Consider the following 114,761-nt stretch of genomic DNA (forward strand, 5'->3'; position numbering starts at 1 on the left):
CGGCGGCAATGTTTCTGGTGGTCAGCGCCAGCGTTTGTCGATCGCGAGGGCTATTGCGGTTGAGCCGAATGTTTACATTTTTGACGATTCGTTCTCGGCGCTTGATTTTAAGACGGACGCGAAGTTACGGGCTGCGCTTGCAAAGGAAACTAAGAATAAAACTGTGCTAATTGTCGGTCAGCGAATTAATACGATTATGAATGCCGATAAAATTATTGTGCTTAACGAGGGAAAAATTGTCGGTCAGGGAACGCATCAGGAATTGATGAAAGATTGTGAAGTTTATCAAGAAATTGCCGCTTCGCAACTCTCGGAAGATGATTTGCAGAAAATGTCTATTGCTGCGAAAGGAGTGTTGTAATGTCTAGGCAAACCACGAAAAAACGTCAGCAAGTGCGAATGGGCGGTCCTATGGGCGGAATGGGCACTGGCGAAAAGGCTAAAGATTTTAAGGGAACGGTCAAGAAGCTGATTAAATATTTGTCGGATTTTCGATGGCAAATGTTGATGGTGTTGGTTTTTGCAATTGGGAGCACGATTTTTGCGATTGCCAGTCCGAAGATTTTAGGCGGCGCGACGAATCAAATTGTTGATGATTATGTCAATATGAAAGCGTACGAGGCGATCGCTAGCAAATTGCCAAAAGGCGTTTCTTTGTCAGCGGGAACTACTGGCGCGGACGTTTTGAACCGATTGCCGAATAAGTCGGAGATTGAAAAACAGATTCCGTCCAGTCAGCTTGAGTCGATTAAAAAACTAGATCTTAGTCGGCGTCCAGAATTTCATTTTGACGCTATTTGGCGAATAATTATTTTGCTAGTCGGAATGTATGTGCTGAGTGTAATTTTTCGCTATATTCAAACGTGGATAATGACCCAGGTGACGCAAACCGTAACTTTCAGGATGCGACAACAATTGTCAGAAAAAATAAATCGCTTGCCGCTGAGTTATTTCGATAAGCAAACTTACGGCGAAGTTCTTAGTCGCATAACTAATGATGTCGATACGATCAGCCAAACGCTAAATCAGAGTTTGTCGCAAATTGTAACTTCAACGGTTACGGTGCTGGGGATTTTGGTGATGATGTTTTCGATTAGCTGGCAGATGTCGCTAGTTGCGCTACTGGTGCTTCCGCTGGCGGGCGGTGTGATTACATTGATTGCAAAGAGCTCGCAAAAACAATTCTTACGCCAGCAAACGCAGCTTGGCGAACTTAATGGACACATTGAAGAAATGTATGGCGGTCATCAAGTGATGCGCGTCTTTAATGGTCAGAAAAAATCGATTGCTAAGTTTTCTAAGATCAATAATCGGCTTCAGGAGAGCGCTTGGAAGGCTCAATTCTTTTCTGGATTGATTCATCCGATTATGAATTTTATCAGCAATATTGGCTACGTTGCTATGACAATTTTGGGCGGTTGGTTGGCGATTAATGGTCGACTGAAAATCGGCGATATTCAGGCGTTTATTCAATACGTCGATCAGTTCAACCAGCCGCTGGTTCAGGTTGCTAATATTGCTAATATTTTGCAATCGACAGCTGCTGCCGCCGAGCGAGTGTTTGAGTTTTTGGACGAGCCAGAAGAAGCGGTTGAATCGAATAACTTGGTAAAATTGTCTAATGTAAAAGGTGAAGTTGAATTCGACAACGTCGTCTTTGGATATAAGCCAGACCAAACTATCATCAAAAGTTTGTCGGCGCACATTAAGCCAGGTCAGCGCGTGGCGATTGTCGGTCCAACTGGTGCTGGCAAAACGACGCTGGTTAACTTGCTAATGCGATTTTATGAGATTAATAGCGGTTCAATTAAGATTGACGGCGTGGATATTCGTAAAATGAAACGTAGCGATGTGCGCCAAATGTTTGGTATGGTGCTGCAGGATACGTGGCTGTTTAATGGCACGATTCGTCAGAATTTTATGTATGGCAACCCAAAAGCTACCGAGGAAGAGATGATAAAAACCGCCAAAGAGGCGCACGTTGATCATTTTGTGCGGTCACTGCCGGGCGGATATGATATGGTTCTTGGTGAGGAGGCTGCTAACATTTCCCAGGGAGAAAAGCAGCTGCTGACAATTGCCAGGGCAATGTTAGAGAAGGCGCCGATGCTGATTCTGGACGAGGCGACAAGCTCGGTCGACACGCGCACCGAAGTCCTTATCCAAAAAGCCATGGAGAAGCTTATGCAGGGAAAAACTAGTTTTGTTATTGCGCACCGTTTGAGTACCATTCGCGACGCCGATTTGATTTTGGTGGTTAAGGACGGGAATATCATTGAGCAGGGCAATCACGAAACTCTGTTGAAGCAAAATGGATTTTACGCTGAGCTTTATAATAGTCAGTTTGCTGAGTAGTTGTCTGCTACTTTTTATATAGTGATATTTTTGTAGCCTTTGGCGTGTGCAAGTTGAAATCAATATTAGTTTTCTGGACAATCTCATAATAAGGCGGAATTGATGGGTTTTTCGGAAGTTCAATTATTTTTCCGTCGTTAAATAATTGTCCTTGTCGGTAGACATTGTGAATAAACGGCACATTTGGCTTTACTTTTCTTAAGCGATATAGCGCTGAGTTATGTTGCGTTTCGCCATCTGTAACAACTTTGGGCTGCGTATGCCATTGTCCCATAATACATAATGTTGGTAATGAGTTATCAATACTAAGGACATTCTCAGTCAATTGTTTTTCTCGTTCTTGTAGGCTTGGTGGTACGGTGATATTTTCATCTAAATTGTCAAAAAATGTATCAATAAAAATAAGTTCTTTGAGTTGGTTTTGTTGTAAAAGAATTACTATTGTCTTTACCATTTCAAGAGATAAAATGCTCGAGTCAAAAATGTCTTCGTCAACCAAGGAAAAATCGTAAGAGCCGGTCTTTACTGAATTGATGAAGTTGAGTACAGTAGGGCTTGCCTCAATAGCTAATCGTTTTACGCCAAGTTTCTTAACCAGAGTATAGATGACGTCGGAATTTTCTTTAATGCCGTGGATTTCGCCGTATACAATTATGTTTGATTTTCGCAAGGTGGATTGAAACGAACTTAACAGTCTTATGTCCAGTTGTTTCGGCAAAAATGTTTTGATAATATCGTGGTTATTCATAGGTGCTAATTGATAGTTTACTTCATAAGACCGTAAATATATAGGGCTGCGTCGTTGATAAATTTGTCGATATTTGGCGAACTATTTATAATTAAGTCATGAATATCGCAGATCAACTCCTCACTAAATACCCGATCATTTCCGACCAAGTCGATATAAAAGAACTTGGGGCGCTTTTAAGAGAATTGGAAAAAACTTTGCGCAGTGGCGCTACTGGAAACATCGTGGAGTTTGGTTGTTATGTCGGCACAACTAGTTTGTTTATTCGCCGACTGCTGGACGCTTACGATTTTACGGGCGAGTTTCACGTTTACGATTCGTTTGCGGGATTGCCAGAAAAAACCCAGAAGGATAATAGCGCCGCGGGTGATCAATTTAAGGCTGGCGAGTTATTAGCGCCGCGTAAGACGTTTGTCCAGAATTTTAAGAAAGCAGGATTGAAGTCGCCGATTATTCACAAAGGCTGGTTTTCCGATTTTACTTCTGATGATGTGCCGGAAAATATTATGTTTGCGTTTTTTGATGGCGATTTTTATGAGTCAATTGTCGATTCTTTTCGGGTTTGTGAAAGTAAGTTTAACGAAGACGCGATAATTATTGTTGATGATTACGTAAATGAAGCTCTGCCGGGAGCTGCAAAAGCCACTGATGAATGGCTGAAAGTTAATCGACAATTCACGGTCAGGACTGAAGCTAGTCTGGCAATCATCTCCTCTTGCCCAAAAACATAAACGTGTTACAATTAAAACATCACTAATATAAACAGGGGAGGGTTGTGATGGACGAACCAATTCACATCACGTCTGAAATAGGAAAACTTAAGACCGTTCTATTGCATCGGCCAGGTGAAGAACTGGAAAATTTGACGCCAGACTATCTGACCGATCTTTTATTTGACGATATTCCATATCTGAAAGTGGCGCAGGCTGAACACGATGCTTTTGCGGAAGTATTGAGAAGTCGTGGAATCGAAGTTCTGTATCTGGATCAATTGGTCGCCGAGGCAATTAACACAGATCAATTGCGCGAACAATTTGTCGATGAAATGTTGGCTGCTTCTAAGCAGGATTCACGCCGTGTTACTCAAACATTGCGCCAATTCTTGTTGGATTTGCCAACTCACGCTATGATTCGCAAGATTATGGCTGGTGTTCGCAAGGATGAAATTACTTTGCCTCCAGATCAGCATCAGCAACTTCATAATATGATCGAGAAAAATCATTATCCGTTCTATCTCGATCCAATGCCAAACCTATACTTTACACGCGACCCAGCTGCCGCAATTGGTAACGGTTTGACAATCAACAAGATGCACTGGACGGCTCGTCGTCGTGAATCGCTATTTATGCGCTACATCATCGACCATCATCCACGCTTTGCTAATCGTGCGCCAGTTTGGTACAACCGCACAGAGAAATTCTCAATGGAAGGCGGCGACGAATTAGTATTAAGCGATAAGGTTATGGCAATTGGTGTTTCAGAGCGAACGACCGCTGAGGCAATTGAAAAGATGGCAACCAAATTGTTTGCTGGTTCAAAGTTTGAGAAAGTCATTGCTATGGAAATTCCAAAATCTCACGCCTTTATGCACCTAGACACTGTGTTTACAATGATTGATCGTGATAAGTTTACGATTCACCCGGAAATTCGCGACCATGGCGGCAGGATGAATTGTTTCATTTTGGAGAAGGTTGAAGGCCAGCCATTCCCACGAATCACACATGAAACAGATTTGGAACATGTCTTGAGGGTTGCGCTGGGCTTGCCGACTGTTACATTGATTGAGTGTGGTGGTGGAGATCCAATCGCTGCCGCTCGCGAGCAGTGGAACGATGGCTCAAACACTTTGGCAATTGCGCCAGGTGTTGTGGTGACTTATGATCGCAACTACGTAACTAACCAGAAATTGCGCGAAAACGGTATTGAAGTTATTGAAATTAGTGGCGCTGAGCTCGGACGCGGTCGTGGCGGTCCACGCTGCATGAGTATGCCGCTAGTACGAGAGGATGTATTCTAATGGCTCAGAGTTTGAAAGGACGATCACTACTGACTTTAGGTGATTATACCGCTGAAGAGATTCGCTTGCTATTGGATACGGCTCGTGAATATCGTCGATTGAAATATGCCGGCATTCCGCACCGAATTCATGAGGGTAAAAATGTGGCTTTGTTGTTCGAAAAGACTTCAACACGAACACGCTGCGCATTTACGGTAGCTGCTAATGACCTTGGAATTGCGCCAGAATACCTCGGTAAAGATGATATTCAATTGGGTAAGAAAGAGACGGTTGAAGATACTGCCAAGGTTTTGGGTCGAATGTTTGATGGAATTGAATTCCGCGGCTTTGACCACGCGACTGTTGAGGAATTAGCGCGTCATGCTGGCGTTCCAGTATGGAATGGATTAACCGATAAGTTTCATCCAACACAGATTTTGGCTGACTTCATGACAATTGAAGAGCATGTCGGAAAATTGAAGGGAACTAAGCTGGTATTTGTTGGCGATGGTCGCAACAATATGGCAAACTCGCTGATGATCGGTTCAGCTATTATGGGACTTGATTTTCGTATTTTGGCACCTCGTGAATTGCATCCAGAGCAAGCTTTGGTTGATAAAGCAAATCACTTTGCGAAGTCAAGTCATGCGCGCATTACCATTACCGACAATTTTGAAGAAGCTTTGCGCGGTGCCGATGTAATTTACACGGACGTTTGGGTTTCAATGGGCGAAGAAGACAAGTTTGCTGAGCGCATTAACCAATTGCGACATTTCCAAGTTAATCGCCAGATGATTAACTTAACAGGAAATCCTGAGGTTAAGTTTATGCATTGCTTGCCGGCGTTTCATGATGCATTAACCATCACCGGTAAGAAAGTTCAAGAAGATTTTGGTTTAGATTCAATGGAAGTGACGGATGAGGTGTTCCGCTCGCCACATTCGATAGTTTTTGATCAAGCGGAAAATCGTATGCATACAATCAAGGCTGTGATGGCTTTGACATTGTAGTTGTTGTCGTAATAAGGAGGTTAAGGAGGCTCCGAGGCAATGGTAGAAAAAATTAAAAAAGCAAAGCAGAAGCTTCGATCACCGTCGGCGTTTACTATTTTGTTTGTCGTGATTATCGTTATGGCGGCATTGACGTGGGTTGTTCCTTCTGGGCTATATAAGACGAACGAAGATGGCGATCGTATAGCTAATTCGTATTACGTAGTCGACAAAGAGCGAACTGTTACGGAAGAAAAAGACGGCAAAAAGGAAGAGGTCAAAAAACACGACCAGCAAGGTTTGTGGGACGTTTTCACCGCACCTATTAAAGGTATGTCAGACAAGCTTGATGTTATCGTCTTCGTGATGGTTCTCGGCGGATTCTTAGGTGTCACTATGAAAACTGGTGCGCTTGACGCTTCTCTTGGCGCACTGCTCCGAAAGATGAAGGGCAAGGAAAAGTGGCTCATCCCGATTCTGATGATTCTCTTCGCTATCGGTGGTACTACTTACGGTATGCAGGAAGAAACTGTGGCGTTCTACGCGCTCGTCATACCGATGATGATTGCTGCTGGCTATAATGCTATGACTGGTGTGATGGTGATTGTGCTGGGTGCTGGTACTGGCGTGCTCGGTTCAACAATCAACCCATTCTCTACTGGTGTTGCGGCAAAAACCGCAGATGTGAAATTGGGTAGCGTTATTCCAATAATGTCTATAATCTTAGTACTTTGTTTGATTGCCGCGATTATCTTTACTATGCGTTATGCCGCAAAAGTGAAGGCCGGCAAGTACAAAGAAGATGTTCGCTACAAGCCAGCTACGGCTGCTCTCGACATGACAAACGTACCAAAATTCACTGGTCCACGAAAAGTCGTTATGTCTGTGTTTGCTATTACGTTTGTGTTAATGATTCTTTCCTTGATTCCATGGGGAAGTTGGAATATCACACTCTTCACTGATATGTTTGAATGGGCTGCAGGTCTGCCGGTTATTGGCGCGGTACTTGGTGTAGTCCACAGTGCGGCATTTGGTGATTGGTATTTCAATGAAATCACCGCACTATTCCTAATTTCAACAATTGTTATAACCGCAATTTACTACAAAGAGTTTAAGAAAGAGGGTGTTTTCCCAGTTGATACATTTATTGACGGAGTGAAAGACATCTTGCCGGTTGCTTTGATTATCGCAGTGGCAACAGGTGTTTCTGTAGTGATGACTAACGGTGAAATCCAGGACACAATCATCAGCTGGGGTGAATCTCTCCTGAAAGATGCTGGTGGCGGTGTTGTCGGTGTGTTGGCATATCTATTCTACTTGCCAATGTCATTTATCGTTCCGTCATCATCAGGTTTGGCGGCAGCAACTATGCCGGTTATTGCGCCAATTGCTGACTTGGTTGGCTCAAGCAAAGAAGTTATGGTTGCCGCATTTGCGACAGCGTCTGGCTTGATCAATATGATGGCTCCAACTATCGCGTCATTGATGGGTGGATTGGCTTTGGCTGGTGTTTCATATCGCGACTGGCTAAAACGTTCAGCTCCAATTATGGCGGTATTTGCTATTATCAGCATCACAGTTATTGCAATTTTCGGAGCACTGTAGCCTATGGATAAGAAGCGTACTATTGTAGTAGCGCTCGGTGGTAACGCCCTGCAACGGCAGGGCGAAGCCGCGTCTGAGCAACAGCAACGAGTGGCTGATGAAACTGTTCGGCAACTTTTACCGTTAATCCAGGCTGGTCATAACGTAGCAATCGTCCATGGCAATGGTCCTCAGGTTGGCAATATTGTGTTGCATGAAGAGGCGATTAACACGCCAGATGTGCCAAGTTTGCCGCTGGAAGATTCTGGCGCTATGAGCCAGGGGTTGATTGGCTTTTGGCTGCAGCAGGCTTTTCATGACGCCTTTATGGTTAATCAGATGAACAATCGCGCTGTTAGCATTATAACCCAAACGATTGTTAGCTTGAGCGATCCAGCATTCCAAAATCCAACCAAGCCAATTGGTCCGTTCTATTCGGAAGACGAGGCAAAAACTGTCGCTAGCGAACGCGGCTACACGGTAAAAGAAGATGCTGGTCGTGGCTGGCGGCGTGTCGTTCCTTCGCCAAAACCTCAGACAATTGTCGAGGCTGATGTGATTAAGGCACTGGTTCATGCTGGCGTGACGGTTGTTTCAACTGGCGGCGGCGGTATTCCTGTTTTGCAAGACGAAACTGGTCAATTAAAAGGCGTCGCTGCGGTTATTGATAAGGACTTCGGCGCGGCAAAATTGGCAGATCTTTTGGACGCCGACACCTTGCTGATTTTGACTTCGGTTGATGCTGCTAAAATTAATTTTGGCAAACCAGATGAGCAGTCTCTCGGGGAAGTTTCAATAGAAGAACTTCAAAAGCATATTGACGATGGGCAATTTGCGGCAGGTTCGATGTTGCCAAAAACTCAGGCTGCCTTGTCGTTCTTGGACGGCAAATCAGGGCGTACGGCGATTATTACTTCGCTAGATAAAACCGCTGAAGCCATTAGCGGCTCGGCAGGCACGATAGTTAAATCGTAATAAAAATCAAGAAGTTCCTGTGAATGGCGCAGGAGCTTCTTGTGTTTATGTATGTTTTATTTTATAATATGAAATTATGTTGCAATATCTTCGTTCAACAAATAGTGATTCAATAATTAGCCCGCAAGAAAATTTGCAGTCTGGTTCGTGGGTGCGCTGCGAAAGACCGAGCGACGAAGAGGTTTCGCAATTGTTGACGCTGGGCTTGGATGAGGATTTGATAAGTGACGCGCTTGACCCGCACGAGGTGCCGCGTATTGAGTTTGACGATGAGTGGACTTATTTGATTGCGCGATTGCCAGACACTGACGACGATTTTAATGACTTTACCACGCCGATTTTATTCTGCATCAATAAAGATCATATCGTGACGTTGTCTAGAGATAGTTTGGGGCGATTGTGGCAGCCGTTTATTGATAAGATGCGGATTAGAACAGATCGACAAGTTGAGCTTTTGGTGGCGATGGTTGAGGCAATTTCAACGCAATATCAACGGCGCGTGGCAACGATTAATCGCCAAATGCGAGCGGCTACGGACAGTATTCATACATTGAGAGTTAATGACATTGCCACACTGGCGGAGTATGAGCGCAAATTGAATGATTATCTTGACGCGTTAATTCCGATGAACTGGGCAATTGAGAGACTTTTGGCGACTCAGAAGTTGCGATTGAAGGCTGACGATAAGGAAGATGTTGAAGACATCTCGATTGATTTGGAGCAGGTGATTGCGCGTTGTAAAAGTTTGTTGAGGACGATTACTAATGTGCGCGACAGCTATAGGGCGGTGATGGATACGCGCCTTAATGAGACGATTCGCCTGCTAACCGTAATCACCGTAGCTTTGACTATTCCGACGATGATCGCTGGTTTATATGGTATGAACGTGCCGGTTCCAGGTGCCGATAATCCATTGATGTTTTGGGGAATTACCGCAGTTAGTGTAGTCCTAGCTGTTGTTGTGGGCTATTATTTCCTGCGCCGCCGATAAAGTTTAATTGCAATTCGACAGATTGCTAATATTGCTTGTGTATATTATAATTTTCTTATGATGGTGGGCTATTTTGAACGCAGATCGTTGACTGAAAAGTTGACGCAAGCTCAACGAATGCATAAAAACGGTTGGATTAATTTGACCGGCAATCTTGACGTTACTCGAGTTTCAAAGGCTTTGTCGTTGTCTGCTAATATTGTCCGTGACGTACTGGATATCCACGAATTACCTCGAGCGGAGTTTTCTGATGGCGTTGAGTATATTTTTACGCGCATACCGTTTGGTCAAACTGATTCTGGCAAAACGGCACCGTTTTTAATTGCAATTAGCGGCGGTCATTATATTACAATATCGCCTCATGTTAAATTTTCACCCCTGGAGGTCAGTGATTATTTATTTAGCACAACCGAACGTCCAGCGGGAGTTTTTGCTGCGAATTTGGCGTATATTATTTCTCAATATGAACAACGCGTGCATTTGTTAACGGAGCAAATTAGTGATGCTCGTCGGCGACTGAGTCGTCATGAAGTTGAGAATTCGGATTTTATTAAATTTGTGGCAATTGAAGATACGCTCAATGAATATCGAAGCAGTCTGGAAGGGATGTCCCGCGTTATTGCACAACTAATGGAAAATCGCCGCCACTTATTTAAGACCAGAGATTTGGAAGCCTTGGAGGACGTCGATCTACATATCAGGCAAGTTTTAGTGGCAATTAGCTCCAGCACACACACAATTTCCAGCATTCAAAACGCTTATTCGACGGTTGCTAATAATACGCTGAACCAACGCATGAAGGCATTGACCGCCATAACAATTCTTCTGGCTATTCCAAACGTTTTTTACGGAATGTATGGAATGAATATCGCGTTGCCATTTCAAGGTGAGCCTTGGGCGTACCCAGTTATCACCAGTTTTACGGTGTTGTTGATTTTACTTGTTATGTTTGTTGCTAAGCGACTCCGCTTATTCTAATATAGATATAATAAGCATTTTCAAAATGTTTTTGCTTGACGTGCCAATAAACGTTTGGTAACATTGTTAGCATGTCTCGCGCCGAAGCATTAAATTGCTGATATTAAGTGATAAAGGTCGAAGCGCGTGGGGCTGCACATAATAATAAGGAGTGCAAAACACATGCCAATAGCAATCAAATTTGTGCCATCAAGGCGCAAAAAGATCGCGGTGGATGTGGTGCCTGCCGAATGGCAAACATATATAGCGCAATAAAAAGTAGTACGGTCGCTCCAACGATAGAATAGGGACGACTATAAACAAATCCCGCTCCAAGGCACCGGAGCGGGATTTTGGTTTGTGTGAAAATGCGTTAATCCTTCACTTCAACGCCAGCTTTTTTCAAGGCTTCCTTGACTGATGATTCAATTGAGCCAGAGCTGTCCATCTCGGTATTTTTTCCATTTATGTAGAAAGTTGGTGTTGCGGCAACGCCGTGTTTGCGACCGAGAGCCATATCGAAGTCGATTTTATTTTTAACCTTGTTACTGGCAATATCGGTTTTATATTGATCAATATTAAGCTTTAATTGTTCAGCATAAGATTTGAAAATGTTGTCGCGTTCTGTAGTGTTGGCATTTTTCCAAGCGTCCTGATTTGCGTATAGAAGCTCATTCATTTCCCAGAATTTACCCTGTAAACCAGCAGCTTCAGCCACGGCAGCGGCAGCGCGTGCGTTAGGGTGTGAGCTAGCAATTGGGAAATTGCGGAAAATTAATCGAACGTGATCTTTGTATTTTTTAGCTAGCGCTTCGGCTTTTGGTGCAGCGGTGCCACAGCCAGGACATTGATAGTCGGCGTATTCGATAATTGTCACTTTGGCGTCTTTGCTACCAATTTCATGATCCGCGATATTGCCATTTCTCGATTCTGCGCTGATAGTTGTGTTCAGCTGATCGCTATTGATATCGCTAATGTTTAGTCGATTTTGTGTTGAAATATAAATCATTCCACCAACAATCGCCACTACAATAATTGCGAAAATTATCCAGCTTTTCTTATTCATTTTACCTCCATTTACTCTAGTAAGTATAGCACGGAATGCTGTACAATAAAACTATGACGATTGTGCTAATTTTTGGATATTTGGTTACTTTGGCGGTTTTGCTGATAGTGCTGGGAGTTCAGCCGAAAACATCTTCGCATAGTCAATTTGAGCTGCGGCGGAGAAGTGGACTAGGCGATGAAAAGGCTAAAATTCTTTTGCGACAAAGAGAATTTTTACGAGATATTATTTCACTGCAGCGCGCCGTGGCTTCTTTATGTTTGGTAATTTTAAGTGCTATTAGTGTTTATTTGTTCAATTGGGCGGCTGGACTCTTTTTGTCAATTATAATAGCCCTAGAAATCGGAGCCGTCGCGCGAATTGGCTTGTGGCAGAAATACTCACAGCAACTTTACGAGAAATACGAACCGCTAATTTTAACGACAATTGAGCGACATCAAGTAATTTTGTCGCTAATCCGTTCGGTATCGCCAGTTGTTGGTGATAATCGGGTGATTGAATCGAAAGAAGAATTGCTGGAAATGGTGGCTCAATCCAGCGGAGCGATTTCATCTTCTGAGAAAAAGCTTATTACCAACGGACTGAAGTTCAACGATATGAAGGTCGAGGAAATTATGACGCCACGAAGCATGATTGAATCAGTACCTATGAATGAACTTCTCGGACCGCTAGTGCTTGATGATCTTCATAAAAAAGGGTATAGCAGATTTCCTGTCATTGATGGCGATATTGATCATGTTGTTGGAATGTTGAGGATTCAGGATTTGCTGACAATTGATCGCAAAGCAAAATCTCATCGTGCGGAAACGGTCATGAGCAAAGACGTCTATTATATTCGCGAAAATCAAACTCTACAGCACGCCTTGGCTGCATTTTTGAAAACGCAGCATCACTTGTTTATTGTCGTAAATGAGTTTCGAGAAACAGTTGGTCTACTGAGCTTAGAAGATGTAATTGAAGCGCTATTAGGTCAGAAAATCATTGACGAATATGATGTTTATGGAGATCTCCGTAAAGCCGCTACGGCTAATCCGCAGAAAAATAATTTGCCCACAAAAACTCGACGAGATGTTTAATTCTGGGAATTTGCCCAGATTATGCTATAATAACAGATATGAAAAATAGAATTTTGGCGGCAGAAACTTCTAAAAAAGTTGGTGAAAATATTACAGTTGCGGGCTGGGTTCATTCCAGGCGTGATCATGGCGGATTGATTTTTATTGATTTGCGCGACCATACGGGTTTGGTTCAGTTGGTTATTAACCCTGATAAAAAAGATGCTTTTTCTTTGGCGGAAAGCTTACGAGATGAGTTTGTGATTCGTGCTTGTGGCGTGGTTGCGGAGCGTGGTGAAGGTCTGAAAAATCCGAATATTGCCAGTGGTGATGTGGAAATTGTTGTGGACAATTTGGAGATTTTGAACCGAGCTGAAACTTTGCCAATTCAGCCATTTGCCGAGGATAATCAAGCTGGCGAAGAACTAAGATTCAAATATCGTTATCTTGATTTGCGTCGTCCAAAAATGCAAAACATGCTTAAAAAACGCGCCGAAATGTATCGTCGAATCCATGAATATATGGACGATCGAGATTTTATTGAAATTCAAACGCCAATTTTAGCTAATTCAAGTCCTGAGGGTGCGCGTGATTTTCTGATTCCTAGTCGTTTGCAAGAAGGGAAGTTTTATGCCTTGCCACAAGCTCCACAGCAGTTTAAGCAGCTGCTGATGGTTGGTGGCGTGCCGCGTTATTATCAGTTGGCGGCTTGTTTCCGCGACGAAGATCCGCGAGCAGACCGCTTGTATGGCGAGTTTTATCAGCTTGATTTAGAGATGAGTTTTGCCGAAAATGGCGAAGAAGTTCGCACTGAAGTTGAGCCTTTGATGAAGCAACTGGCAACTGATTTTGCTGGTAAAAAATTGTTGGATTTGAGCGATTTGGCAGTTGGTGATGGCAGTTCAATTCCGCGGATTTCGTATCGTGACGCCATGGAAACTTACGGTTCTGACAAGCCGGATTTGCGATTTGGTATGGAATTGATAGAACTGACGGACGTATTATCGGAGACTGAGTTTGGCGTATTTAAAAATGCTGAATGCGTTAAGGCTATTTGCGTAAAAAATGGCGCAAGTTTGAGTCGCAAGCAAATTGACAATTTCACTAATATCGCTAAAAGTGAAGGCGCCGGCGGTTTGGCATACATCACATATCAAGACGGTGAAGCAAAATCTCCAATTGCGAAATTCTTGAGTGAGAAGGAATTAGCTGATATCCAGCAGAAAACTGGTGCGGTTGATGGCGATGCAGTGTTCTTTGGCGCTGATTCTCGCTCGGTTGTTAACACGGTATTGGGGCGCTTGCGTAATGAATTTGCCTCGCACTTTAATCTTAAGGACCCATCGGTCGTGGCGTCTGCTTGGATTATTGATTTTCCGTTTTACGAGTGGGATGACCGAAGTAAAAAACTTGATTTTGGGCATAATCCGTTCAGTATGCCAAAGGGTGGTTTGCAAGCTCTGGAATCTGCTGAAACTGACGCCGAAAAATTATCCATTGTCGCTGACCAATTTGACATGGTGATGAACGGCTATGAGATTTGCTCTGGTGGTGTTCGTAATCATAACCCAGCGGTGCTTTATAAAGTGTTCGGTTTACTGGGCTTCAGTGAGTCTTATGTTGAAGAAAAGTTTGGTGCTATGTTAGGCGCTTTCAAATACGGCGCTCCGCCTCACGCAGGATGTGCTTTTGGTGTTGATCGTATTTTGATGGAATTGACCGATGAGCAAAACGTCCGCGAGACTCTGGCGTTTCCAAAGAATGGCTCTGGTGTGGATGTGATGATGAATTCGCCATCAGTTGTCGATCCTGCTCAGCTACGCGAATTGGGTTTGTGAGATTTAGCATTGAGTTCACGGGAGACGTTCGTAGGATGATGGACAATATTATTCTTCACATTCCTCATGCCTCGTTGTGCTTGCCGCCTGATTTTTGGCGTGATATTACGATAGATAAAGAGATTATCGAGAGGGAATTGCGTTTCATTGTTGATTATAAAGTTGATGAGCTCGTTAAAAATATAGATAGCCATAAAATTATAGCTAAATATTCGCGACTATATTGTGATGTTGAGAGATTCCGCAGTGATGAGGATGAGCCGATGGCTAAGCTGGGTATGGGAGCGATTTATACACATTTATCTGACGGTACGCAATATCGCAAAATAGGATCATCCCGCCGAGAGGAAATTTTGGGTAAATCATACGACTTACACCACAAACAGCTAAACGCATTGAGTAGGGAAATTGTTGATCAATATGGTTCATGTGTGATTATTGATATTCATAGTTATAGCGATGAATTAGTGCGAAGATTGTTTGGCTGGACGGAGAATTTACCAGATATTTGCCTTGGCTATGATGAAAAATGGGTTAGCAAAGACAATGTATCAAAATTAAAAACATATATTGAAGGAATGGGATATAGTTGTGAGTTAAATTATCCGTATTCTGGGGCGCTGGTTCCGATGGAATTTTATCACGATGAAAATCCAAAGATACAGTCGGTGATGTTGGAAATTAATAGGCGCGTCTATTTGAATGGTGGTGTGGTGAGTAAAAAGGCTGTGTGCAATATAGATAAAATAATAAATTTTATCGCAGAAAATCTAAATCCTAACACCCAGCCATGCCGCCAAAATGTCGCCTGCGAAGTAGGCTAATCCTGCCGCAATTGCCCCAAGGAGCAGTGTGATGCCTGCAGATTGCCAAGGTGATTGTTTGCTGACTTTACCTTTGATGAAGCCGATTGCTAAGAACGTTGCCGCAGTTAGCACTGAGCTAACATAGAATAATACCGCGTTTGGCGCTTTTAAGTTTGCAATTACATCAATCAAATATGGCAATACTGGTACGCTACCGACCACCACGAAAGCTAAGAATGTTACTGCGCCTATGATCTTTGGAGATGAGCGTTTTTGGGTGTCGCGCACAGATTCTTCATGTTCTGCACTTGCTGCTAAATATGCGCTAGAGCCCATTGAGAATCCGTCGGCTATTAAATTAGCAATTCCTAATATAAGAATGACTGAACTGGATATTCCAGCACCGGCTGAAGCCGCCACGACTGCAAATGTTGTTACCGTGCCGTCGACTGCGCCATAAACAAATTCCGGTATGTATCGTTTGAAAAAATCTCGCATAACCATACCAGTTTATCATATTATTAACGATTAGCGGACGTCTTTATTGACAATTTAATAAGCTTATGCTATAGTGAAATAGTTAGATTATCTAATACAAACAATTTAACAAGCATGCTAAAATAAACATAACAAATATAAACTTTTGCAGAAAGGTAAAGCGTGGAAGATATCCAAACAGCCATCGTTTTATTATCAATCATCGTAGGATTGTTGTCGGTTATTATCGTAACGCTACTGGCAGTGGTCATCGCCTTGTTGGTAAGACTTAATACGGTCATGAAAAGCGTTAGTAAAATTACAACTAACGTAGCTAGTGCGACTGAGTGGTTGTCGCCAACAAAAGTTTTTAGTGAAATATCAGGTTTGTTTCGTAAAAAATAATTAAAAAAGGAGTAAATATATGAAAAAAGTTTTAGCAATTATCGGAGCAGTGGCAGCAGGTTTTACAGCTGGAATTTTAACTGCACCAAAGAGCGGTAAGGAAACAAGGAAAGACTTGAAAGATAAAGCTGTAAAATTGAAAGCCGACACTGAAAAAGTAGCTTGCAAAGCGACCGCTGCAGCTAAAGACAGTGTAGATTCATTGAAAGCTGGTTCTCAGAAAGTTGGAGACGCCGTAGTAGAAACTGCAAAAGATGTTAAGGGTAACGTCGAAAAACGTTTCAAGTAATATTTGACTCTATTCAAGAAGACGTGAGATAATATAAGTGATGAAAAAAATTACTTTCTATCTCGCGTCTTTTTTGATTGCTTCTAGTTTGTTAGTGACGCCACGGGCAGTTGAGGCTCAGTCTGTCGATGCTACGGCTGATTCTGAGATTATAAAAACGCTTGATCGAAACTGTAGTTCCGTAAGAGTTGCTATTAAAAACATCCATACCAATGACGCTCTAACTAGAGTTAACATTGGACAAAGATATAATTCTATTTCTACCAAACTTATGGCCAGGCTGAACGGTCGATTGGCAATCAATAAGCTGGACAGTTCAAAGTTAGTGAACATTACTAATGAATTCGAGTCGACGAGACTTAAGTTTAATAGCAATTACAACGATTACGATACTGCTATGACTGATCTTCAGCGCGCAAATTGCTCTAATAATGCGGTGGACTATTATCAAAAATTGACCGTCGCTCGCGAGGCTCGTAATAAACTTTCTGAGGATGTGAAGGTCTTGGATGAATTGTTAGTGAGATATAAAGAAGAAGTGCAAGTTATTAAAAATTCGCTGTCTGGAGGTTCTAATGAATAGAGCTAAGGAATTATTTCGTAGTTATAAATTCGCTACATTTATTGGACTGACTATTGCGGTCTCAGTTGTGTTGGTGTCGATCGCGATGTTTATGTATTACAAGACTGACGCTTATCGATTGGATTTGAGTCGTCCAGAATACGCTTCTCGCCGTAACCAAATTAGCAAGGATGCGAATGAAAAAAGTCACGAATTTGACGCGCAAGGCTCAGTAAATAAGGATACATTGAAGGAATTTTTGGGAATTTATGATAAAGAAGTAGAGAACGTTAATAAGATCAAAGCGTTTTCTAATGATGTGTTGAGCGATAAAGAATTGGGCTTGTCTAATAATTAATCTTTATCTTCTGGTTATTGAGGTTGGTGTCGGCAGAGTCGCCAGAAGAACTCCTTCGCGATCAAAGTTTTGTAGCAATCGATGTCGCATCTCGGAGGTTACAGACCACTGATCTGATGGCTGAGTTTTTCCGGCAATGATCAATTCTGTTCCTCGTCCTGTAATATCACCAACGGAAACGAATTTAGGCGGATCGATAATTTTCTTTTGCCAAGCCTTTTCTTTAGCTAATTCTTGACCAGTAGCGTTAATAATGTCTGTAACTGCAGAAATGTCAGAACTTGGGTCGATATAAATGCTGAAGCGCGACATACTATAGCCCATAGTTTTATTGATAACGTGCTGAATCGTACCATTTGGAACATAATGAACATTGCCCTCAGAATCTCGTATAACAGTAGTGCGAGTGCCGACTCTCTCGACGGTTCCAGCAGCTCCCATTACGTCAACAACATCGCCAACACGATATTGATTTTCAGCGATGATGAAAATACCAGACAAGAAGTCCTTAACGAGCGATTGAGCGCCAAATCCTAACGCCACACCGATTATGCCGGCGCTGGCGAATAGAGGCGATAAATCAAATAGAAATAGTTTATTGGCGACAATTGCGGCGACATAGAAAATTATTATAATTTGCCAGAAACTTCTGGTTAATTGGATGAGAGTTTTTTCGCGCTTTTCTATGTCTTTACGGTGCCAGGAACGATGTTTAGCGGTGGAGCGTATAGAATAATGGATAGTCCAAGATAATAAATATTTCCCCAGAAAATAAACAAAAACAGAGCCAATAATAATGCTGACTGTGTCGATAATGCGCTCACTAATTAACCAGCCAAGGTTGTTGCCATGAAGCCATTGACCCAACGTCGAAGAATCTAAGAACTGTTTTATAAGCTTATCCATTATTGATTTAGTATAATAGAAAATATGAGTTTTGTCGATCCGAATCAATTTATTATCACCAGAAAACGTAAGAAGTATAAATTTGCTTTATTCCACAATTCACCTCTATGTTTTGAGTTTGACGAGTGGATAAAGCGGGAAGTTGATTGTTTGGAAATCGGTGCTGGAACTGGACTATTCAGCGTGGAGCTTGCGCTGCGCCATCCCGAAAAGACATTTTTGGCAATTGACGTGAAAGGTGATCGATTACAGAAGGGCGCGAAAATTGCTGAAGAAAAGGGGCTGGAGAATGTGTTTTTTGTTCGAGCGCGGGCTGACCAAATAGACCAATTAGTAGAGCAGAATTCTTTGGAGCAAATTTGGGTAACATTTTCTGATCCGTTCCCGAGGAAGCATAGCGCTGGGCGTCGCTTGACTCATCCTAATTTTTTGAAGAAGTATTCTTCATTGCTAAAATCGGACGGATCTTTATTAATCAAACACGACGATCACATTTTTTTCTGCTGGAGCTTGGAGCAATTGGTGGCAGAAAAATGGCAAATTAAGGAGTTGAGTTTTGATCTTCATGAATCCGCGCTAAATGACGAATATAAAATAATGACGACTTACGAACAAAGGTGGATTGGCGAAGGAAAAACTATTAATTTCGTAAGAGTTACCCGCTAATAAATGAAAGGAATATTATGCAATTTAACGACTACTCAACTAAAGCAATTTCTACTTTAACAGATAAAGATTCTCATAAATATGGTGATGTTGACGCGAGATTGATGGCGCAGATATTGGGATTAAGTGGTGAATCTGGCGAAGTTATGGAGAAGTTTAAGAAAATTTTACGTGATAAAAATGGCGAGATCTCAGAGAATGATCGCGACGCAATAATAAAAGAGCTCGGTGACGTGCTTTGGTATGTCAATTCTATAGCGCATTTGCTCGGTTGTAGTTTAGAAGAGGTGGCTCGCAGAAATAATGATAAACTGCTCAGTCGCCAGAGTCGAGGGAAGATTCACGGCAGCGGCGATGATCGCTAATTTTTAGCTAATTGCTCGCGAATCCATCCGTCGATTGTGCCAGCGCCCATACACAGGACGAGCTTTCCAGAGTTCTTTGCTGCGGTGATTTCCTGCCATAAACTGTCATCTAATTCGGCAAAATGAACTTTTTCTTTGTCGATATTTTTGGCAAGTTGTTGTGGTGTTAAAGTTGGCAAATCTGGATTTTCCCTAGTTAAGTAAGTTGGCAGCCAGTAAATTTCATTGGCATCACGGAAAATATCATTAGTGTATTGACCAATTATTTCGTGCTGGCGAACATTTTGGTGTGGCTGATAAACCAGAGCTACATCGTTTGACAACTCCTTAGCCATCTGTAATGTCGCTTGAATCTCAACTGGGTGATGTCCGTAGTCAGAATATAGATTTTCGGCGAGCTTTTCAAAACGTCGTCCTGAGCCGGGGAAGGAGTTTATTGCTTGGTATATTTCTAACTCCTCCGCGTCCACTCCGATATTCTTCAAAGCTTCAATCACCAAAGTAGCGTTCTTTCGATTATGCTCGCCAGGCAGAGTGATATTTTTATTGGAATCGTGCAAGATTGTTAGATTTTTCTCATCAAATATGGCGGAATTTTCTTGCCACGCGATAATTTTTTTAGATTTTTCACCGAATTCGCGAAAGGCATCTAAGTAAGATTCTTTTGTTGGATATGTGTCTGGATGGTCGTAGTCAACAGATGTGATAAGGCTAATTTCTGGAGAAAAATGCAAAAAGTTGCGATCAAATTCATCACACTCGTATACGAAAAATTGGCTATTTTTATCAAACGTTCCGCTCGGTCCAAAGCTTAAAGTCGAGCCTACAGAATAACTGACAGGAATTTGCAATTGTTCCATTGTCCAGACTAGCAGGCTTGTTGTTGTGGTTTTTCCGTGGGTACCAGCGACCGCGATAAGTTTCAGGTTTTTATCAGCAATAATCTGTGCCAGCAATTCGTCGCGCTTGCTGGTTTTTATGCCTAATTTTCGTGCCAAGACTAGCTCTGGGTGATCTTCCGGTAAAGCAGCGGTGTAAATAAACCAGTCAAATGGTGATTTATCGTGCTCTGATTGCAGGAACGCGCCAGATTGATCAAAAGAAATAGGAATTCCAGCTGACTCTAATTCGTTTGTGATTAGACTTGGTGATCTGTCGGAGCCGCAAACGTCATATCCAGCCTCTAAAGCAATTCTACTCAGCGGTCCGATGCCAACGCCGCCAATTCCTGAAAAATAAATTCGCATACAAATATTATACCACCGCAGCGGTAACAATATTCACGTCATTGGGATAATTTGCTATACTAAAATCATAGAGAAGGTGGTGGGATGGCTATAGACAAGAAGAAAACTAAGTTCAGAATTAAGCGACTCAGTCAGATTAAGACTTGGCAGTTGGTTATTTTATTGATTATGTCTGGTTTTATTTCGGCAACTTTTTTGAGGTTGAATAATGTTGGTATGGTCGAACGACGAGAATCTGTGGAGCATGCAGATAGGGCTGGAGATATAGTCAATCTTCAGCAGCGACTATACGATTTGCAGCGTTATGTATCTACACATATGAACGCTGATCCGGGGAAGATTGCGCTGGATCATGCGTATAAACAAATGTATGACCGGAAGCTGAAAGAGTTCGAGGAGGAGATAAAAAATCAGTCTAACAATGATACTGTGTCGAAAGTTAGGGCTGTCTGTGATGCTAGAGCGCAGCAAGGCGGTTACGGCCGATTTACGACACAGGCGGATCCGAGGTATATCAATTGTATTAACGAGGAGTGGGCGAAATATCCTGCCGCGAAAGCCACTAACTTGCAGTTTGAAGCGCCTTCAACTGAGCCGTATTATCACACTTTCGTCTCGCCGATATGGTCAGCTGATTACGCGGGGTGGTCTTTGCTAGTGACGATATTTATTGCCATGATTATCGTAATGAGGTTGGTTATTCTGGGGATGTTAAAGTTGATGATTAGACGACGAAATAAGCTTTTTTAGCTTGACAGGGGTGATATAGAGATAGTAATCTATATAGGTATATCATTAATAGGAGGTATATAACCAAATGGCTTATAAACATACCAACTCAAAGGGCATCACATATTACTTGCATAAGACTGACGTAACTTTGCGCGGTGGCAAGACTCAAACTATTTACTTCTTCGCTAAGGTTGAGAAGAATGAAAAGGGTACACCATGTGATCTACCAGAAGATCGTATTGTGAAAGAAAACCCACGCAACGGCTTTTTGACAATTTCTAAGAAAAAATAGTCCTTTGCTTGCACCATAAGCGCGTTTGGTGATATAGTATAACCAAACAAACAGGTGCCACAACTCCTCTGTAAAAAGCAGGGGAGTTTTTTGTTGGGGTTGATTATTTGTGGATATTGTGGTATAATAGCTACCGTATGGAGTTGAAGACGGCTGAAGTGTTGGATCTTGCTAGACCGAACAGAGCGGGCGTTATTGATGTTGTTGATTCGGACGGTAATGTTGTGCCGTTGGACTATTTAGGCGAAGATTTTGTTCCTGATGCGAATAGTTATAGTGATAAAGATTTTACGAAGAGAAATAGAATTATAGTTGAGATGTGTGATCTTTTCGGTAGGATTCGTCGTCGTGCTGGCTTTGCCGAATGTCATAGAGGTCGTGGCGACTATGATCGAGCTCGTCGCATAGAAAGAAACAGGGGTAGTGATATTTCTGAAGTTGGCAGACTTGCTATAAGCGCTTGTGAAGCATGTCCACTTAAGCTTGATTGTGAACTGTATGGTAAATTAGGAGGGGCTGTCCTAAGTGATGTTTTGGATTATAAAAAAGTTCGCACAGCCACATCTCTGACTAAAGCAGGCAAGAAACGTTCGGGTTGGAATAAGGGTTGCATAGATAATAATGCGTAAAGAAAAAGCCCCCTTCTAGACGAAGAGGGATTTTTCTTGGTGGCGGGGGTAGGATTTGAACCTACGACCTTTTGGTTATGAGCCAAACGAGCTACCAGGCTGCTCTACCCCGCGATACATAATTATGATATCAGCCTAGCGTAATAATTGCAACACCTTAGTGTTTATGACTGTTTCCTCCAAATAGAAAGTTCATCCATTGCTGGAAGTTGCTATCTGTTCGCTTCGCGCTCGACGCAAGTTTTTGGGCGAGTGTGGCGCTTTCGAAAGATTGGGTGATGAGCTGTTTTTCGCCGGGTAGACCTTTTCCTGTGCGCTGTCTAATGGTTAATTCTTGATATTCTTCGCTTTGATAATATTTCGATTCGTATTCCAGCAAGGCGACTTGTAATTTTTCTATTTCCACTTGCTGGCGTTTGTTGTCAATAGAGCGTTGCAGTTCGTAGTTTTTTTGCATTGATTCAATGGAGCCCCAGGCCCAACTCATGGCAATTAAAATCGCAGCAGCAATAACGACATTATTTAGGGTCAAATAGTCGTGCTGTATTCTGTAAATTAATCGTTTGAGTTTTAATTTGTTCATTTTTGCAAATTTAATATCTACCACATAATATTGTAGCAGGAATGGTAAAAATATTCATCTTATGATTATCAAATTCAGACTGTGGTGGGGGCGGCTGGGATCGAACCAGCGACCAATCGGTTATGAGCCGACTGCTCTAACCCCTGAGCTACGCCCCCGTGAGACTTATTATAGCGCATCAGAGGTAATTATAGAAGTTTTCCAGCGGCAATTCGCACGGCTTCTGACCAAGAAGTAAAACAATGCGGAGTGGACGCTAGTTCTTCGCTGGTAATTTTATGTCGAACGGCCAGGGCTAGCTCAGCTGCCATATCGCTAGCGTGCGGTCCGACGATCGTTCCGCCTATGATAACTCGTTTTTTGTCAACGATCAATTTCACAAAACCTATTCGCTGGTCGGTAATATTGCTGCGTACCGTAGTCGTGAGCGGAACAATTGCTATTTTTGCGCTTATTCCTTTCACCTTACAATCATATTCATTCATTCCAATTTGAGCTATTTCTGGCTGAGTAAATGCAACTTGTAAGCGTGGGGAATCATTGAATTTAATCTTATTATTATGTAGCAAATTATGAGCCGCAATACGACTCTGCGCTAAAGCTGTGTGAGTTTGGATATTAGCGTCAGTTACATTTCCTGCGGCAAAAATATGCCGAGCGGAAGTTTGCAGGTAAGAATTAACCAAAATGCCATTTTCGGTATATTTTACGCCAGCGTTTTCTAATCCTAAATCTGTCGCAGGCAATTGTTGGTCGGCAATTAGAATCTCATCAACGCGCACAGATTTTTCTATTCGCCCCTGCAGAAAAGTGACGCGCTTTTGTATAGACGATTTTTGTATAGCGATAATCTTAGTGCGAGCTAAGATTGAAATATTGCGATTTTTTGCGTCATTCGTAACCAAAGCACTGACTTCTGGGTCAAATGTTGATAATATTCTGGACGATTTTTCTGCTACGTAAACTTTTGTTCCCAGGGTGGAGAAGATATGTGCCAATTCTAGTGCCGTAGCTCCCGCGCCAACAATGAACATGGTTTTTGGTGGGCGCTTCAAGCTAAAAATAGTTTTTGGAGTGTGATAAGAAACGGCACTTAATCCAGGTATTTCTGGAATTTGCCAATCAGATCCAGTTGCAATGAGAAATTTGCGAGCGGACAAATATCTGCGATTGACGGCTATTTCATTCGGACTCAAGAAATGTGCATTGCCAGCAAAAACACTAATGCCTTGCTTTTCGTAATAATAGCGATTGCCGCCAGCTCCAGTTCTCTTTACGACTTTGTCTTTCCAGGAGAGTAGAGAAGGGTAATTATACCCAACCGAGTTGGTGCGCAGTCCAAACTTAGCGGCATCTTTGGCTGTTTGATAAACGTTAAGAGCGTGAGTTAAGAATCCAGTTGGTACATCTCCCCAGTTTGGCGATTCCCCGCCGAATGTTGATTTTTCTACAACAGCAACTTTTTTTCCGGCACTTGCTAATATGCTGGCTGCGGGTGACCCGCCAGCGCCGCTACCAATTACGATATAGTCATAGTCAAAAGTTGGTTTTTGCGACATCAAATCTCCTAAATTATGGTTTTATAATTTTTATATAAATAGGCTGCGTCAGGATGTAGAGTTTTCATAATATGTTGTGCTTGGCGGCGGATATCGGCAGAGGTTATTTCTGGGTGAGTTTCACACCAATTCATAACGCCCAAAGTGACGGTTTTTGCAATGTCTTGAGCTTGACCTTCTGGCGTACGAACGCTTAGGCAAGTGGCAATTATGGAATTATGGAGCTTGTCTGGACTAAACTCCTCTGGAGGTCGTTTTCCTTGTTTGATGACGTCAATTTGACCTGGCTTTACCATAAATTGCCTCCGTAGCTAATGACGCCAATAACGCGGTCGACAAATAGGAATGCTGCTAAAATTAATAAGCTACCGCCGCTGGCGAATTGCAAAAATCTCTTATGGTCTTCTCGCCAACGCTGTAAATTAGAGATGCTGCGTCCGCTGCCGATCAAGACGATAACGACAAGCAACGGCAGTGCGGACACGATGACGTAGATCGCTATGCTGATGATTTGCAAGAAGGGGTTTGGTAGGGTGATAATGGCCAGACTGGCGGCGATAATTGGCGCGATGATGAATACAATTTCTGCAATAACGCTAATTATTCCCAGAGCAAAGCTTTCTATGGAATTTTTGGTTTTTTTGGTGCGCTTGTTTAAATATTCTGCAAAATTGCGTGGAAGCCATAATGAAGTTCCTGGTTGTCGTCGAAAGTAGAATGCCCAAATTGCGATTCCTAAGCCAAACATCATTCCTGAAGAGACGGCGGCAACGAGTTGTTCTGCGCTGGTGGCGTGGTGGATGAATAGTGATAAGAAATAGGAGATTGAGCTGATAAGTAACAAGGTGATCATTGCGACTCCAAGTACAAAACTATTGCTCATACGAAAAATTTTTCTCTGGGCGGTTTTTTTGCCAATTGAATGTCCGCTAAGTAACGTTAAAACACTAACGCTAAGCTGAAAACTAGCGTGAATAATCGCTGCAAAAATTATGGTGGCCAGTGACGAGATTGTTACGGGGGTCATTTTTGTGTATAAATCCTTCCCTACCAGTGTACCACAAGCGGAATGAAAAGGTAAATAATGACCGAAAAAGGTATTGCTTTTTTGTCAAATTTATGATAGTATAAAGACAGTTAAATAATTAACACAAAAAGGAAAAAAAATATGGAAATCAACACCAGTGAATTAGCTGAATTTTTAGAAGTAACCCGAAAAAAGGATTTAGCAACGTGGGAACGTCAGCGTAATTCATGGGAATTGGATAGTTTTGTGTCGCGACGATTGGCGGCTTTGGATGGCGTTCAATCTGAAGATCTTGAGCTAATTTAATTCAGCACCTATAAAAAATTCCCCGCCGTATTGGCGAGGAAAAGATAATCCCTGGTAGCACCGGGTGGACCCGAACCACCGACCTCAGGCTTATGAGTCCTGCGCTCTAACCAGCTGAGCTACGGTGCCACGCTGCATTGATTGTAACAGATAGTATAAAATTTGCCAAATACGTTTTAGGTAAATTGTGAGATAATGGATATGTGAGATATATTATCGCAGTCAGTGGTGGGATTGATTCGGTAGTTTTGCTGGATTTGATGTCGCGAACGGAAAAAGATTTGGTGGTCGCTCATTTTGACCACGGAATTCGTGAGGATTCGGCGAGCGATGCTAGATTTGTCGAGGCTTTAGCTGATAGATATAAAATACAATTTGTTTGTCGGCGCGAAAAGTTGGGGGCTGATGCCAGTGAAGAATTGGCGCGCCAAAGGCGTTATGAATTTTTGCGTGGCGTGGCGACGGATTTTGATGGTATGATAGTGACGGCGCATCATAGAGATGACATTATTGAAACTGTAGCAATGAATCTTAAGCGTGGTTCTAGGTGGCGAGGTTTGGCGGGGATGAGTGATAGTCAAATAGTTAGACCGATGAATAGCTGGACGAAGCAGAGAATTTATGAATATGCGATTCGCCAGAAATTGGAATGGTGTGAAGATGAGACAAATCAAAGCGACTTGTATCAGAGAAATAAATTTAGGCGCAAGATAAATCGTGAACTTGATGAATATCAGAAACTTGGAGTGTATGAGGCGTGGCGAAAACAGAGAGAATTAAGAGGGAAAATTGAGCAGGAAATAGAGAAGCTTGATGGAGAAGTCCTGAGCCGGTATTTTTTGACGATGATAGATGATAATGTCGCACAAGAATTGCTATATTATTACGTTTTACGACATTATGATGTGTCGTTACTAGGTTCTCAATTGGAGCGTATGCTAATTGCTATAAAAACTGGAAGAGCTGGCTCGTGCTGGCAAGTTGGCGGCGGCATTGTGATGAAATTGACGCTAAGAAGTGTTATAATAAAGAGAGTTTGATTAGTATAGGCGAAAGGATTAGTTGAGAATGGCTGTTAAGATGCCTCAAAGAAATGGAAAGAATAGAATAAGTCAAATTTTACGATTTGGATTGTTTTGGGCAATTATAATTTTTGTAGCGTTGATTTTTTACGCAACACTCTTCCCTGCGTCGAATCTTAAAGATGTTGCATTATCTGATGTAGTGCGTCGAGCAAATGACGGTAAAATTGCTCAATTGGAGATTCAAGGAAACGATATTAAGATTACTCCGAAAGACCAATCAAAACCTACCGAGCATTCAGTCAAGGAATCTAGTAGCATTTATGAGCAGGGCTTGAACAAGGATGCTAAGGTTGAGGTGAAGGTTATTCCACCATCCACAACCGGCGAAACAATGTGGAATCTGGCGGTTATGGTTGTGCCTGTGCTGATTATCGTGGTGTTCTTTATGTTTATGATGCGCCAAGCTCAGGGTCAAAATAATCAAGCTATGGGATTCGGCAAGAGTAAGGCTCGCCTGTATGGACAAGACAAAGAAAAGGTTCTGTTTACAGATATCGCTGGAAATGATAACGCCAAGCAAGATTTGCAGGAAGTTGTTGATTTTCTCAAGCATCCGAAGAAATATAAAGATTTGGGTGCAAAGATTCCAAAAGGCGTATTATTAGTCGGCAATCCGGGCACGGGTAAGACGATGCTAGCCCGAGCTGTTGCTGGCGAGGCTGGTGTGCCATTCTTCTCAATTTCTGGTTCTGAATTTGTGGAAATGTTTGTTGGTGTTGGTGCTAGCCGAGTGCGAGACCTATTTTCTAAGGCTAAGAAAAATGCCCCGTGTATTATCTTTATCGATGAGATTGATGCTGTAGGTCGTAAGCGTGGCTCTGGTATGGGTGGCGGTCATGACGAGCGTGAGCAAACTCTGAATCAGATTTTGGTGGAGATGGATGGTTTTGATGGCGAGACTAATGTTATTGTTTTGGCGGCAACCAACCGCGCGGACGTTTTGGATCCAGCTTTGCTTCGACCTGGACGATTTGACCGGCGTGTAAATATTACGCTTCCAGAACGCAAAGATCGTGAGGCAATTCTGAAGGTTCACTTTAAGAAAAAACCAACTGATGAAACTGTTGATCTTGATAAATTGGCGGCAAAAACCGCCGGCTCATCTGGTGCGGATTTGGCGAATATGGCTAATGAAGCTGCAATTATTGCCGCTCGTCGCAACAAGAAGAAGATCTCAAATGACGAATTAACTGAGGCGTTTGAGCGTGTGGCAATTGGTCCAGAGCGTAAGACCAAGATAATGAACGATCACGAGAAAGAATTGACTGCTTATCACGAAGCTGGCCACGCAATTGTTGGTCACGTCTTGCCTGATTCCGACCCAGTCCACAAGGTTACAATTATTCCGCGCGGCGGTACCGGTGGAGTGACATGGTTCTTGCCGCCAGAAGATAAGAGTTACACAAATGTTTACGAGTTCAAGGATATTTTGGCTCGGGCAATGGGTGGACGAATCGCTGAGCAATTGATTTATGGCGATGACGGAATCACTACTGGAGCTGGTTCGGATTTACGAAAAGCGACTGAAATTGCCCGTGATATGGTGATTGAGCAAGGAATGGGCAAGGGCTTACGCGATCAAGTATTCCATGAAGATAACGGCGGCTTGATGTTCGATAAAATGACCAGAGAGCGTCCGTATTCTGATGAAACTGCGAAGATGATTGATGAGGAAGTTGCACAATTGATTACCGAAGCTAAACATCGTGCAATGCTGGTATTGAAAGAGAATCGTTCGTTCCTCGATAAGTTGGCTGAGGCCTTACTGAAGGAAGAAACTCTGGAAGAATCTGAGGTTGACGAGATTCTTAAAGGCACTAAGTTACCAAAAGAAGCTAAACTGCATTCGTAAAATAATATGGGGCGCGTTCGTAGTACAGTTACGAAAATAAATCAGCGGCTTAATGTGAAATTGGCTGCTACTATCCTGGCGGGCTCGACGTTGTTGTCGAGCTTGTTGGGGTTTTTCCGTGATCGTTTACTCAACTCCGCCTATATGCCAAGCGAAAATGGAGCGCTGGCGGGATACCCCGTTGGACTAGACGCTTATACGGCAGCTTTTATGGTGCCAGATTTTATGTTTGCAGTGCTGGTTTCTGGTGCGCTTAGTGTGACGTTCATTCCAGTTTTTAATGAGCGCTGGGTCAAGGGTAATAAGCAGTCGGCTTGGCAAATTAGCTCGAGCATGATTAATTTTATGGCGCTAATAACCATGGCGGCGTCGGTGTTGATTATTATTTTCGCTGATCCGTTGATGAAGTATTTAATCGCGCCTGGTCTGAGTGAATCTGGTCATGCTTTGGCGGTTAGTATGATGCAGGTGATCGCGGTTAATCCGTTTATCTTTGCGGTTGCGGCGGTGATTGCTAGTATTCAGCAAGCGGTCGGGCGATTTATGTTCTGTGCGCTGGCTCCAATGCTATATAACGTCGGTATTATTATCGGTACAGTGTGGTTTACCGGCGGCGTCAATTTATTCGGCTGGCAGATTTTTGACGGTGGCATTATGGGCGTGGCATTGGGTGTGGTTTTGGGATCATTTTTACAATTGATCGTCAGTGCGGTTGGCTTGGCTGGACTTGGGTTTGATTACAATTTCAAAATTTACTGGCGAAATAAGGGATTTAGGAAAGTTTTATCTTTATTGCCTGCGCGTTCTGTTGATCAAGGAATGGATTATGTGGTTAGCTTGGTCGAGGTCAATTTGGCTTCGCGCTTGGCTGATGGAACGGTTAGGGCGTACCAACAGGCTTTGACTCTTCATATGATGCCGATCAATCTTATTGGCGTGGCGATTTCAAATGCCGCCTTTCCGCAATTAACTGAGCATTTGGGCGAAGGTCGAAATGACCTATTTCAAAAAGACCTGCGTTCTCTGCTGAGAATTATTTTTTGGATGGCGCTTCCGGTGTCGGTGGTGATTTTCTTTACCAGGGGATACGTCGTGCATTTTATCCGCAATGGTGGCAATCAACTAATCGCGGGAATTTTGGGCTGTCTGGTCGTGGCGATTTTATTCCGAACTATTTACCATATGGCCGCGCGAGCATTTTACGCCCGCCAAGATACAAAAACTCCGCTATATATTTCAATTTTCTCGATTACTTTGAATATTATTTTAGCAATTGTTCTATCGATGGTCTTGAAAATGGGCGCGTATGGATTGGCTTGGGCTCAATCGACAGTAGCGGTTTTGGAAGTGGTTGTGCTTTTGGCGGTTATGAATCGTCAAATGCCAAAATTATTTGACATGACGTTTGTGCGAGCGATTTTTAAGATGATAATTGCTGGTACTGTTACGGGTGTGGTTTGTTATGTTGCCGTGCTAATTATGCCGTTTCGTTATCATGACGACAGTTTCTTTAGCGCTTTCCCGAAATTTGTTATCATTTCATTGGTCAGTTTTGGCACGTATGCCGCGACTTCAAAGTGGCTAAAATTGCCAGAAATTGACCCGATTCTTGCACGATTGAAAAAAGTGTTATTTGGACGATTGGAGTTTAAGGGCTAATGGAAAATATTCGGAATTTTTGTATTATTGCTCATATTGATCACGGCAAGTCTACGCTGGCCGATCGAATGATGGAAATGACTGGGACGGTAGAAAAGCGCGAGATGAAATCGCAGTTACTGGATTCGATGGATTTGGAGCGGGAAAAAGGCATCACTATTAAGTTGGCGCCAGTGCGAATGCGATATAAAAATGTCGATCTGAATTTGATTGATACTCCGGGGCATGTCGACTTTAGTTATGAAGTTTCGCGTAGCTTGCAGGCTTGCGAGGGCGCGATATTAGTGGTTGATGCCAGCCAGGGAATTCAGGCGCAAACATTGTCGAATGTTTACTTGGCGATGGAGCAGGATTTGACAATTATTCCGGTCCTGAATAAGGTTGATCTTCCGGCCGCCGACATACCGCGCGTATCCAGGCAAGTTATTAATTTGTTGGGCTGCGACGAGCGCGAGATTATTCATATTTCTGCTAAAACTGGTCAAAATGTAGACAAGGTTTTGGATGCGGTTGTTGATAAAATTCCAGCGCCAACTGGTGAGGTTGATGATCCGACTCGGGCGTTGATTTTTGATAGCTATTATGACGATTATCGTGGCGTGATTTTATACGTGCGGGTGGTTGATGGGCGAATTAAAAAGGGCGAATCTATCCGAATGATGGCGACTGGCGCAAATGGACTAGCTCTGGAAGTTGGTCATCTTAACCCAGCCATGCAACCCGACCCTTCGCTTGAAACTGGCGAAATTGGCTATATTGTAACAAACCTGAAAACGACACGCGAGGCGCGGGTGGGTGATACGGTAACGTTGAAGAAGTATATAGAATAAAACATAGAAGATTGTATACAACTTGTCCAACAGAACTGGAAAATGCCGTGTATCAAACCCGTAAAGAGAGGGCCATCATCCTTAGGGATAAGACTAAAGAGGTCTAGGACGATAGAATTGGGCGTAGGTAGTTATTTACCATTATAATATTGACGATTAGAAAAAAATATGCTATTATTAAATTATGAGTAATGGTCACGCCGAAGCAGAGTGGTCATATGGTAGTATTTGTGATCCACTTCCCGATTCAAACGAGGGCACTGTTCTTGATCCAGATTTAGAAAGCATACTCTGCCAGGAGATGTTTCTAACCTCTACTGATGGTGAAAAGATGGGGCAAGTTGCAGGAAGACTGCGAGAAGAGAAACCTGGCAAGTTTGACATAGCCGAACAAATGGCTGAAGCTCTCCGCGTGTCTTTGGATAATTACGAAGACCCGAAGGAAGGTTGGAGATTGCAAGAACGAAGCCAGAGAATATTTGGGGTTTTTGATACTATGGCGAACTTGGCTACTCCTGAGGAGATGGAACGGTTCTTAAACAGCGATACGGCTGCAAGGTTAACGAAGGAGTGGGGTGATGACAAGCTAAATACATTGCTGAAGAGGTGTGGGAGTTTAGGCAATTCGTATCGTCAGGAAAAGAATCCGGGCGATTCAGATAAGCTGAAGCTATTGACCCAGTATGTTCTGGGCCAGGTAATTGAGGAGGGGAAAGAGGTGCCTTTGGATCCGCACCGGGAAGAAACTACGAAGAAGCCTGAAAGCGATCATGCGCCTTTTATCCCTTCGCAAATACGAGCAGATTCTTTTATCGGTAAAAAACCAGCTAAATCGTCTGCTTTGGATGCTGTAGAGATTGATGGGAATACGGATGCATGTTATTCGTATGCTATGGGAATAACAGCGGCTAAAGAAAGAATTGCTAATAATCCGCCTGATTCGGAAAAGTTGTTGCAATTAGCCAACTCGTCACCTGGCTGGCGCAGAAGATTTCGCGTTTCTGATTATGCTTATAATGAACAAGAAAGAATGGCTAGGGTATTTCAAGCTGTACAGACTGGGCGCTTGGAGCGGGTGAAGAAAGCGCTGATAGTTGGCAAATATCCTACTTGGTTTTCTTCTTATGTTATAAGCGCCTATACAAAGTTGGGCGAGTTTGATCCGCAGGCTGAGAGGTTTAATGCGCGCGAGCCTGGAAGTATAACGCTGCTGCCAGAAGTTAATACCGAGGCGCTCTATGAGGCGTATAAGGAGACGGCGAGATATTACGAATCTGGCAAATTAGAATCTGCTGATTTTAGCGAATTATATGGTAAAGAAATTGCGGCTGCGACGAGTCTAGGATTGGAACAGCGTCGGGAAACTCAGTCAGGAGAGTGGCATGTGATATATGTCCGCCGTAAAAACTACTCAAGTGCCCCTAAGGATAATTCTTCTGATCAGATACAAGCTTTGCTTGCTGGACAATGCACTGATTGGTTCCCTGGCGATACTAAATCAATAAAGGATTATTTGTTTGACAACAAAGAAATTGACGTTGTTCGCGTACTTACTACTGGTGAAAATAATATTCCTCGTATTATGATATGCACCAATATGTGGGGTAGTATACAAATGATTTTGGGTATTGGCGAAAATGGTCAAGTCGAGCTAGAGATGATGGGTGAGTTGCGCGAAGCAGTGGGTGGACTGCTGGGCGGACGAGATAAAATAGAAACGATGGATAAAATAAAAGAGATTGACGAGATTCGTGCCAAGCAACAGAAAAACGAAGAGTTGTCTGCTAAGGATATTGCAAGATTATGGTTTGAGTTTGATCCTCACTCTGGCGAAAATTATTTTTGGCAGAGTGGCGGTGTAGCTAAGCTTCAGGCTGCCAGGAGCGAGCGTAATTTTATAGAGGATGTAAAAACTATTGTTGGAAGCAGAATATTGCCAATTAACTGGCTGGCTGAGATGGTTTTAAGTCAATATATTGAGCACGCGGAAGAGCTTAAAGTATTTTTCTATGATAGAGGTGTATTCTTTACAGAAGATAAGCGTTATGAAAAACGTTACGGCAGTGATCCGCTCGATAGTTACTACCGTAATCGCCTTGGGTATGGTGCCAACAGTAGTTGTACGGATATTGTTAATCGGTTGATAGAGGATGGCCGGGAGATTGATCTTTGCTTGCGCCCTGGGCTTTTTGCGGAAGGCTTGATAAAAGAGATGGGCGGCAAGTTTGACCCGCGTCTGGGTGTTCGTGTTGCTAATGAGAGTTTGAATACGGAAGAATTAACCTGGGAAGTCGAAATTGATTTTACTGAGTTGGCAAAAGAAGCGAAGGAAAAAGGTTGTTTGCCGGGCTTTATCGGATTTATCGCCATAGTGAAGCCTCCGCTGGGTAGTTTTGATATAAATAACTTTGCAGATAGTTTGTTGGCCACAGAAGATCCTAAGGTTATACGACAGTTGGTTAACCTCTTCGACCACCTAAGGGCTGTTGGCTTGAGTGATAGTCTTCATGGATTTGCTGTGTGGCGACTGTGCGAACTGTGTGATAGAGTTAAGGGTCGCGAAGATAAGCTGCTGGCAAGTCGACTGTCGATGTTGTTTGATGATGATTTTTGGGCCGATATGCCAGGTAATCTGGCTGAATGTGTAAGGGCTATGCGAGCGGGAATTGTTCCGTATGAGCATCAGCGGGTATAGCTCGCTATATTTCTTAGAGATAGCTGGTTATAATTGACATATATGCGTAACATCGATATCAATAAGCTCTTTATAAAGAATTTATGGAGTGTTGTGTTATGGAAAAAAGAAAGATTCTGGTTTGGGGCAAACTATAAAAGATACAGCAGATTTTTTATTGATCATGGTGGCAATTTATCTGTAGACAATAGGTCTCAGCGATGGACTCCAGAACACTATAAAATAGCCGAAGCTTGGCCTATATTTAGTACTTTGCTAAAAGATAAAACTATCCTTGATCCTTTTGCTGGCGCAGGAACGTTGGTTAATTTACTAGCTTCACGAGAGATCCCTAAAGAGGTGTATATGACTGACTTGTCTTATGAAGACGGCAGAGAGCTAGAGAGGTTGGGCAAGTTTTATGCTCCTAAATTAAATCGCAAAATGTGGGAATTGTTGTTTGACGATTTACCATCTTGGTATAAGCCTAATCGCTCTATTATTAAAGAACCCATAGCTAGTGACGTACGAATACTACCGTTTGAAGATAAGACTATAGATTATATTGTTACTGATCCTCCGTATGGTAAAAATTGTTCTGGCGGGTGCGATTTGTTGGTAGATTCAATAAATAAAATGAGACGGGTTACTCGGGAGGGTAGTATATTGCTAATTCCAACAGATTGGGTAGATAAATTGCAGACTGCGGGTATAGAAGTCAAGCAGTTAACCCTGGATGTTTCACGGGGGTTGTCCAGTTTAGCGACTTGCTATGTTTATATTCCATCAAGTGTAAATTAATTAAGATTAAAGAAGGAGAAATCGTGAATCCACAAACAATCAGCTTAACTGAATTTTTTTGGCGTTGGTTCGTAGTATTGACGCGTATGATTGCTGAAATCAGTTTCCTTACCAGATTTGGCATAGCATTTATTCGACAAAACTCATTAAGTCTCTTAATAAAGAAATCAAACGTCAAACGAAATAGAAGGTTCTTTTTCCTAACGAGGAGGCTCTGGAACGTTACTTAGTTACTTTGTTTGAAGACTCTACTAGAGTGTTTACACAAAATTATTGACAGCATCTTTTCCTTTATAATATAATAAAACCTCATGAGGTATTATATGTCTAAACAAAAAATTAATCGCTTTGTCGGATCTATTGGAGCTTTTATTGGGATCCTTGTCTTTATTGCATATATTCCACAAATTATCGCTAACCTACAAGGAGAAAAAGCTCAACCATTCCAACCACTATTCGCAGCAGTTTCTTGTTTAATTTGGGTAATCTATGGTTGGACAAAAGAACCTAAAAAAGACTGGATCCTCATCATTCCCAATGCAGCGGGAGTGATATTAGGCGGTTTAACTTTTATTACTTCTTTATAAAAGTTATATAAACAAAACCAGCAACTTCATAAAAAAGTTGCTGGTAGAGATTTTGGACTATCACAGGAAAAAATATTTAACCAAAGTGATATATTGTTTGATAAATCAGAGTATAATAGTAATTAAAAATAGGATTGGATAGCGAGCAGATTCTTGCTTCCTGCTATGTTTATATTCCATCAAGTGTAAATTAATTAAGATTAAAGAAGGAAAAATCATGAATCCACAAACAATCAGCTTAACTGAATTACAAAAACACCTCGATCAAACATGTAAAGAGAAGGGGTGGGATAAAAATTCTGTCACTGAAGTGTTCTTATTGTTTACTGAGGAAGTTGGCGAGCTGGCAAAAGCAGTTCGCAAAGAGACAGGATTTAAGGGTGAGAAAAAACCTGACAATCATGACAATCTGCGCGAGGAGTTTGCGGACGTGCTGAACTATTTGATGGAATTGGCAAATCGGTTTGACGTCAATTTGGCGGAAGTATATTTTGAGAAGCACAAAATCAACCAGACACGGCAGTGGAAATAGTATATACTAGTATTGAAAAGTGCAGATTAGATAAGATAATAAAATGCGCGGGTTGGTGATACAGTAACACTGGGGAGATATTTTAATTAAGATGAGCGATTTGCCACCAATTAGATTTGCCAATGGAGCTTGCCTTGTTGCAAACGAAGTGACGGCTCCTTCTGGAGTGAAGAGAATAGTTTTTGGAGATGATCCAGAAAAACCCATAGCTCGTCTTGGCTATAGAGAAGTTGGTAGAAAGGCTTGTTTTGCGGGTATGCTGTTTAAGAATGCTCCAGACGAATATAAGGCGGGTACGTCAATATTGTCATACTTTTTTGAAACAGCAATTCCTGAATTGGGACTTCACCCGGGAGAAACTTCAAAAATACATAAACCTGTTATTGCTTTACTTCTGGCTAGATATGGGTTGGAAGCCGACACAACTTCGGAATATTGGTCTCGTGCTGGACTATTGGTGCAACGAGTAGGAATATCAAGGAAACACCCTCAGCTACATTTCTGTGAAGGAAACGAAGAAGAATTCGAGGGTGAGCAATATCAAAGATTTTATGATATTGTGCCAAATAGAGAATTGCCGTTCTTGTATCCTTTAAAATCTCCTTCAAAGCAGGTTGATATGCATACTTCGTATATTCCATAGTCATAAAACCTTGCCAATACAACGGCAATGAGCGTTTGATGTAGCTGTCTAGCTGTAAAGAATGGTATAATTGCTAGTGAATGTCTAAGGTAACTGAAAAGTTGAGCCTGAGCGATTCGGCGTTACAGTTCGAGTCAGAAAATTCGTCGATTTTGGGCTATGGTGGGTAAAAATATAAAAGCCTTGATTGAACTATGACCTCAAAAGAAAATATCCTTAGTAAATGGCGCACTATATCGTCGCGCACTGTATTCGAATATTCTCGATTAACTGTAGTGGAAGACATGGTGAAATTGCCTAATGGTAATATAATTAGCTATATCCACTACCCTTATTGTGGGCATGGCGGTGTGATTGTAGTATGTCGCCGCGGTGACACCATTCTTGTACAGCAAGAATATTCATACCCAGTGGATGAGGTGTTGTATCAGCTACCGGGTGGCAAAATTGAGGCGGGCGAGGACGCTTGTGTAGCTGCGCGGCGAGAGTTGGCTGAGGAGTCTGGTGTCGCTATGAATAATTTGCGAGAATGTGGATGGTTCTATCCTGACAACCGTCGTACTAACGCTAAGTTATATGTGGTCTACGGGGAATACGCCAGAGCGGATTATCAGCATCAGCCGGACGACGCAGAGCAGATTATTTCGCAGTGGTTGCCGATCGCTGACGTGCAGAGTATGATTGACGCAGGCAAGATTACTAATTATGCTATGCTGGCGGCATGGGCAATAGTGGATCGTCAGTTGTTTTCGCGAAAAAAATAGAGCTAGACGTTAGCGAAAAAAGTATATCCTACAATTAGCAAAAGACGAAACTGCATACCGGAAGACGATCTTTCTCCATAATAAAAATGGTATAATATCTACCGAGGATATGATCAAAGAAATTACTGTCCAACCACTTCCAGGTTATAAAGAAGTTAAGCCGTTTGTTTATGCGGGTTTTTTCCCGGTGTCCAATGAAGACTACAATGACCTGAAAGAGGCAATTGAAAAGTTGAGCCTGAGCGATTCAGCGCTGCAATTCGAGCCGGAGAATTCGCCGGTTCTGGGCTATGGCGTGCGAATCGGTTTTTTGGGATTGCTACATATGGACATTGTTCGCGAGCGATTGGAGCGTGAATATAATTTAGATTTAATTGTGACCAATCCAAGTACTGATTATCAAGTTAGTTTGACAAATGGCGAGGAGCTGGATATTAAATCCGCCAGCGAATTGCCCGACCCAGCGCAAATAAAAGAGATTCGCGAGCCGTGGATTGACGGTGAAATTGTCGTGCCGCAGGATTATATTGGTGCGGTGATTCAGTTGATCGTGAGCAAGCGTGGTCGCCAGAAAAACCTGAGTTATATTGACGAGCGGGCGCTGATTTCATTTGCGGCGCCACTTGCGAATTTGTTGACGGATTTTTATGACCAATTGAAATCTATCACCAGCGGCTACGGTTCGTTTAATTATGAGTTGGCGGATTATCAAGTGGAAGATTTGGTGCGCGTCGATTTTTATGTGGCAGGCGAAATGGTTGATTCGTTGAGCGTAATGTGTCATCGGTCGGAATCGCAACATTTGGGGCGTGAGATTGTTAAGAAATTGAAGGAAGTTGTGCCGCGTCAGAGTTTTGAGGTTTCGTTGCAAGCGGCAATTGGCGGTAAATTTATTGCCAGGGAAAACATCGGCGCTTATCGAAAAGATGTTACGGGCTATCTTTACGGCGGCGATGTCAGTCGTAAAAAGAAGCTTCTCGCCAAGCAAGCGCGCGGTAAAAAACGAATGAAACGCTTCGGTAAAGTCGACATACCGAGCGAAGCATTTATGGTGATGTTGAAAAGGGATTAGTTATGAAAAAACCTATTGTTTATATTGATATGGATGGCGTTTTGGCGGATTTCAAATCTGCTTTAACGAAGATATCGCCTGAGTTGATTGATAAGTTTGCTGATCAGCATGATAATATTCCAGGAATTTTTTCTTTGATGGATCCAGTGCCTGGAGCTATCGAAGCGGTTTACGCCCTGAAAGACAAATACGATTTATATATTTTATCTTCTTCTCCATGGGAAAATCCGACGGCTTTGGGCGATAAATTGGCGTGGGTGAAAAAGTATTTTGGCGGCGAAGGTTCGGATAACGTTTTCTTCCGTAAGGTTATTTTTTCGTCAGCAAAGAATTTGAGTCGAGGCGATATTTTGATTGACGATCGGACGGCGAATGGTGCGGGCGAGTTTTCTGGTCGGCTTATTCGTTTTGGAAGTTCTGAATTTCCCAATTGGCAATCTGTGCTTGATGAGTTATTATAGGTAAATATTATGCCAAATATTGAAGATCTTATTACAAATTATCAGCCAACTGAATCAACAATTGAGTTGGTTAAAAGTACGAAAATTGCGCTGCTCGCGGGAATTTCTGGTGCGGGCAAAGACACGATAAAAAAACAATTACTGAAGTCCCCAGAGTTTCGCGATATTGTTTCTCACACTACGCGCGCGCCACGCACAAATAACGGATGTGCCGAGCAAGATGGAATTGATTATCATTTTATTGATTCGCAAACTGCCGAAAATATGCTACAAAATAATGAATTCATTGAGGCAAAGTTTGTTCACGGTACGGTTTATGGGACGTCGGTGGCTGAGCTGAAATTAGCGCATGATCAGAACCGCGTGGCAATCACTGACATTGACGTTCAGGGCGTGGAGGAATATGAGCGACTGGCGCCAGATAGCATTGCGATTTTTATTGTGCCGCCAAATAGCCAAACTTGGATTGAGCGATTAAAAAAGCGTTACGCAACCGAAGAAGATTTTCAAGCGGAGTGGCCGAAGCGTCATGCCTCGGCGATAAAAGAGTTGGCTTATGCGCTTGAAGTTCCGTATTATCACGTGATTATTAATGACGATTTGGAGCGAGCAATTCGAGTGACTGAGGAAATTATTTTGCGCGGCGACGTGTTTAAGCGTCAGGATGATGAGGCGCGTTTGGTAGCTCGAAATCTCCTCAATGATATAATTAATCTATGAGTTCAGTAAAAACTCCAAAAAAAATAGCAGCCAGGCAAGATCGTTCCTCGAAGACCTTGACTACATTGTTAGACCAATCCTTCTTTATCTTTGCAGGTTTGGCGTCGTTTTGGTTGGCGTGGTTGGTGCTTAGAGAAGGTTGGGCGACGGGCGGCTGGTGGCTGGTTGGCTTGTTCTTTGTTGTGTGGATAATTGTGGCATATTTGGCGTTGCCTAGACTTCATCGAATTTTGAGCAATATGTACGTGCCGAACTATTTTATCGGCAGGACGCGAACGGCGGACGGAGTATTAAGCGACCCCGTCAATTTGAGTGTGCGCGGCTCGGAAGAAAAGCTCCATAAGGCAATGACTGAGGCTGGCTGGGTTCTGGCAGATGACATAACTCCAAGGTCGGCTTGGAAAATGGTGCTTACGGTGCTGAGCGGTCGTAGTTATCCAAATGCACCGGTGTCGCCAGCATTTTTATTTGGCAGACGGCAGGACTTTGCTTATCAGCAGGAAGTTGACGGCAATCCAAGGCGTCGTCATCATGTTAGGTTTTGGCGATGTCCAACTGGCTGGCTTCTTCCTGGCGGTCATCGAGTTGATTGGTTGGCGGCTGGTACATACGATAAGAGTGTTGGCTTTTCTTTGTTCACTTTTCAGTTCACGCATAAAATTGACGAGAATATTGATATTGAACGAGATTATATTATTGAGTCGGTTAAAAGTAACAATAAAAATGTTAGAGTGACGATATTAAAGGATTTTTCAACGGGTTATCATTCGCGCAATGGTCTTGGAGATTCCATTCGCACTGATGGCGATTTACCGATTTTGGAAGTCAGTTGGATAAAGACTGAAGATAATGTCGCGACTTCAACGCGACTAGGGGTGATTATGGACGGCACAATTTATGATCGTCATCCGCGAAATCACGAAACTTTATTGGAAGAGCTTTGGGGCCGCCGACCACCGCAGATTTTAATTGGTGGCGGACTAATGATTCTGGCGTCGTTGTTCACAATTGGGCAAATGTTGGTTGACTTTTCTAGCTGGCCGACGACTTTGGTTCAGGTTGCAAATATTGATGGAATTGATATAAATGCCGCGAATACCATGCTGTCAATGATGGCTGGTTTTAATGTACTGTTGGTCGTGGCGGAAATCGTGCTGGTTGGGCTGTTACTTCGAGGAAGTAGCCGAGCGCGAATCTCACTGCTTTCTGTGGCGACACTAGCCATTGTTACCGAATCTTTATCCGTGACAATTGGGCGAATTAATGCGTCGATTATGCTGCTTTTGATCTCAATTGGTGTGCATATTATGATCATGATGTTGTTCTCTTCGGATGCGGCACGCTACTTTACGGAAAGACGATAAGGCTTGGCACTCTGCTTGTATGAGTGCTAGATTTGCGATATAATTGGACTATGACCGAACGTCAACAAGCAATTCTTGTCGCTATTATCGAACAATACGCTGAAATTGCGGCGCCAGTTGGTAGTGTAACGCTAGCCAAACTGTTTGGCGTGAGTAGCGCCACGATTCGCAGTGAAATGGCAAAACTTGAGGAAATGGGATTTATTGAGGCACCTCACACGAGTGCGGGTCGAATTCCGACAGATAAGGGATATCGTTTTTATGTCAATGGAATTACGGCGGCGCAAATGACGGAGTTACCGAGCGGTATTGATAGCAGTACGAAGGTAATTGAGGCACATGTCAATTCAAATGTTGATACTTCAGATAAAGCGATTCGTCGAGCGGTTGACAGTTTGGTGGAAATGACTGGCAATTTTGGTTTTGCGTCATTTGGTTCGAGTTTGTATATGAACGGAATGACTCAGTTATTCAGTCAGCCAGAGTTTGGTGACGGCGATCACGTTCAGGCGGTTGCTAAATTGATTGACAATATCGAACCGTGGCTACGTGAAGCGGCGCCGGACGAACCGCTAAATGTGTTTATTGGTAGCGAAAATCCAATCGGTAAAAGCAGTGGCGCTACGTTGATTATAAGTAAATTTAAGTCATCGTCTGGTGGTGATAATTACATCGGTGTGATTGGTCCGACGCGACAAAATTATCGTCGAACGATGGAGCTGGTGCGTCGTACGGGCGCGATGCTGGAGGAGGTATTGTAATGGCTGAATGGATTGGTGGACTATTAAGTGGTTTGCCGGCGTGGCTGATTGTAATAATTTCAATAATAATATTTATTATTGGAGCGATTTGGATTTTAGTATTTGATCCTGTTACGGCTGGTGGTGATCCGGTCTTGCCATTTAAAAGGAGGAAAAAATGACGAAGAATAAAAAAGCTGAAGATTTAGAGAAAGAAGTTGCTGAGCTGACGTCGGATTTGCAGCGAACTCGAGCGGATTTTGAGAATTATCGTAAGCGCGTGGATGCGGAAAAACAATCAGCGCACGAGTTGGGTCAAACTAAGTCGGTGATGAAATTATTGCCAGTCATTGATACAATTGAGCGAGCCGTTGCTAACGTCCCAGAGGAGATTCAAGATAATCCGTGGGTTAAGGGTGTGGCTGGTCTGAGTAAGCAGCTTGATAAGCAATTGAAGGAGATTGGTTTGGAGAAAATTGACGCCAAACCTGGAACTTTGTTTAATCCTGAATTTCATCAGGCTGTTCAATTTGACGAATCGACGGATGGCGATAAGGAAGTTATTGCCGAGGAGCTTCGCGCTGGCTATACTTTGAACGGCTCAGTCATTCGCGACGCAATGGTAAAAGTTGCTCGTCAATAATATGATTGCGAAAAAACAGCTATTAGCACTCTTGACATGAGAGTGCTAATTATTTATACTGAGATAGTTGGCACTCGCCACGAAAGAGTGCTAGAATGAATATAAGATATAGACCAGATGTGATCATAACAGAAAGGGGAATCATATGGGTAAAATTATTGGTATTGACCTCGGTACAACCAACAGTGCATTTGCGTATATGTTAGCTGGAAAGCCAGAGGTAATTTCTAACGCCGAAGGTAATCGTACTACGCCGTCTGTAGTTGCGGTTAATAAAAAGGGTGAACGACTTGTTGGTCAAGTTGCTCAGCGTCAGCGTGTAACAAATCCAAAAAACACGATTTACGGCGTTAAGCGTTTGATTGGTCGTAAGTTTGATGATAAGGAAGTACAAAAAGACTTGGATATCATGCCGTACAAGATTGTTAAAAAGGGTACTGGCGTGGCAGTCGAAATGGGTGATAAGGAATATACACCAGAAGAAGTTTCAGCAATGATTCTTAGTAAAATTAAGGCTGACGCTGAGGCTTTCTTGGGTGAAAAGGTAACGGAGGCAGTGATTACGGTGCCAGCTTACTTTGACGATTCACAGCGCCAAGCGACTAAGGATGCTGGTAAAATTGCTGGATTGGAAGTTAAGCGTATTATCAATGAGCCGACAGCTGCGGCTTTGGCGTACGGTCTGGAGAAAGGCAAAAACGACGAAACTATCGTAGTGTTCGACCTTGGGGGTGGTACGTTTGACGTGTCGGTACTGGAACTGGGTGACGGCGTATTTGAGGTTAAGGCAACCAATGGTGATACACACCTTGGTGGTGAAGATTTCGACAACGCTATTGTCAACTACTTCTTGGACGACTTCAAGTCGAAGGAAGGAATTGATCTTCGTAAAGATAATGCAGCAATGCAACGCCTAAAGGACGAGGCTGAAAAGGCAAAGAAAGAATTGTCGACGGTTACTGAGTATGAAGTCAATATTCCATTTATTACCGCTGATGCTGATGGTCCAAAGCACTTTGAGATGAGCTTAAGTCGTGCTAAGTTGGAGGATTTGGTTAAGGATCTATTGGATCGCTTGGATGGTCCAGTAGAAAAGGCTTTGAAGGATGCCAAGCTTTCTAAGTCCGATATTAACAATGTAGTTATGGTTGGTGGAATGACTCGTATGCCAGCTGTGGTTGAGCGCGTGAAGAATTTCTTTGGAAAAGATCCGATGCAAGGCGTGAACCCAGATGAGGTTGTGGCTGTCGGTGCCGCAATTCAAGGTGGCGTCTTGGCTGGTGATGTCAAGGATGTGTTACTTCTGGACGTGACTCCGCTTTCTCTTGGAATTGAGACGATGGGCGGCGTGTCGACTAAGTTGATTGATCGAAATACGACGATTCCAACAAGCAAGAGCGAGGTTTTCTCGACAGCTGCGGATAACCAGCCTCAGGTGGAAATTCACGTTCTTCAGGGTGAGCGCGAGTTTGCTAATGACAATAAGAGTTTGGGTCGTTTTGTGCTTGACGGTATTGCGCCAGCGCCACGTGGTGTGCCGCAAATTGAGGTGACCTTTAACATTGACGCCAATGGTATTCTTAATGTTACGGCTAAAGACAAGGGAACAGGTAAAGAGCAATCAATCACTATCCAAAACTCTGGCAATATGAGCAAGGAAGATATTGAGAAGGCGCAAAAAGAAGCCGAACTTCACGCGGACGAAGACAAGAAAAAGCGCGAAACTGTCGATACGAAGAATCAGCTTGAAAACGCTATTTATCAGGCAAAGAAAATGCCGGACGAATTCAAGGATAAGATTTCTGACGACGACAAGCAAGCGATTGAAAAGGCTGTCAAAGAGGCTGAAAAGCACAAAGATTCTGAAGATAAGGACGAATTGGATGCTGCAATTAAAGCCTTGAACGACGCGATTATGCCAATCGGGGCTAAGATGTATCAACAATCAGCCGACGATAAAAAAGCTGACGAAGCTGGCGACAAAAAGTCTGATAAAGACGAGCCAGTCGAAGGTGAAATTGTCGACGAAAAATAAACTTAACGTATTTACAAAGAAGGCTGCTCGATAAAAAGGGCGGCCTTTTTTGGACTTAGCACTCTTGCACTGAGAGTGCTAAACGCGTATAATATATAAGGTATGAGCAAGCGTGATTATTATGAAATATTGGGCGTTCCAAAGACCGCTTCTGAAGATGAGATAAAAAAGGCTTTTCGTAAATTAGCAATTAAATATCATCCTGACAAACAGGGTGGCGACGAGGCTAAGTTTAAGGAAATTAATGAGGCTTATGAAGTTTTGAAAGACAAACAGAAGCGACAGCGTTATGATCAATTTGGTCATGCTGGCGTTGGTGGCGCGTCTGGTGGCGGTTTTTCCGGTAATCCGTTTGAAGGGTTTGGTGGATTTGGCGGTCAAAACGTTCACTTTGATTTTGGTGATGGTGGACTAGGTGATATTTTTAGCCAATTTTTTGGTGGTGCAACTGGCGGTGCTGGAAATGGTCGTTCGCGTGGGCGTGATGTTGAAACTAGCGTAACGTTAAGTTTTGAGGACGCGGTATTTGGTGTAGAAAAGAAAATTAGTTTAATGCTGGATACTGAATGTGAGCATTGCCATGGCAATGGCGCTGAGCCTGGATTTGGAATGAAAACGTGCCCAACTTGTAAGGGCGCGGGTCAGCAAACTCGAACGATGAATTCGCTGTTTGGACAAATTCAGCAGGCGGTTGTTTGTGAAACTTGTCATGGTAAGGGGAAAGTTCCTGAAAAAGAATGTTCAGTTTGTCGAGGAAAAGGCACGACTCGACAGAATCAGGATATCACTATTAAAATTCCGGCGGGAATTGATGATGGCGCGACAATTCGCCTGCGCGATCGTGGAGAAGCAGTTGCTGGTGGTGGTAGAGGTGATTTGTATGTCCACATTCGCGTTAAGGCGCATAAAAAATTCACTCGTGAAGGCAATATTATTCTTAGCGAAGAGCATATTTCTATGGTTGATGCGGCACTGGGAACGGAAATTGACGTGGAGACTGTGGATGGCGTAATAACGATGAAAATTCCAGCGGGCACTCAGAGTGGCACTGACTTCAAGTTGTCGGGTCATGGTGTGCCACATTTGCACAGCGAATCTCGTGGTCCGCATATTGTGGGTGTTATTGTTGATACGCCAACCAAATTGACCAAAAAGCAGAAGGAGCTTTTGGAACAATTTAAAGGCGCGAAAAAACGAGGACTGTTTTCCTAGTATATTTGTCCAGAAAAAATCCTGTGCTATACTGAAGCTAGCATAAGAGGGATTGAAGGTATGGGATTAATTTTTCTGATAATAGTTATTATTGTAGTAATTAAGCTAATAAAATTATTACAGAGAGGTAATAGCCAGCCGTCTAATTATTCCGAAGATTATCGGCAGGGATATTGGGATGGCGTGCGTGATGCACAAAATGGATGCGCCAAAATTGAGAATGACAACGGTCAAGTGAGGCTTATTACCGAGAATCAAAGCGCCGCTTCACGGCTTGCGAATACGCCGTTAAATATCAGTAAAAATGAGAATCTCGATAATATAGTTCCTACTAGTATTTCCACATCTGAAGAGAGGGTAAATACGGTTGCTGTGCCTGTTGAGAATAATATTGAACGAGCATCACATATTGATGGCAAGGAAAAGGAGAGGGGCCGTAAGACTACAATTAATATAGCGCTATATACGGCATCGCTACTTCTGACTGCGGGAATATTGCTTCTGGCTCAGACAATTAATCTATCTATCCAACTTAGGTTTGGATTGGTGTGGCTGTTTATTTTTATTTATTATATTATTGGTCAGATATTGTATGCTCGCTTGCCAATATTGAAATCTGCGTCGACAGCACTTATTGGTACGGCTTTGGCAGCTGTGCCAATTGGCGGCTGGACTATGAATTTACTTTTAGGTATTGACCCCGCATGGTGCTGGCTTATTACTTCTGTAATTGGTGCTGTTTTGTGTGTTGATGCTACGGTGAGATTGAATAGTCGACCTCTTGCTTATGTATCGCTACTATCGATGTTTACGATGACGACTAGTTTGCCGGCTGTCGCGCATGCGCAGCTGGTCTGGTATTACGTTGTAATGCTGCTATTTGGATGTTTGATGACTGTGGCTGCATATTTTTCTAGTCGCTTTCCTCGTCAGTTCGTCGAACCGTTAAAAGTTGTAAATCCGTTTATCGTGCCGATGACGATGTTTGTCGCGCTTAGCTCATCGGTATATATGGGTACATTAGATATTAGCGTACTGTTATTTGCTAGCGTTGCATATTACTTTACGGTTGCTCTTGTTGAGAAGTCTAAAAAGATGCGTACTTATGAATTGACAACAGCTCGCTTATTGTTAATGGTGATGGCTACTAGTTTCGCAATGTATTTATCTGACGATAATCAGTTGGTTGTAAGCGTGATTCTAGGGTTAGTGGCACTTGGAAATATAATCTGGTCCGCTGCATCAATGTACATTCAGAAACAGTACGATAGACATCATGAAATAGTATTGTGGGCTAGTTTTGCTGTGTCATTAAGCGCTTTGTTTGGCATGATCGGTTCTGGAGATTCGCTACGAATGATGGTTGCTTTTACCTTTATTGGTGTTATTTCGGCAATTAGTCTTGCAATCCTTTTTTTGTTACGCCGTGCCCGCTTCGGTATTATGGTTGTGATATCTGGGATCCTATTGGTGCCGATTGGTATAACACTATTCAATATCGATATAGCTATAGCACCACGCGTACAGTATCTAATTTTTCTATTCATGACGCCACTGCCAGTTATTTGCCGATTGCTAATTTTGAAGCGTCCGAATATTAGTAAAAGTCAGGCTGCTTTGGTATATGGCGCTGCGTTAACTTGGTTATTAATGGCAATGTTTACTTCAGCGATGATAGCCACTTATGCGACAGAGGAAGCCCTGATGTGCCTATCGGGCGCAATAGCTATCGGCGCTGGCATTATGAGTGTGGCTGTATGGCGCGAAAAAGTTTATGAGTTTGTAGTTGGAGTACATACTTCTTTAATGTTGTCAGTATTTTTGCTAGCTTTAGGTTTTGCAGTGTCTAGTGAAAATATCTCTATTTTAATGGCGTGGATAAATATGTCGTCGCTATTAATAATAGAATGGCTTTATCGTCGTCACAGCAATGCAGCTGTCAAAAGTCGTGAGTTGTTTCTATATTCTATTATTGGCGTAGCTGTCATTGTTGTGTTGTCGTCAATTCATCCGATAGTTTGGTTGCCGCTAGTGGTGTCACTATACTATGCGTTTTACCGATGTCGTAGAGAGGTTTATTTGGGCGGGGCATATCTTACAACAATCATCTTTGTTTTATTATTCCTGCATTGGTTGAATATACCGTTTAATGACAATCTTGCAATTGCTGCATGGGTGAATCTCGTTGGTTTTGGGTCTTTGTACTGGCTGTTGCGAATGAATAGGCAATCGTCAATTATTGGTGATATGACGCTGTGTGCTGCTATAGTTCCAGCGATAGTGCTTCCAATAATTAATCTACCGGCAACATATGATTTGTCGTTCAAGATATTGGGGTGGCTAGCGGCTGTAGTAGCTCTTTATATGGCGGTACTTGCTAAACGAGATTGGCGAATAATGACAATAGCCGCACACCCGGGTCTAGTGTTGTTGCTTTGCCTTATAGCTCAATGGTTTACTATTCCACTCGAATTCATGTCAGTAGTTGCCCTGATTGTTTTTGCGGTATTTTACGGTCTGGCTATTGCTGCGCGAATCAGAAAGATGTCGAGTCGTTGGTATTACTCTTCATTCTATAGCGCCATCGGCTGGTCGGTAGTCTTGTTGTCTATTGCCACACCAGTTAGCGCTACTGTGGCGTCAGTGATTCTGGCGGCGCTAGTGTGGATAATTAATGGTATCGCCTTGATGTTCGAAGGTGTTCCTAAAAAGAATATTTTATATTTTGATTCAGGTGTGATCCTAATTTTGTGCGGCGTTGTATTTACCATTAAAAACCTAGCCCTACCCGTTCACGCCATCACAATACCATATTTGTGGTCAGCGGCAATTCTTTCGGGAGCGGTGATGTCGTGGCGTTGGTTGGGGTATATTCATAAGTCTACGACAGTACACCTAGTACTGGCTCTCTCTGCGCTTAGTCTGCCGACTCTCATCCTGGCGTTTGCAGGAGACAGCGTTATGGAAATATTATTCCTAATAGAGCACTCATTGATGGTTGTCGTGGGATTGGTGCTTAACAAGCGACTGATTACGACCTGGGGTGCTGTGTGTGTGACATTAGCTTTGATATATCTATTGTCGGGATACACTTATGTATTAGCTATTTTGGCTGGTATATCTATCATTGTAGCGGTGACAATTGTGGTAGCGAGAGCTCAAAGAAGCAAAAGGCAAGATATTGCAAAAAGATAGTTTTTATGCTATAATATTGACGTATGAAAGAAAAAGCCATTATTGGGTCGACTGAGTTTGTGGACTTCGGCGAGCGAGCACAAAAAGTCCCAGCTAAAATTGATACGGGCGCCGATTCCAGTGCGGTTTGGGCGAGCAATATTCGCATTGATAAAGATGGTGTATTGAAATTTTCTCTATTTGGTAAGGGTTCGCCGTATTATAATGGTAAGATATTTAAGAGAACTGATTATTCTGTGGCTAGCGTACGCTCTGCAATGGGTCAAAATCAGATTCGTTATCGAACGCACTTTTGGGTGAAGCTTGGTGGGCGAAAAATTAAAATGCTGATGAATCTATCCGATCGGTCAAAGAATGAATTTCCGGTGTTAATTGGCAGACGGTCAATTTCTGGAAAATTCCTAGTGGATGTTTCAAGAAAAAATGTTCGCAGGAAAAAACCGTCCGTAACTGCTAGTCTTAATGAAGAAGTAAAATTGAATCCATACGAATTTTATAAAAAATATCATCAGAAAGGTGAAGAAAAGTAATGCGAATTGCAATCTTATCTAACGGCAACATTAATTATTCGACGCTTCGCCTGAAAGAAGAGGCTGAAAAGCGCGGTCATCAAGTTAAAGTTATTAAGTATAAAAACTGCTACGTTTCAATTGATGAAAAGCATCCGACGGTCATCTATAAAGGTAAGGAAATTGGTGATTTTGACGTGGTGATTCCGCGAATCGCGAGCCATATGACAAAGTATGGAACAGCGGTTTTGCGTCAATTGGAGATGATGCATCCGAAGGCGTTTTTTATGAATCGCTCGATTGCAATTACTAGGGCGCGGGACAAATTGCGCTCAACACAGTTATTAGTAAAAGCGGGAGTGTCGATTCCGAAGACGGTCTTTTCTCGAAACGCGACTGACATTGATTCGCTTATTGAAGAGATCGGTGGTATGCCAGCGATTATTAAGTTGGCGCGCGGCACGCACGGAAATGGCGTGGTTCTGGCGGAAACTAAAAAGGCTGCCAAGTCGGTTCTGCAGGCGTTTTATTTGACCAACTCGGACGGTACGAACGTGCTACTTCAGGAGTTTATTAGAGAGTCGGCTGGTGTTGATATTCGTGCGTTTGTGGTTGGTAGTCAAGTGGTGGCTAGTATGAAGCGTCAGAGTTTGGACGATGATTTTCGTAGCAATTTACACAAGGGCGGCGAGGGAACCAGCATAAAATTGACAGATTCTGAACGTAAAATGTGCGTGAAAGCCGCTAAGGCAATGGGATTAACAGTTGCTGGAGTCGACTTCATGAGATCAAGCCGTGGTGCTTTAGTGCTGGAAGTTAATGCTAGCCCAGGATTTGGAATTGAGAAAATTACTCGCCGAAATGTGGCTGGAAAGATAATTGAATACATCGATCGAAACGCCAAGCGCGGTAATAAGAAAGATAAAATCGGCGCTTAAGCATAAACTTGTTATAATAGGTTTATGGACGAGCCTCGTCACTCGACAGTAACTCAGACTGTCATCAAATGGATATTTATCTGCGGTATGCTGATGGTTATTGGTGGGGCAATTTTTTATGCTTTTCGAACGGTTTCGCCAAAAACGGAAATGATTTACCTGAATAAGACGATGCTTCAGGCGGAAATTGCTAATGATGAAGAATCGCAGCGGAAAGGTCTGTCCGGAAGGCTGGGAATTGATGAGAATTATGCCATGCTGTTCGTATTTGACCATAACGATCGTCACAAAATGTGGATGAAAGATATGAAGTTTTCAGTTGATATGATTTGGATTAATGATAAAAAGCGCGTCGTCTATATAAAACATAACGTTAAGCCAGACGCTGAGCCGCATGAAAAATATGCGCCACCAGTTCCGGCAAAGTACGTGTTGGAAGTGAAGGCGGGAGTTGCTAAGCGTGCGAGCGCCACGGTTGGGTCACAGGTAAAATTTGATTTGGAGGAGGGTAAATGAGCGTGATAATTCTATTTGGAGCAATTTTAGTAACGGTTTTTGCGGTTGCATTTGTTTCATCTCGAAGATTCGGTCCATTGGCGTTGTCGTTGGCGACGGGATTTTTACTATCAGAATGGTGGGGTGGCTGGCTGACAGGAGTGCTGGATGGCTTGAAATTGGAAACTGGTTTATTGCCAAATGGTGTAATTTCGGGATTAGTTTTAACGTTGGTTCCGTTAATTATGCTTCTTTTAAGCGGTCCGAGATATCAGAAAAAACATGAGAGAATTGTCTCGGCGGCGGGAATCGCGTTTTTGACAGCAGCGCTATTGGTGGTTCCTCTGGGAAAATATATATCACTAGACGGACAGGCGCTGGAGATGTATAAGATTTTCGCTAATAATTGGCGATACGTGGCTACGTTTGGTCTGGTGTGCGGTCTAATTGACATTTTTTCACCACATACTGGCGGACATAAACTCGCTAAGCATTGACCTTTGTGTTGGTTTGTGCTAGGATGAAGAAAGCGGATATTCCGAATGGGTCCATAGCTCAGCTGGTTAGAGCACCTGCCTTTTAAGCAGGGTGTCCCGGGTTCAAGCCCCGGTGGACCCTCCAAATTTGAAATCGACTCCCTTGGCGGAGTCTTTTTTATGGCTTCGGATCCAGATATACTTTAAGTATGAATAGTTGGCTATTTAAGAAGTTGCATATTTCTTGGTTGGTGGCGGTGTGGTGTCTCGGTTTGACGATTGGCGTAATTTCCATCCATTACATACCACGGTCGTTTGTGGCGAACTCATTATTTTTATTGGTCGGGCTGATTATTTTTGTAATCGTGGCAATTTGGCGCTGGCGATTTTTCATGATTCTAGCAATTATTTCTGGAGTTTTGATTGGTCTTTGGCGCGGTGAAATTGGCAGAAAAGGCGTGGAGGTTTATGATTCGTTAATCGGAAAAGTCGCAATTATCCAAGGTCAAGTCTTGGAGGATCCTGATCTCGATAAAAATAGTCAAACGGTTCTTAGATTGGGCAATTTGCGGATGAATAATGAAAAATTGCCGGGACAAATTTGGGTGACGACGCCAGATAAAAATTCAATTAAGCGTAGTGATATCGTGAAGGTTAAGGGTAAAATGACGGCGGGATTTGGGGCTTTTTCAGCAAGCATATATCGGGCGAAAATTATTAGTGCCGAAAGACCCGTTCCGGGTGATGTGGCGGTGGGAGTTCGTGATTGGTTTGCGGGGCGGGTCCGTGAACATATTCCGGAATCAGAATCCGCGTTGGGATTGGGATTTTTATTGGGCTTAAGGCGTGCTATGCCGACTGAATTAAGTGACAATTTGAAAATTGCTGGACTAACGCATATCGTGGTGGCGAGCGGCTACAATTTAACAATTTTAGTTCGTTTAGCGCGACGATTATTCGCCAAGCGATCAAAATATTTAGCGATGCTCGGCGCGGCTGTTATGATAATTGGTTTTATGGCAGTGACTGGATTAAGTCCTAGTATGTCGAGGGCTGGTTTGGTGGCGGGACTGAGTTTGGCGGCGTGGTATTATGGTCGGACAATTCATCCGCTAGTCCTACTTCCCGTGTCGGCGGCAATCACACTATTGATAAATCCACAATTTGGTTGGGGCGATTTGGGCTGGCAATTAAGCTTTGCTTCGTTTGCGGGCGTAATTATGTTGGCGCCACTTCTTCATTCTTACTTTTTCGGCAACAAAGAGCCGGGTGCGTTTCGGCAGATTTTAATTGAAACTTTGTCGGCGCAAATTATGACGTTGCCGCTACTTATGATGAGTTTCGGCGTTATTAGCAATGTGGCGTTAATTGCGAATATGCTGATTTTGCCGTTTGTGCCGCTAGCGATGCTGCTGACGTTTATGTCGGGCGTGATGGTTTTTGTGCCAATGATTGGTGTGTTGATTGCAATTCCGACGACGTGGTTACTTGGCTATATGATTCAAGTCACCAATTGGACGGCTGGATTTGAATGGGCTCAAATGGAAGTTAGTATCAATTTGTGGCAGTGTGCGGCTTTATATATGTCGCTAATTTTGGCAATGATTTGGATGAAAAAGCAAACTAAATTAGACCTCGCTAAGATAAATATTGTGGAGTAGTGTATAATAGTAACAGATTGAAATAGCAAATAACTTTAGGAGAAATTATGTCAGGACACAGTAAATGGGCTACAACTCACCGACAAAAAGCGATTGTTGACGCTAAGCGCGGCGCGATTTTTACGAAATTGGGTAATCAAATTGCTATTGCAGCACGTGGCGGCACAGACCCAGCGCTGAACTCAAGTTTGGCGATGGCAATTGAAAAAGCTAAGGCTGCGAATATGCCTAGCGCAAACATCCAGCGAGCAATTGACCGAGTGGCGGATAAGAGCGCGGCGGCTTTGGAGGAAATTGCTTACGAGGGTTACGGTCCTGGCGGCGTGGGTGTTATTATTGAAACGGCGACAGATAATCGCAACCGAACATTGCCAGAGGTAAAAACTGCGTTGGTTAAAAATGGCGGGCGAATTGCTGATGCTGGTAGTGTGATGTTCCAATTTACGCGCAAAGGCGTCATTACTATCGAAGGCAGCGGGGAAGATTTGTTGCTAGCGGTTTTGGACGCTGGCGCCGAAGATGCTGTCGAGGAAGACGGCGAAATTATCGTGTATACGGAGTTGAAAGATTTGGCGAGTGTGCGGAATAAATTGGTTGAGCAAGGCTTGAAGGTTAAGGACGCGGAACTGCGATATATTGCCAATACGCCGATAGAAATTGCCGACATGGAAACTGCGCAGAAATTGATGAAAATGATTGATGCGTTGGATGATTTGGATGACGTTGTGAATGTTCATACAAATGCAGATATCACGGCGGAATAAAATTATTACTTTAAGAAATCGCTCCTTTTCTGGGGCGATTTTTAATTTGACAAAAAGTACGCTAAACTAAAGATGATTAACCATAAGCAAGGAGCGAGCATGAAGTATTTGCGCAACACACTACTTATGATACTAGCCGCGGCACTAATAGTGCCGTCGCCGTTGGTTTTGGCGGAAGGTGTTTCGGGTGCTACTCAAGAGTCGAAAGTTGATGACGTTCAGACTGTTGATAATAGTCTTAAATCGGCTGAGGAGGTGAAAGATCAAGCTGCCGATAAGGAACAGATCGATAGCAATTCACCTTCTCAATCAAGTGAAAATCCCGAGACTCCAACAGAGAATTCGTCTATAGATAGTCCGAGTGAAAATCCTGCTATCAATGAGTCTTCAAAGTCCGAGCCAAACCCCAAATCTGAGCCGCCAAAAATAGATAATTCAGATGAAAGCACAGAAGAAAATGCTCCGATATTAATTTCAAAGATTAGTCAGGACAAAAAATACGTTGAGATTTATAATCCGACGAATCGGAATGTTAATTTGGCTGGTTGGAAAATAGAGTATTACACTGGATCTGGAGTTGAAACCGTTGGAAAAATTTTCAAGGATGAAGTAATCTTAGCGAACGAATTTTTGGTTTTGTCAAACGATAAGATGTTAGCGGGCGCCATAAAGTTTGATAATAATTTAGGTTTGGCTCAGAATGATGGATCGGTCGTGTTGTCGCGTTCGGACGGGTCGGTCGCAGATACTGTCGGCTGGGGAAATAATTCAAAGTCTGCGGGCTCGCCAATTAAAGGCGGTGTGAAAATTGTTTGGCGCTGTTTTATTGATGAAAATATTATTGATTCGAAATTTTTGTCAGGTAAAAATCTTAACAATCAGGAAGTTGAGCCGTATTCACGACCAAATTGCAAAACCCCAGATTCCAAATCTGAATCTTCAAAGGAGTTGAATAAATGTGAAGGTCTGAAGCTAAGTGAAATCGCGTCGAATGTTGATGAACAGTTTATTGAGATTATCAATTCTGGCGAAAAAACCGTCATTACGACAGGCTGTAAATTGACGGTTAGCGATTCTGGCGTTCGTGAAAATATTGGTGATATCGAATTAAATCCTGGCGAATTTTTAACGATCAAAATAAAAAATACGAATCTGAAATTGCCAAAAACAAAAGGAAAAGTTTATTTATTAGACGAGGCTGGCTCGAAGATTGATATCTCTGAATATAACAATATATCAAAAGGCGCCTCGTGGAGTTTGGTTGATGATGAGTGGACTCGGACATTTGCCATCACTGAAGGCGCCGCTAATGTTTTTAAAGAATATCCAGACTGTCAGAGCGGTTATGAGAGGAACGTGTTGGGCAGATGTGTGAAAATTGCCACCCCGCCCGTTGAAAGTCCTTGTCCTGTTGGTCAATATCGCCATCCGGAAACTCGCCGTTGTCGAAAAATTGAAGCGGAAAAAACTATTACGCCCTGTAAAGATGGCTATTATCGTAGTGAAGAAACTGGCAGATGTCGATCTATCGCATCGGCTGCGGCAAAAACTTTGAAGCCTTGCCCAGAAGGTCAATTCCGCAATTCAGCCACGGGTCGATGTAAGAAGATTGCCTCCACTGACGATATAGCAAAAGAATGCCCAGAAGGATTTGAGCGTAATCCGCAAACTAAGCGGTGTCGAAAGATAAAATCTGCAAATATGCCAACTGTTGGCTCGGCGGCTACTGAAGTTAAACAAGTTGCTGGCGCTACTTGGGGCTGGTGGGTATTTGGCGGCGTGAGCTTACTGGCCGTCGGTTACGGCGTATGGCAGTGGCGATGGGAAATTTCGCAATTTGTACGAAAAATCCGCGAAAGCATTAAATCCACAAGCGGTAAATAATTGCTATAATAAAGATATGAGAATTATCGGGATTGATCCGGGAACGGGAATTTTGGGGTTTGGCGTGATTGATTTTTCTCGTGGCAAGTTCAAGATGGTCACTGCGGGAGTTGTGACGACGCCGGCACATACGCCAATTGACGAAAGGCTTGAAGATATTTTTGATAGCCTTACAGAAATTATTGCCGAAACAAATCCTGATGTTATGTCGATTGAAAAGCTATTTTTTGCGCGCAATGTTACGACGGCGATTTCTGTGGCGGAGGCTCGTGGTGTGGCGATGTTAACTGGACGAAAAGCCGGAATGCCGATTGCTGAATATACGCCACTACAAATAAAGCAAACTCTGACCGGCTATGGAAAGGCCGATAAAAAGCAAGTTCAGGAAATGGTGCGCCTTAATTTGGGTTTGAAAGATGTTCCGAAGCCGGATGACTGCGCGGATGCTTTGGCTGCAGCAATTACACACGCAGCGATGAATCGGGTATAATTGAAATATGATTGCACATGTTTTTGGAAAAGTTGCTGAGAAATTTAACGGCTCGTTAGTCATTGATGTTCATGGTGTTGGATATGAAGTTAGCGTGGCGACTAATGATTTTGACGCGGTGATATTAGATCAAGAAGTAAAATTTTACACTTATCATCACGTGCGCGAACAGTCGGAGGAATTGTTTGGGTTCTCTAGCTTGGCGGCGAAAAAGTTATTTGAAATGCTAATCACGGTTCAGGGGGTTGGTCCGAAGGCTGCGCTAGCGATTTTAAGCTTGGGTGATGCCGAGCAAGTGCGCAATGCTATTGCTAATTCTGACAGCGGTTTTGTGCAAAAGGCTGCTGGCGTCGGTAAGAAAACCGCCGAGCGAGTGGTGGTTGATTTGAGCGATAAAGTTGGTCTGCCTACTCATTATGGCCGAGCGGAAGAACCGCTGCAAACTGAATTAAACACCTCAGATGAAGCTCTGGAAGCGCTTATGGCTCTGGGCTATACATTAGCGGATGCAACTAAGGCGCTTGAAAATGTCGATGCTAATTTACCAACTTCTCAGCGAGTAACCGAAGCTTTGAAGAGGTAGGGTTTTATTAAGATATTGATATCTATTGCGACTCGTTTTCTTCTTTAACTGTCTGCTTTACTTCTCTAATGAGATTTTCTATGTCGCCGGCTGTTAGTCTGTCGTAGTCATGAAAGCTCTGAACACTACGGCGCAATAGCTGACCTTGTATGTCAGTAATTCCATATAATCCAGGCAGATCATCAAATTGGTGATTGCACGACTCTTGGTCGAATATTTCGGCCTGCTCTTTGTCAGAAGCGCCTTCTTTCGATGCGATTCTATCGCACCATAAAAATGGATATCTTACTAGTAAGTTAATTACGTGTTTTGCAATTTCTGTTGATTTGGGGTCGTATTCTTCTGTTTGCTCTAAATTGCCATATCCCCGCTCAGTCAAGGTGTTGCTGATATTTTTTACATCAATTGCAACCCTGTGCGACTCAATTCCTTCAGATTCGTCGGAAGGCGCTAATCCTAGCTCGGCCAAAATATATGGCACTGCCTCTGACATTAACCTAATTCCTTCTGGGACTTGGTCATATACTTCTCTTATGTCTTTTTTTCGGTTTTTGGCATCAAATTCCGGCATTGTAAACTCCTAGTTTAATTGTAGATACTAATACTATACCATAAATGCTATAATTAGTGTATAGCAATTGAGAGAATATGCGATTCATCACTGACCCAGAACTGGATGAACCGAGCCAAGAAATATTTCAGGATTGGCCCATGGCTCACAGTGAGAAGCTGTTATCTCCTCGTTACATTGGTAAAACTGTTCTTACGAGCTCGGGCATATCTTTGTAGGTGTGAATAAATACCGCATGTCTGGTATAATTTGCATTAGGAGATATCATGAATACAGACGTGACAATGAAGGATTGTGAAATCTGTCCGCTGCTCGTTGGCCAAACAGCGGCTGACGACAATGTCATACTACAAACCGAACGTTGGGTGGCGGTGCTTGACAGAAATCAACGCTATTTAGGTAAGTCATTTATCACTCTGCGCCAGCACAAGGAGACGTTGTCGGAGTTGGATGAGGCAGATTGGATGGAGCTGCATCAGGTGATTCGTCAACTCGAGCAGGCAGTTAAAGAAGCATTTGGCGCCGACGTGTGTAACTGGGAGTGCTTGATGAATAACGCAGTGAAAGCTGGTCAGTCGACACATGTGCACTGGCATTTACATCCGCGGTATCTCGCTGGCACCACCTTTGCTGGCGAGGAGTTTCCTGATCCAAAATGGTCGCGGCACTTAGGGGACGCGGTGCATATGGTGAGTGATGAGACCTTTCGCGAAATTATGCAGATACTGCGTAGTCGGCTTACAAGAGCTTAGTCCGCTCCGGTTTGGATGATATAATGAATGTATGGCAATTGAAAGAATAGTTGATACAAGTTCGCATGATGACGATTCTGAAGAGCAGCGAATTGAAGTTAGTCTGCGTCCGCAGAGTTTTGCTGAATATGTTGGTCAGGAAAGGTTAAAACGTAATTTGCGTTTGGCGATTGATGCGGCTAAAAAGCGCGGCGAACCGTTGGATCACGTATTATTATATGGTCCGCCGGGGCTTGGTAAAACAACTATGGCGACGGTGATTGCTAATGAAATGGGCACGAATCTGCGGATTACCAGTGGTCCGGCTATTGAAAAAGCTGGCGATTTGGCGTCGATTCTGACTAATTTGTCGGACGGCGATATTCTGTTTATCGATGAGATTCATCGGTTGGGTCGGTCTGTAGAAGAGATTTTATATTCTGCAATGGAAGATTTTAAGCTGGATATTGTGATTGGAAAAGGTCCAGCAGCGCGATCAATTCGATTAGATTTGCCGCGATTTACGGTGATTGGTGCGACGACACGAACCGGAAGTTTGGCGGCACCTTTGCGTGATAGGTTTGGGCATATTTACCGCTTGGAATTTTACACGCCAGAGGATATTGCGAAAATTGTGACGCGTAGTGCGAAGATTTTGGAGTCGTCAATTCGAAGTGAAGCGGCGGATTTATTGTCGACGCGAGCGCGCTTGACGCCACGTATTGCCAATAGGCTTCTTAAGCGCGTCCGTGATTACGCCGACGTTAATGGCGACGGAATAATTGATGTAAAAACTACAACCAATGCTTTGGAAATGTTGGAGGTGGACGAGTTGGGCTTGGATCCGGCTGATCGTAATTTATTGCAATCGATTCTGGAAAATTATGGCGATAATCCCGTTGGTCTAACAACAATTGCGGCGTTAACTGGTGACGAAGCGACAACAATTGAGGATTTTTATGAACCATATTTGCTACAAATTGGTTTTATTGAGCGCACGCCGCGTGGTCGTCGAGTGACGATTAAGGCAAAGCGACATTTGGGAAGATAATTATCGTATTCTTCGGCTATTTGTGCTTTAATAAAACCAGACAAACTTAACTAGGAGCCGCCATGGGCAAAAAACAAGACTATCTTAAGTTCTGTCGTGTTATAATATAGGCATGAATCCACAAACATCCTCGTCAGAAGATTTAACGCAGCCTGTTGCGTACGATGCTGATGGTCGACCGCTATATCATCATCCGCCGCAGACTGGTTGTCCGGCTCCGGTTGTGGCGCAGACGAATTCTTATGTGACGGCAAGACCAGAAATTATTGATGGGGAGAATTTTGATCCGCGATTGCGTAGTCAATATGCTAATGAGCCGCAAGTCGTACATGTTGCGCGAGATATTGATCCGAAGCCGTTTACTATTAGCGATGATCTGAAACAAAAGCATGAAAAATCAGTTCAGCAATATCCGAATCTCAATTTGAGCGAAGGCGAATACATTATTTTGGATATTAAGCGTCATCCAATTGGTATGCTAATCCCGACGGGAATCTCGGTTTTCTTGGTGGTGATGATCATGGTGTTTGTGATGTTTTATCCGTCAATTGCTCGTGACGCAATTATCTCGCCGATGCCTTCACTGACTGATGTGTTTGGCGTGGCAATGTTGCTTATTGGGCTGGTGGCGCTTGGTGGTGCGGTGTCCTTGTGGATATATTTGCAGAATCATTTTTACATGACCAACGAAAGTGTGATTCAGGAAATCCAGGGTAGCTTATTTTATCGGCACGAGCAAACGGTGAGCTTGGGTAGTATTGAGGATGCAAGCTTCCGTCAATCAGGCATTATTCAGACTCTTTTCAATTATGGCACGATTCGCCTCAGCACTGAGGGTGAAGAAACGACATATATATTCCATTTTGTGGCAAATCCACGCAAGCAAATTGCGATAATCAATAATGCCATTGAAGATTTTAAGAATGGCCGCCCTGTTTGTGATGATTAGCTAATTATTTATGGCGACTTTCTTTTATGTAGTCATCTTCATCAACAAGCGTCGCGACAAGTTTGTATGACTTACATTTTCCGTCATTACAATTTGAAGATTCATAACGATAACTGCTGTCTTTTTCGCCAATTTTCTTACCTTGTGGATCTTTTAACAATGCAGGATCCATAGTCGGAAGTGTGCCTTCTTCTAACTTCTCTGGGTAATAGCCATTTTTAACGTAAAAACCTTCTTCCAGACTATAATGCATGGCGTTAATCGCGGTGCGTTTTTTGGCGTTGTTTGATTCGTTGGTCAATTTTGTATATTGTGAGAAACCTAAGATTGCGATGATAATCAAGAAAGTCGCTACAACCAAAAGTTCAATAATAGTAAAACCGTTTCGCTTATTCATGAATGTAATTATAGCAAATCTTGCAACAAATCGGTATAATAAAGGAAGTAACTAAGGAGGGAATGCTATGGCAAAATCAGACAGTAAAACAGTAAATCCAGAAAAGTCAAGTCAGGCATCGGATAAAAAAGTTGACGAAGGTAAGCTTAAGGCACTTGGTCTAGCGATGGATCAAATTACCAAGCAATTTGGTGACGGATCAATTATGAAATTGGGCGAGGCTCATAAAGTCGATGTTGAAGTAATTCCTTCTGGTGCTTTGAGTTTGGATTTGGCGCTCGGTGGCGGATATCCAAAAGGTCGTATCATAGAAATCTATGGTCCAGAAAGCTCGGGTAAGACAACATTGACGCTTCACGCTATTGCAGAAATTCAGAAGCAGGGCGGAACGGCGGCGTTTATTGACGCCGAGCACGCGCTTGATCCAGCATACGCCAAGCGTCTGGGTGTAGACACGGAAAATTTGTTGGTTTCTCAGCCAGATAACGGCGAGCAGGCGTTGGAAATTACGGAGACGCTGGTTCGTTCGAACGCGGTGGATTTGGTGATAGTCGACTCGGTGGCTGCCTTGACGCCACAGGCTGAAATTGATGGCGATATGGGTGATTCTCATATGGGTCTTCAGGCTCGATTGATGAGTCAGGCTCTACGTAAATTGACGGGAATTATCAATAAATCAAAAGCCACGGTGATCTTTATCAATCAGATTCGTATGAAAATTGGCGTGATGTTTGGCAATCCTGAAACGACAACCGGTGGTAATGCGTTGAAATTTTACGCGTCGCAGCGAATTGACATTCGTCGAATTGGTCAAATCAAAGTTGGCGATGATATTATTGGTAACCGCACAAAAATTAAGGTTGTGAAAAATAAGATCGCACCGCCGTTCCGCGTGGCTGAATTTGACATTATGTACAACGAGGGAATTAGTAAAACTGGCGATATTCTGGACTTGGCGGCAACGCACGGTATAGTTGAAAAGTCGGGTGCGTTTTATAAATATAACGGCGAAACGATTGGTCAAGGGCGCGATAAAACGAAGACTTATTTGAAGGAAAATCCTGAGGTTTTGGCGGAAATTGATCAGAAAGTGCGTGATAAAGTGAAGGAAGCGGAAAGTTAATTCAAATATAGATGAAAATCACCGATATTTCTCTTCAGACTCGTGATAAAAATCGTGTCAATGTAAGCGTTGACGGGAAATATCGTTTTAGCTTGGATGTATTCCAGGTCGGCGAACTAGGCATTAAGATTGGTCGCCAATATACGGAAGAGGAAATTTCGAAACTAGAAGACGACAGTCAGTTTGGCAAGTTGTATGCTAGGTCTATAGAATATTGCTTAATGCGTCCGCGAGCCATCAAAGAAGTGCGCGATTATCTGCGTCGGAAAACGCTAGCGACTCGCCGACGTTCAGCGAAAACTGGAAAAATTATTGAACATCCTGGAATAAAGCCGGAGATTGCTGAGCGAGTTTTGGATCGTCTTATTGAGAAAAAATATTTGGACGATGAAAAATTTGCTCGATTTTGGTTTGAACAGCGGTTCATGAAAAAAGGCGCCAGTATTCGTCGTTTGAAATTGGAACTGGCGCAAAAGGGAATTGATAATACAACGATTGAGTCGTTAGTTAAAGAGAATATTCGCTCTGATGACGAGGAATTGCGGAAGGTCATTGCTAAAAAACGTTATCGATATAGTGATCAGCAGAAGTTAATGCAATATTTGGCTAGGCAGGGTTTTTCTTACGACGACATTAAGAAGGCTCTTGAAAACCCAAATGATTAATCAACTTTTGTAGATTCTGGTTGTGGACGAGGCTGCTTGCGGAATGGATTTTCGTATGAATTTATCTGTGGAATAGGTGTTTTTTCGGCTATGTGCGAGATAGTTGCTGATTTTACAACGATTTTATCATCGGTTACTTTTATAATCTGAGAACGATGAATAAGTAGCTCTGTGTCGCCAAAACTTTTCAAGAATGGTCGCCGAATTCGAAGTTGTTGTATAATAAAATTCCCAGCCGCCAATGTGTATCCGATAACTTTTCCGATTTTCTTATTTTTCTCATCAATAACCAACTTGTCTTTTAATGTAAAATTGATGTCATAAATTTCTTTTATAGTAATCACATCATCAATGCCGATGATCTCGTCAGTTGAATCAATAATCATACCGAGCGGTCCAATTTCTCTGACGTCATCAATGCGAAGCAGGCTAGGATGTTGGTCTAAAAGTCGTCCTTCAAGTTCATATGCGATTATAGACAAATTCCTCGGATTGATAATTTCCCGCGATGTTCGCGCCAGTTCGGAGCCCGTCTGAAGACTCATGACGGGAATATCAAGGAAGCGATCTGCGGATATAAGCATAACTATATTATAAACGGTTACGTTCTATTCGGCAAACGGATTGGAGCGACCAGCCGGTAGACTAAACGAGTCGTTTGCTGAAGTTGACGGTCGGAAGTCTTTAATAATTTGCATGGTTTTTTTATCGAAGCTTATTGATGCAGTTTGTGGTTCTTCGGTAGGAACTGCTAAAAGTCCGCTCAAAAGAAATATCGCGATTGCTACGCCTCCGATTACAACAACGCTATATATTATCACATGAAATCGCCACAGGAATTTAGATAGTGATTTTACGATTGGCTCGAGCTGCTCTGATATTGATGGACTCATCGTGTATAAACCTTTACTTCAAGTGATTGGATTGATATTTCATGATTATTTGCGCCTCTGGAAATTGACACACCTGAAAGCTGCATTCGAGTGACATTTTTTTCAATAAGACTAAGGAAATGTAGGAATTTCGTGTAATCTATATGGTCTCCCAACTGAATTGATACGAAAGTGCTTTTCACTCCAACAGGGCTGGCGGATGTTTGCTTGCTAGGTGTCGCTGTCTTAGTAGAGGCTGTTGGTTCATTTTGGAAAGAGAAAGATTTAATCGGAATGCCAGCGCGGTCAGCGTAGGTATTTAAATCCTGAATAATCTGATTCTGATATTGATAAAGTTTCGATTCTGAGACGATATTCTTTGCTTTTTTAACTGTGTCGGAATTGCGATCGAGCTGAGATTTTGACGCTAGCAAACTTTGTATTTTTGCATCAACTGCAATTGCTTCTGTTTGCATTTTTCCAACTTCTTCTGATGTTTTGCTTAGGAATGAATAGGCGAAAATAACTAGCCCTACCATTGCTGACAATATTATGAGCAATAATAACGACAAGATGATTCGCGCGATACTGGCATTTAGAACTTTTTTCATTGCTTTAAGACCCCTGGCTTTGGTGTAACGCTAATTGTTATAGTGATTGGATAATCCGCAGGCTTGTCTGACGATTGGTTGCCGCCGCTATAAACAACAGTCTCCAGGTGAACGTCACTAAATATCTCTGATTTTTCTAAGCTAGTTTTTATTCGAATAGCGTCATCCCTATTTTTTCCGAGAGCTGTTAATGACAACGGTTTATCTAGCGCTGAAGTGTCTAGTGTCAGAGAATCCAAAACCATACCTGATGGTATGTACTGTGCAATTTTTGGAATAATTGTAGAGTAATGAGCTTCGCTATTAATGATTACTTTAGCTGAATCAAGGTCTTTCTTAAACTCGCTAACTTCTTTTTGCGTCGATTGATATTGAGCAAGCTTAGCATTTCCTTCGTCGATGTTGGCTTGAGCTGAGGTGCGGCTATTTTCTAAGAATAGATAAAATCCGCCAATAGTTAAGAATAGCAAGCCTGCAAATATCAATGATATGATGCAGTACCGTCTTAAGATGACGTTTACTCGCCCGGCGCTGATTTGCTTTTTTTCTTGAGGAGGTAGAAGGTTAATCATAAATATCCTCCTGCTTGATTAAGGCTAGCCCTGCAACTGGTGATAGCTGAGAGCGAAGCTGTTTTTCCGGCTGCTCTAGTCCATCGAAATTCAGCATTTGCCACGGACTTGCCACGCGCGCTGGCATTAATAATTCGTTTGTGAAAAAATCACCAATTCCTGGAAGATTACCGCCACCGCCAACTATGAGAACTTGCTCGATTTTTTTCTCATCAGGGAAACGGTCTGTGTAATATCGCATAACGCGCTTAACTTCGTTGGTCATTTTTTCCAAACTTGGGCGCAAGGCTCCTGCGATTCTGGCTTGCCTTGGACCGGGGTTTAATCCGTTTAATACCTTAAATTGATGAGCTGTCTCAATTGGTACATTCATTTTTTTAGCTAAATTTAAGGTGAGTGAATAGCCGCCAACATTTAAGCCGCCAGTCACACGTATATCGGAATCTAGAATTGCAATATCTGTAGTTGATGTGCCTATGTCGACGATGACAGTAGGGAGCATTCCTTCTTCTGTGCGTTTCAGAAGTCTAGCGATTGCGCTGATGTTCGGCTCAATTACTGCAACTTCCAGGCCACATTGTTTTGTGGCGTCTAACATGCTGTCAATCATTTTCTTCGGCGCAGCACACATCAGGACACTAAGCTCATCTTTCGTGCGATTGATAATTCGATAGTCCAAATAAAGAGAATCTAATGGAGCTGGAATATATTGTTCGGCTTCCAAATTTACCGCACTGCGAATATTACTTTCTTCTTTCACAGGCAGGCTAAATGTTCGCGAGAATGTTCGGTTGGTTGGTATGCCCAGCGCTACGCGATTGCTGTTAATTTGTCCTACAACGTTTTTCTTCAATAACGTTTTGATATTCTGCGCCAAATATTCAGTGTTGTCTGCAGAATTTCCGTCGCTTTTCTGAGAATCGAGGTTAATCGATCCATATCCATGAACCAGCATCCGATTTCTATCAATCGACATTACTTTTATGCTTGTTCGGCTGATATCTAGGCCGATAATTGGTTTTTTTCTATAAAATATGCTCGACACGTTATTATTTTCCCACCTATATATCGGTATTATAGCATAAGCTTTTTTGAAAAACTATTATTCCTTAACTTGACCCGCCATACTTGTAATTGGGCCCATAACACTAACCGCCACCAGGGCAATAACAACACCCATTGCAACAATCATCACTGGCTCAATAATAGAGCTAACGCCGTCAATCGCGGTATCGACCTCTTCCTCGTAAAAGTCGGCAACTTTAACTAGAACTTTATCTGTTTGTCCAGTTTCCTCACCAACAGACAACATTTGCGCAACAATCGGCGGATATAAATCGTCCTGCTCTGCGATAATTTTTGATAAAACTTCACCGTTTTGGACTCGCTTAGTAGCTTCCTTTAGGGATTTTTCGTAGGCGACATTTCCGACGGCGCGCGAAGTTACGTCTAATGCTTCAAGCACAGCCACGCCCGCGCCGATAAGAGCGGAGAAGGTTCGAGTAAAGCGAGCGATTGCCACCTTTTTAACAATTGGTCCGACAGCTGGAACTTTGATGATGATATTGTGAAATTTTACGCGGCCTTTTGGGGTTTTAACGTAGCGAATTAATAGCCAAATGCTTCCGGCAAATATTGGAATTATTATATACCAAAATGACACTACAAAATCGCTGATTCCGAGCATAATTTCAGTAAGGAGCGGCAGTTTGGCGTCGGGTCCGCCCATGTCTTTAATAGTTTTACCGATGACTGGAATAATGAAGATCATCAAGATAAAGAAGGCAATAATTGTAATGATTAAAAGTACGATCGGGTATGTCATGGCGCCTTTAATTTTTTTCTTCATGGATGAGTTTTTTTCTTGTTGTAAAGCTAGACGTTTTAAGATATCGTCCAAAATACCTCCGGTTTCACCTGCAGCAACCATGTTCACATAGATATCATTGAAGGTTTCTGGGTGTTTGCTCAGGGCATCCGCAAAAGACATACCACCTTCAATGTCTTTAATCACAGCGTTGATCGTGTCTCGGAAGTTGGCACTTTCGGCGTGTTTTGCCATAGAGTTAAGGGAACGAAGAATAGGAACGCCAGCTGAAACCATGGCGCTTAATTGGCGAGTAAACATCACCAATTCTTCAGTTTTGGCACCTTTCTTTTTCTTGCCGAAAGAAAAACTAAGCTCTTTTTTTGCGCCTTTTTCTTCGATTTTTATCAATTGTCCGCGTGACCTCAAATTATTAATGGCAGATAGTTTGTCGGCCGCTTCAATCGTTGAAGAGACGGTTTCTTTCTTTTTGTTGACAAGTAAATATTCAAAAATTGGCATAATGTTACTCCCTTGTTGCCCTCAAAACTTCGTCCACGGTGGTGATCCCGCGCAGTGATTTAATAAGTCCATCCATCTGCATTGTCACCATGCCTTCGGAAATCGCTTGATCTTGAATATCGTTGCTGGTGGCGTTGGCGGTGATCATTTTTTGGATAGGAATGGAAATGCCAAGAACCTCGTAAATACCAACGCGACCCTTGAATCCGTTATGTCCACACTCGTCACAACCTTCTGGATTCGGTTGCCATAATCGTTCAATTTCTGAATCAGTTGACCCCATGGGTGTGTCGCCACCAATTTTATCCTCAAAAGCCTGCTCTTCGAGGTTGTGAATTTTTTTAATCGACTCTGTATTTATCTTAAACATCTCGGTGATATACTTTATTTCTTCTTCGTTTGGAGTGTATTCTTGGCGGCAGTTCATACACAGGCGCCTAACTAGTCGCTGCCCAATCACCGCCTTCACGGTTGAAGCGATCAAGAATGGCTCAATTCCCATATCTAGCAGACGTGGCAAACATGTCGCAGCGTTATTTGTGTGCAGAGTGGAGAACACCAAGTGCCCGGTCAGCGCCGCCTGAACACCAAGGTTTGCGGTTTCGCCATCGCGAATTTCTCCGACCATAATGATATTTGGGTCTTGGCGAAGTAGCGCCCTTAGTCCTGAAGCGAAGGTCATTCCAGCTTTGGCGTTAGTCTGAGTTTGATTGACACCTGGGATTTTGTATTCCACCGGGTCTTCAATTGTGGAAATATTGACATCTGGAGTATTAAGTTCCGACAAGACGCTGAACAAGCTGGTCGATTTTCCCGATCCGGTTGGTCCAGTCACCAGGATCATTCCGTTCGGCTGAGCCATTGCGTCTTTTACGGTTGCGAGCGACAAGCCCCAATAGCCAAGCTGATCCAGTTTAACAGCCTGGTTCGATTCGTCCAAAATACGCATGACCACTTTTTCGCCGTCAGCGATTGGCAATGTTGAAACACGAAGCGCGTATTGTTTTCCTGAAACTTTTATCTTAAATCGCCCGTCCTGTGGCACACGGCGTTCGTCAATTTTCAGATTAGAGAGAATTTTAATGCGACTCACCAAAGCGCCGTGAACGTTTCGTGGCAATTTGTTAACTTCCTTCAAGACACCATCAATTCGATAGCGAACCTGAACGTAATCTTCGCGCGGTTCAATATGAATGTCGGAAGCGTTGGATTTTATGGCGTATTCCAGTAACAAATTAACAGTTTGGGCAATTGGTGAATTTTCCGCAAAATCATCTTGACTAACGTTTTGGTCTTCGGCGGAAGCGTCTTTTTGCACCGCAATAACTTCGTCAAGTTCGGCATTGATATTACCGCGATAATTTTCCAAACAGTCCAAAATGTTGCTTTTTGTCGCTAGGAAAACCTTAGTGTTGTAGCCAATTTCTTTCTGAATAAAGTTCAGCGCCTGCACGTCGTCTGGGTCTTCCATCGCAAGCGATAAGCTATCGTCCTCATTTTTATCAAAAAGCACAACATTATACTGGCGCGCGATATGTTCAGGAATTCGTTTCAACACATCTTCGGGAATATCCTTTGGCTCAATTCGCACGAAAGGCACGCCAATATAATCGCCGATCAACTTTGTCAAATCTTCCTCAGAAATGACTTTTTGTTCAATAGCGGTTTCTTGTAATGTTTGCTTCGACCGTTCAGCGATCAATTTCAAATCAGCAAGCTGCGGCTCATCAACAACCCCACCTTGTTTCAGAATGCTCTCAATTGTCTGGTCTGAAACACGCATAACTCTTATGGTTATTGTACTATCATCGCCAAAAAAAAGCTAGCATAGTATAATATAAGAGTGAATATTTCTAGTGAAGAGAAAATGCAAGAATTGGGCGCGGCAATTGGTCGGGCTGTTTCTGGCGGGGAAGTTCTGGAATTGGTCGGTGACATTGGCGCGGGGAAAACCACGTTGACGAAGGGAATTGCGCAGGCTTTAGAGATTGATGAGCCAGTTCAGAGTCCAACTTTCACGATTTCGCGCGTGTACGATTCACCTCGCGGTCTGAGTTTGGCGCATTACGATTTTTATAGATTGGGAAATGCTGGAATTATGAGCGAGGAAATTCGCGAAGTGGCGGCTTCTAATTCGGTGGTTGTGGTTGAATGGGCTGGCGCTGTTGGCGACGCGTTGCCAAGTGACCGGTTGGCGATAAAAATTACTGCGACTAGCGAAGAAGGGCGGCTTGTGGAATTTCACCCTGGCGGCAAAAAATCTGATGAACTTTTGAGAAAAATAAAGGAGAATATGGCGTGATAATTTTATTAGACACTTCAACATCAACATGTTTTTTGACGATAGTCAATGGAGAAAATCGTCAGGATTTTGAATGGGAAGCTGGGCGAACGTTGGCGCGGAATTTGTTGAAATTTTTGGAAGAAAAAACTGGCGATTTGCATCTGATAAGTGGCATTGGCGTGATGAAAGGACCAGGAAGTTTTACGGGGCTGAGAATTGGTTTGACGGTTGTGAATACCTTGGCGGACAGCTTGAATATTCCTATCGTTGGTGCGATGGGTGACAACTGGCGTGATTTGGCTTTGGGTAAATTGCGTTCTGGCGAGAATGAAAAAATTGTTATGCCAGAGTACGGTGCTGCTGCGAATATCACTGCGCCGCGAAAATAATTTTTATCGCCCAAACCATCAAAACCGTGTATAATTAAATTACGGCGGTTTGTGATTTTTGATTCGCCGAGTTAGATAGTTTGAAGTTGATTGGCTGTTGATATTTTTCCTTGAGACGAACACTCAGGGGCGGCTGATCGGAAAGGAATGATAATGATAGAAGTAATTATTGCCGCGGCTATTGGAGCTGGCGCGGGTGCTGCTGGTCTTGTTGGATATCAGAGAACTCGCCAAATTAACGGTAAAAATCAGATTGAGCGAGATCTGGCAGATGCGAAAACTAAGGCGAGCGACATTGTCCTTAAGGCTAAGGACGAGGCGCTTAAGATTGAAAATGAACGTCGCAAGGAATGGCAAAAGACCGAAAATCGCTTGGCGGATCGCGAGAGGACTCTGGACAATAAATTGGAGGAGCTTGATCGACGAGCGGAAAAATTGCGCGCGCATGAGGATGAAGTTGATAATCTTAAAAATGAAATTCGCGACATTCGCTCCAGACAGCAGGAGAAATTGGAAAAAATCGCTGGATTGAAGAAAAAAGACGCTGCCGATAAGTTAATGCAGATGACTGAGCGTGACATTAAGCAAGACTTGGTCGGTTTGGTGTCAAAATTACAACATGATGCAATGGATGACGCTGAAGAACGGGCGCAAATGATTCTAGTGACCGCGATGGAACGAATGAGCAGTGAAGTTACCGCTGAGCGCACGGTGACTGCCGTTAAGTTGACAGATGATGAGATGAAAGGTCGAATTATTGGTAAGGAGGGGCGTAATATTCAGGCACTGCAGCGCGAAACTGGCGTCGATATTTTAGTTGACGACACACCCGGCATGATTATTTTGTCGAGTTTTGATCCTGTTCGCAGACAAGTGGCTCGTTTGAGTCTTGAGATGCTGATGAAGGACGGCCGTATTCATCCTGCGCGCATTGAAGAGGTTGTTGCTAAGGCTAAAAAGCAGATTGAAAAAGAAGTTCGCCAGGCTGGTGAAGATGCTATGCGTGAAACTGGCGTGGTTGGGATTCCGAAGGAGATGTTGTTGCTGCTTGGTGAGTTGAAGTTTCGTACCAGCTTCGGTCAGAACGTCCTGAAGCATTCAACAGAGATGGCGCAAATTGCTGGAATGATTGCCGAAGAAATCGGCGCGGATGTGCGCATTACGAAGATTGCTACACTTCTTCATGACGTCGGCAAGGCTGTGTCACATAAAATTGAGGGCAAGCACCATCACATTGGGGCGGAATTGGCTCGTAAATATGGTATGGACGAGAGAATTGTTCACGCAATCGAAGCACACCACGATGATATCGAAGCGACAACTCCAGAGGCAATTATTGTTCGAGTTTGTGACGCGGCTTCGGCTGCGCGTCCAGGTGCGCGTAATGTTTCTGCTGAAAACTTTGCAGAGCGAATGCGCGATTTGGAAAATGTTGCTACGAGCTTTGAAGGAATTGATAAGGCCTATGCGATTTCTGCTGGTCGTGAAGTTCGTGTAATCGTGAAGCCTCAGACAATTGATGATTTGTCGGCGATTAAATTGGCGCGAGATATTGCGACGAAAATTGAGTCGACAATGCAATATCCTGGCACCATTAAGGTTAACGTGATTCGCGAAACGCGAGCAATTGAGTTTGCTAAATAATGAAATTTACAGATGAAGAGCGACGGGCTTGGTTGGCAAGTTTGGACAGGCGTTTTTCCAGTGCGGCGGTGTTGATTGAAAATGAGCAGGGCGAGTTATTGATCGTCAAGGCTGGTTATAAAGACCATTGGTCGCTGCCTGGTGGCATTGTTGACGCTGGAGAATCTCCGTTGGAAGCGGCGGTACGCGAGGTGAAAGAAGAAGTTGATATTCAAGTCGATCCTAAGGATCTGAGTCTTGCCATGGTTGCTTCGCGTCATTCTGATGAGTTTTTGACACATCAATTTGTGTTTTTTACGAAGTTAGAAAACGATGCTTTTTCTGAGATAAAATTGCAGGAATCGGAAATTGTGGCTAGTAAATTTATTGCCAAAAATGAGATCGATTTTGAAGATATGTCACTGCTCTGGGCAATCAGATTGTGGGCAATTGATAAATTCGGTTACGTAAATACGAAAATTATTGATAATGACGGCGTGAAAAAAGAAGTTGTAGAATTTTTTGCGCCGATGATTGGAGGGAAATAATGGGAATATTAGTTATTAGTCGGCACGGTGAGAGCGAGTGGAATCTGCTTGGTAAATGGACTGGCTGTACGGATGTTAATTTGACGGAAAAGGGTCATAATGACACCGTGCGATTGGGTGCTTTATTGAAAGATATGTCGTTTAATGAGGCTTACACTTCATCACTAAAACGCACACAACAAACTTTGGCCGCACTACTCGAAGGGTGTGGTGTCGAAAATCTACCAACGACGCATGCGACTGAATTAAACGAGCGTGATTATGGCGATTTGACTGGAAAAAATAAATGGGAAGTTAAAGCGGAAATTGGCGAAGAGTCTTTCAATGGCATTCGGCGCGGTTGGGATTATCCAGTGCCGGGCGGCGAAACTTTGAAAGATGTTTATGCGCGGGTTGTTCCATATTTTGAGCAAGAGATTTTGCCGAAATTGCAGAATGGTGAGAATATTTTATTGGTGGCTCACGGCAATTCTATTCGGGCTTTAATTAAACATCTTGATCAAGTTCCAGAGGCTGAGATGGCGAATGTAGAGATGCCGTTTGGTCAATTATTGGTTTATACGTTCGAGCCCGGTCAATCTTTGCCAATCAAAAAAGAAGTGCTGTCGGTTGAGATTGAAGCCGTGAATGCTTAAATAGTTGTATATATTTCGTATGCACTTAATGCCGATAAAAATTGTTGAAATCTAAGAGTGTCGTCGCCGCGATATGGCCATGTCGCATGGTTTAACCAAAAACCAATTAAGGTTAGGCAATGATCTAAATTTATTTCTTTGTAATAGTTTGAAATATTATAACCGCTTTTATGTAGGTCGATCAGTAGGCTAGTGATGTCGCTACCAGATTCTCCAGGTCCAGACCAACTCCAGTCGATTAACTTGGTGCCGCGTTTGGGGTGCCAAGCCATATTTGATTGTCGAATGTCGTGATGACAAAAAACTAATTTTTTTATATCGCTATGTCGGCTTCCGGCATTTAGTAAAGCGGGTAAGTCTGCTAATAATTTCTTAGTTATGTTTTGACTATGGGGCGTTAATCTGTCCAAGAATCCTAATGACAACTCTCTCAATTTAGCTATCTTCTGCTCGTCTAACGAAGCCCACCCTTCTTTAATAAAACTATCGCATGACGATTCGATATCAAAAGTGTCAGGCGGCAATGGTATATTTTCCAACTCGTCAAATTTTTCCTTCGCTGATTTGATATAAGCGTCTAGCGTTTCGCTCTTTGCTCGCCATAGCCAACCTTCTTCTGGCGCCATTGTCTCCATAATGAAAGTATCATTGTCTCGCAATATTGATCTGTGTGGAATTCCGCTATATCCATGGCATCGCAGATAGGATATCGTGAACGCTTCTTTTCTCAGATATTGGCGTAGCCTATTTCGCTTAATATCATCGTATCTAGTCGATGTCCGCTTAATAAATACCGAATGATCATTTTTTGTGGCGATAATTTTGTCGTATTGCATATGACCGCCGTTAATATTGCGATAATTTTCGGAAAACTCTGCTATCTTAATTAGCGACCGACAAGACAAATAATCAATAGCCCTGGCTACTATTTCATCATGCGATGCGTATAATTTAGGCAAATTATTGAGTGGTAGCCAGGCTGCGTCGATAGCGTCGTCTCGTCCTGACACCTCTGATAGTTCGTTGACTATGAACAAATACGCACTGGTTTCGATCCATGACGTCTGATTGTTGCGTGAATCATTAACAAGCCCTTTGTATATTAATATTGGATTATTACTAATTATTATTCCAGTTTCTTCTTTTGTTTCGCGAATTGCTGCGGTAAAGGATTCTTCTTTGGAATTGATGAACCCTCCAGGCAATGCCCATTCACCGCTGGACCGTTTTATCAAAAGAATTTTTTGTGCGATTGTGTTGATTATTACACTGTCTGCGGTGTAATTTGGACCGTTATACCATAATTTACGATTTATAGATATTGGCATTGTTTTTTCATACAGTAACTAGAGTATTATTCAGTGCATTTTTAGCCAAAGCTGCTTTTACACGTTCGCTATACTCTTTAATTTTATCACCTGAACCTGTATGTTTGCCAGGAGTGTCGCTCAATTTGACCGTAGATACTCCATCGACTTCTGTGGCTTTCATAACAAAGTTATTGGGCGTAATTCCAAGGTCGTTAGTCAAAGTTGTACCCCAGCCAAATGTTACATTTATTTTGTCCTTAAAGTAATCAGCTATCCTAATGATTTCGTCCACGTCAAGTCCGTCACTAAAGACGATAGTTTTCTCTAAAGGATCAATTCCGTTCTTTTTGTAAATTTCAATAGCCTTATTTCCAAATTCTATTGGGTCGCCAGAATCGTGTCGTAGTCCTTTCCACGAAGTCATTTGTTCGGGCGTAAAGTCGGCAAAGAAGAAGTCGGTTGTAAATGTATCTGTTAGGGCAATTGATAATTCGTTGCCATATGTGCCTTGCCAATCTTTTAGCGCCTGATTGTGGCCACTTAGTGGGTCGTTTCCGGTTTTATCTGCCAGTGCAGCGTAGACCATTGGCATTTCGTGTGCAAAAGTTCCAATTGGTTTTAATCCTAGTTTATGCGCCAAGTATATATTTGAAGTTCCGACAAAATTATCAGGGAGCTCATTTGCGACTCGTTCAATTACGTGTCTATGCCAATTAAAACTAAAGCGTCGCCTTGTGCCGAAATCAGAAAATTTAATATCTGGGCGGCTTTTTAATAATTTGATCTTTTCGTCTAATCGGCGATCTCCTTCTGCATACACTTCTTCCAAAGAGTAACCTTCACGTGCGAGTTTGTTACGAAAATATATTTCATTTATCTCGCTCATGATAACGGTTTCCCAGAATGTAACTAGGGGCCATTTTCCCGTAGCTTCAACCGCTAGGTCGCCGCGCTTATCATATCCGATATTGACCGGAGGCAAGGGGTTACTTATTAGGAAATCAAGGTATTCTTGCGAAAATGTCGCTTTGCCGTCTTGGTTTTGTAATCCAGCCAAGTAGGCTACTTCATCAGGCCGCCATCCTTCAACTAGCTCATTTAGTCTATCCTGTAATTCTACTGGGGATACAAATTCGGATAATAGATTAGGGGAGCGATTTTTCAATGTGAAAGTAACTTCTGCTTCAGGATGTTTTAAGTACTCGTTCATCCCCATAGTTAATTTGTAATAATCTAACCCTTGTGATATTTTTGAGCTCTTCTCCATTTAAATTGCCTCCTGAATCATCTTCTTTGCTTCTTCAGTCGATATTGCTAATATTCCAGCCTCTTTCATTGCGGATAATGCTTCTTCTTCGGCCGTCGAGGTTAATCCCACGGCGCGAATGGCGTCTATAAGTAAGTATGTAGTAACACGTCTGTCATCTTTGAAATGTTCGGCGATATCTAGGGCGGTAGATTTTACGCAAAAATCCGTTGCTAGTCCGCCGAGAAATACTTTAACTTTTTCATGGGGTGTTTTTGGCATTATGATAGATTCTAACGTTTCGTTTGTTTCGCTTTTACCCTCCCATCCAGAATATCCGTCTGTCTGACCGGTGCCTTTATTGATGATAATATCACTAGGCTGAATATTTAGGTCTTCGTGAAAATTAGCTCCTCTAGTGTTGGCTACGCAGTGAACTGGCCATTTGTCAAAATGTGGTGTTTTTTCGGGGTGCCAGTCTCGGGTGAATACAACCGTGCCATCGTGTTTTCGTACCTCGTCGGCAATGGAGTTGATAGGTTCGATAATTTGCTCTGCTTCGGCAACGGCAAGACTTCCATCGATAAAATCATTTTGTGGATCAACTCCGATAAGTATATATCTAGTCTTTTCCATAATATTAAGATCCTCCTTACTTAATGTATAGTTTACACTTACTATCTAGTCTAATAGCTAGTTATTGTGTTGTCAACACTAATTTATGAAAAATATAAATTTTCTAGATTTTTACAGAGAGATTAGTCGAAACTACGATCTAAATTCTCGAGCTTACTTGAATTGAACTCGTATAACTTTGCTGGACGATGTGCGCCGTCTCGCCACAACTCATTAGTCTCATGAATTAAGTTTAAGCCGAGGAATTTTTTTCGAAAATTACGCTTGTCAAATTTACGACCAAAAACTATCTCGTAAACTGTTTGCAGTTGCGTTAAGGTAAATCTTCGATCCAGAAAAGCAAATGCCGAATTGGTGTATGTCATTTTGGCAATTAGGCGTTCTTTAGCGTATTTAATGATGTTGGCGTGATCGTATGCTAGTTTTGGTAATTTATTTACATCAAAAAATGCCACTTCTAAATCTTCATTGTATGTAATATTGCGTCCACAACCCATGTAAGTTACAGATACTGCATGTCCTCGTGGATCACGATTAATCGTATCGAAAGTGTAAAGCTGTTCAATATATCGTAGGTCGTCTTTAATTTTTACGCCTGTCTTTTGGAAAACTACACGTTCGAGCGCATCTGTAGTCGTCTCTCCCTTGGCATTATATCCTCCAGGGAGGGCCCATTCTCCTTTAAAAGGTTCGTTCGGTCGTTTTAATAATAACACTTCCAGGGTATTATTGTTTACTTGAAAAATTACTGCATCCACGGTTAGTGTTGGAGGTGTATACGGTTTTGTGTAATTCATACAATATATCTTATCCTGAAGTAAGCTACTTGCCAAGTTGTTTTTATACTTCACAAAGTATAAAAGTTTGTTTGCAAATTTATTCTGTACTTATTTAGTGATATATGTTAAGATAGATCAGAACGAATGATAAAGATATCTTCGGGGTGTGGCGCAGTTGGCTAGCGCGCGCGGTTTGGGACCGTGAGGTCGAAGGTTCGAGTCCTTTCACCCCGACCAATTGAAATCATTCAGTGTATTAAAATAACTGGCGTTTAACCAGTTATTTTTTATTTTCGTATAGTCCAATAATCAAGTCGCCATCATGGAATTCTTGCTTTAATTGCCAATAGGGCGGAACTTGTTTTTTATATTCGTCATATGTTTTTTCGCGAAGAATAAGCCATACTCTTGGAGATTTTACTGACTCTAAAGAACTAATTTCTGGAGTATTTAGTTTCTTAATTAATCCCCATTCGCCAACCCAGCCCAGCTCTTCTTTTGGCTTCAGCAGGACAATTTCTTTATTTGTGCGGTTGTAATAGGAAGTGTGAAAATAAGTATAGATCTCGCCAGAGATAATAACATCACTATTCTGGATGTTTCCATTTATATGATTCATGGCTGTGTTGGTATTGTTCCAGGATGATTCCGTAATATTTTTACCTCCGATATGCCACATATAATGACCAATAAATAATGTCAGGACGATAGATATTCCAATAGACCACCATTTTTTATTAGAAAAAATAAGCCCGATGAATACTGCAATCAAACCGTAAAACGCCGGCGCTGAATAAGTGAAGTATCGATCTAAGTAAACTGGTCGACCCTGGCTGAGTGCGTAAATGATGATCATTGGCAGCAGCAGCCAAATTGTTAAAATCCAAATTGCCGCTTGATATCTGGGAAGTTTTTTGGCTAGAATGAATGAAATTGCGATTATAATTAGCGGTAGTAGCAACCCAAAATAGCGGACAATCCTGTCGTCGTAAGTCAAGAACATTGATAGTGTTGTCGGGATGGTAAATTTAGTGACTTCAGGGATCCAGAAGCCGCCGCTTACCCGGCTGGTTTGGGAGATCATGATTGGTAGCCAGGGGAGAAATAGCAAAAAGCATGTCCCGGCGGCAAGCCAAACGTTTTTGTCCTTAAATATATTTTTTATGGCAGTGCGATTTCTGCCAAGTTTTAGCCAAATATATGCGAAATGTGCGGGTAGGATTAACGCTAGGAAATATTGTGTATAAAGACCGAGTGCTACTAAGATTCCATATAGCGCCCACCAAAACTTCTTATTTTTGCGCTCGACCGCCACGACAAACGCATATGTCATTGCTACAGCCAAAAGTGCTGCTAGTGTATACATTCGAGCTTCGTCGCTATAGCGAATTAAGAACGGTCCTAGCGCTGCTAAAAAACTTCCGAATACGGCGATTCTTTTAGAGAAAAGTTTTTGGAGTAATAGAAATAATAGAGCAATTGTCAGAACTCCGCACGTAACGCTAAACCCTCTGAGTGAAGCTACGGAATTGCCGAAAATCGATTGCCAAACGTGCATGATAACGTAATAAAGCGGCGGGTGAACATCTGTGGTTGTGATGGCGATAATTCCTCTGATTGGCTGCTGAATGATGGCTGCCGTATATCCTTCATCGTGCCAAATATCGGCTTTTGTTAAATAGGTAAGTCGAACGTTGACGGCTAAAATTAAGATTGGAATTAGCCAAATCCAACCGGGCATTTTATGAAGAAATACATATAGCTTTTTAAGATATATACGGATTTTTTTCATGAATTATCTGGATAATTTTAACGCTATCTCTCTCGCTTTATTCGCTAAAGTATCGTCAATTTTTTCCAGCCCCGAATCTGCGCTTACGCCGCGTCGCTCTAGCGCTTCGCCGATAAGAAAGTCTGCAATCTGCGGGTTTTTAGGTAGAATCGGACCGTGGAGATAAGTGGCGATGATATTGTTGTAGCGAACACCTTCGTTTGCGTCGGTCATATTATTACCGGCACCTTTAATAACTTGCCCAAGAGGTTTGACGGTCTTATCTAAGAAAGTTTGTCCGCTGTGATTTTCGTAGCCAACGATATCTCCAAATTCCTGGCTTCTAATGACAATGTTACCAATCATCCGCTCGTCGCCAGCAATTGTTTCAATCGGCAGAATGTTAGCGCCAACAATTTCCTCACCCTTGAGTGTTCGGAAAAATCGACCAAATAGTTGGTACATTCCGCAAATCATCAACATCGGCACGCCGTCTTTTGCTAATTGCCGCAGTTCATCAGCTCGCGACAGAAGATCATTCTGAATAATCGTCTGCCCAGAATCTTGTCCGCCGCCGCCAACAAAAATATCAATTTTAGAAAAATCCGTTGAATCGCCTGGATTGTGATCGATAATCTCAACTTCAAAGCCGCGTCGTTCTAGTCGTTTTTTCAGGACTAGCGTGTTGCCCCAGTCGCCATAAAGATTCATATCTCGCGGATAAAGTTGCGCAATTGTTATTTTCATTATGATATTTCCTCCACGTCGGTTTTTTCGCTTAGCAGGCGGCGAATTGCTGTCATGGCCGTGTAGCTACAAAAAATCTGTTTTGGCTCATCAGGATTGGTATTAATGAAATCCTCCAGGGCTTTCGAAATATTGGTGTCAATTTTCCCAATTGAAATGTCGTCATATTGAAGTCGCAAAGCCATATCGTAAGCACGCGCACCGCTGATCATTGCTACGTTTTTTAATAGCGAAAAATCGACGTCCCAGAACCAACTTACGTCTCGTCCGTCGGCGTAATTGTCATTAACGGCGATCATCGTAGTGCTATTGTTTTTGGCAAACGACAGAAGTGCTAACCGAAAGCCGCTCGGATTTTTCACTAAAATAAGCTCAATTGGCGTGCCGTTTAGGTAAATTGTTTCACCGCGACCAAACGCCGGTTTTATGTTTTCCAGCGCAGACAAAATCGTATCGGTAATTTCCGGTCCCGCGATTTGTCGAGCCAGGGCAACCGCCGCCGCCGCATTGAGAAGATTATAAACTCCAGTGAGTTGCAGATCTACGTCAATTTCTTTATTGTCAATTTGAAAAGTCGCCTGTTGAGCGTTAATTTTTTTCAATAAAACATCAGCGGCTACGCTTTGATTTGCGACTGCGGTTCCGTATTTTAAAGTGTCGTCCGTTGGCATCAATTGAAGCAGTTCGCTAGTTGTGCCGAAGAAAACTTTTTTAGCCTGAATATTCTCGCTAATCTTAAAAATTCGCGGATCGTCACGATTGAGAACGACAGTGTCGCTGGTGGCTTCAGCTATTTTTTGGAGCAATGCGGCTGTATTGTCAATTTCTCCAAATCTGTCCAATTGATCGCGCATAACATTCAGAAGCAGAGAAAAGCGCGGTCGAACAATCTGCACGAATTTAACCGCCCAAGCTTCGTCCAGTTCCAGAACTGCAATGTCGGCGTCCAGCTTGCCGCGGATATTAACCTCATCAAGTAGCGCCGCTGCCACGCCTCGGGAAAAATTGCTACCAGTGCGATTCGTGAAGACTTTCAGCCCGACTGATTCTAATAGTTCCACGACAATTTTTGTCGTCGTCGTTTTTCCATTCGTTCCGCTGATAATCACCACGCCTTGCGGCAAATCCGCCAGCGTTCTCTGAATAAATTTTGGGTCAATTTTTTCAATCACCAAACCCGGCAAGGCTGAACCGCCACCGCGTAATTTAGCGACTTTCTTGACGCTTTTGCCAATAATAGTACTAATCATCTGTCTTGCCATATTGTCTATTATACTCTGCCGGGTCGATGTGCTACAATATCAATATGTTTTTGGTGGGTATCTTTCAGTGGTGGTATGGCAATGGCTTGTTGCAATATATCCGACAAAGTTTTCTGGGTGTTTTACGAACCGCGGATTTTTTCTCAGTCGGGCTGCTTTTGAAAACTTTATTCAATCCTTTTCGCCAGATTTCAGCCGCTCCGGTTGGCGGCGACTTATCCGTGCAACTATCTGCGTTTTTTGACAAGATGTTCTCGCGAGTAATTGGCGCGGTGGTGCGCTCGATGGTGATAATTATTGGAATATTGATGATATTGCTACGATTTTTGTGGATGATTTTAGGAATTATTATGTGGCTAGCGCTGCCGCTGATGCCGTTTATCGGAATTATTTTATGGCAAATGGGAGTTTCTGTATGGAAATAGAGCCGAGATTTAATTACGACAGTTTACGGTCTCGGAAGGCGCGATTTTCTGTAAGGTTTGGTAATGCTTGGCATGTCGTGGCGATAGCTGTCGGCATTATGATGGTGCTGCTTGGTCTGTGGTCGTTGATCGAACACGGGGCAATCGGCTGGCTATTATTTGGTCTGAGTGGCCCGATGATTATGGTGTCGATTTGGTGGGAGAAAGATCTTAAAACTGCGGAAATTAGTAAAAATCCTAAGACAATTGACGATGTGATGGCGGCGGACGTTTTGGGCAAATTGCCGCGCAGACCGACGCCGATTGATATTGCTGAGGCGATTACAGGCACGCGAGCTGGGCAATTTTTGGCAGTGCGGCTGGGTTTGACGCCGAATTTCTTGCGCAATATTTCCGTCGACGATCCGAATCGAACGGAGCAGATTTGGCAGGCGGCGATTGAAATTTGGCAGAGCACGGAAAGTCCGAAGATTACTAGCGCGGTTCTGGCGGCGGCGATAGTAAAGCAATTGCCACAACACGATTCTTTGCTGGCGAATATGAAGATCGATTTTCATGATATCGAGGAGACTATTCGATGGTACGAGCGAATAAAGGCGCTGATTGACCAATATAAAGAGAAGCCGCTGAATACGGGCGGAATTGCTAGGGATTGGTCTTTTGGCTATACGCCACTGCTGAGTCGATTTGCTCAGAATATTAGCGTCAGTGTATCTGGCGGCGCGTTTACAACTAAGTTGGCTGCGCACGAGGAGGCGCTGGGGCAGATGCTCAAAACGTTTAGTTCTGGCGGTCGGCAGAATATTACGCTGGTCGGAGCTGACGGCGCGGGAAAAAGTACCGTCGTGTCGGCGTTTGCTGAAATGCTAATTGACGGACATCGAGACGTTCCTGGTTCACTGATGTATCAGCAAGTTTTTATGCTGGACGCGTCGTCGTTGATCAGCGTAGCGTCGGGTCGCGGGGAATTGGAAAATCTAGTAACGATGATTTTGAACGAAGCTTTTCTGTCGAAAAACGTGATTTTATGTCTGGACAATGCGCAATTATTCTTCGAAGAAGGCGTTGGTTCGGTTGACTTGAGTAATGTGCTATTGCCAATCCTGGAAGCGGGCAGGCTTAGGACGATTTTAACGATGGACGATCAGCGATTTTTGCAAATTTCCCAGACTAAGCCGCAGCTCGCTCACGCTTTGAATACAATTGCAATTCAGCCGTCAAATGAATCCGAAACTATGAAAATTATGCGCGATCAATTGGTTTTATTTGAGGCGCAGCACAAAGTGACGTATATGTATCAGGCGCTGGCGGAGGCGTATCGTGTTGGTGATCGTTATGTTCAGGATTTGGTAATGCCAGGTAAGGCGTTGAAAATTTTGGAAGCGGCGGCAAGTTATGCGAGTGGCGGGCTAGTGACCGCGCAATCTGTGGACGATGCGATTGAAAAGACTCTTGGTATAAAAATTTCGGTAGCATCTTTGAGTGACGAAAAGGAAAAATTGTTAAACTTGGAGTCGTTAATTCATCAGCGAATGATCAATCAAACGCGAGCCGTGACAGTTGTTTCTGACGCTATTCGCCGCGCGCGCACAGGTGTTAGAAATCAGAATCGACCGATTGGCGCATTCCTGTTTCTTGGTCCGACTGGTGTTGGTAAAACGGAGCTTTCTAAAGCTTTGGCGGATGTTTATTTTGGCGGTGAAGGCAATATGATTCGCTTGGATTTGAACGAATTTGTCAGGCCGGATGACGTGGCTAGGTTGATTGCGGACGGCGCGCGAGATCCAGGGAGTTTGACCGCTCAGGTTCAGAAGCGCCCATTCTCTGTCGTGCTTTTGGACGAAATTGAAAAGGCTCATCCTCAGGTTTTGACGACACTTCTGCAGCTTTTGGATGAAGGAATATTGCGTGATGAAAATAACCGAGAAATTAGTTTTCGCGATACGATTGTAATTGCGACGTCAAATGCTGGCGCGGATAGAATTCGTGAATATATTGAGCGGGGCTATCAATTGGAGCAGTTCGAGCAGACATTTATCAACGAGTTGATTAATGCCAATTTATTCCGCCCAGAATTTTTGAACCGTTTTGATGAAATCGTTTTGTTCCGTCCGCTAGGAAAAGATGAGTTGCTGCAGGTTGTCGATTTGATTTTGGCGGGAGTTAATAAGACTTTGGCGCCGCAAAAAATTCAAGTTGCGGTCGAGGAAGAAGGTAAGAAATTGCTAGTCGAGGCTGGTTATGATCCAAGATTGGGAGCTCGCCCGATGCGTCGCGTTGTCCAGCGAGCTGTCGAGAATACCGTCGCCAAGCAAATGCTGGCGGGAACTGTCGCACCTGGCTCGACTACAGTTATCACCGCTGATCAAATTCGCCAAATTTTAGGTTCGCAATCCGCGCAAATGCCGTCAGGAATTCAGAATCCGCCATTGAATAACTAGCCCAGCCCCTTAACTAGTGTTTTTATGATCATCATAAATAAAAACCCGTCATAATGACGAGCTATTTTGGTACACCCGGCAAGATTCGAACTTGCGACCCCTTGGTTCGAAGCCAAGTACTCTAATCCGCTGAGCTACGGGTGCGTATGAAGTTATTATATCATAGATGACGGCCGAGTAAAATGATATACTATATGCATGGATGTCATGACTAATATATCACTGAAACAATACACAACTATGAAATTGGGAGGTGAGGCTCGCTATATGGCGACAGCAGATTCTGCTGGTGATGTTGTGTCGCTATATCGTAATGCCCGAAAGGAAAATTTGCCGATTTTTGTGTTGGGCGGTGGCAGTAATGTAATTACGCATGACGAGGTTTTTGAAGGAATCGTACTGTTGAATAAGATCAAAGGTTTTGAGGTTATCTCTGAAACCGACGAAACAACTGATGTGAAAATTGGTGCGGGCGAAGTTTGGGATGAGGCTGTTGAGAAGGTTATTGGGCTTGGACTTCAGGGAATTGAAGCTATGTCGGGGATTCCTGGAACGGCTGGAGCTGCGCCAGTCCAGAATGTTGGGGCGTACGGGCAAGAAATTGCCGACACGTTGATTAGTCTGGAAGCTTACGATTCAAAAACCGATACAATCGTAACTATTTCTGCTGATGAATGTGACTTTTCTTATCGAAATAGCATTTTTCGCGACAAGGAAAAAGGGCGATATTGCATTCTGAATATTACTTTGCGACTAAATAAAGCAGAGCCGAAACCGCCGTATTATGCTTCTTTGCAGAGATATATTGACGAGAATGATATTCGTGAGGTCAATTTGTCGGTGATTCGCGTGGCAGTTCTTAATATTCGTTCGGAAAAATTGCCAGACCCAGCTGAACTACCAAGCGCAGGTTCTTTCTTCAAAAATGCGCTGGTTGAAAAGTGGAAATTGGAAGAATTGCAAAGAGAATATAGCGACATTCCAAATTATGCAATGTCTGACGGAAGATATAAAATCCCGACGGGCTGGTTGATAGATAAGGCTGGCTTAAGGGGTTATCGCAGTCACGGCATGCGGGTTTATGAAAAGAACGCGTTGGTGCTCGTGAATGATTCGGCGTCTGGTTATGATGACTTGGCAGCGATTCGCGAGGAAATTGTGCAAATTGTCTTTGACAAGTTCGGTATAAAAATTGAGCAAGAGCCGTTAGAACTTTCCTGATAATAAGCATATGCTTTTTTGTAGATTTGCGCTACAATATTGATATGAATCGTGGGACGGGTGGCTATACGATAATTGAAGTGGCGATAGTAGTGGTGGTTGTTGCAATTTTGGCTAGCATTGCCTTTGTTGGCGGTGGAAGATTTTTGAATTTGACTAGAGATCAGGAGCAAAAAGCTGATGTATCTGAGCTGTCCTTGAGGTTGGAGCGATATTACAAATATAAAAATGTTAGTGCTATCGGACACGAATATCCTTCCTGCGCTGATTTAATTAAGGATTTTTCATCAATTGTAGGAGGTGATTCTCTGAAAAAGGAGATGATCAAGTGTAATCGTAGTGATTGGGCTGGCGGTAGTAATGGTGAGTTATTGTATGAAGCTTCGAATGTGGATGACGGCGATTGCACGAAGCCTGCATCCAGTCCTGTGTCTGATGTTGTAGCGGTAACTTGTGTGAAATATAGCATTATATATAAAGAGTTTTCAACAGGAGTAGAGAAGAAGGTGGATAGTATATGGCGCGACTAGCGGAAAAAAGTGATGGATTTACTATTGTTGAGGTAGCGGTGACGTTGGTTGTAATTAGTATTTTTTTGATTGTTATTTTGAGTATGCAAGCGCAAGTTAGCCAAATATCAGTCATGAATGCCCAGTACAACAAGGCGAGTCTTCTGGCATATAATAATATGCGTCGTTACGCAAATGATTCCGCTCCGTCTTGGTTTAAATGTACAGACCCTCCTCCAATCTTTAGGGCTCCGGGTTCTAGATATAAAGTTGAGGAAAGTGTGGGTAATATTGACGGGTTACCAGGAACGGTTAAGCAGGAAGTATATGCATCAGCGCCATACGGATGTAAGAGTGGAACAGTTAGCCTGGGGATGCCGGTTAAAGTGGAGTCTATCGTAGAGTATGGATTGCCAAGTTCTGGTGTGGGTAGTGGAAAGAAGGTGGTACATGCGACATATGTGGCGTTCTAATGAGGGGGGCTTTACCGTAGTCGAATTGGCAATGGTGATGGTTATCATTGCAATGGTTGTCGGCGTATTTAGTCAGATGTTAATTTCTGCAAACCAAAGTGCGTCTATCAGCAAGGCAAAAGCCGAGATTAGTCGAAATATGCACAATTCCATGGATGCAATTGAAACTGACGTACGTCAAGCTTCGCGCTTTAAGGTGAGCAGTCGCGATGGGGAAGATACTTTTGCTACGGATAAAAATTTCGCTGGCTCGACGCCCAGGGAATGGGGATATAGAAGTAATCCGTATTCAAGTAGCGCCATTACTGACCCCGAAAAGAACTCACTTATATTGCTTCAATATGCTGCAAATATGGGGCGCGGCGCTGATTCTAGGGAGATTGTGTATCTAAGAACTCCGAAGTTTGACTGTGGAGCAAATAAGACTCAGCAGCCGAAGTATAAAAAAATAGTCATATATTTTTTGAAGAATAGAGAGCTGCATCGGCGGACTATCTATAATGATTTAGTTGATTTCTCCAGTTATCCTCCAGCGCCATACTCAGGGTCTGCTGCGGGATATTTCTGTATGAATAGCCTGGATGCTGATAAGTTTAAAGATCGAGCCATGAAGCTTCGTGAAGATTCGATTTTAGCGACTGGAGTTTCGGAATTTAAGATTAATTACTATGATGGAAAAACGCTAATAAGCAAAAATAGCGACGCTCCAGATAGTGATAAGAAATCTCTTGATGGTGCGGATAATGTAGAGGTTACTTTAACGATACAATCACCAAGTAAACAAGTTTCCGATTCTCAAACATTAATGATACGAAAGATAAATAACTTATGATTCAACGAAAAAATGGCTATTCCTTGGTGCTGATTATCCTTATGAGCACTTTTATATTGGCGCTTTTGGCTGGTGCTATGAGGGTTGTGACTCAGTCGTATATTTACTCTCAGGAAGAGTACTATTATAAATTAGCCCAAGAGGCTGGTGAGGCAGGTACGGCTTACGCTAATGCTTGTTTGGATGCTAATGGAGCCGAACAATCATGGAGTTCGGTTCCTGGTGGAATTGGACCGCTTCGTCCAGAAACCAATTGCAAGGGGGCTGTAACTTTTCCTGGTAATAGATATGTATTTGAGAACAGCAAGTTAAGAACGACTTTTGAAGTTGGTGATTTGGAGGCGTCAACTAAAGGTGCGTCGTCTGGTGTGGCTTTGTCGGCTGCTACTGCTCAAATTTCGTCAAAGGGTCGCGTTGAAATAACAAATGGTAGTGGCACAGTCCTAAAAACTTATACTGCTGTTGTAAAAAAATCGGTCACTTGGCCAGCTGACATTGACGCAACGCGCATAGTAAGTGGCACTAATCGTACGTGTGCGATTTTGTCGAATAATGTATGGTGTTGGGGTAAAAATAATATGGGGCAATTGGGTGATGGAACTACTAGCGACTCTAATATTCCAGTGAAAGTTCGTTCTATTGGCGATATGAGGAATGGTGAGATTATCGATATTTTTACAGCACAACATCATAGTTGCGTGTTAACTAAATCAAGTACTGGCAGGAGAATATACTGTTGGGGTGATAATAGGTCTGGGCAACTGGGCAATGGGGATTCTGGCGGCGGTAAATATTCTAGTGTCCCAGTCGAGATTAAGCCACCTACTGGCGCGCTAGCTGCAGATTTTTCTGGAGATAAAATTAGCGCAATTGGAGGGACGGGTAATACTTCATGTGCTATTGCATCAGGTAAGGTGTACTGTTGGGGTGAAAATGACAGGGGGCAGTTGGGCTACGGTAGTCCGGGCAACCCTAAGTTTAGCGCAACACCAGCACGGATTAATTCAGGTGGATTTGATAGGCTCCCTAACAATTATTCTGCCACTAAGCTATCAACTGGCGGATCTCGTTCACGGACTATGTGTGTTATAACTACCGAAAAAAGGGCTTACTGTTGGGGGCAGGCTAAGTTTGGGCAGCTGGGTGTTGGTCCAATAGCTGGCGATAATTATAGTCGAGCTACTCGAGTTAAGGAGCTGGAAAATGTGATTGATATATCTCAGGATGGATATTGGTGGGAAAAAGATCCTGATTATGTAACTCACACCTGCGCTGTCGCTAAGGCAGACACAGACACAGTATACGGAGTATATTGCTGGGGTGGCGCTGGGCGCGGACAGGCTGGATCTCCGGGGAATGGCTCTCCTATTAAAAAGCATATTGAGCCGAAGAAAGTTTCTGACTTACCCGGAACGGCGCTGCAGGTTGAAGTTGGTATTTCTCATTCTTGTGCCTTGATGGACGATGCTGGTACTAAGAAAGTCTATTGTTGGGGAAATAATGAGATGGGGCAATTGGGGGCAAACGAGAAATACCTGGATCCGCCCGACGGAATTAAATGGACATATAAACCTATGCAAGTTAAGGATGGACTGCCTGCGGGAGAGAAGATTGTTAGTTTGTCGGCTGGAGCTAACCGCGGCTGTGTCATTATGGAAAATAAGCGTTCGTACTGTTGGGGGTTAAATAATGAAGGGCAAATCGGTGACGGCACTAATGAAGACAGGAATAGCCCAACAGAGTCTTTATTCCTTCGTCCGGTCCAAAATCGATATATATATTAAAAAACGCTTGCGCTTTTAAAAACGTTGTAGTATTATCAAGTTACAAATCAAACTAACAATTTAGGGGGCACATTATCGTGACTACAAAGAATATCAAAAATCAAGGTTTTACACTAGTTGAGCTTTTGATCGTTATCGTGATCATCGCAATTTTGACAGTTGTTTCTTTGGTTGCATACAACGGTTTGCAAAACCAGGCAAAGACATCTGCTGCTAAATCTGCTGCTGACGCTGTCGCTAAGAAAGCTGAGCTATACAACACAGCTAAGAGTAAGTACCCAACTGGCTTACCGGACTTAACAAACGCTGCTAATTCTGGCGAACCGTATTACTTGGACTCAAGTACAGTTAATGTTGGTACTTTTGCTACTCCTCCTGCTGCTCCTGCAGAGGCTAATACTATTGAGTATGTTCCATGTCCGGCTACGGGTGATGCTACGGGTGCGCACGTTAAGTACTACAATTTCTCAAGTCGTCTAGTAGAAGAGCGAAAAATTGGTACTGGCTGTTAATTAGCTAAGTATATAAATAAAAACTCCGGCATTATACCGGAGTTTTTATGTGCGGGTTTACATTAAATATCTCGTAGAGTATGGCAGAATTCTACGACTTCTTTACGGAGCTCAGCCAACTCATCGTCATTATCGCGATTATCTATTGACCGCCTCATCCATTCCGCGATTTTTTCCATGTCGTCTTCTTTGGCGCCTCGCGTCGTGACGGCTGGAGTGCCTAGACGAATGCCGCTTGGCCTAAACCTTGGCAGAGGGTCGTCTGGAATCGCATTGGCATTCAGTGTCAGACCGATTTTATCCATGGCGATTTCCGCTTCCTTGCCGTCAATACCGAAACTGCTGTGAATATCTGCCAGAATTAAATGGTTGCTGGTGCCGCCAGTTACTAACTTAAAGCCGCGCTTTTGCAACTCTTCCGCCAGTCTTTTTGCATTCTTCACGATTTGCTCGGCGTAATCTTTGAATTCTGGCTGTAAAGCTTCACCGAACGCTACGGCTTTTGCGGCGATGGTGTGCATGTGCGGTCCGCCTTGCGTGCCAGGGAATACCGCTCGATCAATCAACGTAGGCAAATTTTCGAGAGTTTTCTCTGGTTTTTTCAATGGATTACCAACTATTCCTCGACTAAGAATCAGCCCGCCTCGTGGCCCACGCAGAGTTTTATGAGTTGTTGTGGTAATTACATGAAAGCCATAGTCGAATGGGTTTTTGGCGACGCCACTAACAATTAGCCCCGCAATATGGCTCATATCTGCCATTAACATAGCGCCGACCTCATTGCCAATTTCGGCAAATTTTTCATAATCCAACTCTCGTGGATATGCCGAAAATCCCGCCAAAATGATCTTTGGTTTGTGCTTTAAGGCTAATTGACGAATTTCTTCATAATCAATTTCGCCAGTGTCGATATTTTTTATGCCATAGCGAATGAAGTTGTATTCTCTGGCACTACGAGTAACCGGGGCGCCGTGAGTAAGATGTCCGCCGTGAGCCAAATCCATAGCCAGAATAGTGTCGCCGGGTTCGCACCAAGCGTAATAAACAGCCTCATTAGCCTGCGCTCCAGAATGCGGCTGGACGTTAGCGTGATCTGCTTTGAAAAGTTTCTTAGCGCGGTCAATTGCCAACTGCTCGACTTGATCGGTGTTTTCTTGTCCGCCGTAATAACGTCGACCAGGGTAGCCTTCTGAATATTTATTAGTGAAAACACTACCGAGCGCCTGAAGCACGTCTGACGAAACGTAATTCTCGCTAGGAATCAGTTCCAGGCCGTCCGTTTGGCGCTTTTTTTCTGCTTTTATAAGTTCTTCAATTTGCTTGTCTTTCATGACTAAACCTCCATTAATACTTATTATATCATTGCTTATATATATCATTAGTGATATAATTTACGCATGATAAAAGACAAGTATCTTCAAAAAATTGGCAATTTAATCGCTGAAAATCGTCAAAAGCAAGGTTTAACACAGACGCAATTAGCTGAGGCGATTGGCACGTCGCAAAGTGCTATTAACCGCATTGAAAACGGGGGTCAGAATATTAGCATTGAGATGATTGCTCGAATTAGTGAAGTGCTTAATAACAATATTGTGACTGTAAATCATTCCGGAAAAATGAATTTTAAGGTAACTGGCGGCAAAAAATTGTCTGGTGAGATACAAGTTAAGACTAGCAAGAACGCCGCAGTGGGCCTTCTCTGTGCGAGTTTGTTGAATAAGGGGAAAACGACGCTCAGGAAAGTGGCGCGAATTGAGGAGGTTAATCGAATTATCGAGGTTCTGAACTCGATTGGTGTTAAAACTCGCTGGTTGGACGGTAGTGATCTTGAGATCGTGCCGCCAGCGCGCTTGAAGCTTGAAGATATGGATATTGCTGCGGCGAAGAGAACTAGGACGGTAATTATGTTCCTTGGTCCGCTACTGCATCAATATGACGATTTCAAATTGCCGTTTGCTGGCGGCTGTAATTTAGGGAAGCGCACGGTCGAGCCGCATCTTAGTGGTTTGAGGCATTTTGGAATGAACGTTACGGCGGAAACTGATTATTATCACGCAAAAACTGATGTCAATTCTGGTGATCGAACGATTTTGTTGACGGAGCGCGGCGATACGGTGACGGAAAATATAATTATGGCTGCGGCGTTGTCACCAAACACTACCATCATCCGCAATGCTAGCCCAAATTATATGGTTCAAGACGTCTGTTTCTTCTTGAAAAAATTGGGTGTGAAAATTGAGGGAATTGGTACGACAACCTTGAAAATTACGGGTCGTAAACGAATTAGTAAAAATCTGGACTATTATCCGAGCGAAGATCCGATTGAAGCGATGAGTTTTATTGCGGCGGCTGCAGTGACGGATTCGGAAATTACCGTTCGTCGTGCGCCGATTGAATTCTTGGAAATTGAACTAGCGACATTGGCGGAAATGGGTCTTAAATTTGAACTCAGCAAGGAGTATTTTGCTAATAACGGGCAAACTCGTTTGGTTGATATTAAATTGCAACGCTCCAAACTCCAGGCTGCCAAGGATAAACTTCACGCCTTGCCGTTTCCTGGAATCAATATGGACAATTTGCCGTTCTTGGGGCTTATCGCGACGGTGGCCGAGGGGCGCACGTTGGTTCACGACTGGAGTTACGAAAACCGAGCAATTTACTTTACAGAGCTGAGTAAGCTTAATGCTCAAATTGAGCTGGTTGATCCACACCGTGTTTATATCACTGGTCCAACAAGGTGGAAGCCGGCTGACGTTGTTGCTCCGCCAGCGCTCCGTCCGTCCGTTGTGATACTTTTGGCAATGCTTGCCGCTCCAGGCATATCAATTTTGCGCGATGTATATTCGATTAATCGCGGATACGAGGAATTGGCGGCGCGCTTAAATTCGCTAGGTGCTGAGATTGAAGTGATTATTGAATAGGAATTCGCTTGATCTGCGGTTCTTTTTTAGGTTGGATTTGCGGTTTTGGAAAAATAAATTTGAGATAATCTTTCATCATTCGGGCGCCAGAAATAATTGGCAAATAGTTGCTTAATTGGTGGCGGATATGCTTTTCTAGCAATTGGTCATTTTTCAAAATAGCGGCAGCTTTGTGCATATTAACGTACAGGGATGAAACTTCGGCTTCGTAGTTTCTACCGGTAACCTCGAGGCAGGCAATTGGCTGGACGTCGGCAACACCGCCGTCGCTGGTGGAGATGAGGAGTTTCAAATTGGCGACGTCTTTCTCCCATGAAGTACCGCACGCTTCTAATCCGACAATAGGAATGTTTATCGAGGCATCCGAACCGATTGCCAACGCTCGTCCCAACTCTTCGTCGTAATCTTGTATGTAATGAACACGCTCCTTGAGGACTGGATCGTTGTCGATCAATTTTAATACCTCGAGCAATTTCTGATACATTGTCACGTCGCCTTGGTGAACTTTTCCTGTCAGAATATAATGCGCGTTGTGGCTAATGAGAATTTGGCGCAATGAATCTGGGTTTTCAAACGGCATATAAGGTCGTTTGTAATTGGCGAATCTTCGCTTGAAGTCGAATAATATTGCATTTTCTGGGATTTGTATGGATTTTCCGTACTGATCTTGGCGATTCAATAGGACTCGATTCAATTCCTTTCGACCGAGCTTTTTCAAATACCTCAAATCCGCGCTACTCAGCGAGTCTAATTTTTCAGAAAAATCATTTGTGGGCAATCCAAATTTATCAATAATGCCGTGATTGCGATATGTTTGCAACGTTTCAGGCAGCACCCACGTTTCAAGATCTATTCCATTGGTAATGGCTTGAAATTTGACTTTGTCGTTGTTGCGGTCGCGGAAATTTGCTACACGGGCGTGTAGTTTACTTACGCCATTCTTTGCTTCAGTAAGCTCAATTGCCAAAAGATTCGGCCTCAGTCTGTCATTACGGAATTGCTCCATTAGCCAGCAACGTACGGCGTTGCTCTTTATATTTGGCAGAACTAATTTTTCAAATTGCGCACGATGAAATTCCGGTTCGGCCGCTTGAAGAAGCGTGTGGTTCGTGTAAAGTGTGTGCTTGCGAACGTAAACGATGGCCTCGTATAAATTCATTCCGTTAGCGCACAGCTCGTCTAGTCGTGCCAACGCAGCAAAAATCGTTGCAGTCTCATTAAGTTGAATAACAGCCGGCTTAATACCGAGGAGTTTTAATGCTTTATAGCCGCCAAATCCCAGCGCTACTTCTTGGTATAATCTATGGTCGCCAGATCCGTCGCCTTCGTACAATTGTCCAAAGTTCGGTTCTGAAATTGTAACAAATTGCGTTGAACCGAGCGTCTTCTTGAAAATGCTTAAGCTTGCATCTGGGAATCCGTTTGAACTTACGAAAACTTCGTCAATATATTCAAATCCGTAATCTTGAGGTGAAACGGATTCTGAAAACTCTTCTTGCGCGAGGTTGGTGATTTTCTGGTGTGATTCGCTACGATAAAACGGCGTCACTACTACGAATGGAACTTCCAATTTTTCAGCTACACGTCGCGTGTCCGCCGCTAAAACTCCAAGCCCGCCGCCACCTTTAATGCCATTGGACTTATCATAAATTTCCATTGTCCAATAGACATATGGTCGGTTTTCGGACAATTGATGCGTTAAGCTGCTTCGTTCAATTACATCATAAAATTCGGACGCATCTTCAATGTCATGCGGTTGGTATTTTGGCTTTTCTGTATAAATATATGGATCCATCGATGCCCTTTATGGATTGAAATTGTCTAACTTGGTGCGGGTGGGGAGAATCGAACTCCCATCTCAAGTTTGGAAAACTTGCATACTAACCGCTGTACTACACCCGCAAGCTTTTACTATTGTAGCAGAAAGATGTTATAATGTGAATACGCCCTGATAGCTCAGTTGGATAGAGCAGAGGACTTCTAAGCCTAAGGTCGTAGGTTCGAATCCTACTCGGGGCGCCATTTCATATAACTAATGGGGGATATATGGATGCGAACAAAAAGCCGCAAATGACGCGGGAAATGATGGAAAGGCTATATGGCCGTATGAATACGTTGAGCGACAACAGCTCTAGAGCGTATGGGGATACGGGCAGAATGCTAACCGCTAATCGTAGCGTGAATTCGGAGCGCCGATATATTAAGGGATATGGATCTTCGATATCTGCCAATAATTCTGACAATCGAAGACGATTTGGTACGGAAATAGGCATAGCGCCTCGGTCGAGAGTCGCTAACGATAATCCTGATGGTGCTGGTTTATCTGGCGGGAATCGACGAGTCAATGGTCTACAAAATAACAACGTTCCGTCAGACGTGAACAATTCTCGTCAATCGTTTAATGCTAATCGAACTACTTTTCGTGAGCCGCCTTCTCGCGGATATAATCCATTTGGATAAATAAAAAATCCTCACTTCAATGTGAGGTTATTTTTTGGAGGGCCAGGAGGGGCTCGAACCCTCGACACCCTGCTTAAGAGGCAGGTGCTCTAACCAGCTGAGCTACTGGCCCATGGTTTCATTATACAACAATTAATAAAAATGTCTACCGTTTTATTGAAAATAATTTATCGGTGTGAATAAATTGTCGTAAAACTTGGGGCGAATGATGGGGTTCGAACCCACGGCCTCCGGAGCCACAATCCAGCGCTCTAACCAGCTGAGCTACATCCGCCATGAACCAAGTCTCTCAAATTATAGCACACACTATATCTGTACTCAAGATGGTAAAATTGCTATACTTAATGACAATGAGAGAACTAAATGGCTCAGAATTAGCTGGATTTATCAAGGAGCGCCAGGCGAAACAGGTGCGAGCTTTAAGGCAGGCTTGGCATATTAATCCTCGTTTGGCAATTGTTACTGATGTCGAAAATCCAGTTATTGAAACGTACATGCGTTTGAAACAGAGATATGGCGCTGATATTTTGATTGACGTGGAGATTCATCGAGTCCCTGCGGGCGGTGCTTTGGAGGTGATTCAAGAATTGAACAATCGAGACGACGTTCAAGGAATAATTCTGCAATTGCCGATTAGTAATTCTGAGCAGACTGAGGAATTACTCGAGAGTATTCGAGAAGATAAAGACGTTGATGGTCTGCGCAAGAGGGCGATTTTTCAAGCGGCCACACCAACGGCTATTAGCTGGCTGCTGGCTGGATATGGTGTTGACTTGAAGGGAAAAAAAGTCGCAATTGTCGGGCGAGGCCGTTTGGTTGGTGCGCCTCTTGAGAAGATGTGGCTAAAGTCTGGTGTCGATGTGACGGTTTTTGAAAAAGGTGACAATTTATCTCAATTGATAAATTACGATATTATCGTGTCAGCAACTGGAGTCCCGGGACTGATTAAAAGCCAAATGATTAAACCTAAGGCAGTTGTTATTGATGCGGGAACTGCTTCGGAAAATGGAAAAATTGTTGGCGACGTGTCCGAAGAAGCGCGTCAGCGTAATGATGTAATTATTACACCAAAAAAGGGTGGCGTTGGTCCATTAACGGTTTCTGCGCTGTTTGATAATGTAATTACGGCTTGTCTAAAAATTGCGAATCAATCAAAAAATTAAGCGGCTTTTATGGCAGTCTTGACCTGTTCGACAACTTGGCGTGGCGTGAGATTCGCTTTTACGATATAGCCATGAATTCCTAATTTCTTCAAATCGTGCGGAGCTTCTTCTTCGCCGAGGTTGGTAAGGACGATAACGGGAATTGTTTTTCCCCAATCTTTAGACCTAATTCGCTTCAAAGCCTCCGCGCCGTCCATTTCTGGCATTTGTAAATCTAGTAAAATAATGTCTGGTTGGAACTTCTCGACTACTTCTATGCCAATTTGTCCGTTGGCGGCCAAGCGAACGTCAAATCCGTCCGATTCGAACTTCATTCGGTACATTTGGCTGATAGTTGGGTCGTCTTCAATGATAGCGATTTTTATCATGCTCTAAGTATATCATATAAACTATGTTATAATTTTTGGCATGGAAAACTTTAGGAACGAACGGTGTATTGCAGAAGCGGGTGATTTTCTTAATGGAGTTGATCATGAAGCTAATGAAAAATTAAATAAGGAAATTGCGGATCTTAGGGGTGAGGGATGCAGGGTTAAAATTGGAGAAAAGACCGATCCTGCATACAATAATCCAGATAAAATTCGGAGCGTATACAATTATCTGGAACAAGGCGATGTAAAGTTAAAAGAGGTTCGTAAAGATATTATCCATATAAATTTGGCGGCAGTAGCACTTGCGAGTGTCCTGGAAAAGATTCCTTTTGTAAGAGAAAATAAATGGAGTAATATTGTAGATGCTTATCTGGAGATTTTTCGCGACAAGTTATTGTATGGCAAGGATCAAACTGATTCGCAGCCGTGGCATAATCAGCGAGGTTCCGCACTGACATTTTTGACAATTTCTGAAGCTAAGGGCTTAAGCGTTTTTGGTAAAAATGACAAAATATTGTCAAAAGGTGAATATTCGAGCATGAGTGGTCCGCTGGATGAGTCGGTATTTGATGAGAAGATTAATGGCTTGCTGCTGACAGAAGTTATAATTCAAGATAAAATCAACAACGGCGTAGATAAAGCGACAGCTATTGAAGAAGTAGAGAAGAGAATTAGTGAAGTCAGAGAGTTTATCCAGGCGCCGGTGACGGAGAAGTTTTCTAATGTCATTCGGCATTGCGCGGATTCGCTTGGTATCCGTGAGCGAGTGGAAACAGTGAACGGCTTGTCGATTGATCATTTGAAGAAAGTGGCAGAAAAAGAGAATCGTTCAATTGACGATATGTTGGTGATGAGTTTTGGCTGCGGAACGGGACTGGCGACTTTGAAGATGCTGAAAAAACTTAAGGACGAAACGGGTGAGGCACCCACGGTTATCCTGCTAGATCAAGATCCGTTGTCTCTAGCGGCAGCGCAAAGCTTGGCTAAGAAATGGAATTTGGAAGATAAGATTGAAGTTCATTGCGAGCGATTATTCAGCAAGCTTGGCAAGCCTTTGAGTTTGGAGGGAGTTTTGGGCAATCGTAAGCTGGATATTGCGGAAGATTCTGGCTTGCGAGAATATTTGCCGGATGGCGTTTATAAGCAATTGACACGAGAATCATTGAAATTTTTACGAACCGGTGGACTAATGATCACTGGCAATATGAACGTAAATCGCCCACAAAAAGAATTTTTGCATGGACTAATGGGGTGGGTTCCAAAAGTTAGGATGCGTTCAATTAAAGAAGGCTTTAAATTGCTCCAAAAATCTGGCATACCAAAAGAATCTATTGAAGCTACAGTTACTGCGAGCGGCGTTTACACAGTTTTTGCGATTGAAACGTAGAATAAAATGCTATAATAAGCATTAGTATGATGGTACGAGCGTTAGTACTAGGATTGGTTGCGTTGATGGCGCTAATTTTGGGTGTGCTTGTACTTAAAAAGTCAAAGCGACGCCACGATGCGAAGCATTGGTTTTTTCTGGTTTGTCTATGTTTGGCCGTGTGGTCAGCTGGGCTTGAGGTGTTTTCTCTGGCGGACAATGGAGTAGTATTAGACACTGCGTCCAGATGGTTTTATGTAGCTTCGGCTGTTTTTTGTCCTGCGTTGGCTATTTTCACTACAAAGTCGTTCCTTCCATCGACAAAATCGACAAAGAGTTTTATTTGCGCATCTAGTATACTAATAACGATTTTTTCGCTATATATTATTTTGGTGCCTGAATTTATTATTAATACATCAGAAATCGTCACGCCAGTAGATTTTTCTCGAATTCCGATTCATGCAGTTAACTATGTTATTTTTGCAACTTTTTTCTCGGTATTCTTCTTAATTTCTATGTGTTTTGGGCATATAGCGTGGCGCAAGTCAGATCCTGTTCGACGCAAGCAAGTCGCGATTTACATGATTGGTCTGTTGATATGTAGCATTCCTGGCTTTGTAGTGGATCTGTTTCTTCCGGCGCTTGGTGATTATCGATATATATGGATTGGTCCAATTGCTACGATTATTTTCTTATTCGCAATTATGTATAGCATTGTCAGATACCGATTGATGGACGTAAAAATGGCGGTGGCTCGCAGCGTTTCGTATATGTTGCTATTAATTGCGCTGGCTGTCGTCTATGTGATTTCCGCATATGTTATTTCAATTCTGGTTTTTCAGCGTAGCCTGACGGTTGATAGCCACGTAAATCTTATGAATATGATTTTGGCTATGGTTTTGGCTGTCGTATATCAACCGGTGAAGAAAATATTTGATAAATTTACTGATAGGGTTTTTTATTACGGAGAATATGATGCCGATACATTTACGCGTGAGATTAGTAAAATATTAACCTATACGGCGGATCTGCAATTGCTAACTCGACGTGTTGGCAATTATATAGCGACTTCTCTTAAGGCAGAAAAAGTGGCGTTTTGTATTCCAGAAAAAGGAATATATGGTCGAGCGGGTCGGCGACGAATATCTGTTGTCGAGGAAGACGTTCATAGGATTATGGATTACTATTATAAGAATTGTAGTTTTCCGGAAGTTATTTTGGCAAATCAAGTAAAAGATCCAGAACTGAAGAAACTTTTGGACATTCATCGCACGAAAATTGTTATGCCACTGCTGCATCAAAATCAAGAAACGGGAATTCTATTTCTGGGCGAGCATAAAAGTTTGGGCTATAGTTCTCGTGATATTGAAATGCTGGAGTCGATTGCTGGGGAACTGGCGGTGTCGATTCGAAATTCTTTGTCTCTGGAGGAGATAAATGAGTTGAACAAGAGTTTACAGCGTAAAATTGACGAGGCGACGAAAGAGTTGAGGTTCAGCAATCGGCAGCTTCAGCGACTGGACGAGGCGAAGAATGAGTTTATTTCTATGGCTTCACATCAATTAAGAACGCCGTTGACTAGTATTAAGGGTTATCTGGATATGATGCTAGAGGGCGATCTGGGGAAGATTACGCCGACGCAGCGTGCGGTTCTTAGAGAAGCGTTTTCTTCGAGTGAGCGTATGGTGAGGTTGATAAATGATTTTCTTAATGTTTCTAGGCTTCAGACTGGCAAATTTAATATCGATAAGCAGAAGATAGATATTGCTCAAATTCTTCGGGATGAAGTTGCTTTGCTTAAGGTTGTGGCTGATCAGAGGTCTGTCGAAATGGACCTAAAGATTGATAGAAAAGTTCCATTGATTACGGCTGACTCTGAGAAGATTCGTCAAGTTATGCTGAATATGATTGACAATGCCATTTACTATTCAAATCCACATAAAAAGGTAATAATTTCTCTGAAAAATAGTAATGGCGCGATTGAGTTTACAGTGAAAGATTCGGGAATTGGCGTACCGAAATCAGAGCAAGCAAATTTGTTTGGCAAATTCTTCCGCGGCGCAAATGCCAGAAAAAAGCGACCAGACGGCACTGGCGTTGGCTTATTTTTGGCGAGGAAAGTTATTTTATCGCACGACGGCGAAATGATCTTTGAATCAGAAGAAGGAAAAGGCAGTACTTTTGGGTTTAAATTGCCAGCTCGCTAACGGAATAAGCTTAATATTCCAGAAATAACAATGATTAAGGCAACTACAACGAGTACCGCCATACCAATGGTGCGAATGAGCTTTTTTCGATCGAAAAACCATTGAGATAATTTGGAGCGATTCGTCGCTGTAATCCTTGTTACTTTTGGTCGCTGAGGTGCCGCGTCCATTCCAGAATATTTTTTATTGCGCTTTTTCTTCTGCTTTGTCATGGAAATATTATACATTAATAGATAACGGTGGAGAAGTGGCTGATTTGCTATAGACAATTCGACAATAATTTGTTATGATATCTGAAGTCGTGGCCTTATCGTCTAACGGTTAGGACACCAGGTTTTCATCCTGGCAATCCGGGTTCGATTCCCGGTAAGGTCACCATGTAACAGACAAAAGGCCTCACTGGTCTTTTTTATTTGTTTTTAATCTTGCAAGGAGCCTATGCTTACTATAAAATGATGCTAAGATAGTAGTAGCAGGGTAGGGATCTAATGATAAAGAGTAGCGCGATAAAAACAAAACACGCAAACGTTAGAAAGGTCCAGGACGGTAAAAGATCGCCTAAAAACACTCCTGTGCAAAAAGTACACTCTAAACTAAAATCCACCCGAAAGCGTATATCAAAATTCTGGATTATAGCTGGAGTTGCTATATTAATAGCTGTTATCTACCTGCTCATCAATGGCGGTGCCTTGGTAGAGCAACATAAAATGGCGCAATACCTTAAGGAAAAGTATGGGAAAGAGTTTATAGTAGAAAATTATCGCATTGAGGGTGGCGGTATTGGAGTTGAGGGCGATCCGTATGTGGATGCTTATCCGGTTGATGATAGTAGTCTGAGGTTTGAAGTGTGGAATAGAGCTGACTATAGAAAAGGCGAGAGTGCTTACTCTGATACCTATCCAGATCGTATTTGGGAAAGAGAGTCTAGGAATGATATAGCTAACCTAGTTAGCAAGCAGTTTGGCGGTAGAGTTAGACTCAAATCAATAAGAATAAACAGCAATATAGAGGTTGGCAGAGCTATTACGAAAAACATACCCTCCTATAAAGATGCATTTAATAAATTTGGCAGAAATATATATATGACAATATCTTTAGAGAATGACGTTAATTTTGATGATTTGTCAGAGCGTATATATAGAGTGACTTCTGAAATAAGAAAGCAAATGGGCGTAATGCTGGCTATAGACTATCATGATTCACTACATGAGCTATGGCTGGAGGATCAGGACATTAGCAGTATGGAATCTTCGAGTGACGTAGATAAATATATAAAGAGGAGGTGGAGTGAACATAACTAATGAGCAGTATTTGGCCTTAAGCGCGCAGATCGGCCTTATCTTGTTGGCTTGCCGCGCCGTTCCAAAACCGTTTGCACTCGGTCAAATAACTGTTTTGAGATAATGCCTTTGTGCTTGCCCTCGTGTATTTCGCTTAAGTAGCGAAAGTGCCCATAGTAAAACGGATTTGCCAGCGTGTGCGCCACGGGTGTGCGGCACGGCTAAAATCATTTGGCTTTTGTCTCAAAACAGGTTCGAGATTGGGCGTAAAATCGCACCATAAAGAATATTTGGAATAGCTCGCTTATTGTGGCGAGCTTTTTTCATTGTCGCTTCGTAGTTTCTTTGGCGGCAGACTCATCGTCAGTCTGAGACATCATTTCAGAATAGGCTTCAAGTATATCGCTCTCCTTATATTTCGGTTTATGTGAGCGCTCGATTGCGTACCAGATTGTTACGGGTATCAGCAGGACAGTGTTTATGCAATATATCGTAATTGCAGCCTCTATGGACCCAACGATATTTACAAATGCTCCCGTATAGAATAAAAAGAAAATAATTACAGTGGTTGATCCGAAAATAAAGAACAAAATTTTTGAGATAATGTATTTATCTATTTCTGGCATAATATTTATATTCTAGCATTAAGAAAATGGGTAGGCTAGTTTATGTGGTTATGTTGACCGTACGGATAGCTATCGGCTATAATAATGCTAATGGTAATTTTATATGGAATGTAATAATACGGGTATTCTAGTTGCGCAGGCTGATAAGATTGATAACCTTGATTCCAGACCGATCGCTATCAGGGCTACGAATGTAATCAAGAAGTATAAAGTTGGCAAGCAAATAATTAGAGCTATCGATGATGTTTCAGTAGACATTCACGAAGGTGAATTTGTGGCTCTTGTTGGTCCAAGCGGCAGTGGTAAAAGCACTTTACTGCATTTACTTGGTGGACTGGATAAGCCTACGTCTGGTGAGATTGTTGTAGGAGGGAAAAACGTTTCCAGTATGAATGACCGTCAACTGTCTAAGTTTCGCAACCAGACAATTGGATTTGTTTTCCAGTCGTTTTATCTGCAGCCTTTTTTGACGTTGCGCCGTAATATTGAAGTCGCTTCAATGCCTCAGCGCATGAGGCGGGCGGAGCGCAAGCTACGTATTGAATCATTAGCTCGACAAGTTGGTCTGTATGATCGACTAAATCACCACCCTCATGAACTTTCCGGTGGGCAGATTCAGCGCGCTGCTATTGCTAGAGCCTTACTCAATAGGCCGGCTATTATTCTGGCGGATGAACCAACTGGCAATCTGGATTCTGCCAACAGTCGCGATATTATTAGTTTATTCCAGCAAATTCGAGAGCAATATCATGCAACGATTATTATTGCTACGCACGATAATGAAATTGCCACCCAGGCTGATCGTGTCATTGCCCTAAAAGATGGGAGATTGTGTGATTAGGCTAGCCGATATAGTACTGTTGACTTATACAAAATTACGTGCTCGTAAAATACGTACATTTATTACGGTATTGTTGGCGAGTATGTTGTTCGGCGTCCTTATTTCAGCTTCCCTGATTGCTAATGGTCTCTTTCGTGGCATTGATTCGTTTCGTAAAGAGGGGTTGACTAGTCGTTACATCGTAAGTGTCACTAACGCACCATCAAATGTCGATGGGTTTTATAAGACTATTCGTGACCCTAATCTTATTGCCGAGGCGAAAAAACGCTATGAACTACTCGTTTCACAAAAAGCTACCGAGTCAAAGCGACTTAATCTGGGATATTCCTATATCAATGATCGGCCGCCGTATTCACAGTCTGCTGACGGTACTGTGCAGCTATCTATTAATGACCAAAACGGTATTACTGCTCAATTACTAAAAGAGAAATATAGCGCCATGCCGGCTTTTGACGATGCAAAACTCTCTCGTTTAGCTAAGGGATATGGTGCTATTAAATTTTTTACTGAAGAATTTTATAGTGTCAAAAAAGGCTCAGCGCTAGCACCTCTTATTGATGGTAAAGAGTTGTTCTTTGACACTTCAGATGAAGCGGAGGTGAATGCTAATTATGAAAATCCTCCTGTAAATAGCTCAAGTATTGTTATTGCACCACCTGAAATTACAGATAATATTATGCTTCCTAACAATGCTGGCTGGAAGCCTGACGGGTCGAGTTTACCTATAATATTGCCGCAAAATGTTATTGAGCGTTTACTGAAGCTGGAAAAATTACCGGCAAGTGCGAGTGCTGAGGCTAAATTTGAGCGCCTTAAAAATATCCGTGACAATATAACTAACTTGAGTTTTAAAATGTGTTACCGAAATAGCGCCTCGCTGGAGCTGATACAGCGGACCTTGCAGCAAAATAAAGAGATCGCAGCAAATCAAAATAACAAGGACTATAAAAAGCCAAGCCTTTTGTATGGACTACCCAATCCTGCGACATGTGAAAATGCTTCTGTAATAAGCGATAAACGTACAACAGAGGAGAAGAAGCAGGCGGCAAACCAAGAGTTGTTTGATGCAAGATTTGGTAAAGAAACAACTGCTGTAAGCAAGTTTATTACTTTTAAAGTGGTTGGCATGTCTCCTGGCGATAGTGAAGTGCTAAATCCAGAACAGAAACAGCAGCGCGAGAAGGCTCGCACTACTAACGATATGATTTCTGAAGTATTACGCACGGAAGGTGTTGGGCAGGTTATACCGCGCTCACTATACGATAAGCTACCCAATAAAGCCGATTATGCTGATTTATTTACGTATGAGCCACTTTATATTATGGGCAATGAGGATAATAAACATCGTTTTGTTGAGTTTGCAAATGCCAGTGATGCGCAAAAGTTTATAGATGAGCAGGGCTGTACTGTCCAGTATGATAATTCTTGTAAGCCGATTGGTCGTTTATATCAATCTAATTTGGCATTTAGTAATAGCGTTGCTTTGGATGATATGCAGAATATATTTAAGCAGTGGTCGATCTATGCTATGCTGGTAGTTATAGTATTGGCTGCGCTTATTATGTGGATTACTATCAGTCGTACAATTGTGGATGATAGACATGAGACGGCGGTATTTCGTGCTATTGGCTTTAATCGTATTGATATCGTGTCGATATATATACTATATACGATAATTATATCTATATTAGTAGCTATGCTCGCTCTTGCTATCGGCTTTATCGGTGCGTATCTCCTGGATAAGCAATTTGCACCACAGCTTACAGCACAGGCGCAATATAGCTTCGGTTCTATTAATTCAAATAGAGTGATACGACTTATAGCCGTGGATATGCGACAGATAATCTTTATTGTAAGTACGTGTATTCTCACTGGATTGTTTAGTGCTATATTGCCATTAATACGCAACGTGCGTCGCAGTCCAATTCGAGACATACGAGAGTTTTAGTAGCTCTTTTTATAATTTTACCTCAAATACTGGACCTGGTTTATTTTACGTGGTAAGCTATTATTGGCTACGAGACAAATCTCGTTTCGTGGTTACAGGCAGCTACAGAAAGGGTAATCATGCCTATCATCAAGAAGCTGTTCTCAGCTCTCGCAGTGGCTATCCTTGCTACTGTTGGCGCGTTTGTGGCAGCCACTCCAGCTCACGCTGCGAGCGGCTACGTGACGTGCGCCACTAGCAATGTTGTTGGCGTCTGGGTAGATGTCGATGGCGGAACGGATGGCTGGGCATATCGCAGTGGGAGTGGTAACACTAACTACTACTCCTACAACACCCAGGGAAAGCGCTGGCGCGTGAATGTTGGTTGTGGTGGAACGCCACAGAACTGGTCTCAGTCGATTAGCTCTAACTGGAGCAATTTGCAGAACAGGGCAACTATTACGTGCGCCGATGCGGGATACATCAGGACCTGTAGGATCGGGTAGCTCGCGAGAAGACCTGAGCCAAGTCTATAAACTGGCTCTTTTTCCTGTCGAGACACTATGTTGTTGAGCTGCATTTTGCAATGGTGCATGTTAGAGGTCAGCTGTTTTTTTGTTTCTTCTGAATCTGCTATAGTTGATTTTATTAAACGTATTCTCGATATCGAACAAGTATTATAAGGTTCTCCGGCATCATTTTTCATCACTGTTATTTCGTGGTATAATTTTAAAAATGAGTGATAATATATTTAAACGAACAAAAATATTAGCAACAATTGGGCCAGCAACGTTCAGCCAAGAAAAGGTTTACCAATTGTTGGAGGCCGGCGTTAACGGCATCCGTATGAACTTTAGCCACGGCGCTAACGAGGAGCGAATTGAGCAGATCGATTGGGTGCGCACAGCTAGTAAACAGTTGGGCAAGCCTGTCGCAATCCTACAAGATTTGCAAGGTCCGAAGATTCGCTTGGGCGTTTTGAAAGATAACATGCTGAATGTTAAGGTTGGCGATATGTTGGTCTTGGATTCAGAAATTACTGAGCATGACGGCAGCTTCAATTTGCCAGTGCAGTACAATTTGGCGGAGAAGATGAAAGTCGGCGAGCCACTTTACATGTTTGACGGCAAAATCAGGACGGTTGTACGAGAAATTGTTAGCCCAACTGCAATTCGTGTAGAAGTTCAGAACGACGGTTTTTTGATGAGCCGCAAGGGTTTGAATTTGCCAGACACAGATTTTGGCGGTGACATTCTTACTCAGAAAGATATTAACGATTTGGAATGGGGCGCAAGCCAAGATTTTGATTATGTTGCATTGAGTTTTATTCAAAAAGCTGATGACATTATTGATTTGCGTCGTCGATTGACAGACCTGGGCTCGACAGCCAATATTATTGCCAAGATTGAGACTAAGTCTGCCGTTGATCCAGAGAATTTGGAGGAGATCGTTAAGGCTAGTGACGGTATTATGGTTGCTCGCGGTGACTTGGCAGTGGAAGCTGGTGCGGAAATTGTCCCAGTTGTACAACGTCGAATTATTGCCTTGTGTCGTAAATATTGCAAGCTAGTAATCGTTGCAACACAAATGATGGGCAGCATGGTTGATAATCCAGAACCAAGTCGTGCTGAAGTAAGCGACGTTGCAAATGCTGTAATTCAAGGTGCTGACGTAGTTATGTTGTCTGACGAAACTGCCAATGGTAAATATCCTGTTGAAACCGTTCGTGCAATGCGCAAGACTATTATCTACACTCAAGAACACAGTGAAGTAATGTTGGTAGAAAAGGCTGAAATGCGTGAAAAAACTGACGCGATTTTAAGCTACACGGCGGCTCAATTGGCAAGGAGAATTAAGGCTCGAGCTATTATTGCGGAAACACACACTGGTGCTACTGCAATTAACGTTGCCGCATATCGTCCAAACCTGCCAATTGTTTGTGTAACCGAAGAAGTGAAGACTGCGCAAAAATTGGCACTAAGGTACGCTTCTCGTCCATATGTTCGACCAAACGACCCAAATGCAGCAACTAAGTTAGCTGATGAGTTGAAACAAGAAGGCTATTTCGGTGCAGACCCAGTTACGGTTGTGCTTGTTAGCGGTCACAATCCAGAGCCAGGTAAAACTGACAATATCCAAGTCAAGACATTGTCATAAGGAGAATTTGGGTGGGCAGAAAATTTCCGAAGCAAACAATTCGCGATGTTGATCTACGTGGAAAAACTATTCTTCTGCGAGCAGATTATAATGTGCCACTAACAAAGCGTGGTCAGATTTCTGATGATCTAAGAATTCGCGCTTCGCTGCCCACGCTCCGATATTTGCTGGAGCAGAATTGCAAGATTGTTATCATGTCTCATCTGGGGCGACCAAAAGGCAAGGATCTTAAGTTTAGCCTGAAAGTTGTCGCAGATCACCTATCCAAGTTGCTGAGCCGTCCGGTGGAATTGCTGGATGATTGTGTGGGCGAAGCTGTTCATCAAGCCGTTCGCCGCGCGCCACGAGGCAGTATTCTTATGTTGGAGAATTTACGCTTTTATGACGAGGAGGAGGCTGATGATTTAACATTTGCCAAGTCAATTCAGCGCGCTGTCCGAGCTGATTATTTTGTGCAGGACGGATTTGCGGTCGCACACAGGGCGCACGCCAGCACTCATGCGATTACGTTGTGTGTTCCAGGACTAGCGGGATTACTATTAGAAAAAGAATATGTAACTATCACCGAGGCGATGAATAAGCCAAAACGTCCGTTGGTTGCGGTTATTGGTGGTGCGAAAGTTAGTGATAAAATATTACTGATTAAGCGTCTGATTGAAAAGGCGGATCGGATTTTAATTGGCGGCGCTATGTCGAACACGTTTTTGCATTGCCGTGGATTTAATGTCGGCAAGAGTGTGTTTGAACCAGGAATGGAAAAGGTTGTCGCGGAAATTTATGATTTGGCGGCAGCTAAGGCCGGCGTAGAGAATATTGACGATTTTTTGGTATTGCCGATTGACGTGGCGGTTGCGCCAGAGATTTCTAAGGATTTTTCTCGTCAAGAAGTTAATATTGATAAAATAAAGAACTCAGATATGGCGCTGGATATTGGAAGTCAGACAATTGAGAAATTCACGAAAATACTGGCTGACGCGAAGATGGTTATTTGGAATGGTCCGCTGGGCTATGCTGAAATTGATAATTTTGCAATCGGTTCAGCGCGAGTAGCGTTATCTATTGCCCAGAATAAAGGAGTAGTTTCAATAGTTGGCGGCGGAGATACGGCTGATTTTATATTGAAATGGGACGGGCATGACGGCGCCAATTTTACCCATGTTTCCACTGGTGGCGGAGCTAGCATGGCTTTAATGGCTGGTAAAAAATTGCCAGGAATTGAAAGTTTACTAGACGCATACGGTTTGAGGTGATAAACTAAGCATAAGGATTATCTCATGAGAAAAAAGTTAATCATTGGTAACTGGAAAATGAACTTCAATATGCAAGAGGCTAGCTTATATTTGCATAAGCTGATGAACACGCTGCCGTCGCATAGAGATGTTGAAGTGGTGTTGGCGCCTACTATTTTGACGCTGCAGAGTTTGAGTTTACAAATTAATCGTCGAATCGCTAAGCTGGCGGCCCAGAATTGCTATTGGCGAGATTCGGGGGCGTACACGGGAGAAATTCCAGCGGCGCATCTTCGTGGAATTGCTGATTATGTGATAATTGGACATTCGGAGCGTCGCTATATTTTTATTGAAAGCGAAAAAGACATTCGGCTGAAAGTTCAGGCGGCAATTCGAAATCGTATTCATCCGATTCTGTGTGTTGGTGAAACGATTCAAGAGAAGACTCTTGGTGAAACGAAGGACGTTCTGGCTGATCAATTGACTAGTGGTCTGGCTAATGTGACGGCGGACGAGCTGGATGAAGTAGTTGTCGCGTATGAGCCAGTTTGGGCGATCGGTACTGGCGACAGCGCTAAAGCGTCTGATGTAAAAAAAGCTATACAGATGATTCGACGACATATTTCTCATTTATATGGTAAAAAAGCGGCGGAATCAGTTCGAGTTGTTTATGGTGGAAGTATTACGTCAATAAACGCCGCGGATTATTTAGCAATTGATGAACTTGATGGTTTATTGGTTGGGGCAGCCAGTTTGGATGCATATCAATTTAAGGAGATAATCTCGAAAGCACATAAAGGTTAAAAAATAGGGGGCATATGACAGATATTGATTTTGATGAGTTGGATAGAGCGGTAAGCTCTCTTATGGATAAGCAGCGAGAAAAGGAAACTCCAGTGGTGGCTAATGAAAATAATAGCGATGTTTCTGTGTCTGCGCCCGTAGAGGAAAAACCTGCATCAGAGAACTCTATTGGTACTAGCTTTGCACCTCCAGTAACTCCATTTACGCCTCCGTCTGTTGCTTCTACTCCTTTATCATCGACCTCTCAGCCTGAAGCAAAAAAAGACTCTTCTAGCGATGATGCGACTCCTAAAGAAGTTGATAGTCCTACAAACGAGAAAGTTACTAACGACTCAATAGCCAACAGGGCTCCTGGTGTGGCCGCTAGCGAAGTCAAAGCTGCGCCAGTAATCGCGAGACGCTCGACTGGTCGTTTCATGGATGTTGTTAGACCTTCATCTGTCAGTTCTATCCAAAAACCTGCTGCTCTCGCTCCATCCCGAACTGGCACGACGATTCAGCCCTCACCTGATTTGGTGGACGTGATTAGCATAAATAATAGTCATTCTGCGGTAGGGAAAGAAATGTCTGATATAGTTACTCAACCAGATAATCTTAGCGACACTCCTGATCTTAAAGACGTACATAATGAATCTACTTTTGCGGAGATTGAAGATACGCCCGCTGAGGAGTTGTCGTTGACTGATAAGATAGCGCAATCGTTAGCTGTAAGCAATAGCGAAGCTCCTGCTGTACCGATGACTACGCCGCTGGAGTCTCCGTTTATTGCTAATGTTGAGGTAGAGAAGCGACCGCTTGGTTCTGTTAACCAAACTATGACTAGTTCTGAGATGACTAGCGATGAAGATGCGTCTATGTCTGCTGATTCTGAGGATGTAAAATTGGAACATCAATATAATACCAATTTATCTAATTACAGCATGAGTGAAAATTCTTTGGGTGATGCACCCGACTCGCCAATGGATTTGAGTCCAGAAATTATAGCAATTGAGGAGGCTGGCGTTCCTGAAGATTCAGACGATAAAATGTCCACCGACATTGATAGCTCTTTGATTGAATCTTCCGAATTGTCCGAAAAAGAAACTATGGATTCTGAGCCGGCACCGATGTTTGCAGCCGTATCTACAGAGGTAAAACCTTCAGCCGACAAAGAAAAGAAAAAATCTGGATTATTAATAGCGTTGCTTATTGTTCTATTTTTGGCAATTGGTATGGCTGGTGGCGCTGTTTCGTACTTTTTGCTGATAAAATAGATATATGTCTAAATTTACTGACGGATTAAATAGCGAGCAGGCTCGGGCGGTGATGCACGTTGATGGGCCGTTGTTGATTTTGGCTGGAGCCGGATCTGGAAAGACCAAAACTCTGACTCATAGAATTGCCTATTTGATTGGCGAGTTGAAAATATTTCCTAGTCGAATATTGGCGGTTACATTTACTAATAAAGCCGCGAAGGAAATGCGTCAGCGATTGGCGCAAATATTGGGTGAAGATTCTGAAAATCGGCAATTTATGCCGTGGATGGGAACTTTTCACAGTATTTGCGTGCGAATGTTGCGGATGGATGGTGAAAATATTGGCCTGAATAAGCGATTCTTAATTTACGATACCGATGATCAAATAAGCTTGATGAAGCAAATTATGAAGGCTCGCGGCTTGACTGATAAAGACATTAAACCTCGAGCTGTACTTTCGGCTATTTCAAACGCTAAAAATGAAATGCGAAATGCTGAGGATTTTTCGGCTTCGACTCGCGGTCCAAGAGAACAGAAAATAGCTGAATTGTTTTTTGCTTATGAAAAAGCCTTGAAAGATGCTTCGGTGTTGGATTTTGACGATTTATTGATAAAAACTGTGGAATTATTGAGAAGTAAGGCGGATATCCGTCATAAATGGCAGCAGCAATTCGAGCATATTCTGATTGACGAGTATCAGGACACGAATGCGGTGCAGTATGCGCTAATTAAGCTGCTGGTTAATTCGCGCCGTAATTTATGCGTGGTTGGTGATGACGCTCAGTCGATTTATAGTTTTCGCGGGGCTGATTATACTAATATTCTCAATTTTGAGCGTGATTTTCCGGGCACGACGGTGGTCAAGCTGGAACAAAATTATCGTTCGACTGGCGCGATTTTGAATATGGCAAATGCGCTGATTAGCCATAATATTCATAGAACTGATAAAAATTTATGGACAGCGAATGGCGACGGTGTTGAGCCAAAATTATGGCAATTATACAATGAGTCAGAGGAGGCTTTGGCGATTGCGAATGAGATTCAGGCGCAAATTGCGAACGGCCGTCAATACGGCGACGTGGCGGTGTTGTACCGAACGAATGCGCAAAGTTACGCAATTGAGCGAGCCTTGCGCCAGAGTTATATTCCGTATAAAATCGTCGGCGGTCTGCGATTTTTGGATCGAGCGGTCGTTAAGGATCTATTGGCATATCTGCGATTGTTATATCAGCCGAGTGATCGAGTTAGTTTTTTGCGAATTGTGAATACGCCAAAACGCGGTGTTGGCGCGGTGAGTATTTCTAAGTTTTTGGACTGGAATGACGCGTCAAGAAAAGACATAATTAGCGGGTTGCTGGCGGTTGAGGAGGCGGATACTTTGACAGCGCGCGCAAAACGTCCGTTGCTAGAGTTTGGTCAAAAATTGCACGATTTGCAGCAGGAAATTGACGGATCTCCAGCTGAATTGATTGAAAAAATCATGAAAAGTACTGGCTATGAAGATTTTATAAACGACGGAACGCCGCAAGCTGAAGAGCGAATGGAAAATATCGGCGTGCTTTTGTCAGAGGCGAAGGCTTACGTTGACGTGGCGACGTTTTTGGAAGAGATGGCTTTGATGTCTTCGACGGATACAACTGCCGATCAACAAGTAACGCTCATGACGCTTCATGCGGCTAAAGGCTTGGAGTTTCCGGTGGTTTTTCTGGCGGGACTGGAAGAGGGGATTTTGCCGCACGCAAGAGTGTTTGATAGCGGCAACGCTGATGACGTCGAAGAGGAGCGTAGGTTGTGTTATGTTGGTGTGACTCGGGCGAGGGAAGAGTTGTTCGTTAGCTGCGCCAGCTCTCGGACGCAATTTGGTCAGATCGGCTATAATATGCCATCGAGGTTTTTGGACGAAATGGGCTTGATGGCTGGTGGGGTTGATAGACCAGCTCAGCCGATCGTAGAGCCTGATTTTTATTCGGAAGATATTGGCTTGGAAGTTGGCGATCGAGTTCGCAGCCCGAGTTTTGGTTCGGGGGAAATTATTGATAGCGAAGGGTTGAGTGTTACGGTTCAGTTTGACAATGGGAATATTAAGAAATTGAACGTCGAGTTCGCACGCTTGGAGAAAATTTGATATAATAAGGATACCTGCGTTGTGGGTGTGAACTTATGGGTATAAGATTACAAGCAAAACACTATTCTAAGAAAATTACGTTTGTTTCTGGCGCGATATTGATGCTGGTTGGCGGTTTATTTTTTGTCAATCAAGCATTGGCTGACGCTACTAAGCCAGCGGCTAAGGCTGGCGAAAAGTTGGTGACGATTTACGACAGGGGCGCAGAAAAGACGATTGTTACAAAAGCGAGGACAATTCGCGAGGCTTTGAAATTGGCTAAGTTTTCTATTGATGAACGCCAAGACGTAGTCGAGCCGAGTCTTGATTCGGAGATGGTGGCAGAGAAGTATAACATTAACATTTTCCGCGCTCGTCCAATAACAATCGTCGATGGAAATAAACGCCTAAAGGTAACTACCGCCGAGCAGACGCCGGCTTTGATTGCGAAGGCCGCTGGAATTGAAGTTTTTGAAGAGGATAAAACTACTCTATCTAATTCCGATAATATGGCGGTTGATGGCGCAAATATGGTGATGAAAATTGACAGAGCCTCGATGGTTAATTTTGTGCTTTATGGCAAAGAATCTGTCATTCGTACACATGCTAAGACGGTTGGCGAGCTATTGAAAGAGAAGAATATTAACCCAAAGAAAGATGATACGCTATCTGTGGATCGTTCGGCGAAAATTATTCCTGGAATGAAAATTGAACTCTGGCGTAATGGCAAGCAAACTATAACCGCCGAAGAAGATGTGAAATTTGAGGTTGAAAAAGTTCAAGACGCGAATCGAGATTCGGGATATCGCGAAGTAAAACAGGCGGGCGAGAACGGCAAGAAGAACGTTACTTATGAAATCGAAATGAAGAACGGCGTGGAGGTGAGTCGTAAGGAAATTGCTAGTGTTGTAACAAAAGAGCCAAAGAAGCAGATTGAGATTGTGGGGACGAAAGTTAGTTTACCTTCTGGATCTCATTCGGATTGGATGTCTGCGGCTGGTATTAGCCCTGATGATTATGGCTATGTGAATTTCATTTTTACGAAAGAGTCAACTTGGAGAACGACGGCCAGGAATGGGCAATATGCTGGGCTCGGTCAGACGAATATAAATAATCTTTCTCAGGCTTGCCCAAATTGGCAAAGTGATCCAGTTTGTCAGATTAGAGTTTTCAATAATTATGCCGTAAGTAGATATGGTAGTTGGGCTGGGGCTTACAATGCATGGAATCGCCAAAAATGGTGGTAGACTAACGCTGGTGGCGTAAGTTGGTTACAGTCTATAGATAAAAAGTGCTTAATTTGCTATAATTTATTTGACTATGTTTACAAGTCATTATATGATTATGCGCGCAAAAGGTTTATTTTTTGGAAAAATTATTGGATTAGCTGTGTTGGTTGCGATTGCGACTCCAATGATTTCGTTTGCTGACGGAAAGACTTCTGGTGAGCATTTGGTTCGTATTTATGATCGCGGCGAGGAAAAGACCATTATCACAAACGCATTGACCGTTCGGCAGGCCTTGCGTGCGGCTAAGGTTACGATTGACGAAAAGATTGACGCGGTTGAGCCAAATATTGATATGGAATTGACCGGCGCGAAATACCAGGTCAATATTTTCCGCGCTCGTCCAATAACAATTGTCGATGGAAATAAACGTCTAAAGGTAACTACCGCCGAGCAGACGCCGGCTTTGATTGCGAAGGCTGCTGGGCTGACTTTGTATCGCGAAGATAAGACGCATTTTACGAATTCTGACGATCTTTTGGTGAACGGTGTGGGTCTGGTAATGAAGATTGATCGATCAAAACAGCGAACGATAACTGAAGAAGTTGATATTAATTTTGAGATTGAGCAGATTAAGGACGATTCTCAGCCGATTGGATTTAAGAGTGTTAAGCAGCTTGGGGAAAAAGGTGTGCGGAAGGTGACTTATCAGGTTGAGGTAGAGAATGAGCGCGAGATTAGTCGTAAGGAAGTTGCTAGCGAAATCACAAAGCAGCCAAAGAAGCAGATTGAAATAATTGGCACGAAGCCTAAAAATCCATTGACGAAAAGTAAGGGCGCGCAGATATTTACCGACTCCAAGGGTGTAGCGCATCGTGAAACGTATTATGATTTACCGATGAATATTGTGATAAAAGCTTGTGGTAGCGGCGGTACTTATACAGTGCGGGCGGATGGCGCGAAGGTTGATAAGGATGGCTATATTTTGGTGGCGGCTAATTATGGTAATTATCCACGATGTTCGGTGGTTGAGACCAGCATGGGTCCGGGAAAGGTTTACGATACTGGTGGATTCGCAGCCAAACATCCGCACGGATTCGACTTGGCGACTGACTGGACGAATGGAGATGGGCGCTAAATGGCTTCTTCTCATGGACCAAAAAAATCGCTCGGACAGCACTGGCTGAAGGATCCGGAGATTTTGGCAGATATTGCTGAAGCGGCCGAATTGACGGGTGATGATGTCGTATTGGAGATCGGCCCGGGGCTAGGCACCTTGACTAGTCGCTTGTTGGCTCGGGCTAATTCGGTGACCGCCGTGGAATTTGATACAGATTTGGCGCGAAAATTACCAGGGCAATTTCCGGGTAAGAAATTAACTGTCGTGAATCAAGATATATTGCAATTTGATCTGAATCAATTGCCAAAAAATTACAAAGTCGTAGCTAATGTCCCATATTACATCACCAGCAAAATTGTTGAAAAATTGATGACCGCGGAAAATAAGCCAAGCATTGCGGTACTGTTGGTGCAAAAAGAAGTTGCCGAGCGAATTGCGGCAGAGGCTGGAAATATGAGTATTCTGTCTGTGAGCGTTCAAATTTTTGCCGAAGCGGAGTTGGATATTGAAGTTCCTAGGCAGTTTTTTACACCGCCGCCAAAAGTTGACTCGCAGGTTGTGGTTTTAAGAACTCGTAATAATCCGTTAATTACTCCAGAAGATCAGAGAGATTTTTTCCGAATTGTTAAGTCTGGATTTTCTGCAAAGCGCAAGAAGCTGCGCTCTAGCTTGAGTGGTGGGTTGGGAATTGATAAGGGTGTGGCGGAAGAATTGCTGAAAAATGCAGGAATTTCACCAGATGCTCGCGCTGAAGATTTGGCGATTGATGATTGGAAGAAGCTACTGAAAGAGTGGCGGAATTTATAATTATTTAGAGACAGGTGACAATATCAAAAAATAAGAACGACTCAGCGGTTTTAAACTGAGTCGTTCTTTACACCAAAAGACTGAATTAATCTATCAGATTTTCGTGTTTCAAATCCTTAACGGCATTAGTAGCTTCTTCTTCGGTGAATCCCCAGTAATTAACAAGGTTATGTATCAAGCTATCTCTTCTAAAGTATCCTCCGGTTTTAAGAGTTTTTAGGGTGCGTAGTTTTGCTCGTTCGGTATAGTTGATGTTGTATTCTGCTAGTACCTCTACAACTTCCGATTCTGTAAAACCGCCAAATTTCGTTGTATAGTCTATTATATTTTTCTTTGAATACAGCCTTCCTTCCTGGTTGTTCTGGGAATCGGATATAAAGTGCTCCTCGATCCAGCGACGTGTATTATTCTTAAAGTCGTAATTTAGCCGATTAACTCCTGTTTCTGCCTCTTCTTTAGTGAAGTGGTACTCATTCTGCAGGCATTCTATGATGCGCAATTTTGAAGATCCAGACATATAATCTTTCAGTAGTCTTTCTGCTTCTCGTTGAGCGTTGCTTGCGAAGTCAATTTTTACTGTATTAAAGGCATTGTCAATCTCTTCTTTGGTGAATCCTTTAGATGTGAGTTGTTTTTCGTAGTTGACTTTTGATGAGAAGGTATACTGGTCTATATTCTGTAGGCTCTTTATAGCTTGATCTTTAAAGAATTTAGAAAAGTTGATTTCGCTACTCAGCGCCGCAAAAGCCTTATTAACCTCTTCTTCTGAAAACATGTAAGCACTGTGGCTATTTTCGCTAACGTTACGGAGAGTGAGGCTGCGAGTCATTGAATATTTCGAGTGTCGAAATGTTATGGAATTATTAGAGTTGTTCTGGTCGTCTACGATTTTTTTAATTGCTCTTTTCGCGTTATCTACAGCGTTGTATTCTGGGTAAATTGTCTCGATTAGCTGAAGTGCTGTATTGTATTCATCTCTTTTCCCAAAGGTGATACTATAGGCTTCGCTATATTTGGAAATATCGGACCTATATAGGTTTAGTGTTTTGCTGTTGAATCGGTTTTTAGCTTTCTCTGCTAATTCTCTTGAAAACCTCTTGTCCCATTTTCCGTCGCTTCCAACTACATAGTTATCTGGTGTGACGGTATTCTTTAACATGTCGCCATCTTTACCGACGTAGTAGTCG

General features: G+C 42.9%; 118 protein-coding genes, 11 tRNA genes and 1 pseudogene (2 of these 130 cut by a window edge). 91 read left to right on the forward strand and 39 right to left on the reverse strand.

Annotated features, from left to right (window positions below; all coding sequences use genetic code 11):
• Positions 1-361 carry the 3' portion of an ABC transporter ATP-binding protein gene (locus LRM49_RS00285; RefSeq protein ID WP_243777909.1) on the forward strand. The gene continues 1,400 nt to the left of window position 1, outside the view, so 361 of the gene's 1,761 nt are visible here — the last part of the coding sequence; its start codon lies off the left edge, out of view; its stop codon occupies positions 359-361.
• Positions 361-2,355: an ABC transporter ATP-binding protein gene (locus LRM49_RS00290; RefSeq protein WP_243777910.1), complete on the forward strand. Its 1,995-nt coding sequence runs from the start codon at positions 361-363 to the stop codon at positions 2,353-2,355. The genes LRM49_RS00285 and LRM49_RS00290 overlap by 1 nt, the downstream gene beginning before the upstream one ends.
• Before the next feature lie 7 nt (positions 2,356-2,362).
• Here LRM49_RS00290 and LRM49_RS00295 read toward each other — a convergent pair whose 3' ends face one another.
• Positions 2,363-3,103 (reverse strand): hypothetical protein, encoded by a 741-nt coding sequence (locus LRM49_RS00295; protein WP_243777911.1) that lies wholly within the window; start codon positions 3,101-3,103, stop codon positions 2,363-2,365.
• A 98-nt stretch (positions 3,104-3,201) separates the two neighbouring features.
• Between LRM49_RS00295 and LRM49_RS00300 the strand changes: the two genes are divergently transcribed.
• The 7 genes from LRM49_RS00300 (at position 3,202) to LRM49_RS00330 (ending at position 10,616) form a co-directional block, all read left to right on the forward strand.
• Positions 3,202-3,834 carry a TylF/MycF/NovP-related O-methyltransferase gene (locus tag LRM49_RS00300; RefSeq protein WP_243777912.1) on the forward strand — a complete coding sequence of 211 codons (633 nt, stop codon included), beginning with the start codon at positions 3,202-3,204 and terminating at the stop codon, positions 3,832-3,834.
• Positions 3,835-3,881: 47 nt separating this feature from the next.
• On the forward strand, positions 3,882-5,120 hold the full coding sequence (gene arcA, locus LRM49_RS00305) for an arginine deiminase (RefSeq protein WP_243777913.1): 1,239 nt from the start codon (positions 3,882-3,884) through the stop codon (positions 5,118-5,120).
• Positions 5,120-6,109: an ornithine carbamoyltransferase gene (argF, locus tag LRM49_RS00310; protein WP_243777914.1), complete on the forward strand. Its 990-nt coding sequence runs from the start codon at positions 5,120-5,122 to the stop codon at positions 6,107-6,109. The genes arcA and argF overlap by 1 nt, the downstream gene beginning before the upstream one ends.
• A gap of 39 nt (positions 6,110-6,148) precedes the next feature.
• Entirely contained in the window at positions 6,149-7,693 is a 1,545-nt protein-coding gene (locus LRM49_RS00315) for a YfcC family protein (protein ID WP_243777915.1), read from the forward strand.
• 3 nt (positions 7,694-7,696) lie between these two features.
• A complete protein-coding gene (gene arcC, locus LRM49_RS00320; RefSeq protein ID WP_243777916.1) occupies positions 7,697-8,647 on the forward strand; it encodes a carbamate kinase in 951 nt (316 codons plus the stop codon).
• A 76-nt stretch (positions 8,648-8,723) separates the two neighbouring features.
• Positions 8,724-9,638, forward strand: a complete 915-nt coding sequence (locus LRM49_RS00325) for a magnesium transporter CorA family protein (protein WP_243777917.1) — start codon at positions 8,724-8,726, stop codon at positions 9,636-9,638.
• A gap of 57 nt (positions 9,639-9,695) precedes the next feature.
• Positions 9,696-10,616, forward strand: coding sequence for a CorA family divalent cation transporter (locus LRM49_RS00330; protein WP_243777918.1), 921 nt, complete (start codon positions 9,696-9,698; stop codon positions 10,614-10,616).
• A gap of 352 nt (positions 10,617-10,968) precedes the next feature.
• On the opposite strand, the gene LRM49_RS00335 is transcribed toward LRM49_RS00330, so the two are convergent.
• Positions 10,969-11,661 (reverse strand): DsbA family protein, encoded by a 693-nt coding sequence (locus LRM49_RS00335; RefSeq protein WP_243777919.1) that lies wholly within the window; start codon positions 11,659-11,661, stop codon positions 10,969-10,971.
• A gap of 53 nt (positions 11,662-11,714) precedes the next feature.
• Here LRM49_RS00335 and LRM49_RS00340 point away from each other — a divergent pair, with 53 nt between their 5' ends.
• Genes LRM49_RS00340 through LRM49_RS00350 form a run of 3 tightly spaced genes read left to right on the forward strand, consistent with a single transcriptional unit; the run spans position 11,715 to position 15,378 of the window.
• A complete protein-coding gene (locus tag LRM49_RS00340; RefSeq protein WP_243777920.1) occupies positions 11,715-12,737 on the forward strand; it encodes a CBS domain-containing protein in 1,023 nt (340 codons plus the stop codon).
• A 38-nt stretch (positions 12,738-12,775) separates the two neighbouring features.
• Positions 12,776-14,554, forward strand: a complete 1,779-nt coding sequence (gene aspS, locus LRM49_RS00345) for an aspartate--tRNA ligase (RefSeq protein WP_243777921.1) — start codon at positions 12,776-12,778, stop codon at positions 14,552-14,554.
• Positions 14,551-15,378, forward strand: a complete 828-nt coding sequence (locus LRM49_RS00350) for an N-formylglutamate amidohydrolase (protein ID WP_243777922.1) — start codon at positions 14,551-14,553, stop codon at positions 15,376-15,378. The genes aspS and LRM49_RS00350 overlap by 4 nt, the downstream gene beginning before the upstream one ends.
• Here the strand turns inward: LRM49_RS00350 and LRM49_RS00355 are convergent.
• Positions 15,325-15,864, reverse strand: coding sequence for a VIT1/CCC1 transporter family protein (locus LRM49_RS00355; RefSeq protein WP_243777923.1), 540 nt, complete (start codon positions 15,862-15,864; stop codon positions 15,325-15,327). The two genes, LRM49_RS00350 and LRM49_RS00355, sit on opposite strands and share 54 nt — an antisense overlap.
• A 156-nt stretch (positions 15,865-16,020) precedes the next feature.
• On the opposite strand from LRM49_RS00355, the gene LRM49_RS00360 reads away from it, so the two are divergent.
• Genes LRM49_RS00360 through LRM49_RS00375 form a run of 4 tightly spaced genes read left to right on the forward strand, consistent with a single transcriptional unit; the run spans position 16,021 to position 17,451 of the window.
• Positions 16,021-16,242, forward strand: a complete 222-nt coding sequence (locus LRM49_RS00360; RefSeq protein ID WP_129636661.1) for a hypothetical protein — start codon at positions 16,021-16,023, stop codon at positions 16,240-16,242.
• A gap of 19 nt (positions 16,243-16,261) precedes the next feature.
• The gene (locus LRM49_RS00365) at positions 16,262-16,531 is read left to right on the forward strand and encodes a YtxH domain-containing protein (protein ID WP_129744612.1); all 270 of its coding nucleotides are present in this window, start codon (positions 16,262-16,264) and stop codon (positions 16,529-16,531) included.
• 40 nt (positions 16,532-16,571) lie between these two features.
• Positions 16,572-17,114: a hypothetical protein gene (locus LRM49_RS00370; protein ID WP_243777924.1), complete on the forward strand. Its 543-nt coding sequence runs from the start codon at positions 16,572-16,574 to the stop codon at positions 17,112-17,114.
• The gene (locus LRM49_RS00375; RefSeq protein ID WP_243777925.1) at positions 17,107-17,451 is read left to right on the forward strand and encodes a hypothetical protein; all 345 of its coding nucleotides are present in this window, start codon (positions 17,107-17,109) and stop codon (positions 17,449-17,451) included. Before LRM49_RS00370 ends, LRM49_RS00375 begins: the two co-directional genes overlap by 8 nt.
• 3 nt (positions 17,452-17,454) lie before the next feature.
• Here the strand turns inward: LRM49_RS00375 and LRM49_RS00380 are convergent, their stop codons facing one another.
• Positions 17,455-18,357, reverse strand: a complete 903-nt coding sequence (locus tag LRM49_RS00380; protein WP_129743579.1) for a mechanosensitive ion channel family protein — start codon at positions 18,355-18,357, stop codon at positions 17,455-17,457.
• Positions 18,358-18,381: 24 nt separating this feature from the next.
• Between LRM49_RS00380 and trmB the strand changes: the two genes are divergently transcribed.
• Together trmB and LRM49_RS00390 are read left to right on the forward strand one after the other, a co-directional pair.
• Positions 18,382-19,023, forward strand: coding sequence for a tRNA (guanosine(46)-N7)-methyltransferase TrmB (trmB, locus tag LRM49_RS00385; protein ID WP_243777926.1), 642 nt, complete (start codon positions 18,382-18,384; stop codon positions 19,021-19,023).
• A gap of 17 nt (positions 19,024-19,040) precedes the next feature.
• Positions 19,041-19,388 carry a nucleoside triphosphate pyrophosphohydrolase family protein gene (locus tag LRM49_RS00390; RefSeq protein ID WP_232736137.1) on the forward strand — a complete coding sequence of 116 codons (348 nt, stop codon included), beginning with the start codon at positions 19,041-19,043 and terminating at the stop codon, positions 19,386-19,388.
• Here LRM49_RS00390 and LRM49_RS00395 read toward each other — a convergent pair.
• The gene (locus LRM49_RS00395) at positions 19,385-20,635 is read right to left on the reverse strand and encodes a UDP-N-acetylmuramate--L-alanine ligase (RefSeq protein ID WP_243777927.1); all 1,251 of its coding nucleotides are present in this window, start codon (positions 20,633-20,635) and stop codon (positions 19,385-19,387) included. The two genes, LRM49_RS00390 and LRM49_RS00395, sit on opposite strands and share 4 nt — an antisense overlap.
• A gap of 84 nt (positions 20,636-20,719) precedes the next feature.
• Between LRM49_RS00395 and LRM49_RS00400 the strand changes: the two genes are divergently transcribed.
• From LRM49_RS00400 to LRM49_RS00410, 3 genes are all read left to right on the forward strand, one after another.
• Positions 20,720-21,385, forward strand: a complete 666-nt coding sequence (locus LRM49_RS00400) for a hypothetical protein (protein ID WP_243777928.1) — start codon at positions 20,720-20,722, stop codon at positions 21,383-21,385.
• Positions 21,386-21,452: 67 nt separating this feature from the next.
• Positions 21,453-21,659, forward strand: coding sequence for a hypothetical protein (locus LRM49_RS00405; RefSeq protein WP_082001355.1), 207 nt, complete (start codon positions 21,453-21,455; stop codon positions 21,657-21,659).
• A 137-nt stretch (positions 21,660-21,796) separates the two neighbouring features.
• Positions 21,797-22,288: a hypothetical protein gene (locus LRM49_RS00410; RefSeq protein ID WP_243777929.1), complete on the forward strand. Its 492-nt coding sequence runs from the start codon at positions 21,797-21,799 to the stop codon at positions 22,286-22,288.
• Between the two features lie 37 nt (positions 22,289-22,325).
• Here the strand turns inward: LRM49_RS00410 and LRM49_RS00415 are convergent.
• The 6 genes from LRM49_RS00415 to LRM49_RS00440 all read right to left on the reverse strand — a co-directional run bounded on the left by LRM49_RS00415 (position 22,326) and on the right by LRM49_RS00440 (position 25,457).
• Positions 22,326-22,402 (reverse strand) — tRNA-Met (locus LRM49_RS00415).
• 43 nt (positions 22,403-22,445) lie between these two features.
• Positions 22,446-22,895, reverse strand: a complete 450-nt coding sequence (locus LRM49_RS00420; RefSeq protein ID WP_243777930.1) for a hypothetical protein — start codon at positions 22,893-22,895, stop codon at positions 22,446-22,448.
• Between the two features lie 58 nt (positions 22,896-22,953).
• Positions 22,954-23,029 (reverse strand) — tRNA-Ile (locus tag LRM49_RS00425).
• 30 nt (positions 23,030-23,059) lie between these two features.
• Positions 23,060-24,430, reverse strand: coding sequence for a dihydrolipoyl dehydrogenase family protein (locus LRM49_RS00430; protein WP_243777931.1), 1,371 nt, complete (start codon positions 24,428-24,430; stop codon positions 23,060-23,062).
• Positions 24,431-24,438: 8 nt separating this feature from the next.
• Positions 24,439-24,726, reverse strand: a complete 288-nt coding sequence (locus LRM49_RS00435; protein WP_243777932.1) for a hypothetical protein — start codon at positions 24,724-24,726, stop codon at positions 24,439-24,441.
• A complete protein-coding gene (locus tag LRM49_RS00440) occupies positions 24,720-25,457 on the reverse strand; it encodes a hypothetical protein (protein ID WP_243777933.1) in 738 nt (245 codons plus the stop codon). Before LRM49_RS00440 ends, LRM49_RS00435 begins: the two co-directional genes overlap by 7 nt.
• A gap of 141 nt (positions 25,458-25,598) precedes the next feature.
• Between LRM49_RS00440 and LRM49_RS00445 the strand changes: the two genes are divergently transcribed.
• Positions 25,599-25,763 (forward strand): hypothetical protein, encoded by a 165-nt coding sequence (locus tag LRM49_RS00445; protein WP_243777934.1) that lies wholly within the window; start codon positions 25,599-25,601, stop codon positions 25,761-25,763.
• A 52-nt stretch (positions 25,764-25,815) separates the two neighbouring features.
• Here the strand turns inward: LRM49_RS00445 and LRM49_RS00450 are convergent.
• A tRNA-Met gene (locus LRM49_RS00450) sits at positions 25,816-25,892 on the reverse strand.
• Positions 25,893-25,966: 74 nt separating this feature from the next.
• Here LRM49_RS00450 and tilS point away from each other — a divergent pair.
• The 31 genes and pseudogenes from tilS to ruvA all read left to right on the forward strand — a co-directional run bounded on the left by tilS (position 25,967) and on the right by ruvA (position 56,432).
• On the forward strand, positions 25,967-26,803 hold the full coding sequence (tilS, locus tag LRM49_RS00455) for a tRNA lysidine(34) synthetase TilS (protein ID WP_243777935.1): 837 nt from the start codon (positions 25,967-25,969) through the stop codon (positions 26,801-26,803).
• Between the two features lie 28 nt (positions 26,804-26,831).
• Complete coding sequence (ftsH, locus tag LRM49_RS00460) at positions 26,832-28,700, forward strand: ATP-dependent zinc metalloprotease FtsH (RefSeq protein ID WP_129745095.1); 1,869 nt, start codon at positions 26,832-26,834, stop codon at positions 28,698-28,700.
• A 6-nt stretch (positions 28,701-28,706) separates the two neighbouring features.
• Positions 28,707-30,359 (forward strand): murein biosynthesis integral membrane protein MurJ, encoded by a 1,653-nt coding sequence (gene murJ, locus LRM49_RS00465; protein ID WP_243777936.1) that lies wholly within the window; start codon positions 28,707-28,709, stop codon positions 30,357-30,359.
• On the forward strand, positions 30,359-31,189 hold the full coding sequence (locus LRM49_RS00470) for a GTP-binding protein (RefSeq protein ID WP_243777937.1): 831 nt from the start codon (positions 30,359-30,361) through the stop codon (positions 31,187-31,189). Before murJ ends, LRM49_RS00470 begins: the two co-directional genes overlap by 1 nt.
• Positions 31,190-31,373: 184 nt before the next feature.
• On the forward strand, positions 31,374-33,884 hold the full coding sequence (locus LRM49_RS00475; protein ID WP_243777938.1) for a hypothetical protein: 2,511 nt from the start codon (positions 31,374-31,376) through the stop codon (positions 33,882-33,884).
• 42 nt (positions 33,885-33,926) lie between these two features.
• Positions 33,927-34,664 (forward strand): TRM11 family methyltransferase, encoded by a 738-nt coding sequence (locus LRM49_RS00480; protein WP_243777939.1) that lies wholly within the window; start codon positions 33,927-33,929, stop codon positions 34,662-34,664.
• 100 nt (positions 34,665-34,764) lie between these two features.
• Positions 34,765-34,941, forward strand: a pseudogene (locus LRM49_RS00485) (transposase); the annotation flags it as partial.
• Positions 34,942-34,987: 46 nt separating this feature from the next.
• Positions 34,988-35,251 (forward strand): SemiSWEET family transporter, encoded by a 264-nt coding sequence (locus LRM49_RS00490; RefSeq protein WP_061582780.1) that lies wholly within the window; start codon positions 34,988-34,990, stop codon positions 35,249-35,251.
• Between the two features lie 217 nt (positions 35,252-35,468).
• The gene (locus tag LRM49_RS00495; protein WP_129744686.1) at positions 35,469-35,783 is read left to right on the forward strand and encodes a dUTP diphosphatase; all 315 of its coding nucleotides are present in this window, start codon (positions 35,469-35,471) and stop codon (positions 35,781-35,783) included.
• Positions 35,784-35,874: 91 nt separating this feature from the next.
• Entirely contained in the window at positions 35,875-36,426 is a 552-nt protein-coding gene (locus LRM49_RS00500; RefSeq protein ID WP_243777940.1) for a hypothetical protein, read from the forward strand.
• Between the two features lie 350 nt (positions 36,427-36,776).
• Positions 36,777-37,190, forward strand: coding sequence for an NUDIX hydrolase (locus LRM49_RS00505; protein WP_243777941.1), 414 nt, complete (start codon positions 36,777-36,779; stop codon positions 37,188-37,190).
• Positions 37,191-37,299: 109 nt separating this feature from the next.
• Entirely contained in the window at positions 37,300-38,262 is a 963-nt protein-coding gene (locus LRM49_RS00510; RefSeq protein WP_243777942.1) for an elongation factor 4 family protein, read from the forward strand.
• A 2-nt stretch (positions 38,263-38,264) separates the two neighbouring features.
• Positions 38,265-38,723, forward strand: coding sequence for a 5' nucleotidase, NT5C type (locus LRM49_RS00515; RefSeq protein ID WP_243777943.1), 459 nt, complete (start codon positions 38,265-38,267; stop codon positions 38,721-38,723).
• A 9-nt stretch (positions 38,724-38,732) separates the two neighbouring features.
• Positions 38,733-39,443 (forward strand): guanylate kinase, encoded by a 711-nt coding sequence (locus LRM49_RS00520; RefSeq protein ID WP_243777944.1) that lies wholly within the window; start codon positions 38,733-38,735, stop codon positions 39,441-39,443.
• Positions 39,440-40,807, forward strand: coding sequence for an LssY C-terminal domain-containing protein (locus tag LRM49_RS00525; RefSeq protein WP_243777945.1), 1,368 nt, complete (start codon positions 39,440-39,442; stop codon positions 40,805-40,807). Before LRM49_RS00520 ends, LRM49_RS00525 begins: the two co-directional genes overlap by 4 nt.
• A 50-nt stretch (positions 40,808-40,857) precedes the next feature.
• A complete protein-coding gene (locus tag LRM49_RS00530) occupies positions 40,858-41,568 on the forward strand; it encodes a hypothetical protein (RefSeq protein ID WP_243777946.1) in 711 nt (236 codons plus the stop codon).
• On the forward strand, positions 41,568-41,729 hold the full coding sequence (locus LRM49_RS00535; protein ID WP_243777947.1) for a hypothetical protein: 162 nt from the start codon (positions 41,568-41,570) through the stop codon (positions 41,727-41,729). Before LRM49_RS00530 ends, LRM49_RS00535 begins: the two co-directional genes overlap by 1 nt.
• Positions 41,726-42,190: a nucleotide exchange factor GrpE gene (locus LRM49_RS00540; protein ID WP_243777948.1), complete on the forward strand. Its 465-nt coding sequence runs from the start codon at positions 41,726-41,728 to the stop codon at positions 42,188-42,190. Before LRM49_RS00535 ends, LRM49_RS00540 begins: the two co-directional genes overlap by 4 nt.
• A 145-nt stretch (positions 42,191-42,335) precedes the next feature.
• Positions 42,336-44,225, forward strand: a complete 1,890-nt coding sequence (dnaK, locus tag LRM49_RS00545; protein ID WP_243777949.1) for a molecular chaperone DnaK — start codon at positions 42,336-42,338, stop codon at positions 44,223-44,225.
• A 102-nt stretch (positions 44,226-44,327) separates the two neighbouring features.
• Positions 44,328-45,437 carry a molecular chaperone DnaJ gene (gene dnaJ / locus LRM49_RS00550; RefSeq protein ID WP_243777950.1) on the forward strand — a complete coding sequence of 370 codons (1,110 nt, stop codon included), beginning with the start codon at positions 44,328-44,330 and terminating at the stop codon, positions 45,435-45,437.
• Between the two features lie 60 nt (positions 45,438-45,497).
• A complete protein-coding gene (locus LRM49_RS00555; protein WP_243777951.1) occupies positions 45,498-48,632 on the forward strand; it encodes a hypothetical protein in 3,135 nt (1,044 codons plus the stop codon).
• Between the two features lie 23 nt (positions 48,633-48,655).
• Positions 48,656-49,162 (forward strand): ATP-dependent zinc protease family protein, encoded by a 507-nt coding sequence (locus LRM49_RS00560; protein WP_243777952.1) that lies wholly within the window; start codon positions 48,656-48,658, stop codon positions 49,160-49,162.
• The gene (locus LRM49_RS00565; protein WP_146423215.1) at positions 49,162-50,079 is read left to right on the forward strand and encodes a RimK family alpha-L-glutamate ligase; all 918 of its coding nucleotides are present in this window, start codon (positions 49,162-49,164) and stop codon (positions 50,077-50,079) included. The genes LRM49_RS00560 and LRM49_RS00565 overlap by 1 nt, the downstream gene beginning before the upstream one ends.
• 24 nt (positions 50,080-50,103) lie before the next feature.
• Positions 50,104-50,595, forward strand: a complete 492-nt coding sequence (locus LRM49_RS00570) for a DUF192 domain-containing protein (RefSeq protein ID WP_243777953.1) — start codon at positions 50,104-50,106, stop codon at positions 50,593-50,595.
• Complete coding sequence (locus LRM49_RS00575; protein ID WP_243777954.1) at positions 50,592-51,071, forward strand: hypothetical protein; 480 nt, start codon at positions 50,592-50,594, stop codon at positions 51,069-51,071. The genes LRM49_RS00570 and LRM49_RS00575 overlap by 4 nt, the downstream gene beginning before the upstream one ends.
• A gap of 47 nt (positions 51,072-51,118) precedes the next feature.
• Positions 51,119-51,195, forward strand: a tRNA-Lys gene (locus LRM49_RS00580).
• A 64-nt stretch (positions 51,196-51,259) separates the two neighbouring features.
• Positions 51,260-52,711, forward strand: a complete 1,452-nt coding sequence (locus LRM49_RS00585) for a ComEC/Rec2 family competence protein (protein WP_243777955.1) — start codon at positions 51,260-51,262, stop codon at positions 52,709-52,711.
• Between the two features lie 47 nt (positions 52,712-52,758).
• On the forward strand, positions 52,759-53,475 hold the full coding sequence (locus LRM49_RS00590; RefSeq protein ID WP_129743740.1) for a YebC/PmpR family DNA-binding transcriptional regulator: 717 nt from the start codon (positions 52,759-52,761) through the stop codon (positions 53,473-53,475).
• A 99-nt stretch (positions 53,476-53,574) separates the two neighbouring features.
• Complete coding sequence (locus LRM49_RS00595; protein WP_243777956.1) at positions 53,575-55,359, forward strand: lamin tail domain-containing protein; 1,785 nt, start codon at positions 53,575-53,577, stop codon at positions 55,357-55,359.
• A 16-nt stretch (positions 55,360-55,375) separates the two neighbouring features.
• Positions 55,376-55,849, forward strand: coding sequence for a crossover junction endodeoxyribonuclease RuvC (gene ruvC / locus LRM49_RS00600; protein ID WP_129631598.1), 474 nt, complete (start codon positions 55,376-55,378; stop codon positions 55,847-55,849).
• 7 nt (positions 55,850-55,856) lie between these two features.
• Positions 55,857-56,432: a Holliday junction branch migration protein RuvA gene (gene ruvA / locus LRM49_RS00605; protein ID WP_243777957.1), complete on the forward strand. Its 576-nt coding sequence runs from the start codon at positions 55,857-55,859 to the stop codon at positions 56,430-56,432.
• A gap of 22 nt (positions 56,433-56,454) precedes the next feature.
• Here the strand turns inward: ruvA and LRM49_RS00610 are convergent, their stop codons facing one another.
• The gene (locus tag LRM49_RS00610; RefSeq protein ID WP_243777958.1) at positions 56,455-57,003 is read right to left on the reverse strand and encodes a hypothetical protein; all 549 of its coding nucleotides are present in this window, start codon (positions 57,001-57,003) and stop codon (positions 56,455-56,457) included.
• Positions 57,004-57,269: 266 nt separating this feature from the next.
• Between LRM49_RS00610 and LRM49_RS00615 the strand changes: the two genes are divergently transcribed.
• From LRM49_RS00615 to LRM49_RS00625, 3 genes are all read left to right on the forward strand, one after another.
• Positions 57,270-57,755, forward strand: coding sequence for an HIT family protein (locus LRM49_RS00615; RefSeq protein ID WP_243777959.1), 486 nt, complete (start codon positions 57,270-57,272; stop codon positions 57,753-57,755).
• 31 nt (positions 57,756-57,786) lie between these two features.
• Positions 57,787-58,785, forward strand: coding sequence for a Holliday junction branch migration DNA helicase RuvB (ruvB, locus tag LRM49_RS00620; protein ID WP_243777960.1), 999 nt, complete (start codon positions 57,787-57,789; stop codon positions 58,783-58,785).
• 112 nt (positions 58,786-58,897) lie between these two features.
• A complete protein-coding gene (locus LRM49_RS00625; protein WP_243777961.1) occupies positions 58,898-59,734 on the forward strand; it encodes a PH domain-containing protein in 837 nt (278 codons plus the stop codon).
• Positions 59,735-59,738: 4 nt separating this feature from the next.
• On the opposite strand, the gene LRM49_RS00630 is transcribed toward LRM49_RS00625, so the two are convergent.
• The gene (locus LRM49_RS00630) at positions 59,739-60,131 is read right to left on the reverse strand and encodes a type II secretion system protein (protein ID WP_178142772.1); all 393 of its coding nucleotides are present in this window, start codon (positions 60,129-60,131) and stop codon (positions 59,739-59,741) included.
• Positions 60,132-60,198: 67 nt separating this feature from the next.
• Between LRM49_RS00630 and recA the strand changes: the two genes are divergently transcribed.
• Positions 60,199-61,254 (forward strand): recombinase RecA, encoded by a 1,056-nt coding sequence (gene recA / locus LRM49_RS00635; RefSeq protein ID WP_129636736.1) that lies wholly within the window; start codon positions 60,199-60,201, stop codon positions 61,252-61,254.
• A gap of 11 nt (positions 61,255-61,265) precedes the next feature.
• Positions 61,266-61,919, forward strand: a complete 654-nt coding sequence (locus LRM49_RS00640) for a regulatory protein RecX (RefSeq protein WP_243777962.1) — start codon at positions 61,266-61,268, stop codon at positions 61,917-61,919.
• Here the strand turns inward: LRM49_RS00640 and LRM49_RS00645 are convergent.
• From LRM49_RS00645 to LRM49_RS00675, 7 genes are read right to left on the reverse strand one after another with little or no spacing between them, the layout of a single operon-like run.
• Complete coding sequence (locus LRM49_RS00645; RefSeq protein ID WP_243777963.1) at positions 61,916-62,503, reverse strand: PRC-barrel domain-containing protein; 588 nt, start codon at positions 62,501-62,503, stop codon at positions 61,916-61,918. The genes LRM49_RS00640 and LRM49_RS00645 overlap by 4 nt on opposite strands.
• A gap of 24 nt (positions 62,504-62,527) precedes the next feature.
• Positions 62,528-62,812: a hypothetical protein gene (locus LRM49_RS00650; RefSeq protein ID WP_146428564.1), complete on the reverse strand. Its 285-nt coding sequence runs from the start codon at positions 62,810-62,812 to the stop codon at positions 62,528-62,530.
• Positions 62,809-63,402 carry a hypothetical protein gene (locus LRM49_RS00655; protein WP_243777964.1) on the reverse strand — a complete coding sequence of 198 codons (594 nt, stop codon included), beginning with the start codon at positions 63,400-63,402 and terminating at the stop codon, positions 62,809-62,811. The genes LRM49_RS00650 and LRM49_RS00655 overlap by 4 nt, the downstream gene beginning before the upstream one ends.
• Complete coding sequence (locus tag LRM49_RS00660; protein WP_243777965.1) at positions 63,399-63,974, reverse strand: PilN domain-containing protein; 576 nt, start codon at positions 63,972-63,974, stop codon at positions 63,399-63,401. Before LRM49_RS00660 ends, LRM49_RS00655 begins: the two co-directional genes overlap by 4 nt.
• On the reverse strand, positions 63,967-65,019 hold the full coding sequence (gene pilM, locus LRM49_RS00665; protein ID WP_259376940.1) for a type IV pilus assembly protein PilM: 1,053 nt from the start codon (positions 65,017-65,019) through the stop codon (positions 63,967-63,969). The genes LRM49_RS00660 and pilM overlap by 8 nt, the downstream gene beginning before the upstream one ends.
• Before the next feature lie 57 nt (positions 65,020-65,076).
• Entirely contained in the window at positions 65,077-66,303 is a 1,227-nt protein-coding gene (locus tag LRM49_RS00670) for a type II secretion system F family protein (protein WP_243777967.1), read from the reverse strand.
• Positions 66,304-66,307: 4 nt separating this feature from the next.
• Positions 66,308-68,086, reverse strand: a complete 1,779-nt coding sequence (locus tag LRM49_RS00675) for a GspE/PulE family protein (protein WP_243777968.1) — start codon at positions 68,084-68,086, stop codon at positions 66,308-66,310.
• 60 nt (positions 68,087-68,146) lie between these two features.
• Between LRM49_RS00675 and tsaE the strand changes: the two genes are divergently transcribed.
• The 5 genes from tsaE (at position 68,147) to LRM49_RS00700 (ending at position 71,782) form a co-directional block, all read left to right on the forward strand.
• Positions 68,147-68,605 (forward strand): tRNA (adenosine(37)-N6)-threonylcarbamoyltransferase complex ATPase subunit type 1 TsaE, encoded by a 459-nt coding sequence (gene tsaE, locus LRM49_RS00680; RefSeq protein WP_243777969.1) that lies wholly within the window; start codon positions 68,147-68,149, stop codon positions 68,603-68,605.
• A complete protein-coding gene (gene tsaB / locus LRM49_RS00685; protein WP_129635285.1) occupies positions 68,602-68,976 on the forward strand; it encodes a tRNA (adenosine(37)-N6)-threonylcarbamoyltransferase complex dimerization subunit type 1 TsaB in 375 nt (124 codons plus the stop codon). The genes tsaE and tsaB overlap by 4 nt, the downstream gene beginning before the upstream one ends.
• Before the next feature lie 153 nt (positions 68,977-69,129).
• On the forward strand, positions 69,130-70,620 hold the full coding sequence (gene rny, locus LRM49_RS00690; protein WP_129636750.1) for a ribonuclease Y: 1,491 nt from the start codon (positions 69,130-69,132) through the stop codon (positions 70,618-70,620).
• Positions 70,620-71,147: an NUDIX domain-containing protein gene (locus LRM49_RS00695; RefSeq protein ID WP_243777970.1), complete on the forward strand. Its 528-nt coding sequence runs from the start codon at positions 70,620-70,622 to the stop codon at positions 71,145-71,147. The genes rny and LRM49_RS00695 overlap by 1 nt, the downstream gene beginning before the upstream one ends.
• Entirely contained in the window at positions 71,147-71,782 is a 636-nt protein-coding gene (locus LRM49_RS00700) for a 2,3-bisphosphoglycerate-dependent phosphoglycerate mutase (protein ID WP_243777971.1), read from the forward strand. The genes LRM49_RS00695 and LRM49_RS00700 overlap by 1 nt, the downstream gene beginning before the upstream one ends.
• On the opposite strand, the gene LRM49_RS00705 is transcribed toward LRM49_RS00700, so the two are convergent.
• From LRM49_RS00705 to LRM49_RS00720, 4 genes are all read right to left on the reverse strand, one after another.
• Positions 71,779-73,110, reverse strand: a complete 1,332-nt coding sequence (locus tag LRM49_RS00705) for an NUDIX domain-containing protein (RefSeq protein ID WP_243777972.1) — start codon at positions 73,108-73,110, stop codon at positions 71,779-71,781. The two genes, LRM49_RS00700 and LRM49_RS00705, sit on opposite strands and share 4 nt — an antisense overlap.
• 7 nt (positions 73,111-73,117) lie before the next feature.
• Entirely contained in the window at positions 73,118-74,359 is a 1,242-nt protein-coding gene (gene pncB / locus LRM49_RS00710) for a nicotinate phosphoribosyltransferase (protein WP_243777973.1), read from the reverse strand.
• Positions 74,360-74,974, reverse strand: coding sequence for an isochorismatase family protein (locus tag LRM49_RS00715; protein WP_243777974.1), 615 nt, complete (start codon positions 74,972-74,974; stop codon positions 74,360-74,362). It abuts the gene before it with no gap.
• Between the two features lie 122 nt (positions 74,975-75,096).
• Positions 75,097-75,807 (reverse strand): NUDIX hydrolase, encoded by a 711-nt coding sequence (locus LRM49_RS00720; protein ID WP_243777975.1) that lies wholly within the window; start codon positions 75,805-75,807, stop codon positions 75,097-75,099.
• Positions 75,808-75,913: 106 nt separating this feature from the next.
• On the opposite strand from LRM49_RS00720, the gene LRM49_RS00725 reads away from it, so the two are divergent.
• Positions 75,914-75,990: transfer RNA gene (locus LRM49_RS00725), tRNA-Pro, on the forward strand.
• A 43-nt stretch (positions 75,991-76,033) separates the two neighbouring features.
• Here the strand turns inward: LRM49_RS00725 and LRM49_RS00730 are convergent.
• Genes LRM49_RS00730 through LRM49_RS00740 form a run of 3 tightly spaced genes read right to left on the reverse strand, consistent with a single transcriptional unit; the run spans position 76,034 to position 79,533 of the window.
• The gene (locus LRM49_RS00730; RefSeq protein WP_243777976.1) at positions 76,034-77,545 is read right to left on the reverse strand and encodes a glycosyltransferase family 39 protein; all 1,512 of its coding nucleotides are present in this window, start codon (positions 77,543-77,545) and stop codon (positions 76,034-76,036) included.
• 3 nt (positions 77,546-77,548) lie between these two features.
• On the reverse strand, positions 77,549-78,271 hold the full coding sequence (locus LRM49_RS00735) for a type 1 glutamine amidotransferase (RefSeq protein ID WP_243777977.1): 723 nt from the start codon (positions 78,269-78,271) through the stop codon (positions 77,549-77,551).
• A complete protein-coding gene (locus LRM49_RS00740) occupies positions 78,271-79,533 on the reverse strand; it encodes a Mur ligase family protein (protein WP_243777978.1) in 1,263 nt (420 codons plus the stop codon). The genes LRM49_RS00735 and LRM49_RS00740 overlap by 1 nt, the downstream gene beginning before the upstream one ends.
• Before the next feature lie 44 nt (positions 79,534-79,577).
• Here LRM49_RS00740 and LRM49_RS00745 point away from each other — a divergent pair, with 44 nt between their 5' ends.
• Together LRM49_RS00745 and LRM49_RS00750 are read left to right on the forward strand one after the other, a co-directional pair.
• Positions 79,578-79,958, forward strand: a complete 381-nt coding sequence (locus tag LRM49_RS00745; RefSeq protein WP_146475579.1) for a hypothetical protein — start codon at positions 79,578-79,580, stop codon at positions 79,956-79,958.
• Positions 79,949-82,399, forward strand: a complete 2,451-nt coding sequence (locus tag LRM49_RS00750) for an AAA family ATPase (protein WP_243777979.1) — start codon at positions 79,949-79,951, stop codon at positions 82,397-82,399. The genes LRM49_RS00745 and LRM49_RS00750 overlap by 10 nt, the downstream gene beginning before the upstream one ends.
• A gap of 67 nt (positions 82,400-82,466) precedes the next feature.
• Here LRM49_RS00750 and LRM49_RS00755 read toward each other — a convergent pair.
• A tRNA-Arg gene (locus LRM49_RS00755) sits at positions 82,467-82,543 on the reverse strand.
• Positions 82,544-82,597: 54 nt separating this feature from the next.
• Between LRM49_RS00755 and murB the strand changes: the two genes are divergently transcribed.
• The 6 genes from murB (at position 82,598) to LRM49_RS00785 (ending at position 87,730) form a co-directional block, all read left to right on the forward strand.
• The gene (gene murB / locus LRM49_RS00760) at positions 82,598-83,620 is read left to right on the forward strand and encodes a UDP-N-acetylmuramate dehydrogenase (RefSeq protein ID WP_243777980.1); all 1,023 of its coding nucleotides are present in this window, start codon (positions 82,598-82,600) and stop codon (positions 83,618-83,620) included.
• Between the two features lie 44 nt (positions 83,621-83,664).
• Entirely contained in the window at positions 83,665-84,150 is a 486-nt protein-coding gene (locus LRM49_RS00765; protein ID WP_243777981.1) for a prepilin-type N-terminal cleavage/methylation domain-containing protein, read from the forward strand.
• On the forward strand, positions 84,138-84,602 hold the full coding sequence (locus LRM49_RS00770) for a type IV pilus modification PilV family protein (protein ID WP_243777982.1): 465 nt from the start codon (positions 84,138-84,140) through the stop codon (positions 84,600-84,602). Before LRM49_RS00765 ends, LRM49_RS00770 begins: the two co-directional genes overlap by 13 nt.
• Positions 84,589-85,434 carry a type II secretion system protein gene (locus LRM49_RS00775; RefSeq protein WP_243777983.1) on the forward strand — a complete coding sequence of 282 codons (846 nt, stop codon included), beginning with the start codon at positions 84,589-84,591 and terminating at the stop codon, positions 85,432-85,434. Before LRM49_RS00770 ends, LRM49_RS00775 begins: the two co-directional genes overlap by 14 nt.
• Positions 85,431-87,218, forward strand: a complete 1,788-nt coding sequence (locus LRM49_RS00780) for an RCC1 domain-containing protein (protein ID WP_243777984.1) — start codon at positions 85,431-85,433, stop codon at positions 87,216-87,218. The genes LRM49_RS00775 and LRM49_RS00780 overlap by 4 nt, the downstream gene beginning before the upstream one ends.
• Before the next feature lie 77 nt (positions 87,219-87,295).
• The gene (locus LRM49_RS00785) at positions 87,296-87,730 is read left to right on the forward strand and encodes a prepilin-type N-terminal cleavage/methylation domain-containing protein (protein WP_243777985.1); all 435 of its coding nucleotides are present in this window, start codon (positions 87,296-87,298) and stop codon (positions 87,728-87,730) included.
• A gap of 62 nt (positions 87,731-87,792) precedes the next feature.
• Here the strand turns inward: LRM49_RS00785 and LRM49_RS00790 are convergent, their stop codons facing one another.
• Complete coding sequence (locus tag LRM49_RS00790) at positions 87,793-89,061, reverse strand: serine hydroxymethyltransferase (RefSeq protein WP_243777986.1); 1,269 nt, start codon at positions 89,059-89,061, stop codon at positions 87,793-87,795.
• Between the two features lie 69 nt (positions 89,062-89,130).
• Between LRM49_RS00790 and LRM49_RS00795 the strand changes: the two genes are divergently transcribed.
• On the forward strand, positions 89,131-90,651 hold the full coding sequence (locus tag LRM49_RS00795) for a helix-turn-helix domain-containing protein (RefSeq protein ID WP_445082942.1): 1,521 nt from the start codon (positions 89,131-89,133) through the stop codon (positions 90,649-90,651).
• Here the strand turns inward: LRM49_RS00795 and LRM49_RS00800 are convergent.
• Together LRM49_RS00800 and LRM49_RS00805 are read right to left on the reverse strand one after the other, a co-directional pair.
• Positions 90,641-92,446, reverse strand: a complete 1,806-nt coding sequence (locus tag LRM49_RS00800) for a glycogen/starch/alpha-glucan phosphorylase (RefSeq protein WP_243777988.1) — start codon at positions 92,444-92,446, stop codon at positions 90,641-90,643. The two genes, LRM49_RS00795 and LRM49_RS00800, sit on opposite strands and share 11 nt — an antisense overlap.
• Before the next feature lie 32 nt (positions 92,447-92,478).
• A tRNA-Gly gene (locus LRM49_RS00805) sits at positions 92,479-92,553 on the reverse strand.
• A gap of 43 nt (positions 92,554-92,596) precedes the next feature.
• Between LRM49_RS00805 and LRM49_RS00810 the strand changes: the two genes are divergently transcribed.
• A tRNA-Arg gene (locus tag LRM49_RS00810) sits at positions 92,597-92,673 on the forward strand.
• A 24-nt stretch (positions 92,674-92,697) separates the two neighbouring features.
• Positions 92,698-93,111 carry a hypothetical protein gene (locus LRM49_RS00815; RefSeq protein WP_129744481.1) on the forward strand — a complete coding sequence of 138 codons (414 nt, stop codon included), beginning with the start codon at positions 92,698-92,700 and terminating at the stop codon, positions 93,109-93,111.
• A 35-nt stretch (positions 93,112-93,146) separates the two neighbouring features.
• On the opposite strand, the gene LRM49_RS00820 is transcribed toward LRM49_RS00815, so the two are convergent.
• Positions 93,147-93,223: transfer RNA gene (locus tag LRM49_RS00820), tRNA-Lys, on the reverse strand.
• An 85-nt stretch (positions 93,224-93,308) separates the two neighbouring features.
• Positions 93,309-93,385 (reverse strand) — tRNA-His (locus tag LRM49_RS00825).
• Positions 93,386-93,461: 76 nt separating this feature from the next.
• Between LRM49_RS00825 and LRM49_RS00830 the strand changes: the two genes are divergently transcribed.
• Positions 93,462-94,274 (forward strand): bifunctional 5,10-methylenetetrahydrofolate dehydrogenase/5,10-methenyltetrahydrofolate cyclohydrolase, encoded by an 813-nt coding sequence (locus tag LRM49_RS00830; RefSeq protein WP_243777989.1) that lies wholly within the window; start codon positions 93,462-93,464, stop codon positions 94,272-94,274.
• On the opposite strand, the gene LRM49_RS00835 is transcribed toward LRM49_RS00830, so the two are convergent.
• On the reverse strand, positions 94,271-94,642 hold the full coding sequence (locus tag LRM49_RS00835; protein ID WP_243777990.1) for a response regulator: 372 nt from the start codon (positions 94,640-94,642) through the stop codon (positions 94,271-94,273). The two genes, LRM49_RS00830 and LRM49_RS00835, sit on opposite strands and share 4 nt — an antisense overlap.
• A 40-nt stretch (positions 94,643-94,682) precedes the next feature.
• Between LRM49_RS00835 and LRM49_RS00840 the strand changes: the two genes are divergently transcribed.
• The gene (locus LRM49_RS00840) at positions 94,683-96,032 is read left to right on the forward strand and encodes a class I SAM-dependent methyltransferase (protein WP_243777991.1); all 1,350 of its coding nucleotides are present in this window, start codon (positions 94,683-94,685) and stop codon (positions 96,030-96,032) included.
• 26 nt (positions 96,033-96,058) lie between these two features.
• Positions 96,059-98,218 carry a sensor histidine kinase gene (locus tag LRM49_RS00845; RefSeq protein ID WP_243777992.1) on the forward strand — a complete coding sequence of 720 codons (2,160 nt, stop codon included), beginning with the start codon at positions 96,059-96,061 and terminating at the stop codon, positions 98,216-98,218.
• Here the strand turns inward: LRM49_RS00845 and LRM49_RS00850 are convergent.
• Entirely contained in the window at positions 98,215-98,430 is a 216-nt protein-coding gene (locus LRM49_RS00850; RefSeq protein WP_129637400.1) for a hypothetical protein, read from the reverse strand. The genes LRM49_RS00845 and LRM49_RS00850 overlap by 4 nt on opposite strands.
• 91 nt (positions 98,431-98,521) lie before the next feature.
• On the opposite strand from LRM49_RS00850, the gene LRM49_RS00855 reads away from it, so the two are divergent.
• Together LRM49_RS00855 and LRM49_RS00860 are read left to right on the forward strand one after the other, a co-directional pair.
• Positions 98,522-98,596 (forward strand) — tRNA-Glu (locus tag LRM49_RS00855).
• A gap of 110 nt (positions 98,597-98,706) precedes the next feature.
• On the forward strand, positions 98,707-99,519 hold the full coding sequence (locus LRM49_RS00860; RefSeq protein WP_243777993.1) for a hypothetical protein: 813 nt from the start codon (positions 98,707-98,709) through the stop codon (positions 99,517-99,519).
• Between the two features lie 35 nt (positions 99,520-99,554).
• On the opposite strand, the gene LRM49_RS03900 is transcribed toward LRM49_RS00860, so the two are convergent.
• Both LRM49_RS03900 and LRM49_RS00865 read right to left on the reverse strand, forming a co-directional pair.
• Positions 99,555-99,704 (reverse strand): recombinase family protein, encoded by a 150-nt coding sequence (locus LRM49_RS03900; protein WP_129744933.1) that lies wholly within the window; start codon positions 99,702-99,704, stop codon positions 99,555-99,557.
• A 117-nt stretch (positions 99,705-99,821) separates the two neighbouring features.
• Positions 99,822-100,124 carry a hypothetical protein gene (locus tag LRM49_RS00865; RefSeq protein WP_243777994.1) on the reverse strand — a complete coding sequence of 101 codons (303 nt, stop codon included), beginning with the start codon at positions 100,122-100,124 and terminating at the stop codon, positions 99,822-99,824.
• Positions 100,125-100,227: 103 nt separating this feature from the next.
• Here LRM49_RS00865 and LRM49_RS00870 point away from each other — a divergent pair, with 103 nt between their 5' ends.
• The 11 genes from LRM49_RS00870 to rsmA all read left to right on the forward strand — a co-directional run bounded on the left by LRM49_RS00870 (position 100,228) and on the right by rsmA (position 113,574).
• Positions 100,228-100,965 carry an ABC transporter ATP-binding protein gene (locus LRM49_RS00870; protein ID WP_243777995.1) on the forward strand — a complete coding sequence of 246 codons (738 nt, stop codon included), beginning with the start codon at positions 100,228-100,230 and terminating at the stop codon, positions 100,963-100,965.
• Positions 100,958-102,913, forward strand: coding sequence for an ABC transporter permease (locus tag LRM49_RS00875; protein WP_243777996.1), 1,956 nt, complete (start codon positions 100,958-100,960; stop codon positions 102,911-102,913). The genes LRM49_RS00870 and LRM49_RS00875 overlap by 8 nt, the downstream gene beginning before the upstream one ends.
• 119 nt (positions 102,914-103,032) lie before the next feature.
• Positions 103,033-103,398, forward strand: a complete 366-nt coding sequence (locus LRM49_RS00880; RefSeq protein WP_129744929.1) for a hypothetical protein — start codon at positions 103,033-103,035, stop codon at positions 103,396-103,398.
• 229 nt (positions 103,399-103,627) lie between these two features.
• Positions 103,628-105,049, forward strand: coding sequence for a pyruvate kinase (gene pyk, locus LRM49_RS00885; RefSeq protein WP_232736064.1), 1,422 nt, complete (start codon positions 103,628-103,630; stop codon positions 105,047-105,049).
• An 11-nt stretch (positions 105,050-105,060) separates the two neighbouring features.
• A complete protein-coding gene (locus tag LRM49_RS00890) occupies positions 105,061-106,299 on the forward strand; it encodes a phosphoglycerate kinase (protein WP_243777997.1) in 1,239 nt (412 codons plus the stop codon).
• A 24-nt stretch (positions 106,300-106,323) separates the two neighbouring features.
• Positions 106,324-107,082: a triose-phosphate isomerase gene (gene tpiA / locus LRM49_RS00895; protein ID WP_243777998.1), complete on the forward strand. Its 759-nt coding sequence runs from the start codon at positions 106,324-106,326 to the stop codon at positions 107,080-107,082.
• A 14-nt stretch (positions 107,083-107,096) separates the two neighbouring features.
• The gene (locus LRM49_RS00900; protein WP_243777999.1) at positions 107,097-108,335 is read left to right on the forward strand and encodes a hypothetical protein; all 1,239 of its coding nucleotides are present in this window, start codon (positions 107,097-107,099) and stop codon (positions 108,333-108,335) included.
• Between the two features lie 4 nt (positions 108,336-108,339).
• Positions 108,340-110,442: an ATP-dependent helicase gene (locus tag LRM49_RS00905; protein ID WP_243778000.1), complete on the forward strand. Its 2,103-nt coding sequence runs from the start codon at positions 108,340-108,342 to the stop codon at positions 110,440-110,442.
• A gap of 35 nt (positions 110,443-110,477) precedes the next feature.
• Positions 110,478-111,668, forward strand: a complete 1,191-nt coding sequence (locus tag LRM49_RS00910; protein WP_243778001.1) for a resuscitation-promoting factor — start codon at positions 110,478-110,480, stop codon at positions 111,666-111,668.
• Positions 111,669-111,741: 73 nt separating this feature from the next.
• The gene (locus tag LRM49_RS00915) at positions 111,742-112,785 is read left to right on the forward strand and encodes a resuscitation-promoting factor (RefSeq protein WP_243778002.1); all 1,044 of its coding nucleotides are present in this window, start codon (positions 111,742-111,744) and stop codon (positions 112,783-112,785) included.
• Positions 112,786-113,574: a 16S rRNA (adenine(1518)-N(6)/adenine(1519)-N(6))-dimethyltransferase RsmA gene (gene rsmA / locus LRM49_RS00920; RefSeq protein WP_243778003.1), complete on the forward strand. Its 789-nt coding sequence runs from the start codon at positions 112,786-112,788 to the stop codon at positions 113,572-113,574.
• Between the two features lie 85 nt (positions 113,575-113,659).
• On the opposite strand, the gene LRM49_RS00925 is transcribed toward rsmA, so the two are convergent.
• Positions 113,660-114,761 carry the 3' portion of an N-acetylmuramoyl-L-alanine amidase family protein gene (locus LRM49_RS00925; RefSeq protein ID WP_243778004.1) on the reverse strand. 359 nt of this gene lie beyond the right edge of the window, so the window shows 1,102 of its 1,461 coding nt (coding positions 360-1,461); its start codon lies beyond the right edge, outside the window — the gene reads right to left on this strand; its stop codon occupies positions 113,660-113,662.

The organism is Candidatus Nanosynbacter sp. HMT-352 (assembly GCF_022819365.1).
Taxonomy (GTDB): domain Bacteria; phylum Patescibacteriota; class Saccharimonadia; order Saccharimonadales; family Saccharimonadaceae; genus Nanosynbacter.

Coding starts and splice junctions, on each gene's coding strand:
- LRM49_RS00290 (WP_243777910.1), top strand. CDS start 361: ATGTCTAGGCAAACCACGAAAAAACGTCAGCAAGTGCGAATGGGCGGT.
- LRM49_RS00295 (WP_243777911.1), bottom strand. CDS start 3,103: ATGAATAACCACGATATTATCAAAACATTTTTGCCGAAACAACTGGAC.
- LRM49_RS00300 (WP_243777912.1), top strand. CDS start 3,202: ATGAATATCGCAGATCAACTCCTCACTAAATACCCGATCATTTCCGAC.
- arcA (WP_243777913.1), top strand. CDS start 3,882: ATGGACGAACCAATTCACATCACGTCTGAAATAGGAAAACTTAAGACC.
- argF (WP_243777914.1), top strand. CDS start 5,120: ATGGCTCAGAGTTTGAAAGGACGATCACTACTGACTTTAGGTGATTAT.
- LRM49_RS00315 (WP_243777915.1), top strand. CDS start 6,149: ATGGTAGAAAAAATTAAAAAAGCAAAGCAGAAGCTTCGATCACCGTCG.
- arcC (WP_243777916.1), top strand. CDS start 7,697: ATGGATAAGAAGCGTACTATTGTAGTAGCGCTCGGTGGTAACGCCCTG.
- LRM49_RS00325 (WP_243777917.1), top strand. CDS start 8,724: ATGTTGCAATATCTTCGTTCAACAAATAGTGATTCAATAATTAGCCCG.
- LRM49_RS00330 (WP_243777918.1), top strand. CDS start 9,696: ATGATGGTGGGCTATTTTGAACGCAGATCGTTGACTGAAAAGTTGACG.
- LRM49_RS00335 (WP_243777919.1), bottom strand. CDS start 11,661: ATGAATAAGAAAAGCTGGATAATTTTCGCAATTATTGTAGTGGCGATT.
- LRM49_RS00340 (WP_243777920.1), top strand. CDS start 11,715: ATGACGATTGTGCTAATTTTTGGATATTTGGTTACTTTGGCGGTTTTG.
- aspS (WP_243777921.1), top strand. CDS start 12,776: ATGAAAAATAGAATTTTGGCGGCAGAAACTTCTAAAAAAGTTGGTGAA.
- LRM49_RS00355 (WP_243777923.1), bottom strand. CDS start 15,864: ATGGTTATGCGAGATTTTTTCAAACGATACATACCGGAATTTGTTTAT.
- LRM49_RS00365 (WP_129744612.1), top strand. CDS start 16,262: ATGAAAAAAGTTTTAGCAATTATCGGAGCAGTGGCAGCAGGTTTTACA.
- LRM49_RS00370 (WP_243777924.1), top strand. CDS start 16,572: ATGAAAAAAATTACTTTCTATCTCGCGTCTTTTTTGATTGCTTCTAGT.
- LRM49_RS00375 (WP_243777925.1), top strand. CDS start 17,107: ATGAATAGAGCTAAGGAATTATTTCGTAGTTATAAATTCGCTACATTT.
- LRM49_RS00380 (WP_129743579.1), bottom strand. CDS start 18,357: ATGGATAAGCTTATAAAACAGTTCTTAGATTCTTCGACGTTGGGTCAA.
- trmB (WP_243777926.1), top strand. CDS start 18,382: ATGAGTTTTGTCGATCCGAATCAATTTATTATCACCAGAAAACGTAAG.
- LRM49_RS00390 (WP_232736137.1), top strand. CDS start 19,041: ATGCAATTTAACGACTACTCAACTAAAGCAATTTCTACTTTAACAGAT.
- LRM49_RS00395 (WP_243777927.1), bottom strand. CDS start 20,635: ATGCGAATTTATTTTTCAGGAATTGGCGGCGTTGGCATCGGACCGCTG.
- LRM49_RS00400 (WP_243777928.1), top strand. CDS start 20,720: ATGGCTATAGACAAGAAGAAAACTAAGTTCAGAATTAAGCGACTCAGT.
- LRM49_RS00405 (WP_082001355.1), top strand. CDS start 21,453: ATGGCTTATAAACATACCAACTCAAAGGGCATCACATATTACTTGCAT.
- LRM49_RS00410 (WP_243777929.1), top strand. CDS start 21,797: ATGGAGTTGAAGACGGCTGAAGTGTTGGATCTTGCTAGACCGAACAGA.
- LRM49_RS00430 (WP_243777931.1), bottom strand. CDS start 24,430: ATGTCGCAAAAACCAACTTTTGACTATGACTATATCGTAATTGGTAGC.
- LRM49_RS00435 (WP_243777932.1), bottom strand. CDS start 24,726: ATGGTAAAGCCAGGTCAAATTGACGTCATCAAACAAGGAAAACGACCT.
- LRM49_RS00440 (WP_243777933.1), bottom strand. CDS start 25,457: ATGACCCCCGTAACAATCTCGTCACTGGCCACCATAATTTTTGCAGCG.
- LRM49_RS00445 (WP_243777934.1), top strand. CDS start 25,599: ATGGAAATCAACACCAGTGAATTAGCTGAATTTTTAGAAGTAACCCGA.
- ftsH (WP_129745095.1), top strand. CDS start 26,832: ATGGCTGTTAAGATGCCTCAAAGAAATGGAAAGAATAGAATAAGTCAA.
- murJ (WP_243777936.1), top strand. CDS start 28,707: ATGGGGCGCGTTCGTAGTACAGTTACGAAAATAAATCAGCGGCTTAAT.
- LRM49_RS00470 (WP_243777937.1), top strand. CDS start 30,359: ATGGAAAATATTCGGAATTTTTGTATTATTGCTCATATTGATCACGGC.
- LRM49_RS00475 (WP_243777938.1), top strand. CDS start 31,374: ATGAGTAATGGTCACGCCGAAGCAGAGTGGTCATATGGTAGTATTTGT.
- LRM49_RS00480 (WP_243777939.1), top strand. CDS start 33,927: ATGCGTAACATCGATATCAATAAGCTCTTTATAAAGAATTTATGGAGT.
- LRM49_RS00490 (WP_061582780.1), top strand. CDS start 34,988: ATGTCTAAACAAAAAATTAATCGCTTTGTCGGATCTATTGGAGCTTTT.
- LRM49_RS00495 (WP_129744686.1), top strand. CDS start 35,469: ATGAATCCACAAACAATCAGCTTAACTGAATTACAAAAACACCTCGAT.
- LRM49_RS00500 (WP_243777940.1), top strand. CDS start 35,875: ATGAGCGATTTGCCACCAATTAGATTTGCCAATGGAGCTTGCCTTGTT.
- LRM49_RS00510 (WP_243777942.1), top strand. CDS start 37,300: ATGATCAAAGAAATTACTGTCCAACCACTTCCAGGTTATAAAGAAGTT.
- LRM49_RS00515 (WP_243777943.1), top strand. CDS start 38,265: ATGAAAAAACCTATTGTTTATATTGATATGGATGGCGTTTTGGCGGAT.
- LRM49_RS00520 (WP_243777944.1), top strand. CDS start 38,733: ATGCCAAATATTGAAGATCTTATTACAAATTATCAGCCAACTGAATCA.
- LRM49_RS00525 (WP_243777945.1), top strand. CDS start 39,440: ATGAGTTCAGTAAAAACTCCAAAAAAAATAGCAGCCAGGCAAGATCGT.
- LRM49_RS00530 (WP_243777946.1), top strand. CDS start 40,858: ATGACCGAACGTCAACAAGCAATTCTTGTCGCTATTATCGAACAATAC.
- LRM49_RS00535 (WP_243777947.1), top strand. CDS start 41,568: ATGGCTGAATGGATTGGTGGACTATTAAGTGGTTTGCCGGCGTGGCTG.
- LRM49_RS00540 (WP_243777948.1), top strand. CDS start 41,726: ATGACGAAGAATAAAAAAGCTGAAGATTTAGAGAAAGAAGTTGCTGAG.
- dnaK (WP_243777949.1), top strand. CDS start 42,336: ATGGGTAAAATTATTGGTATTGACCTCGGTACAACCAACAGTGCATTT.
- dnaJ (WP_243777950.1), top strand. CDS start 44,328: ATGAGCAAGCGTGATTATTATGAAATATTGGGCGTTCCAAAGACCGCT.
- LRM49_RS00555 (WP_243777951.1), top strand. CDS start 45,498: ATGGGATTAATTTTTCTGATAATAGTTATTATTGTAGTAATTAAGCTA.
- LRM49_RS00560 (WP_243777952.1), top strand. CDS start 48,656: ATGAAAGAAAAAGCCATTATTGGGTCGACTGAGTTTGTGGACTTCGGC.
- LRM49_RS00565 (WP_146423215.1), top strand. CDS start 49,162: ATGCGAATTGCAATCTTATCTAACGGCAACATTAATTATTCGACGCTT.
- LRM49_RS00570 (WP_243777953.1), top strand. CDS start 50,104: ATGGACGAGCCTCGTCACTCGACAGTAACTCAGACTGTCATCAAATGG.
- LRM49_RS00575 (WP_243777954.1), top strand. CDS start 50,592: ATGAGCGTGATAATTCTATTTGGAGCAATTTTAGTAACGGTTTTTGCG.
- LRM49_RS00585 (WP_243777955.1), top strand. CDS start 51,260: ATGAATAGTTGGCTATTTAAGAAGTTGCATATTTCTTGGTTGGTGGCG.
- LRM49_RS00590 (WP_129743740.1), top strand. CDS start 52,759: ATGTCAGGACACAGTAAATGGGCTACAACTCACCGACAAAAAGCGATT.
- LRM49_RS00595 (WP_243777956.1), top strand. CDS start 53,575: ATGAAGTATTTGCGCAACACACTACTTATGATACTAGCCGCGGCACTA.
- ruvC (WP_129631598.1), top strand. CDS start 55,376: ATGAGAATTATCGGGATTGATCCGGGAACGGGAATTTTGGGGTTTGGC.
- ruvA (WP_243777957.1), top strand. CDS start 55,857: ATGATTGCACATGTTTTTGGAAAAGTTGCTGAGAAATTTAACGGCTCG.
- LRM49_RS00610 (WP_243777958.1), bottom strand. CDS start 57,003: ATGCCGGAATTTGATGCCAAAAACCGAAAAAAAGACATAAGAGAAGTA.
- LRM49_RS00615 (WP_243777959.1), top strand. CDS start 57,270: ATGAATACAGACGTGACAATGAAGGATTGTGAAATCTGTCCGCTGCTC.
- ruvB (WP_243777960.1), top strand. CDS start 57,787: ATGGCAATTGAAAGAATAGTTGATACAAGTTCGCATGATGACGATTCT.
- LRM49_RS00625 (WP_243777961.1), top strand. CDS start 58,898: ATGAATCCACAAACATCCTCGTCAGAAGATTTAACGCAGCCTGTTGCG.
- LRM49_RS00630 (WP_178142772.1), bottom strand. CDS start 60,131: ATGAATAAGCGAAACGGTTTTACTATTATTGAACTTTTGGTTGTAGCG.
- recA (WP_129636736.1), top strand. CDS start 60,199: ATGGCAAAATCAGACAGTAAAACAGTAAATCCAGAAAAGTCAAGTCAG.
- LRM49_RS00640 (WP_243777962.1), top strand. CDS start 61,266: ATGAAAATCACCGATATTTCTCTTCAGACTCGTGATAAAAATCGTGTC.
- LRM49_RS00645 (WP_243777963.1), bottom strand. CDS start 62,503: ATGCTTATATCCGCAGATCGCTTCCTTGATATTCCCGTCATGAGTCTT.
- LRM49_RS00650 (WP_146428564.1), bottom strand. CDS start 62,812: ATGAGTCCATCAATATCAGAGCAGCTCGAGCCAATCGTAAAATCACTA.
- LRM49_RS00655 (WP_243777964.1), bottom strand. CDS start 63,402: ATGAAAAAAGTTCTAAATGCCAGTATCGCGCGAATCATCTTGTCGTTA.
- LRM49_RS00660 (WP_243777965.1), bottom strand. CDS start 63,974: ATGATTAACCTTCTACCTCCTCAAGAAAAAAAGCAAATCAGCGCCGGG.
- LRM49_RS00670 (WP_243777967.1), bottom strand. CDS start 66,303: ATGCCAATTTTTGAATATTTACTTGTCAACAAAAAGAAAGAAACCGTC.
- LRM49_RS00675 (WP_243777968.1), bottom strand. CDS start 68,086: ATGCGTGTTTCAGACCAGACAATTGAGAGCATTCTGAAACAAGGTGGG.
- rny (WP_129636750.1), top strand. CDS start 69,130: ATGATAGAAGTAATTATTGCCGCGGCTATTGGAGCTGGCGCGGGTGCT.
- LRM49_RS00695 (WP_243777970.1), top strand. CDS start 70,620: ATGAAATTTACAGATGAAGAGCGACGGGCTTGGTTGGCAAGTTTGGAC.
- LRM49_RS00700 (WP_243777971.1), top strand. CDS start 71,147: ATGGGAATATTAGTTATTAGTCGGCACGGTGAGAGCGAGTGGAATCTG.
- LRM49_RS00705 (WP_243777972.1), bottom strand. CDS start 73,110: ATGCCAATATCTATAAATCGTAAATTATGGTATAACGGTCCAAATTAC.
- pncB (WP_243777973.1), bottom strand. CDS start 74,359: ATGGAGAAGAGCTCAAAAATATCACAAGGGTTAGATTATTACAAATTA.
- LRM49_RS00715 (WP_243777974.1), bottom strand. CDS start 74,974: ATGGAAAAGACTAGATATATACTTATCGGAGTTGATCCACAAAATGAT.
- LRM49_RS00730 (WP_243777976.1), bottom strand. CDS start 77,545: ATGAAAAAAATCCGTATATATCTTAAAAAGCTATATGTATTTCTTCAT.
- LRM49_RS00735 (WP_243777977.1), bottom strand. CDS start 78,271: ATGAAAATAACAATTGCGCAACTTTATCCGCGAGATATGAATCTTTAT.
- LRM49_RS00740 (WP_243777978.1), bottom strand. CDS start 79,533: ATGGCAAGACAGATGATTAGTACTATTATTGGCAAAAGCGTCAAGAAA.
- LRM49_RS00745 (WP_146475579.1), top strand. CDS start 79,578: ATGTTTTTGGTGGGTATCTTTCAGTGGTGGTATGGCAATGGCTTGTTG.
- LRM49_RS00750 (WP_243777979.1), top strand. CDS start 79,949: ATGGAAATAGAGCCGAGATTTAATTACGACAGTTTACGGTCTCGGAAG.
- murB (WP_243777980.1), top strand. CDS start 82,598: ATGGATGTCATGACTAATATATCACTGAAACAATACACAACTATGAAA.
- LRM49_RS00765 (WP_243777981.1), top strand. CDS start 83,665: ATGAATCGTGGGACGGGTGGCTATACGATAATTGAAGTGGCGATAGTA.
- LRM49_RS00770 (WP_243777982.1), top strand. CDS start 84,138: ATGGCGCGACTAGCGGAAAAAAGTGATGGATTTACTATTGTTGAGGTA.
- LRM49_RS00775 (WP_243777983.1), top strand. CDS start 84,589: ATGTGGCGTTCTAATGAGGGGGGCTTTACCGTAGTCGAATTGGCAATG.
- LRM49_RS00780 (WP_243777984.1), top strand. CDS start 85,431: ATGATTCAACGAAAAAATGGCTATTCCTTGGTGCTGATTATCCTTATG.
- LRM49_RS00790 (WP_243777986.1), bottom strand. CDS start 89,061: ATGAAAGACAAGCAAATTGAAGAACTTATAAAAGCAGAAAAAAAGCGC.
- LRM49_RS00800 (WP_243777988.1), bottom strand. CDS start 92,446: ATGGATCCATATATTTATACAGAAAAGCCAAAATACCAACCGCATGAC.
- LRM49_RS00815 (WP_129744481.1), top strand. CDS start 92,698: ATGGATGCGAACAAAAAGCCGCAAATGACGCGGGAAATGATGGAAAGG.
- LRM49_RS00830 (WP_243777989.1), top strand. CDS start 93,462: ATGAGAGAACTAAATGGCTCAGAATTAGCTGGATTTATCAAGGAGCGC.
- LRM49_RS00835 (WP_243777990.1), bottom strand. CDS start 94,642: ATGATAAAAATCGCTATCATTGAAGACGACCCAACTATCAGCCAAATG.
- LRM49_RS00840 (WP_243777991.1), top strand. CDS start 94,683: ATGGAAAACTTTAGGAACGAACGGTGTATTGCAGAAGCGGGTGATTTT.
- LRM49_RS00845 (WP_243777992.1), top strand. CDS start 96,059: ATGATGGTACGAGCGTTAGTACTAGGATTGGTTGCGTTGATGGCGCTA.
- LRM49_RS00850 (WP_129637400.1), bottom strand. CDS start 98,430: ATGACAAAGCAGAAGAAAAAGCGCAATAAAAAATATTCTGGAATGGAC.
- LRM49_RS00860 (WP_243777993.1), top strand. CDS start 98,707: ATGATAAAGAGTAGCGCGATAAAAACAAAACACGCAAACGTTAGAAAG.
- LRM49_RS00865 (WP_243777994.1), bottom strand. CDS start 100,124: ATGCCAGAAATAGATAAATACATTATCTCAAAAATTTTGTTCTTTATT.
- LRM49_RS00870 (WP_243777995.1), top strand. CDS start 100,228: ATGGAATGTAATAATACGGGTATTCTAGTTGCGCAGGCTGATAAGATT.
- LRM49_RS00880 (WP_129744929.1), top strand. CDS start 103,033: ATGCCTATCATCAAGAAGCTGTTCTCAGCTCTCGCAGTGGCTATCCTT.
- pyk (WP_232736064.1), top strand. CDS start 103,628: ATGAGTGATAATATATTTAAACGAACAAAAATATTAGCAACAATTGGG.
- tpiA (WP_243777998.1), top strand. CDS start 106,324: ATGAGAAAAAAGTTAATCATTGGTAACTGGAAAATGAACTTCAATATG.
- LRM49_RS00900 (WP_243777999.1), top strand. CDS start 107,097: ATGACAGATATTGATTTTGATGAGTTGGATAGAGCGGTAAGCTCTCTT.
- LRM49_RS00905 (WP_243778000.1), top strand. CDS start 108,340: ATGTCTAAATTTACTGACGGATTAAATAGCGAGCAGGCTCGGGCGGTG.
- LRM49_RS00910 (WP_243778001.1), top strand. CDS start 110,478: ATGGGTATAAGATTACAAGCAAAACACTATTCTAAGAAAATTACGTTT.
- LRM49_RS00915 (WP_243778002.1), top strand. CDS start 111,742: ATGTTTACAAGTCATTATATGATTATGCGCGCAAAAGGTTTATTTTTT.
- rsmA (WP_243778003.1), top strand. CDS start 112,786: ATGGCTTCTTCTCATGGACCAAAAAAATCGCTCGGACAGCACTGGCTG.